Genomic DNA, 115,343 nt, shown 5'->3' with positions numbered 1-115,343 from the left:
TAAGCTATTTGGAAAATCTGTTTCACAGTTAGCTTTACAGAAACGATTTACAAAGATTAAGAAGCGAAAAAGATATGAGTGGTTAAAAGACATTAATGCACAAGTTCCTAAACAGGCTTCAAAAGATTTTGATACGGCGAGAAAAAGTTCGTTCAAAAAGTACAAAAATGGTTCTCACACTTCTTATAAATCCAAAAAAGATGTAATCCAAGGATTTTATGCTAATTATGAAAGACTGATTATAGGAAAGAAAGTAGTTCATATTCAGTCTATTGGAGAAGTGAAAACAAACCAACAACTACCAAGAAATAAAAAACCATCCAATCCAAGAGTTACCTTTGATGGTCGTCACTGGTGGATTAGTGTAGGATTCCAAGAAGACTTTGAATTACAAGAACTAACGAATGAGTCGATTGGTGTGGATGTTGGTTTAAAAGAGCTTTTTGTAGCTTCTAATGGTAGGAAAGAACGAAATATAAACAAAGATGCCAAGGTTAAAAAACTTTTGAAAAGGAAAAAGTCAGCACAAAGAGATATGTCTAGGAGATTTAAAAAAGGTGTAAATATTCAATCTGCCGGATATGAAAAAGCTAAAACTGAGCACCTGCGGTTATCTAGGAAAATTACAAATATCCGAAATAACCATATCCATCAAGCAACAGCTAAATTGGTGAAAACCAAACCAATGAGAATTGTTGTGGAAGACTTATCTATCTCAAACCTGTTAAAAAACAAAAAACTATCGAAAGCATTTTCATTTCAAAAATTAAACTTCTTCTTTCAATGTTTATCATACAAGTGTGAGAAGTATGGCATTGCGTATGTAAAAGCTGATAAATGGTTCGCTTCAAGCAAGATTTGCTCATGTTGCGGCGTAAAATACGACCATTCAGTTCAACCAGAAGGACAGTGGAGTTTAAAAATACGTGAGTGGCGTTGTGCTTCATGCAATAGCCATCACGATAGGGATGTAAATGCTTCGATAAATTTATCAAGATGGGTAAAATAAATGCTTGATAATAGGAGGTAACGATACTGCCTCGTGTGGAGTGTTATACCCCTCGTCCCTTCGGGGTTGCGAGAACACTTTGAAGCACTAACTTGTGTAAATTTGATTGAATTGTATAGATTTAGTTAAGTTTATCGTATCGGAAAGTGTTTTTGACGAGTTATTAAATGCAAAGGAAGGAGTCTTTTTGATTGGCCTTTTAAATAGACTAGATAATACATTTAAGAGCGAACATTTGTAAGTATCTGGTATAATTCTATTAAAAGGTGAAAGGAGATTTTCACATGTGGTTAATTTCGGCAATTTGGCCTGTTATACTAGTCGGGGGAATTGTAGTATTTGTAATAAAAAGATTGGAACATAAATATAAGAACGGAAAATTAGGTAAGAAAAAATCAAAAGAAGCTCAAAACTTATTAGATAGTCTCATACCTATAGGAATGCTTGTCGGCTGTATAATCGGTTTGATTTTCGGCATGTTTTTCCCGGACTTCTCCCTGCTTTCAGTTAGTTTAGGATCTGGAATAGGCTATTTATTTGGTTATTTCGCCTATGAAACTTATAGCAAGACAGGAGATAATTTTTCGTAATCCAAAAAGAATAATCAGGACAGTACATAGTAGTCATATACAATATGTACTGTCCTTTATTTTTGCATCAATGCTATCACCTTACCTTTCACATCCTATACACCTTTTTATTGATTTTCCTCCCCTTACCTCAAATAACAATTTTATTATTTATCATAAAGTTAACACTCTCGTTAAACATATATAAAGATTGTTGTATTTCTTACTTTTCCCTTTGAAAACAATATATACTACATTTGAAATAAGCAAGTGTGTCTGCTTATTATCTACATTCCCGTGCAATACCCCCTCACGAAATGCTAGGAGCAATCCTAGCATTTTTTACAATAACGTTAACCGAAAAAGTTTTGCCCATTTTCACTTTAGCCATGAAACAAAAAAACCCCCTCAAAGCATAAGCTTCAAGGGGGGAGCCTGTTTTTTTACTTATATACGTACAGCTGTACCACTTACAGCAACCATTAACATTCCATCACGAACAACCTCGTAATCTACATCAATACCAACGATAGCGTTCGCACCTTTTTGTTTTGCAAGTTCTTTCATTTCGTCCATCGCAATATCACGAGCGTCTTTTAGCTTACTTTCATAAGCACCAGCACGGCCACCGACAACATCACGAACTGAAGCGAATAAATCGCGGACAATGTTTGCACCCATAATAGCTTCACCATTTACAATATCGATATACTCAATAATTTCTTTACCTTGAATTCCAGACGTTGTTGTTACAATCATGACTGACACTCTCCTAATAAGTTGTAGTTTTAATTAGCTTTCTTATGTCTTTATTATGACATGGAACAAACAACTAATCTATTGAATTACCTTACAGGAATGTGACAGTTTTGTAAGAATGAACCGCGCACTATGTTTCATTTTAATAAAGCACTTTAACATTAGGATACATAAACGATTCTTTATTTTCTTTCCAGTCCTTTTCTACTTCTTTGAAAGTTGGTCGTCCTAATTCTTCATTGTTTTCATGTTTACGAAACCATTTCTTCACATACTGATCCCCATTTTTATTTTGAACTGTACAAAGGAAACTATTACTACTATCCTTTAATATTTTTACAATCACGAATAGACACCTCTTTCCTTTTCAATAACAGAATAGAACTTGACCTTTTACTATAAGCCCTTCCTCTCTTATAGTCATACGACTCCTCGGTCGCGCCAAAATTGTAAGATCAAAAAACGATATTCACTTTGTTTACATTTTTCATCATTTTATTTAAAGAAATCAGAGTTATAAGCATTATGCTTATCAAATATCTTATATATTTCTAACTTATCATCTAATTTTGCATCTACTAAAATTAATATATTCCCATCGTAAATATACTCTTCATATTTCTTAGCATGGTCTTCAGGGATTCCTAAGCCGATAAATGCTCCTATTAAACTTCCAGCTCCTCCGCCAATACCGGCTCCTCCAATAGCTGCTGCGATAGGTCCTGCTGCTACGATTGGACCCATTCCAGATATGGCAAGTACACCAAGACCTGTTAATAAACCACCGAGTCCACCTGCTACTCCTCCTGCTACAAGCCCTGTTGCTGAAAAGATATCCGCTTTATGCGCAGTTTCACTATTCACTTTTTCACCTGATTTTTCTTCCAGATGTTCAATTTCCTTTTGATCCTTCGCAATAGCTGAAATGTTATCTGCTGAGTATCCTTTATCATTTAATTCATTAATAACGAGTACCGCATCATCAATTGTTCTAAAAACACCTACTATTTTTCTGTCTACATTCATAACTATTAACCTCCTAAAGTTTTATGTAATGTATCTTTATTTTTCTTCATTTCTGTATACACTAATCTTCTTATTAACATAACCATTTACGAAAAAAGCGAATAGTAAAAGCACTACAAGTGAACTACTTAACAAGTAAATTAAATCAAATGTAATATCAATCATCATTTCATTCATGTATACCAGGCTCCTTTTTATTTAAAGTAAAAGTATATTTTTATAGACTAGAAATCTTATCATTCCTCTTCAGCCAATCTCTTTGTAGTATATGTATACCCTTCCCAGCCCTTTCTAAACGTAAAAAACTATAATTATATTTTTTCTTATTTATATGTTTAACATTTTTTAAAACGGGTATGTTTATATTGTTATGCTTACTATATGGAAAGGAATATTTCGATGAATGCAATCCACTCCACTCTACTACTATTTCTTATAATGAAACACCTACAATAACGCAGATTCATCATTTTTATGCTTTAATGACAACATTTCAAACGAATGTATTTATAAGTAAACACGGGACACTTACTTCTATTACAATTAAGGACAAGTATTCCTTATAATATATAATGCTAGTATTATTTTTAGTGAAAGGTATGAAAGCTGATTTCTATCTGTATTTTTGGATATTTTCTTTTTCATTTATTCGCTCTTAAAGAATAATATAGATTCTCATGTTTTGCCGTTGAACTCCTTCTAAGAATAAATCTATTTTGAAAAGGACCTGCTCCATTCATTCATAAATACATAAAGTAAATGGAATCCGTTAAAACACATGAGTGATCCTTTGTTTTCCCCCTCCTATTTAAAGGAGGAACTGTTATGGGCTTTGGTGGTAGTTGTGGCGGCTGTGGCTTCGCCGGAGGATTTGCTTTATTAGTTGTATTGTTTATTTTATTAATCATCGTTGGAGCTTCTTGCTTCTGCTAAAAAACTATCGGAAAAGACACTTTTATATGAGTGTCTTTTCTTCATAAAAAAATCCCCCTGCAATGTACAGAAGTTCAAGTATAATTAATACTTTAAAGATGCGGTATTACATTTCATTTGCCCAAAAATGAAATTCGATGCTATAAAAAACTTAAAATTTTCATTTAGGTGCGGATAGCAATATCATGAGATCCTATTCCAACAAAACTAGTAAACGTCTCAATAATTACTATTGCAGCAAAGTAAAACAAACTGGACAACCTAGATTTCAAACTGTAAGATTAGATGTTGGTGAAATCGGGCAGCAAAGCATATATAGAAAATAGGTGTTAATTTTGAAAATCAATAAAAAATTTGAACCAATAATTTTTAATCTCTTTATGATTTTAGGTATATCTAGTATTATCTCTTTCGTCATGGTCTCAATGAATGTTGGGTATACAACTTTATTTCTCAAATCATGGACGAAAACATGGGGAATTGCTTTCGTACTTGCATTTTCAGCTTCTAAATTGCTACCCTTTGTAGTGAAAAGGATAATGAAAATATTCACATTTGTTGAGAAAGATGCTTAACAATACAGTGATGCACTACTCTGTTTCATTCCAATTAAAAAAGGTTATTATCACAAAAACTTAACCTAGTAAAATAATATTCGGATGAGAGTCCATACGTATTATGAAACGTACAATGTTTTGAATTGAAGGAAGGCACCTTAAAAGTTGTCTTTTCTTTATATGTTAAAAAAGCTCGCCTATTTCCGTAGGCGGGCTTTATCTTTATTACACAATATGAAAGTATACTCTCTTTTTCTCTGAAATTTTATGTAATTATACATATTCATAAAAATAGAAGAAGTAAAATATCCCAAAACAAAAAATGAGCTACATTCCCCTAAGATAAAGTTGTTATTACAACAGCTTTTCTCTTAATGACCAATCTTATCATCTCTCTTCATTTGAATTCCTCCTTTCTATAAATATATTGATGAACTTTATCTATATATTCATGGTAATCATCCATTGAAAATTTATCTTCTTTAAAGCAAAATTCTGATTCAGAAAAAAGAAAATTGTACGTTTAGATACAATTTGGCAACAAACTAACTGTTTTCTTGTACACTAATAGACAACTACTGCAAGAGTTATAGTTTTATGCTTTCATTTTCTTTTTTGCATTTATCTTTTAATCAGATGAATGCTTTTTTTAGTACATAATAAAAAATATAAAAAAATAACTAGAAAAACTGTCACAAAATCCGTTTTTCTGGTTTCTCTATAATACAGGTATCAAATTGAAAGTGAGGTTTAAACTAATATGTTAACTATGGAAAATGAAGAAAGTCATGCTTCTGATATGACCTTTGAAGATTTATTTAAGCAGTACTATGCTTATGCTGTGAAACAGATTATATGGATTGTTAAAGATCAATCTATCGCTGAAGAGTTAGCACAAGAAGTATTTTTACAATTATATCGTAGCAATTGGAAAGTAATTGAAAACATACCGGGATGGCTGATTAAATCTTCTACTTATATAGCTTATAACCATTTTCGATCTGAAAAGAGGCAGCAAGCGAAGATTGATAAAGAAATACAATACCATGAAGTACAAAATGTTTCATCATTAGACGATGATTGGATAAGAAAAGAAGAAATTACAAAGGTCCAAACGATATTAAATAAAATGAATGATCGAGAACGAACCCTTTTACTCATGAAATTCTCTGGTTTTCAATATAAAGAAATTGCAGAAGTACTTCAAATTGAAATATCTTCTATTGGAACATTATTAGTCCGAGCCAAAATGAAATTTCGCAAGATTTATAAACAAATGGAGGAGGCATAACAAATGAAATGTTATGATATCGGGTTTATTCAAACATATATTGATGGAGAACTTTCTCATGATATAAGAAAGGAATTCACAAAACACTTAGATACATGTGAAGCATGCCAAGATTTATTAGTAGAAATCAATAAATTAAATCAATGGGAAAACGTAATGCTAGATGAAGAATCTGCAAATTCACCACAAGAAATCAAAATTGATGTAGAACAAGCATGGAAAACATTTGAAAGTCGTTCCAAGTTAGACAATGTTTCTAATATAAATCACAAAAAACAACAAAAGAAGGGAATGTTTACAAACATGAGTAAAAAATCAAAACGTTTCATTTATACAGCAGTAGCTGGAGCAGCACTTTTCACAGCAGCAATGATTCCACAAGTACAAGTGGCGGCTACAAATGTTGCTTCATATTTTTCTGATGCAATTACAAATGATAAAGTTGTAAATGAAGGAATAAGAGATGAAAATGGTGTCGTACAAGACATGATGAAGAATGGGAAATATATTCCTATTGATGAAAAAATTACAGATCAAGGTATTACTGTACATCTCAAAGAATTATTTATCGCAGATTCACGTATATCAGTTCATTATAGAATGGAAAAAGCTGACGGAAGTTTAGTACCATTTGAATTTGATACATCAGGATTAGATCTCCAAAGTGATGGTAAAATTAATGGGCAACAAGAGGAAAACCCTGAGATTAAAGATGATGGAAGACTATCATTTATCCAGGATTCAGATGATCGTCTTCCTTTTGAACTTATAGCAGCAGGTAAAAAATTAGATGAAATAGGCATTCGTGATAATGATAGACCCGAAGGTGTTTCTACATTTGTTATAACGACTGAAGAAAAAGACGTTTTTAAACAGCCCCTTACTTTAGACGTAAATATAACTAGAATTGGAAAAGTAATTGGATCTTGGAAAGCTCAGATCCCAATTGATACTTCACATTTGCAAAAGAATACGAATTAACATGAAAAAAAGAATAGAACAATATGTATCTAATTCTCAGTTTATATGTTTTCTTGTTTTCGTTACATTTATTTCTTATATAATTTTTACTCTATCTTTTATTTATGATTTAAATGTATAACCTTAAATCAATCATTTAAGACCATTACAAGAAAAAGCCCCCCTAAAAAAGTAGGGAAATACATAACCGGTTTCTTAACATATAAGGAATCGGTTATTTTGTATTTAAAATGCGTTTGAGAGTATAATTTTCTTTTTTGTAAAAAAGAAAAGACACCCTAAGGTGCCTTCCTCCGACTTGAACCATCTTAATTTTAATAATATGTATTGGACTCCCATCCAATTATTATTTTACCATGTTAAGTTGTTTTGTTTATTGAGAAATACAATAATTTACTTGTGCTGGTTGTCTGTATGAGGTCTTTTTGTAGTCCATACAGCGATTAACAAAAGAACAATAGATAAAAATATTCTTAGTGCAAAAGAATGTACATGTGTCTATATTTTGAGTAGCAGGAAATTATGATTACATTTTTTGCCCCTAAAAGTGTATGTGTCTTTTCTATTATTCTATTTTCCGCATCATTATCGCCACATCAAGTAATGGCAGCAGGGGATCCAGAACCTCCAGTAACAATAATGAATCCAGATGAACCTCTCAAACCAAAAAGCTATATTCAAAGTAAAGATTCATTATATGAAGAAACAGGAGGCCTTTACACAGAAGAGGATCTCAAAAACACCATACCTAAAGATAAAACAAAAACGCCGGACAACTCCATCAAATTAAATCCATCATTTGAAAAACCACCTATGAAAGAAAAAGATAAAAAGCAACAATTTGCACCATCAACTTATCCAAGCAATGATCCTTTTCCTACTAAAGCAATAGTTCCTAAAACTTCAGAAAAGCTATATTTCCGCTGTCCCCTTAGGTGATGCATTTACTAACATGCTAAACGCTGATTAATTTTACGATTCCTTCAAGGTAACTACATGAAAAAAAGTGAAAGCTTCTTCGATTTCATCGAGGACGTTTTCACTTTTTAAACTAAGAATATTTTTTAATAGCCTTTGAATGCAGACCCTTTTCTTATTCACATAAAACTTAAACCCTTAAAGAACCACGAAAACCTCTGGCAGCATAGTAGGAATCTGCTCCATTATGGTACACAAAAACATGTCCGAAGCGATAATCACAGAAAAGTGCACCACCAAGTTCTCTAATATCTGAAGGTGTTTGTACCCAACTTGATGATTTTATATCAAAATTCCCAAGTTGTTGTAACTCTCGATATTGCTCTTCAGTTAATAATTCAATCCCCATAGCATTTGCTACATCAATAACCGTATTTTCTGGTTGATGTTTTTTTCTTGATTCTAGCGCTTCACGATCATAACAAAGACTTCTGCGGCCTTTAGGACTCTCCTTTGAACAATCACAGAAAGTATACTCATCCTTCTCTTCGTCATAATTAATAACATCTGGCTCACCACCAGTTACTTCCATTTCATTAAGTGACCACAATTTTTCAGGATTAGCAGCCAACTTCTCTTCAACTTTAGACCATTCAAGATCTTCATGGCGGTTCATATTTTTCTCAAAACGAGCTTTTAATACTTTTAATAATTCTTCTCGTTGTTCTACTGATAACTCATTTTTATTCTTTGTCATATTAGTCCTCCGTATTATGTTCCCTTATAATCACTTAAGTATATGTTTTATAATAACTCTTCTCAATAATTGTTTTACAGTTTACAACAAATTATATAATTTGTTGTATCTCTTTTTCAACAATTTGAAAAAAGCATCTGAAACAGATGCTTTTTCTCATTATCACTACATAAACGTAATCGTCACTAAAGAATATCCTTCTTTCGCATTATACGGCTCAGCTTTATAAGAAACACGATTCGCTCCTTGCGGATAACCAATTTCTCCAATTACTTTTTTCACATCTTGCAATGCGCCATCCATTGATTGCTTATAAAGGATTTCAATCTGTTTTGAATTTGCGCTATAACTTTTCTGCATTTTATTTTTTAATTCATTATAGTTATTTGCGATATATTCATTTCCTAAATAATTTAGCTTTGTATCTTTTAATATTTGCTGATATGCAGGAATTTTCGTACCACCTGCCGCAATTTTATTTGTTAATGTACTATAATAATTTGTTGTAGCTTGCGGATAATCACTTCTATTCCACTCATGATTTCTTGCGATTTGCTCATCAGATAAGTTGAAATAAGAATACGTTACACGGCCTTGTTCATCTGGCACCGGATCATCGAATGTTGTATCAAGGTGATACCATTTGTTTTCGATTTTCACTAAATTCCAAGCATGAGGCTGACCGTCTCCAGTTCCTACTACAAAATGATTCTCAATTCCAGCTTCTTTTAATAATTGATAAGTTAATAGTGCGTAACCTTGGCAAACCGCAGAACGATTTACGAGTGCTTCATATGCTGTGTAAGCTTTATAAGACGTATCATAAGAAATATGCTTTACGACATAATCATGAATCGCCTTCACTTTTTCATGATCATCCATTCCAACTTGCGTAATAGAAGAAACAATTGCCTTTGCTTGCTTCATTACATATTCCGTTTGTTCTTTCGTTTCACGATATGTAATCTTTAACGTAAACGTATAATTTCCAGGCGATCCAGAAATGCCATATGAAACATTCGATCTATTATAATTTGTATACTCATTTTTACTTGCAACTTCTTTATATGCATCGAAAAGTGTATTCATTACTTCTTCTGGATTACCATTTTTCGTTTTATATGGAAGTGTAATATTCGTTTCGTACATATTAATACGCTTTTGCACTTCATCTTTGAATGCTACTAATAATGCCGCATCTCCGGTATCTTGCACCGCAACTTCAGGCTTTTTATATTTCAAAGTATTATATAAAAACTGTGCATACTGTTCGCGTGTTACCGTTTTAGATGGCTCAAATTTCCCTTCGCCTGTACCAGAAGCAATTCCGGTTGACTGCACTGCGCTAATAGCGTTTTCACCCCAAAAACCATTTGGAACATCGTTAAATGTATGCTTTTGTTTCGCAGAAAGATGAAAAGCGTTTGTTAAAATTTGCGCCATTTCCGCACGACTCACAGGAGCTTTCGGTCTAAAATTCCCTTTCTCATCTCCTTTAAATACCCCTGCTTTTGTTAACATTAAAATTTCCTCAGGGAACATCGTAGAATTCTGATTAATATCGCCATAAGGATTATTAAACTTAGATCCGTCCTTTAATACATAAAGAGTATTATTGCTACTAAACGTTCCGCCTTGTTTATTCGGTAGCATAACTCGATACACTAAAGCTGCAACTTGCTCTCTCGTCGCAACATCACCGAAACCAAATATCCCATTTCCATAACCTGAAATAATATTTTTACTCGCTAAATCTTTAATTGCCGGATACGACCAATGCGATGTAGGCACATCAGAAAAAACACCCGCCTCAGCAGCTTTCACATCACTGCCGTTTGCATACAATAAAGCACCACCAATAAGTGATAATGATGTAATTGATTTTAATAGTTTTGTGTACATAATTCCTTCTCCCAATACGTTCTCTATTTATATATTTTGTCGAAAAATCTAAAAGAATATGACAAAATATATTATACAATTAAAACTTTTTGAAGGATATACTAAGTTTTGAAATATGCAAAAACTCATATTGTTATAGGAATTCATAGTGATATTATGTTGTTTTACTTGTAGATATATAACATAGAAATAGCCCAAGTTCCTCATTGAAACTTGGGCTACTTCTTATACTTTTCGTTCTAGTGCAAAAACCATAAGAACTTGGCCATACGACCACGATTACTTTAACAAAGATTTTACTAGAAACTTATATATTATTTCACTGATTCTACTTGTTTTTCTAATTCTATTCCAAGGAATGTAGCAAGCTCAAGCATACCAAATTGATTCGCTACAGACTCTGCATCAGAATTATAGTTTGTATTTGTATTAATATCATACGTATAAATTGTTCCATCTGCACTACGAATAAATTCAATACCAGCAACGGTAATTTCATTTTCTTTCAAAAACTCTTTGTATTGTTCAATAATTGGCTCTTGGAAGTCCGATATAATTTCAAATTTTGTTTGCACTTCTTTCTCCCTCTCTTCTCCTACTGGGCAGAAAGCATCTTGAATCGAACACGCATCTGCTGGACAAAGTTCAAATCCTTCTGATGTATCTACTTTAACTGCATATACAAACTGGCCGCCTACAAACTCACAACGTGTAATGTATGGTTCTGGCGCTTCAATATATTGCTGGATTAAAGTAATTCCATCAATGGGTTCTTCAAACGTCGGACCATCCAAATATTGTTCTAAAGCATCAATAGAATGAAATAGTTGAACACCAAGACCTTTACCTGCACGGTTATGTTTTGTAATGAACGGTACTTCCCCTAACTCCCTTGCTGCTTTTACTATATGATCACGGCCCACAGCACCAATTGTTTTCGGCACTTGTATCCCAAAATTTCTTAATGCTGCATATTGATTCAATTTACTTACTTCAAGGCGTAATGCACGAGACCCATTAAATACTGTGCGCCCGTATCCCTCTAGCCAAGCAAGGACTCCTTCCGTCAACTCAGGTGCATATCGATGACCTCTCGTATGTGAAGAAGCACTCATGCGGCTATAAAAAACACCTTGAGGAGGTTCTTTTTCTAACGAAAGTGTTCCTTCATCTAAATGCCATTCCTCATAAGGTAACTCTAGTTCTTCTAACCTTCTCACCAAATGATCCGTCCATTCTTTATTCTCATGTAATATGTAAATTTTACTCATTTGTAATCAATTCCTTTCTTTTTGCTTCAACTAATGGCATCACTTTTTCAGAAAATCGTTTCATCTCTTCAAGCTGTGGCGAAAATTGTAAAAGTAATAACGTAACACCCACTTTTTCAAAAGCGAGTATCCTTTCTGCAATTTGTTCTGGTGTTCCGATTAGATTAGGACGTAACCCGCGATTGGATACGGAATAATCATTCAATTTCACTTGCTGTTCCAAATGCGATTTACTAATAAAGTCTTGGTAACCCGCGTAACCTAAAGCATCGTCTTTCACATCCGTTATGCGTCTCCATTCTTCTAATGCCTCTTCTTCTGTATCACGACAAATGACGTAAGCCGCAAGCCCAAATGACTGCAATGGCTCCTCTGTGACTTTCTTTCTACGTTTCTTCATATCTTCTATTTTCACAGATACCTCTTCCACTGTTCCCCCATGCATGACATATGCATCCGCGTGATTTACAATGACCTCTTTTCCTCTTTCACTTTCACCACCTGCATAAATCTTAATGCCCTGTTTCTGCACAGGCTTTGGACTTAAATGTGTATGATGAAGCTCATAAAAATTCCCTTTATAAGAAAACACTTCTTCTTTCCAAAGTTCCTTCAAAATTGTTACAAATTCCTCTGTGCGATCATATCTTTCATCATGTGCGGTAAATACTCCGCCATACTGCCTCGCTTCTTCTTCCCACCATGCTGAAACTACATTCAATGTAAAACGGCCATTACTTAATTGATCGATATTCGCTGCCATTTTCGCTGTAACTGCTGGATTGTGGAAGCCCGGTCTGACAGCTGTCATAATCTCTAATTTATCCGTTACTGCTGCAAGTGCTGCCGCAGTTGTCCACGCTTCTAAACTTGGTGCTGAAACACCTTTTATATCATTTAAGTTTAATTCCGCAATAAGTGTTGTTGAAAAACCTAATTGTTCTGCCGCTTGCGCTGTTTGTTTTGCATACTCAAACGTAGGCGGCATAGATTCATTATCTACATTTCGAAGCCATCCCCCAAAAATCGGTAACCAAAAACCATACTCCACTACCTATTCCCCCTTTACCTTTTAGCCATAAAAAAGGCTACTCTTATCAAAATAAGAGTAGCCTTCTTGACTAAGTGAACCGCTCTTATCTTTCAGGTGTTTCTTCACCTGCAGGATTTGGCACCTTTCGTCTCATACGAGGTTGCCGAAGTTTCATAGGGCCCGTCCCTCCACTTCTCAACATAAGAATTGTTTGGTTTCCATTTATTATAATCATCAGAATAATAAAAATCAATCATTTAATACTCATTTTTCCTATAAGTATTAAATGATATATAAGAAATCATATTTTTATAGAGCTTCATAAGGGTATTGTTTTACTTACGAATATATAAAGGGGTATGTTGTATCATGTCGAAAATATCATGTATAACCAAGTTGCTTTACTTCTATCTTAAAAACACAGCAAAAGAGGTGTTAGTAACATGAAAAATAAACGATGCGAGAATTGTGGTTCTACTACATTTAAAGAAGGAAGAGTTGGATCTGCTTATCATGCATATGTTTGTGAAGATGAATCTAGTAGATTCTTTTCAGGCGGGAAGCGTTCCAAACTATTAACCACATTTTGTTTAGAGTGCGGTGAGGTGCAATCATTTAGAGTTGAAAAACCAGATAAATTCAGAGAATAAAATATACCCAAGACACTTCTTGACGGTAGTGTTTTACTCATAGCCTCATTCTTTTTTTAGACGATTTGTTTTTTCTTCATATACACAAAAGAAAGAAAAATGAACAAATAACACAACAGTTAGTTACAACTATTGTGTCATTTAAACACTCAAACATCACTCACTAAAATCCTAGTGTAATGCAGGATGCGGCCATTGATAGTATATGTTTAAAAAAGATGAAATCACCGATTTCATCTTTTTTTAATACGTTATTTCGATTCTTTCTATTCAATATGTCGAATTTGTACTATCGTTTTTCAATTGGTAGTTTAAATGTAAAAGTACTGCCTTCCCCTAATTTACTTTCAACGGTAATTTTTCCTCCGTATAGTTCGACAATCCATTTCACCATCGACAATCCTAAACCTGTGTTTCCAATGTTTGAAGATGTTCGTGCTGCATCAACTCGATAGAAGCGTTCCCATATTTTCGTAATATGTTGCTCGCTGATGTCTATACCATTATCGGAGACTTTACCTATTATGTTGGGTTCATCACGGAACAGTTGTATATTCACACTGCCATTCTCTTTGCCATAAGCAATCGCATTCGTCAATAAATTCATTAATAAACGCATCATCAATGTTTGGTCTGCTTTAATAAATAGGTCTTCCTCTATATTTGTTGTTATTTCAATTGAAGATTCTTGAACCATTATAGAGAATACCTTTTACAATCCACCGACGAAGCTCGTACGGTCTTTGCTGTATTTTGTCAGATTAGTAGATTGTATTTATATGTTACCTTTAAAAGAAATTTATAATAGAATTTTTTGTGATTTTTTCTATTGGATTGTTTATGTTTAATTTCACAAAGAAAGATTAATTGTTTTACTTCTACATTTACCATTTTTTTACATAAACAAAATAATATTATACTAGGAATTATACATTATTAATTGAATATATTTATCGAGGTTGGCAAAAATTTGAAATCAGGAGAAAAATTTAGTCATTTATAATTTATTAGATTGATTACCATTTTATTTTGCACCTAAAATCAATGATTGTACTTTGAATGGTCTCTCAGCTTGCCTGAGGGACCTTTTTTGTTTGATATTACACTTGAACCGTTATAAAGGGGCGATAAAAATGAGAGAAAATCAAGTAAAAGCCTTTCTCTAATAAACAAAAAAAGAAGAGAATCAAAAATAAGATTCTCTTCTTTTTTCCTCATAGAAACAACTATATATTTTCGAGAATTATAATAAAAACATTTCATTTACTACTCTATTACATCAACCCCAACTCTAATTGCTGTATCTACTTGTTGGTTGTATAATGTTATTTTTTGAAAAGGATGTTGCACTAAAATAGACGTTAAATCATACACTCCTTTCTCTTTTTTTATTGGAATTTGAGATTGAACAGTAAAAACTGTATTTGGTTCTAAATCATAAAACAACACATCTTTATCATCTATAAATTTCATCTGCTCCCAATCAAATAATTGTATTAATGCGTATTGTTTTCTTGTATTACTATTATTTCCGACCTTCGTATAGAAATCCAGATTTTTATCATTAGTGACTTCTTGAGTCAACCATCTCTTGTAAGTATTTTCTTTAGCAATAAAAACACCATCTAGAATATTCTCTGTATTCTTTTCTCCGTAACTATTAAATTCAACTTGATTATTTACCGTCTCATCCTCACCTACTACTGTACTAAATCTTACAAATAGAAGATTGGATGAATCCGTTTGTTTCCTAAACTCTTCATCTAATACTTTTTTATCAGGGAATTTAGCAATAACAAAAATAATATCATGTAGTCCTTTTGGTAATGGTGGAATTTCTATAGGAATTTCTACTGATTCTCCCGCACCTACTTGAAAAGTGAAGTCTTTCGCTAACTCTCTATCATCAACTTTAAAATCACTTTGTTTATAATCAACAAGTAACAACATTTTGTAAACCCTTTCAGTTTTGATCAAATTCCCTAAAGAAATAAATTTTTTAAGGCTCTGACTTTCTTCTATATTAAAGTTGAAATCTTTCTCAATTTCCCCATTTTGATTATATATCCCTAAATTAATCCCGCCAGTTTCAGCGAAAGGTAATTTATCTCGATTTAACGTACTAGCAATAGTTGACTTAAAATTAGTACTATCTAATGAAATTTTCGGCTGATTATTCGTTTGTGTCTCTTGCTTCTTCTCAGTTTCTTTTGTGCAGCCACTAAACAACAATAATAATATTGATAATAATAGTATATACACTAGTCTGTTTGGATTCATCGGCTCACTCCTAAATAAACTTTATAAATATGAAAAGCAAATTAGAAACATATTCTAATTTGCTCATGAGAACATATTGTTATATCAAGTTCCGTAAGTTTCGGTATTCCAAGTCTGGTAACCATCTAATCGAAATTCATGTGTTCCGTAAGCCTCACCATCATCCCAAAAATTATTACTAATAAATACTTTCGCACCTGCATGGGAAGAATTGTATTGAGTATCTGTTGCACTATCTTTATAAATCCCATTGACATAACCCTTTGTTTTTGCATAAATATAATTTATTGTTTTTTTCTTGGTCTTTTTATTATTTGTATAAGCATCAGAGACCGAACTTGCTCCACCCGTCTGAGTGAAATCTGAATATGCAACATAATGCGCGCCACTACTTTTAACTTTATTATTCGGATTTAATAATGCTGGCGAAAAAGTTTTTAATGCTTTTCTCTCCACATCATATACAATTTCAGGAACTTTTTTATCCGAAACCATTTCTTTTTCTTGAGCAAATGAATGGATAGGAAGTGAAAATAAAGCAATCATTGATAAAGCAGAAATTGTTTTTTTCATAATTTTGCTCCTCTCAGCAATAAATTTGTTTTTTTAACTTCCATAAGTTTCTGTTTTCCAAGTTTGATAGCCCTTATTTGCAAAGATGTGTTCACCATATACTTCATCATCCCCTATATACCATGCTCCTTTATTGACTTCAGCACCTGCATGTGAAGCATTATATTGATCATCTGCTTTACTACCTACACTTCCGCCATCTACATAATGTTTCGTTTTAGCATAAATACGGTCAATTGATTTTCTTTTAGATTTACTACTACTTGTATATGAATCCGATGTAGACCAAGTACCTCCCAAAGCATACTGACCTGATTTAGCAGAATAATGTGGTCCTGCAGCATAATTTGTAATCTTTGAATCTAATGGAAGTGGTGAAAATGTTTTAGATGGTAATTTTTCATTATCATGTACTACAGGGCTAACACCTTCATTAGCTGATGCCTGACTAGATGGAGCAAATGTAATAAGTCCTAAAGCAAATGTTGACGACAATAAAACTGGTATGATTTTTTTCTTCATTGTTAACCTCCATTAAGAATATTAGGTACCTGTATGAATCTTATAAAAAAACAATCATACAAACAATAGTTTTTTTGTAAATTATTGTAATTTTATTTAAAGATTATTATAAATTATTTTAACGATTATTATATTTTTAAAAAACAAATGTTGTTTCTTTGATTAAGTACTATTTCGATATAATTAAATTACATTATACGAATATTTCATTGCACTCCCCATATATCATCTTTCAAAACCTATCAAAAATTACCTTATACTATAATAGAGTCGTTACCTTATGAAGATAACCCCATCGGTTAAACTTTATGTTAAATTTTTTTGTTATTTAATGATCAAACCCTTGTAAGATCACTTTCAAAATCATTGAAACTAAATTCTATGTTGAATTAAAACAAAAAGGGGATATTTAACATTTTAAAAGGCACAAGATTGTTCTTGTCTACTTGTGATAAGGAATTTCTAGTTCTTTTTCATTTCAGCTAATTCAACTATCTACTATATTTATGGATTTAAAACCCCAAAAACTCCAAAGAAAAGTAGAAGGTCGTTTTGATACTAAAATTAGAGCTAATGGAAACTACTTAACGAATGGTTGGATTGTTGAATAAGTTGAGTAGTTTGAATTTTCATTATAAAATATAATATAAAAGGTCAAGGCTTTTAAAAGCTTTGGCCTTTTATACTATATCCCAAGAAGATTTTTCCACTTAACATCCATTAGAAAAGGGGCAGTTCTTTGATAGGTATAGTTTTATACGGCTTGTTTTATATAACAATTTTAGTGTTTTGCATTTATTATTTACCTATAATAGCAAAAGATTTAAAGAGCATTAGAGACTTCAATCAGAAAAACCAAGAGTTGCTAGTTCAATTATTGAAAGAAATTGAAAAACAGAATAAAGATTAACATTCACTAATATAAAAAAGGGTCTATTTTGGAAAATTAATCAAAATAGATCCTTTTTGTTTGGTTAGTTTGTCTCATTTATAAATAATATTGAAAATAACCTTACCCGTCCCAAAATGTACACCTTATGAAACAATCTCTCCATCTCTTCCAAACCACTTCATAAGGTGTACAATCATAATTTTGAAGCCCAAAATAATAAATACCAACTTTTGAAGTGCTTTCTGTCAATTAGTCAGTTTTCCAAAAATACAATTAAACAACGTGAATCCCATATTTATATGGAATTCACGTTGCTTCTTTTAAAATCCTTATCTCATTATTTATAAACATACATATCTTTACAGAGAAAACATCTAGCTAAATTATATATCAATCAACTACAGAAAAACCCCTCCACCACAAGGCAGAGGGACTTTCTAATTACTATTTTAAGCTACCCGCAATCTCCGTAAAGATAACCCCAAGCGCATGTGCACCTGCATCTGGATATCCTAAGCTTCTTTCACCAACTGTACCCGCGCGACCCATGCGAGCTACGATTTCTTTCGTATACTCTGCTCCTTTGACCGCTGCTTCTGCTCCTTTTTCAAAGGCAGTTTTCATATCTTCTTCGCTTGAAGCGCTAGCTAACCAAGAGTCAACACATGGAGCAAGTGCGTCAACAAGTGTTTTATCACCAACTACTGCTCCTCTACCGAACGATCTTTCACCGATAGATTGTATGCCTTGCAGTGCTGCTTGCAACATTTCAGCGAATTCTTTTACTGTTAACTCACGCTTCTCTCCTGCTGCTTTACTAGCTGCGCGGAATGCACCGCCCCAAATTGGACCAGATGCGCCGCCGCAATGTTCCATAATAATCATGGAACAACCGTCAAGGAATGATCCAATCGTCACGTTCTCTTGATCTACAATCGAATGCCACTCACGTTTTAATTGCTTAAATCCTTTTGCCACACTCATTCCGAAGTCTCCATCACCAGCATGCGTGTCTAACTCACAGAACGGTACTTCATTTTTAATAATAATATCGCTCATTTTATCAACGAGATAAATCATGTTGTTTAATGTAATGACATTATTTTTAATAACAGCGTGCTCTTCCGCTGTTTCTATTTCAAAGGAAACTTCCTTCTCTTCTGTCTCTTCAAGTACATTCACGTACTCTACACTTTCAACCGGTCCATCTACTTTAAACGCAGGTGTATTACACTCTTTAGATAGTAATGTTTTTAGCTCATCGTCTAATTTCATTACTGTTAAAGACATACCTGCCATATCGATACTCGTCATATAGTTACCGACAAATACTCTATTAATTTTAATGTTTCTAGCAGCTAATTCTCTCGTAACTGCGTTATTAAATAGGTAAAGTTCTTGTAGTGGAGTTCCGCCAAATCCATTGACTAGAAGTGCAATTTCCTCGCCGTCTTTTACTCCTAAATCTTTCATTAAATCATTTGTCATACGGTTTGCTAATTCATCTGCTGACATCGTTTTCTCACGCTTAATTCCTGGTTCACCGTGAATACCTACGCCGTATTCCATTTCATCTTCCGCAAGTGTGAAAGTAGGTGATCCGCTCGCTGGAACTGTACAAGAAGTTAGTGCTAAACCGATTGTGCGCACGTTAGCCGCTGCTTTTTCTGCGATAGCTTTTACTGCACCTAACTCCATACCCGCTTCCGCTGCTGCACCGGCAATTTTATGGACTAAAATAACGCCCGCAACGCCGCGGCGTCCTACTGTATACAGGCTATCTTCTACCGCAATATCATCGTCCACTTTTACGTAGTCGACTTCAATTCCATCTTCCGTCGCTAAATGCGCACCGTTTTTGAAATTCATAATATCGCCGCTATAATTTTTAATAATTAATAACGTACCTTTTTTACTAGCTGTCTCTTTAATTGCTTGGTATACCTGAATTTGCGAAGGTGACGCAAACACATCTCCGCACACTGCCGCATCTAACATTCCTTTTCCGACTAATCCTGCATGTGCTGGCTCATGACCACTACCGCCGCCGCTAATTAACGTTACTTTGTTTTCGTTCATTTCTTTCTTCTTAATGACTTTATATTTTTTCAAAAGCTCAAGCTCTGGGTGCGCCATAACCATTCCGTTACACATTTCCATTACTAATGTTTCTGGTTTGTTTATAATCTTTTTCATTGTAGTTCTCCCTCAATTCCTTTAATATATTGTGATATATTTGAAATCTTCTTCTTACTACTCATGTTAAAATGAAAGCGTTTTATAGTAAACGGACAAAATGGACAATCTGTCTAAAGACACCGCTCTCATTTATAGATAGGATTTTCATATTACTAACATTCTAGGGATGATTCAGATGACCTCTTCTATAATTTCTAAAAAGATAATCGCAAATTCATTGAAATATTTAATGGAAACAGAGTCGTTTCATAAAATATCAGTGAGCGATATTATGTTACACTGTCAAATGCGTAGGCAAACTTTTTATTATCACTTTAAAGATAAATTTGAACTATTAAGCTGGATTTATAGAGAAGAAACGAAAGAAAACATTATCGACTTTCTTGACTATGAAACGTGGGAAAACATTTTCGATTTATTATTTGATTACTTTTATGAAAATCAAAAATTTTACCGAAATGCTTTTAAAGTCATTGAACAAAACTCGTTTAATCACTATTTATTTGAGCATACGAAAAACTTATATATGAAAATTATTGATGAATTATCTGTAAGCTGTGGATTCAGCCTTTCTGATGAGACAAAAAATACGATTGCCTCCTTTTATAGTCACGGCTTCGTTGGCACGATTAAAGATTGGATTGAAAGCAAATGCGAAGTAGATCCTTCCATTATGTCTTCTCTCATGAAAAATATGATAAACAATCAATTACTACTATTACTAGAACAATCAGCAAAGTAATTAAAGGGTGGCAAAAGCAATGAAAAAGATTATGAATGATGTACAAAATATTGTTCAAGATATGCTGCATGGCTTTTATTTTGAACATAACGACAAAGTAAATTACGACGAAACAAATAACATCATTTATGTAAAAGATATCAAAAAACTGAAGCAAGACGTCGCTATTATAAGCGGCGGTGGTAGCGGACATGAACCTGCTGATATTGGCTATGTAGGAAAAGGAATGCTTACAGCGGCAGTAAACGGCAGCATCTTCACTCCGCCTACAGTGGAACAAATTATTGCAGCAGCTCGCCTCATGCCAAAAGATAAAAGTATTTTATTCATCATTAAAAACTTTAAAGATGACGTAGCAAACTTTTTAGCGGCAGAACAAATCGCAAAAGAAGAAGGAAGAAAAATTGACCACATCATCGTAAATGACGACGTTTCAATTGAAGATGATGCTTCGTTTAATAAAAGAAGACGCGGCGTCGCTGGCACTGTTTTCGTTCAAAAAATACTTGGTGCGGCCGCTCTTGAAGGTCACTCTTTAGAAGAACTAACAGTACTTGGCCAATCTGTCATCAAAAACTTACACACATTAGGAGTCGCCCTTTCACCTGCGAATGATCCAGTGAAAGGAAAAGCTTCATTCACATTAAACGACGATGAAGTCTTCTACGGCGTCGGCATTCACGGAGAAAAAGGTTACCGTAAAGAAGCGCTATCCTCTTCTGAAATATTAGCGATCGAACTAATGAACAAACTAAAAAGCATTTATCGCTGGAGAAAAGGCGACAACTTCGCCATCCTCATTAACGGACTAGGCGCAACTCCACTAATGGAACAATACATTTTTGCAAATGACATTCGCCGTTTATGTGAGCTAGAAGGATTACAGATTACATTCGTAAAAGTTGGTACGCTGCTAACTTCTTTAGATATGAAAGGTGTTTCGCTCAGTTTGCTTAAGGTAGAGGATTCGGATTGGGTGAAGTGGTTGAAGGAAAATACGGAAACTGCTAGTTGGTAATACAAATAAAAATAGGATGGCTTCAATTGGCCCTCCTATTTTTGTACGAAATTCAGCTATTAAAAAAATTCTGCCCTCAATATGACAGCAAATTTACATCAAAAATGTAAATCCTCATTTCCCTCGTATTTTCCTTTATTAAGTCTTTTTCTTATGAACAATTCTGCAACAATTAAATTGGGTACCCACGCTAACCAAGCAATAATAGCGTAACTAAGTTCAAACCGCTCTATTCCAAATAGAACGATAAACAACGGTAGCCAAATTCTTAATGTAACTGCTCCAAAGGTTAAAGAATAATTTCTAATCATCCAATTCCGATGGTCTTTAATTTTTTTATTCTTAACTCTATTTAATGCTTGATATGCTGATGTTAGCCAAAATACAGATAACAAACCGAAACCTAGCTTCGCTACCAATCCTCCCGTAGCATAAAAAGATAGGTATAGTCCAGAAACGCCTCCTAATAATATACCAACCATATAGATTCTCCCAATTATTCGATGACGGTTGATATTCCTTTCTCTAAATCTAGTGGATAATGTAAAAGGACCAATCACTAATGCTACTATACTAGTTGTAATATGTATAAATAGCATCATATACCAGAACGCACTTAATTTAGATCCAAACATAAGCTTCACTTTTACAAGCCCTGTTTGAAATCCATCCATAATAAAATATTGGATAACAATATAACTAGCTACTAAAAAAGCAAAACAAGTAACTACAAACCAAATTTTCCTGTTCAAATTTTACTGCCTCCCCATTACATTAAGGAATTAGATTATACATTACTGTTCATTCTAGGGAAAATTTGAAAAGCCTTCTTTAATGATCTATTCGACACATTGTTTTTATACTCGAAATCATAGCTTACAGGTATCCAGGATAATAAATGAACATCGCACCTACAAATGAACACACTAGACAAAAAACAGCTTCGTATTTTATGACTAAAGAAGAGTTCGTATCAAGCTTTTTGCCCTCTCTTTTACATATCATTTTAAATAATGCTGTATATAATATTTTATATAATACATACCCAACTATCGCCCCAAGGGTATTCGTAAATAAATCATCAATATCCGTAATTCTATTATTTAATAGTTGATTTAACTCAATTGCCAATGAAAAAAGGAATCCCGCGCATACGGTGTTTTTCATTTTTCTAAACTGCGGCCAAATAGTCGGTAATAAAAAACCTAACGGCATAAACAGTACAATGTTCAAAAGATACGTAGTACTACCTACCGTATCAAATAGAGTCAAGTTGATTTGACTTACACGAATCCACGTTTCATATCTACTTATATCCCATACAGTCGCGATCTGCGTCACCCTATACACTAGCGAAAGGTAGAATAGAAAAACATACACCCACCAAAAATGCCGAATAGATATAGTTCTTTTCGCTTTAAAATAAAATCCAATTTGGAACACAATACAAAACATAATAGTAAAAAAATAAGTATACAAATAACTCATCAAAACTCCTGTATCCATGTAGAATCCCCTAACTTTACAATTTCATCTATGACTTTGTTGTTTATAGGATAGGAAAAACTTTTAAAATAAAAAGTAGGGTAAACATAAAATTTTTCTTAAATCTTCAGTTGGGTTTTATTATTACTCTTCTTAGGAATCCGCCATTGATAGCTAGGCAACAACATGCTTAAACTTAACAATATTATCATTTTTGCACGTAATCCTCGTAATACTTTAACCGATGAAGCATATATAAAATCATGTGAATCGTTTGTTCAGTTAAAACATGAAATTAAGAAATATATGACGTACTATAATCACTCTTGCTATCAATAGAATGTACAGAAAATGACTCCTGTTTGCATACAGAAATCATCTTTTTTAGGGTACAGATCGAGAGCACCTTCTTCCCTTAAAATCACTAAAACCCATTTACAAATCTATAAAAGTAGATATAATATCCTTATGGAACCTTTATTAATTTATAAAGCATTGTCAAATGAAACAAGATGTCAAATTTTATCATGGTTAAAAAATCCAGAAAACCATTTCGATGAAAAACCTTATCTAGAACAAGACCTTAACTTTCAAGTTGGCGTATGTGTAGGAGATATCCAGCTTAAAACTGGCTTAGCCCAATCGGTTATTTCTAGTTATTTATTAACTATGAAAAAAGCAGGCTTACTAGAGTCTGACCGAATTGGAAAATGGACCTACTATCGTCGAAATGAAAAAACAATACGAGAGTTTTCTGAATACGTCCAAAACGAATTATAAAATGAAAGCTAATAATCAATCAGCATACTAATTGATTATTAGCTTTCACACATTCTGCTTTTTTACAGGTATCCAATAATTTTTGTATAAATTGCACTGCCTATAAAAGCAAGAAACATCGAAAGGAGAATTTTTTTTAACACATCATATCTAGTTATTTAGATATCTGTTATTGTATTTCGGATTACATACTCCAGATAATATTGGCATCCAATCACGCTTATAATAATGCTTCTTTGTTAATGAATTTACTTTCAAAATACTGATACGAATGGAGAGTTTTATAAATGAAAAAAGTAAATCCTTTACTTATTCTGACACTCGCAATAGGTGTGTTCGGAATTATTACTACCGAGATGGGTATTGTCGGCGTATTACCACAAATCACTGAAAAGTTCGGAATTTCAACTACACAAGCTGGATTTTTAGTAAGTATATTTGCACTAGTTGTTGCTATTTCTGGTCCATTTTTAATTCTGCTCGTCTCTAGTATTAATCGTAAAATAATTTTATTAACAGCAATTTTCATATTTGTTATTTCAAATATAATCTACGCTTATACAACACAATTTGAAATCATGCTTATTTTTCGTATTTTACCGGCAGCGCTTCATCCACTCTTCTTTTCAATCGCTCTTGTAACAGCTGCTAAACTTGTCCCTCCAGAAAAGAGCGGTCAAGCAGTTACAAAAGTTTTCATGGGAATTACTGTTGGCTTTGCTTTAGGTGTACCACTAACCTCTTACCTTGCAGACCAATTTTCACTCGAAATGGCTTTCTTATTCGGAGCATTCGTTAACACTCTTGCATTCATTGGAATACTACTGCTACTTCCTTCCATGCCTGTTAAAGAAAAAATGTCTTTCGGCAAACAAATTCGTATACTCGGCAAACCAGGATTATGGTTAAATATTTTAACCGTCACATTCCTTTTTGCAGCCATGTTTTCCGTATACAGCTACTTCGCTGAGTACCTTGCAAAAGTAACTTCCATGAATGGATCTCTCATCAGTATCATGCTATTCATATTTGGTATAGTTATGATTTTAGGTAATCATTTATTTGGTGGTCTTCTGCAAAAAAGCATAATAAACACTGTAATATCATTCCCTATTCTATATTCTATTGTTTACATATTGGTTTATTATTTAGGTTCCTACCTTGTTCCAATGATTTTTATAGTATTCATTTGGGGAATCGTACATGCTGGTGGATTAATTGTTGGTCAAACATGGTTAATAAGTGAAGCTAAAGAAGCACCTGAATTTGGTAACAGTCTATTCGTTTCGTTCTCAAATCTCGGAATTACTTTAGGAACCACTATTGGGGGCTGGTTCATTTCAAACTTAGGTATTCACCAGCTTATTTGGAGCGGCTTTATATTCACACTACTCTCATTTCTATTAATTATAATAAAACTAAAATTTTTCAATTCTAATAGCCAGGCTTCATTATCAAGCTAGTACATTTTCAGTTCCAAATTCGATAAAAAACGTTATAAATTCTTCTTATAAGATTTTATTAATTAAAAAGTATAATGCTCAAAGCCTTTAGCCATAATTACGACTAAAGGCTTTTTTGTATATAAAGTGAAACTTTAATCAGTGGGGGTTTTCTTCATCCCCCACTGATTATCAGCCCTCACCAATCGGACTTTTATGAGCAGTTGATCCCCCACCTAACTTCTTTGCTTTTGCTGAATTTTGAGGTGGGGGTCTTACTGCCCATTAAAGCGGGATAAAAATAATTCTAAAAGGAGCTAATTTTATGGAACATAATCAAAATGGAGTACTTGCTTTAATTGTTTTGTTTTTAGGATTAGTGTTTTTTGTTAGTGGAATGGTTTATCATTTATGGGGTTCTTTTTAATCGTATGATTGTAATCACTCATAAATACCCTCACGTATATCGTTCCTTTATTAATTTCAACGTTTAGACAGATACATAATTCCAAAACTAAAACGTTTATTGCAATTATCGATATGGAACATTTCCCAAAACAACTTAACATGGTAAAATAATATTCGGACGGGAGTCCAATATTATTAAAATTAAGATGGTTCAAGTCGGAGGAAGGCACCTTAGGGTGTCTTTTCTTTATTTTCAAAAGGACCTGCTCAATTATTGTGTAAAAAACATAAAGTAAGTTGAATCCATTAAAATACATGAGTGACCCCTTGTTTTCCCCTCTTATTAAAGGAGGAACTATTATGGGATTTGGTGGTAGTTGTAGTAGTGGTTGTGGCGGCGGCTTTGCTTTACTAGTTGTATTGTTTATTTTATTGATCATTGTTGGAGCTTCTTGCTTCTGCTAAAAAACTATCGGAAAAGACACTCTTATATGGGTGTCTTTTCTTTGTAATAAAAAGCTTTCTATAAAGGAGGGTTTTTAGGTTTTTAGGTTTTTAGGTTTTTAGGTTTTTACATTCAAATCATCCAAATTAGTTATTTACACAGCACCTTATTCCTTCTCATCCCTCATACTGTAATACCCCAAATTAATAATAACCAAGAAATATCCACCCATAATTCCCGCAGCAAATGTCCACATGAATTCACGGTGTTCAATTTCATACATAATAATCGCGCCGAGTATTGCGGCTGCAAACCGATTTATCATTCCGAGCATCGGTGCTTTTTCTTTTTTTACAATGCTATCCCCAAACTTTTCAATACGCCTTCCTAAAATCCAGGCGCAGTACATACTCACCAAAAGGCCAATGCTTATCCCTACAAACTGGGCTGGAAAAGGTGTCACAAGCCACCCTAATAACATTACGCCTAGTAAACAATACATTTGTATGTTGAATGATCTTAATGCCATACGAATCATGTTCTGTTCCTTACCTTTCTCTTTAGTCCCATCTTTCGGACTTCAAGCTTTCCGATATATCTTTTTTAAAATGGGGGAATTTGATTTTGCTTACCATTAAATAAGCGAGTACGCATGTGCCAAACGCCACGGAAACTGGATTATTCAGGAGGCATAAAATAAGGAGACACATTGCCGCAAATGGAATGGGCATGCCGATAAATGTTGGGAGTTTGCTTTGTTGCGTGTTAAATCTCGCAAGCCGCAGCATTCCGCAAATACTATAAGCAAGTGCACATATCATCCCGATAGACTGCAAATCTTTTAACGCGACACTATAGGCAAGAATAGACGGCGCCACACCAAAGGTAACTAAATCCGCAAATGAATCTAACTCTCCGCCAATTTCCGAAACAGCATCCAGTTTCCGAGCAACTATACCATCAAACAAATCAAATACCATACCTGTAATAATGAACATGACTGCACCATACATATCTTGAACGAAAACAGAATAAATGGCCAATATCCCACAAATAAAATTAGCTATCGTCATCATATTTGGTATGTAACTCATCACACGCTTCTCCTCCTTTCTACTCATTACCTCATCTAAGTTCTTACTCATTACTATCAAGATCCTTCTGTTTTTCTTCCAATATCACTTTATTTATTTTCGTTAATGTATCCGTCATTTGTTCTAAAGCACCGATATCGATTTTAGAAAAATACTTCTCAATTAATACATCATCTAACTCAGACAACCGCTCTATATACTTACTACCGTTTGGACCAAGCGTAAGGAAATACTCACGTTTATTGTTAGGATTAACTTGTTTCGAAATCATCTTCTGTTTTTCTAATTTCGATAAAACTTGGCTAACAGCACTTTTTGATATATTAAAAGTAGTCGCAATGTGATTTGCTGTCGTGTTTTCATTTAAATTAATATGAAATAACATACTCTCTTGCTGTCCTGTAAGACCGTACTCATCTTTCAACTCCTGAAATAGTAAAATGTAGAATTCATTATAGGCTCGGTTCATTTCATTAATTACTTCTTTATACGTTCTCGTCATAGCGTTCTTCCTCCATGCTGTTATTTTGTTTTATTTAATAGTTAAGTTCACTTAACTTAACTATATTATACCGTTATCTTTGTGTAAAGGGAAATCAATTTCCATACTTTATTCACAACGAAAAAAGAAGACATCCATTAAGATGTCTCCCTTTCATACTTAAGACTCCAAGCTCCCACCATTCGTCTCAATTACTTCTTTATACCAATCGAAGCTTTTCTTCTTCGATCTGTTTAATGAGCCTTTTCCTTCATTATCTTTATCAACGTATATATATCCGTAACGTTTTTTCATTTCTCCAGTAGAAGCACTTACAAGGTCAATTGGGCCCCAGCTTGTATACCCGATAATATCTACTCCATCTTGGATGGCTTCGGACATTTCAATCATATGCTTTTGCAAGTAATCAATACGGTATTCATCATTCACTTCGTCTTCACCATTTAATTGATCGATTGCACCGAGACCATTTTCAACGACGAATAACGGTTTTTGGTAACGATCGTAAAGTTGGTTCGCTGTAATACGGAAGCCTTTCGGATCAATCGTCCATCCCCACTCTGATTTTTCAAGATACGGATTTTCAACAGAACCGAATACATTTCCGCTCGTTATACTTTTTAATACTTCTGGATCTGTACTTGTTGCTCGGCTTGCATAGTAGCTAAATCCAATATAATCAACTGTATGTTCTTTTAAAATTACCTCGTCTTCTTTTTCCATTTCAATTGTTACATTGTTATCTGTAAAGAATCGTTTTGCGTATCCAGGATATGCTCCTCTTGCTTGTACATCAATGAAGAAGAATGATTCACGGTCTTGTTCCATCGCGCGTTGGATGTCATCTGGATTACATGTATATGGATACGTTGCACCAGCAGCAAGCATACAACCGATTTTTGCATCTGGAATGATTTCATGACACGCTTTTACAGCTAACGCACTTGCGACAAGCTGGTGATGCGCCGCTTGATACTGAATTTGTTTTTTATTATCGCCTTCTTTAAAGGCTAGACCTGCTCCCATGAAAGGTAAATGTAAAAGCATATTAATTTCGTTAAATGTCATCCAATATTTCACTTTATCTTTATATCTATTAAAAATCGTTTTTGCATACGTCTCGAAGAAGTTTACAAGCTTTCTACTTCTCCAGCTTCCATACTTTTCTACTAAATGAACAGGCACATCAAAGTGAGCCATCGTAACGACTGGTTCAATACCGTGCTTTAATAGTTCATCAAATACGTTATCATAAAACTGTAATCCTGCCTCATTTGGATTTTCATCATCACCATTTGGGAAAATACGTGTCCAAGCAATAGATACGCGTAACGCTTTAAATCCCATTTCTGCAAATAGAGCGATATCTTCTTTATAACGATGATAAAAATCAATTGCTTCGTGTGATGGGTAAAACTCCCCTTCTACCGGTGTAAAGGAATGAATATTTCCTTTCATAATGTCCCAGCGGTTTTCACCAGTTGGTAATAAATCAACCGTCGTTAATCCTTTTCCGTCTTCTACATATGCGCCTTCAACTTGATTGGCTGCAGTCGCTCCACCCCATAAAAATCCTTTAGGAAAAATCACTTTAGACATATAGAAAAACTCCTTTATATAAGAATGAACGAGGAAAGGTATTATAAGTTTTAAAGAATACCTTTCTTCGTTTGAACCTGTATGAAATGTACTACTATTTAACTCCTAACTTTAGTAAGGAATCTCCTGCTTGTATCTTTTCTACTTCTGTTTTTTTCAAGCTATATTTATCATAATTTGTAACAACAACTGGTGTTGTCACAATATAACCCGCCTTTTGAATTTCAGCTATATGAAACTCAATAAGTAATTGCCCTTTTTCTACTCTCGCTCCTTGTTCAATATGAGAAGAGAAAAATTCGCCATTTAATTTCACAGTATCCATCCCAATGTGGATTAAAATTTCAGCTCCTGAATCCGATGTAATTCCTACTGCATGATTCGTCGGGAAAAGCGCAGAAATCGTACCTGAAACTGGTGAAAACAACTTTCCTTCTGAAGGCTCAATCGCAACTCCTTCTCCTAACGCACCTGATGCAAATGCAGCATCGTCAATATTTTGAAGTGGCATAACTACACCATGGAAAGGACTAAATATTACCTCATCATCGCTTGATGCAGCAATTTTATTACTTGTTTCCTCTGTTTCTGTAGATATTTGCTTTTTCGTAAAACCAAATAAGTAAGTCAAAATAAAACCTACTACTAAAGAAACAACCATTGAAACAATTGCGCCCCAAAATCCAGCTGTAATTCCATCTTTCGGACTAATAAATGTCGGAAGCGTAAATATACCAAGTCCGCCTGTCATATAAGCTTGTGTACCAAATACGCCAAGTATTGCGCCGCCAATTCCTCCAGCGATACAGCTCATAATAAACGGCTTTTTAAGAGGAAGTGTAATACCATAAATCGCCGGCTCTGTAACGCCGAAAATACCTGAAATAAAAGCTGGAATGCTAAGTGTTTTTAATTTCTTGTCTTTCGTTTTCATCCAAACACCAAGCACCGCTCCAATTTGAGCAAATGAGGCAGCAAATATAAGTGCTAATATCGGATCAACACCGTTTACTGCTAAATTGTTATAGCCAATCGGAACAACACCCCAATGAAGACCGAATATAACAAGCACTTGCCAGAAAGCACCGAGTAAAGCACCCGCTACTAATGGGCTTGCATGATAAACCCAAAGCGTCGCCTGTCCTAAAAACTGCCCTGCCCACGTCGCAATTGGGCCAATAACGAGAAATGTAACTGGTACAACGATTAGTAACGTTAAGAACGGTAGTACAAATGTTTTCACAACATCCGGAATCACTTTCTTTAAAGACTGTTCAACTCTCGCTCCAAAATAAGCAGCAAGAATAATTGGAATAACTGATGATGCATAATTCATTAAAATAACTGGTATTCCTAAAAACGTAATATGAATTGGTGATTCAAACATCGTCCCCGCAAATAGCGTATATAATGGCTCACTTGCTTTTAAACCGGATAAAGCCGGATACACTAACGCTCCCCCTATTGCCATACCGATGAATGGTGATCCTCCAAATTTCTTACTTGCTGTATATCCTAAGAAGATCGGGAAGAAGTAAAATAGCGAATCGCCTACCGCATTTAATATTTGATACGTTCCTGACTGTGTACTTAACCAGCCTAACGCCACAAATAGTGCATTAAACCCTTTAATCATCCCTGTTGCAGCTAACACCCCTAAAATAGGAGTAAAAATGCTAGAAAGAATATCTATAAGACTACTCTTTTTCTTCTCACTCGCACTTTCTTCCTCTGTTTCTTGAAATCCCCCGGCAACAATAACCGCTTTATACACGTCGGATACATGGTTACCAATTACAACTTGATATTGTCCGCCGCTTTTCATAACAGTCACAATATCTTCCATGCCCTTCAGTACTTCCGTATTTGCTTTCCCCTCATCTTTTAACTGAAATCGTAAGCGAGTTATACAATGTACAACGCTATTTATGTTTTCTCTTCCCCCAACATGTTTCAGTATGTCTTTTGCCAATTGCTCATACTTCATAGTAATTTCCCCTCCCTACAATCATCCCATTTTTATAAAAGAAAAAACCTAAACTAACCATAACGGTGCGATACATACGAATCACTCCATTACAAGTCAATTTAGGTTTTGCCTGCCAAACAGTAACAATCCCGTTTATTCAATTACATAATTCATTGCGTTTTGTTACACGATGAATGTGCAACGTTACATACACTTTTTCATCTTTTGAAAGATGACTATTATGTGCTTTTTGCAAGTATGCTTCAATCTTTTCTGTACAACAATATGCCTCTTCGTACTTACTTTTTACTTGCTCGTATAAAAAATCATCATCGGCCGAGTTCAATTCCTTCTGCATTAAACGCTGAGCGAAATATCGTAAATGTGTTACAAACCGGCTATAATTAAATGAACTTTCATCTAAGTTCATCTTATAGTGGTACTTTACAACATTTAAAATATCTTGGACGATTTTCGTCATCGCTACCGTTTGTTGCATCGCCGGCTCTCCTTGCTGCGCATTCACGAAATGTAGTGCAATTGACCCTGCTTCATCTTCAGAAAGTCTAAACCCAGTCTCTTCTTCAATGATGTTCAAAGCTTGTAGACCAATTTCAAACTCTTTCTGATAGAATCTCTTAATCTCCCAAAGCAAAGTATTTTTGAGATCCATTCCTTCTTTATGCCGAGTTAAGGCGAAACTTAAGTGATCCGTTAATGTAAGATAAATATAATCACTTAAAGTCCCCGGCAAAACAGTCTTAGCAAACTGAATAATTCTCTCTGTAATCTCTAAATTTTCTACAGGAATTTCAGTAAGTAACCTAGCAAGTTTCTCTGACAATTCTCTTGTTTCTAGCACAAAGGTTTTTTCTATCTTAGATTCATCAATCGCATCGCCAACTTTTTTCTGAAATCCCAAACCTCTGCCCATAAGTACAACTTCTGTCTCATTATCCTTCATCGTACAAATAACATTGTTATTTAAGATTTTATGGATTCTCATATTGTTCCGCCTTCTTCTTCTTAAAGTCACAAAAGGTAATAAAAAAACCTAAACTGATTCCAAAAGCTACACTACACCCGTAGCCTCTAGATCAATTTAGGTTTTGCCTGCCGAACAGTAACAATCCTTTTACTTATTAACTTACCTTTATTATACACAAAGAGTAAGCGGTTGCAATGATAAATTATTGAATATTTTTTTACAAAGAAAATACTAACAATCGATCAGCTGTTGCTTACATTCATTACAAGACTAGTTATATACATCATTATATTTTACAATTACTGTAGGTAACGTATACCTTTCACTACATATATCATTCTGAATAACCAAACATAATCATCTATAAAATTCCATATAGACCCATTACTGGTTAAAATGTTATAATTTAATTACCCTACATAGTTACTCATATCCGGAATGAGGAACTAGCGTCTTATTAAGTAATGCGCATAACTCAAATAAAAAAGACACTTGAAAGTGTCTTTTTTATTTATTTTCATAATAATTATCTCTTTTATAAACAAAATCTATTAAACAACGAAGGAGACTATTAAATGGAGAATACTGTATCGAGAGAACTACGTAACATACGTATATGCCTTATCATCTTGATCATTGTCATTGCGTTTTGGGATCGTGAGAAAACTGTAGAAATTACTGATCATGATAGTGATTCTAGCTTAAACATTAGCAATATGACCCAAGTTAGTGATAATACATTTGCCTATAAAGATGAATCGAATAAAATTAAAATATTCAAATTCAACCCGGATACAAATGAAATAAAGCTAATAAAAGAATTTTATACTAACGAATATGAATGAAATACATGGGACAAAAGGCACCTCAAGGTGTCTTTTTTATTTTCAAAAGGACCTGCTCACGTTTATACGTCAAAACATAAAGTAAATGGAATCCGTTAAAAAACACGAGTGACCCTTTGTTTTCCCCTCTTATTAAAGGAGGAACTATTATGGGATTTGGTGGTAGTTGCGGCGGAGGCTGCGGTTTTGCTGGAGGATTTGCATTATTAGTTGTGTTATTCATTTTATTAATCATCGTTGGAGCTTCTTGCTTCTGCTAAGACTAAACAAACTATCGGAAAAGACACTCTTATATGGGTGTCTTTTCTTTGTAAACTAAAAAAATATGAGAAATGAACCCTCCCATTGAAATTATATAATCCGTATATATGCAATATTACATAAAATCCCTCACTATAAAGTGCTATACTAAAACAGGAGTCGACAATCGTTATTTTCTTCTTATTTTTAAAGCAATATGGATATATCTTCTTAACTTCATTTGGATTGTACAAGCAAAAGAAGACATCGTAATCGATGTCTTCTTTTCTTATACTTTTATGAATTTTTTTGCGAAGATGCTCTCCAAGCACGAAAAGATGTTGGGCGTCCAGAATGAGCTCTTTGCTTTGCAGCAGCTGATTTTTCTTCAATATTCATTGGTTTTTCTTCAATAGTCGCTGGTTTTTCTTCCACAATCACTGATTTTTCTTCAAGAATAGTCACAGCTGTTTGCATTTTTTCCAGCTGTTCTTTTAAAGCTTGCTGTTCAATCTTTAAATCCGTAAGTAATCGTAAAATCATTTCAGAATTGGCCATAAAGATCCTCCTTCCCCCAATACACAGAATAAAATACAATATGTCATCAGCATAATACCCGTGACAAAAATAAGGTCGTCAATTCTCATAAAATCTAAACATCTTTTATTTTTCAAAAGGACCTGCTCAAGTTTATCCGTAAAGACATAAAGTACATTAAATCCATTAATTAATGGTCTTTATGGAAGGAGGAGTTAATATGGGCTATGGCGGTAGTTGTGGTGGAGGCTGCGGTTTCGGCGGCGGATTCGCTTTACTTGTTGTACTATTTATTTTATTAATCATCGTAGGAGCTAGCTGTTGGGGCGGCGGATTCGGCTGCTAATAAGAGGCACTCTTGAGAGTGTCTTTTTTTTGTGTTTTTTGATGTACAACCCCTTCGCATTGGTAGTTTATCAACGTTAATAGTTAGAAAATAGTATCCTCGAAACTCGCACATTTTAAAATTGACATAGCACTTCATGCACCATATACTGTTAACAACAGTATACTGTCATTAACAGTATTGATTCTAATTCATTCAAGGAGGTATATCCATGAAACATACAGGAAGACATACAGGTGCATTTCTTTTGTTATTTTTGGCAGAAGGTGATAACTATGGCGGGCAATTATTGCAAAAGTGCGAGGAAGAACTTCCAGTTAATCCAATCGATAGCGCCATTTTATATCGTACGCTAAAGAAATTAGAAAACGAAGGTGCAATTGAATCTTACGTAAGTACAGATCATCAAGACAAACCGAGAAAGATGTACAAAATTACCCCTGCTGGAAAGGAACAATTGGCAGGTTTCCAAATAGATATTGAAGAAAAAATGAAGAACTTATCCTTTTTCCTGGGCAAATATAAGGACTTAAAGGATTCCGACCATGATTAATGGCGTAATTCTTTACACTTTAGCCATTATTCTTACGGGGGTTTCTTTTATGAAGGACCGCAATAAAACGAAAAGAGCTCTAATGAAGTCGTGGAAAATGTTTCGCAATCTTCTACCTGCGATGCTCTCCATCATGCTCTTCGTTGGCTTATCGCTTTCTATATTAACGCCGTCTTTCATCTCTTCCATCATTGGGGAGCAATCCAGATTTATCGGCATTGTTTATTCAGCAATACTCGGATCCGTTGCACTTATTCCAAGCTTCGTCGTATTTCCTCTTGGCAATACGTTAGTCCAACACGGCGCAGGCCTTCCTCAAGTTGCGGCACTTATGTCTACACTCATGTCAGTAGGGCTTACAACTTTACCGATGGAACAAAAGATATTCGGACGAAGCTTTGCTTACGCACGTAATGCATCCGCTTTGCTCATGTCTCTCCTATTCTCCTATATCATTTGGATGGTGATGGTATGAAAGAACTAAAAAGATACCGTTTCTTTTTCATCTTACTACTGGGGCTCATTGTATTAACTTTTATAAATCAATCTTTAGGATGGAGCGCATTACAATTAACAGGAAATAGTATTTTAGATATGTTGTTTCTCCTTCCCCCTGTACTACTATTTGTAGGATTACTTGATCAATGGGTGAAGAAAGAAACGCTCATGAAATATATGGGCGAAAATTCCGGCGTATACGGAATCTTATTCTCTCTATTATTAGGCGGCATTGCAGCTGGTCCTCTCTACGTTGCCTTTCCAATTGCAGCACTCCTATTACAAAAAGGCGCCAGCATTCGGTACATCGTATTTTTCTTAGGTGTTTGGACAACTGCGAAATTGCCGATTCTCGTGTATGAATTCTCTTCATTTGGCACTACCTTTACACTTATTCATGTTGGTTTTGGTTTAGTATTCTTTTATATAATGGGGCTTATTTTTGAGAGGTTTTATGATCAGGGGCAGTTGCTAAAGTATGATGTTACGGAAGAAATGTAGGATTAACAAACATTGGATAACAGACGCAGAAGATCGAACTGTCATTGTAGAAAAAGATAAACCAACATTAACAACATGTTACCCTTTCCACTACATCGGTGACCCCCAGATCGATATTACTACTACTTAAAAGGAGCTGTCTCACGAGTCATCTTTTGACCATGTGACACCTCCTTTTTATTTTAGAAACATTACCATAACCTTAACTCGATACAGTATAATAAATGTACAATAAAAAATTCCATATTTTGTATTACACTATTTTTTGGAGGTGATTATCTTGAGTAAAAACGTGAATTTACTTCTTCAAATAGTAATTGGAATTATAATCATGATCACGCCCATTATCATCATAGGGTTGACGTATGATGGATCGACAGCTATGGGCAACTTATTAGTTGCAGAATTTATAATGAGAATACTATCCCTCATTATCGGCCTTTTAGTCATTAGTAAAGCTTTACATCGTTATTCTCAATAGTTATTCATACTAAAAAACAGACAATACATACACCACATTTTCCTCGGCTGTTTGAACTATTATTACGAAAGAAATATAAAAAGACATCTTAAATCGTAAAGATGTCTTTTTTATATAAAGTGAAACTTTAATCAGTGGGGGTTTTCTCCATCCCCCATTGATTATTAGCCCTCACCAATCGGACTTTTATGGGCAGCCCGACCCCCACCTAACTTCTTTGCTTTCGCTGCATTTTGAGGTGGGAGTCTTACTGCCCATTAAAGCGGGATAAACCTTAATTTTCGTTCTGTAAAACCCCCTTTACTTCTACTCCCTTTTTCTCTTCTTTTAAAAACAACGATACGATAAAGGCAACAATGATAAAGACTAACCCCAATGTAAATGCACCTTGGAATCCTGAAGTTAAACCGTTTAACTTCTCTACTGGATCCATTGGATTTGCGGAGCTTTCCATATAGCTAGTTGTTCCTGAAGACATTTTCGAAATAAAGATAGCTGTACCAATTGCGCCAGCTACTTGTTGCAACGTACTAAACAGTGCTGTTCCGTGCGGATATAAATCTGGTGTTAATTGATTTAAACCGTATGTTTGTGCTGTCATGACAAACATGAGTCCAACCATTAATACGCTATGCATGACAATAATTTGTACCATTGATGTGTCAGGCGTAATGCCTTTAAATAAGAACATTGCAATCCCTACTAATACAATACCAGGAACAATAATAACTTTTGGACTAAATTTATCAAATAGTTTACCTGCGATTGGTCCCATTATGGCGCTAATAACACTTCCCGGAAGCATGATAATTCCTGATTTAAAAGCTGTCACGAGTAAAACTGTTTGCAGGAACATCGGTAATAAAGTCATCGTTGAAAATAACGACATCATCACAATGACAATTAATCCAACTGATAATGTAAACATCGGAACTTTAAATGCTCGTAATTCTAAAATTGGATTCTCAATTTTCAATTGTCGAACGACAAAAATACATAATGAGATAAGCCCAACAAGTAAAGTCCCATACACTTTCGCATCAGACCATCCTAAATCACCCGATGCACTAAAGCTATACACAAGCCCGCCAAATCCTAATGTCGATAAAACGATAGATAGATAATCTACTTTTGGCCTTGTTAACTCTGAAACATTTTGAATGTACTTCATTCCAATCAAAATTGAAATGATCACGAAAGGAATAACAATGTAGAATAACCAGCGCCAATTGAGTGAATCAACAATTACTCCAGATAATGTAGGACCAATTGCTGGAGCGGACATCATTACAAGTGCGATTAACCCCATTGTGGCACCACGTTTTTCAGGCGGACAAATGATTAAAATCGTATTCATTAATAACGGTGTAATTAATCCCGTCGCTACAGCTTGGACGATACGGCCGACTAATAAAATGGAAAATGTCGGTGCGAATCCCGCAATTAATGTACCGACTAAAAATGTTACCATAGCGATCAAAAACATTTGTCTCGTTGTGAGCCATTGCTGAAGTAACGCTGTAATCGGGACTAAAACACCAACTACTAACATGTAAGCTGTAGAAAGCCATTGAATCGTTGAAGCTGTTACGCCAAATTCTTTCATTAATACCGTTAGCGCATTACCAAGTAACGTTTCGTTTAATAATGCAACCATTGCCCCCAAAAGTAATGCAATTAAAATCGGGGTATGTTTCATATTAGAAGTATCAACTTTGCCACTTGCAGGGCTCTTAGTTGTTATATTCATGTATTGATTCTCCTCCTATTTTTTTACTCCAAAAGCTTTATATAAACCGGAACACATGTAATATAATATACATATGTAGATTAAAAAGGGAGAATCAATTTTCATCCATTGTATATTTAATCTACAAAAAAGGAGAATTGTAGATGAACGATAATGAAAAACAACTTGATTTACGTATTAGACGTACACATAAATTACTATGGAATTCCTTATTTGAATTAATGACGCAACCAAAACAAAAATATAGTTCCATCACCATTAATCAAATATGCGATCGCGCGATGGTACACCGAACAACTTTTTATAAACATTTTGAAGATAAAGATGCTCTATTAGCATTTGGATTTAAACGTTATGGCGAAATGATTGCTGAAATACCGCTCTTAGATCGAATAAGTAAACCATTTCAAGTGATGGAACAATTCCTACATCATGAAGAAATCTGTAAAATATTTGAGGCACAAATGTCCGATGAACAATTCAATAGCCGCATGTATTATTTAAGCCACGAAACAAGAAAACAAGAAACAGAAGCGCTAAATCGCCTTTGTAAAAATCATACGATGCCAAATGATTTAATAACGGAATTTTATTCAGGAGTAATCACCTCATTAAGTGCGTGGTGGTTTCAAAACGAAAGAAAAATTCCTGCAGCAGAAATGGATAGACACTTCCATCAACTCATTAATCGGGATATTTTTCAGTTTGAAGAGGAATAGGACTACACCTTTTCAATTATGTAATCAAATTGACCACAAAATAGGAATATGATATATTTTCCGTAGAATACTATATAAGTATGACATCAAATAAAATGGCATATAATGCGCTAACATCTCTTCCCTAACTGCTACCGCTTAGGGTGGTGGTTATTATAAGCTATTTCTTTTTGCGGAACCCACCCTCACAATACGCAGTTAACTTTATTTCATCAAATGATTGTAAAGATATTATGTTAACAAAACAAATGAAATTTTACATATAAAAAAAGCCCTATGAAAATGGGCTTTTTGCACATACTATTTATTCTCTTTCAACTTCTCTAACTCCCGCTGTACTTCTTCTTGCAAATTTTGATCTAACACTTCTTGTTGATTAGGAGACTTCAAATTATAAAAATAGTTACTAGCAGCTGTTTCTGCTTCTAGTTTTTGCACATAAGATTCAATGCGCGCAAAGCCTTTCGCTGTACTTTCTGTATGGAAAGAATCAATTGCCGTGTTGCTTTCTTTTATCGCTCGCGCCGCATTTAATCGCGAAACAAGAACTAGTTCTTTATATTGCAACTCTCCATATTTCTTTTGCAATTTGTCAATTTGTTCATAAAGCGTCGCTGTTTGCTCTTTTGTTATTTCGTACTGCTTTCGATATAGTTCCGCTTTTTTCTCACTCACAATTTTTTCTTGCAGGGCTAACTGTGCCATTTGATCTTCTTCGCGTGATACTGCAAGCTCAGCTTGGCGAGTTCTCTTCGCAATAAGGGCATCCGTTTCTGAAATTAATGCTTCATATTTCTTTTCTAAATAATATTGATGAGCGAGTGCTTTTTGAGCTTTCGTAATTTGCTGTTCTGTTTCGCGAAGATAGTGCTTCAACATGCTAACAGGATTTTCTACCTTATCTAACGTTTGATGCACATCCGCTACCACAATATTTTTAATACGTTTTAAAATACCCATTATTACTTCTCCTCCTTACGAATATTGCGTTCCCATTGATCTAAAATATCTACTTGTTGTACTTGAAAATCGCTGTATAAATCTATATCATTTGTCGTTCTTTTTTCTTTAAACTTTTTATATGCCCAAACAATCGCTGCAACAAATGCAAGCATCGGAAGGACCGGTAATAAACCAATAACTAGGAGCAATATGCCTGTCCACTTTTTAACCATATTCCCTTCAGACTTACGAAGCATGAACCATCCGAAAAGAACAAATCCAAACGCTATCAGGAATGGTATAAAGAATACACCTTCAAATTCTTTTTCATGATGTTTGTCATGATGCTGATCTCGTTCAAAGTTATTAAACTTTTCTTTTTGGGTAACGAAAGCTTCTCCTTCTTTATCGTGAGAAACAGTATACGCCGCTTGCTTATACTTCTCATGATCCCACCTTTCGAACTTCATACTATGTAATCCAAACAATAGTAATACCAGAAGTAACGGAAGGATCAAAGTCCATTTTAACCAACGCAATTTTTTACGTTTATTCTTTTTCATCTGCTCACCACCATCTATCATTCGTTTTGAGATAAGTAAAAAATGTATTACCTCCCCTTATACCTTTGATACATATGAGTGTAAAACTTAGACGTGAGAAGAGGATGAAAGAAACATGATGAATGTATGAGAAATGTCTAAAAATTTTCTCATAATTATTCCAAAACGAAAGAACCCAACTTCTCCATATAAAATAGATAAATCGGGTTATTTTTCCATTATTTCTATTCACTTTAGAAACTCACATACCAATCTTCTTCAGATTCGAACTTTCAATAATTGAATGGAGAAAAAACCGTCGATAAATTTTTATTTCAAATATTCAGAATTAATATTAAAATAAAAATGGGGATAGGGGTATGGGATTATAAATTTTATACATAACGAGGGAATAGAAATGAAACTACAATTAAAAGCGGATTTAATGCTACTACTAGTTACATTCTTTTGGGGTGCATCCATCCTACTTACAAAGCTTGGACTTGATGGCATAGAAGAATATAATTTAATCGCATTACGATTTATTATTGCCTTTCTTTTATCAGGTTTAATATTTTACAAACATTTATTTAAGATCGATTTTAAAACTGTAAAATATGCATTTATATTAGCCTCTGTTTTATTTATTGTTTACATTTTCGCGACGTTTGGTACAAAGTATACAAGTGTTTCTAATGCTGGTTTCTTACTATGTCTCACAGTCATTTTCATTCCGATATTATCAGCTATATTTTTAAAACACATTCCTGAAAAGAAAGTTATAGTAGGAATCATTTTAACGATAATAGGAATCGGCTTATTAACATTAACGAGCGAATTCAAAATCGGTAACGGCGATATATTTTGCATACTGTCTGCCCTATTTTATGCGATCCACGTCATCATTACTGGAAGCGTAACGAAACATGTAAATTCCATTGCACTTGGAGTAGTGCAACTCGGTTTTGTCGGTCTATTTAGTCTTATTTTTTCATTCATTATAGAAACGCCAAAACTGCCTAGCACAACCAACTCATGGCTCATCATCTTAGCTTTAAGCATATTTTGCACAGCAGTCGCATTCATCGTGCAAGTTATCGCCCAGCAATACACGACGCCCACACATACAGGCCTTATCTTCTCATTAGAACCTGTCTTTTCCGCAGGCTTTGCTTTCGTTTTCACGGGTGAAACACTTACTGGGAAAGGATATTTAGGGGCTACGCTTATATTAGTAAGTGTGTTGATTGCTGAGTTGGATTTTAAGAGTTTGTTGCGGCCTAATTATAAGAAGAATATAGAGTAAACATTTCACTATAATCAATAAACATACCCTAGTAAAATATGAGTTTATATTATTCTCATGCTCTTCACTTAGATTTTCTTTTTAGATGCTATCTTCAAACAAGGTAGCATCTAAAAAATGTTAAAAGGAATTTCTCCTTATCTCCTTATCTCCTTATCTCCTTATCTCCTTATCTCCTTATCTCCTTAGTATCTTCTTATACTTGATGTCATCTGCAAACCTTTTCCACGTTCTTTGATTACTTACTGAATATAGTCATACAGATTTTTCGCTAACAATAAACAAGTTACTGTAATGAAAAGAGCACGAACATACCCGCTTCCTTTTTTTATAGCAAACTTGGAGCCAACAATCCCTCCAGCAATTTGAGCAATCCCCATAATAAAACCATACGCATAATTTACTTGCCCTACATACATAAACATCAACAATGCCCCAACATTACTTCCTAAATTAAGAAGCTTCGCATTACCTGCTGCTTTTAAAAAATCATACCCAATAAATAAAAGAGAAAACATTAAAAACGAACCTGTTCCAGGACCTAGAAATCCATCATAAAAACCAATAGTAAAAACAAAAAAAGTAAAAATAATGACGTGTCGACCAGACAATTTCTTATGAGTGGAAATACTACCCCAATCCTTTTTGAATATCGTATAAATAGCAACCGCACCAAGCATGATCAGCATCAATGGCTTCAGTAGTTCTGGGTTCATTAAATGAACGGTCCATGCCCCTATTATGGAACCTATGAAAGTGAGTGGAACTAATTTAAACGCCGATTTCAAATCAAGATTACCAGAACGATAAAACACAATATTACTAGTTGCACTCCCCATTGTCGATGCTAGCTTATTTGTGGCTACCGCACTTGCTGGATTCAGTCCTGTAAATAATAAAGCTGGTAAAGCAATGAGTCCACCACCACCTACAACTGAATCAATAAATGCAGCTAAAAATCCAAAAGCAATCAAAATAATTAATACGGATGGGTCTAAATAAAAATCCATATTATTAACCTCCTCTTTAGTCACTATTAGAATAGTAACTAATAATTTGCTAAATGTAAACAGTTATTGTAACGTTGAAATATAAAGTGAAACTTTAATCAGTGGGGGGTTTTGTTCATCCCCTACTGATTATTAGTTGAACCAATCGGGCTTTTACGTGCAGTTGATCCCCCACCTAACTTCTTTGCTTCCACTGAATTTTGAGGTGGGGGTCTTACTGCACGTTAAAGCGGGATAAAAGCAAACATCGGAGGACGAAAAAAGTGGACTACATAGTGCAACAGCTTAAAAAAATGGGTTTTAATGAATATGAAGCTAAATCTTATGTATCGCTTGTTAAACAGGGGCCTGTCACAGCCTACCAAGTGAGTAAGGATTCAGGTGTCCCAAGAGCGCGAATTTACGAGATTTTGGGTAACCTTGTAGAAAAAGGAATTGTCATGAAGGAAGAAATAAATGACACCACTCGCTATTCACCTCTACCGGTTGAAGTCTTTTTACAGAAGGCTCAATCAGAATGGCAGTCTACTTATGAAGGAATCAGTGATTCATTAAAAAAACTAGAAACTTCCGAGGAAAAAACGGATAATCGAGTGATTACGTTAAAAGACAATAAAACAATCATTAGCTATTGTCAGGCATTAATAAAAAAAGCAGAACAACGTATTGTCATTTCAATGTGGGATGAGATGTATGAAGCGTTAAAAGAAGATCTATCTGAAGTAGCTGATAAAGTTACAATACAAGGCATTACCCTGCATGTTGAAAATCCCATTAAAAATCTAGAAGCCCATCGTATAACACCCTATACAGAAACTCGCTCTACAGAACATTGGTTTATTTTATCGATAGACTCTAAAGAGATGATTTATGGACCATCACTTGAAGAGCGTAATATTGCTTTTTATACAGATGATCCGGTTCATATATACCTATTAGAGGATTATGTATGGCATGATGTGTTAGTAAATCGACTTGTCCGACGTAGCCAAGATGATTTGCAGCAATGGATTACGACAGAGCGAAAATCCTTCTTTATGGGAAAATAAGAAACATATTTAAAGAATCAAAGAATAAAGCATAAGTTAATGAAATGAAACACTTATGCTTTATTTTATTCGCAAAGCGATATTCCATTCCTTTCACTATTTCCCCTCCACAAACCGCCCAAACTCCTTCAAAAACCGCAACTTAAAACTCCCTACAGGTCCATTCCGATGCTTCGCCACATGAACCTCCGTCATCTCTTTCTGCATCGTTTCCTTATCATAATAATCTTCGCGATACATAAGCATAATGACATCCGCATCTTGCTCAATTTGTCCTGTCTCTCTTAAATCAGATAAAAGTGGTCGCTTATCTTGACGTGACTCTACGGAACGAGACAATTGCGACAATGCTACTACACAAACATTTAATTCACGTGCTAATTGCTTAAGCTTACGCGAAATTTCACTAATCTCTTGAAATCGATTGCCCTTATGCTTCGGATCGCCCGTAATAAGCTGCAAGTAATCTACAATAACTAAAATCTTTTTATCACCGTGCTTCCTCTTTAACTTACGAGTTTGCATCCAAATATCTTGCACCGAAATGCCTGCGTTATCGTAAATTTCAAATGGTAATTCCCCGATCTCCGCAAACGCAGTCTTCCCCATAGAAGGACGCGCACCAAGAACGACAAAATCACCTTCCTGCAATCCGCACGTCATTTTATTCAGCGATATATAACCAGTCTCAATACCAGTAATCTCTTTCGCATCTTGATGAAGCTCTTCATATAAATCAACTAGCGCATCCTTCAAATCAAACTCACATACACAGTCCTTTTCCTCTAACTCACAAAGTGCCGTAATCGTCTCACCAATAATTTTCTCACTCTTCTCCACAATAAGACGCTCTCCCATCTTGTGCCCGAGAACACCAGCCTGATACATTTTCCAGGCACCTCGAACAAGCCCCTCATAATAAGAGAAGTTGGCAGTTGTAGGCACACCATCCATTAACCCTATAAAGTACTCCATTCCCCCGATCCCCTCTAAAAACTTCGGATCTACCCTAGAAATGAATGTCACAAGATCAATCGGTTGCCCCTCTTCTTCCATTTTTCGCATTAACTGAAATATAGACTTGTGCACCGAAAGAGAAAAATACTGCTCCGTCAAATGGCACTCCTTAATAAGCTCTCCATCAAGTAGTAGAGAACCTAACACCGTCTTTTCCGCCTCCACATTTTGAATACTCATGGCCGCCACCCGCGCTCCGCTAAAAAGCGCTGCAACTCTTCCTCAGACGGCGCATTCTTCTCCCACTCCTCACACCTCGCCAAAAACTCCTCCGTCTCCCCCGTACTAACAGACGACTCCTTCTTCCTAAACTTAGCCGTATCCGCCTCAACCTCACACACTTTCGTAAACCCTTTCCCGTGCCAGCCTCTCAAAATGCCCTTCACATAAGCAACCGTCCGCTTATTATTCTCAAACGCAATTTGAAGAGCCTTCAGCACAAGCTCCTCTGACAAATCTTCCATCCATGCACTCAGTTCCTCCACAGTATGCGGAGACAAACTACCGAAATGTTGCTCATAAAAAGAAAACACACGACTTCCCGTTTCTTCCTCTATAACCTCTTCTTCCTCTATAACCTCTTCTTCCTCTGCCTCCTCGCAAACTGGATCAACATCATCCACAGCTAAATCACTCGGCATACCGAAATGCGCTAAAAGCATCGGAACATTCAGCTCCTCCTCCACGCACTTCTGAAGAAACATATGTACAAACTCCTTATTCTTCACACCCTTAAGCTCACGAAGCACACACTTCTCCACATTCGTATTCGTCACCGGATTATAGCGAAGCCAATTCAAAACGAATAACTCCCGCGTCTCCGCATCATAAAGAATCTTCCCATAATCAATGAAGCGCTGCACAAGCTTATCAACAGTCTCCCGATTATAACCAGTCTCCATCTCCGCTAACCGCTTCGGAAAAGGAAAAATCCCACACTGCGTCGTCTTCGAACAAGTCAACAAGTACACATAAAAATACCGCTCCTCCGGCGTCAAATCCAAAACAAAATCATCCTGCCAAAAATTCACCTGCACAGTACGATACACCGCCATCCTAATTCCTCCCGTCCTAATTCAAAAATGAAAATTTCCTCTTTGTACTATATATAGGAAGGAGGGCTGGGGTTTTGGCGTGTTATTTCAAAAAATTTTCCGACTCCTACTACGGTGTTTGTTGGTGTTTTTGTTTTGTTATGTTTTTTCTTAGTGATTTATTACTTGGTAGGGGCTTGTAAGGGGCTTATGAGGGGCTAGTTATCGGTTACTTCAATTAGGAAGACTCGATCTGAGAAGCCCCCTCTTTCTTCTGCTTTCTTTTTACGGATGTTGTTGATTTCTTCTAGTGTTGTACCTTCGTGTTCGGCTAGGGCGTTTATTATTTCTAGTAGGTCGGATAGTTCTTCGAGTTTATGTTCTTTTGTTGTTGCTTCTAGGTATTCGGTTAGTTCTTCTTGGGTTTTGTTGCAGAGTTCCTCTATGTATTCATCTTCGTTTAGGATTCTTGTTGTGGGTGTTTTTCCGTTGGATTTTATTATATTTGGGATTTTGTTTCGGATTAGTTTGTTGTAGGTTGGCATGGGGGTTTCCTCCGTTTGTTTTTTCATTTACTAAAGCGGTTTATATGATTAATTCATAAAAACATTTTATTATTTTCTTTAAGTTTTTCTAGACACTCAATATATCCTTCCTTTTCCATATATTTTTTTACTTTGTTTGTTTCTTCAATCTCTCTTGCTAAGTCATTCTGAGACCACATATCAATGTAATCTTCCGGATACCATGTAAGCCCAAGTGGCATCTCACCAATTAGTTTTTCAGGAAAAACTTCCCCCGATGCAATCTTTTCCTTTTCTATTAAATCATAACCTTTAACATTTATCCCCATATCATTACATAGATATATAATAGCTTTTGCTTGATATCTACTACGCCAATACGACCAACGCCATATGGTTGATATTGGTATATATTTATAGACATACCTTGAATTAATCTTACCTATGGGATACCTTAATAAAAATACAATATTATGATCCCCGTCTTCTTCTAATCTTAAATCGCCATACTTAAAAACATACATTGTTATTTGTTCTCTAGTAGACACTAAATTATATGTATCTCTAATAAATGAATGTACTTCTTTATAATAAGACTTATACCAATAAATTTGATTATCAATACCATCCAACCATTCTCTACGTACACCAAATTTCTCACATGTCCAATTAATGATGTCATCATTTAAGATCTTAAGAATACTATCATAATCAACAAAATCTTTAAGTGATAAACCAAATTTTTTATCAATAAAAAATGGTATTTGATTTTGCATAATTGAATGATTTTCATACACCTCAATAAACCTTTTTACCACTTTATAAACCGCACCATTTTTTTTATCCTTTATAAGCTTAGACCTTTGAACATCTTCTACAATTATCTGATTAATTGTAGTGGGAGAATTCACATTATAGGTGTTACAATTCCCATAATTCCCTATTTTTATTTTCAAATTCTTTTTCATTTTATTAAACATCTTATCCCCCCTATATTTAATTATTATTTACATTAAAAGTATTATGGTTTCCTTTATTCTTTATTTTAGATTTTTTTTCAACTGTTTTCCCAGTAAAAAAACCCATAATGAATCCAGAAATTATTCCAGCTACTACACCTGCAAAAACCGCACCTATAAAAGTTGAAACATCCATTAAATTTTTTATTATATTCATATTGCTCCACCTCTATCAATGTTAATTTATCAACCCAGAATGCTTTTGAGCTAATTTTTAATTATCAAATATATTATTGAATAGCAAATTATTCAAAGGCGAACAAGGGCCTTTCCCTTGTTCGCCTTTTGATGTTTCATTATCATTAGGAATCATAAAGTATTATAAGTTTTTATAATACTTTAAATACGGAGAGATAAATTAAATTATATTTTTTATTACATATTTTGAAACGTAACTTATATCTTTTAATTTCGAAAAGTTAGATGCTAGTCTTTGCTTTAGCTCAAAAGCATCCTCAAAATCATCACCAATAATTTTAATAATTTTATTAATATCTCTCTCATAAATACCTAAATCTAATAGCATTTTTTTATGTTTAACTTGTGAAAAATATAGATATTCAATAGTATTTAATATCTTACTATCTAAAATATCTATTAATTCTTTTCTTACATTTTCTCTTTCTAAAAAATACTTTATGATTAACACTCGACTATAAAAATTATGTTCAATATAACTCGTCTTAAACATTATTGCTTTGGCTATGAGATAATCTATATCTATTTTGAAATATTTTTTTGCATCATCTACTACTTTTTTTATACGAGGCCTTTTTTTACTGAGCAGGGTGTTAATTAAATTCGATTCTAATTTTACTTTTTCTTTTTGCTCACATATTTTATATAAAATTTCTACTAAACGTAATCTACCGACTCGCCCATCTTCGATATGAGCTTGCAGTTGAGCTAATAATTTTGTTTTATTCATAGCATATGCATTATATAAATCAATTACTGTATCAAATCTAGCCTTTGACCCTATATTTGCTAGATAATCCTCCTTAGTTATATTTAATTTTTTTAAAAACTCTACAACATCTTGATATTTTTCTACTTCACCTTTCTGTATATCAATATCTTTACTTGCATCAGTAACTTCGAATCGAATACTTTTAACAGCATCTGCTTTTCTATACTCTGGATCACTTGGAGATTTAATGTAATATGCATCTCCAATATAATGTTGATGCAATCTACCTGTTCTTCCTACCAAGTTAAAAAAATCAAATGCCGAAAAATGATCACCAGGACTATTAGAAATTCTAGAAGGCTTTGTTATAATTATATTTTTAGCAGTAGTATTTACCCCTTCTAACAAAGTAGAGGTACAAAGCAATTTATTAAATAAATTACTTTGTTCATAATAATCTAATTGAAACATTCTAGTTCCCATTGGAATTTGTCCATTATGGATTAAATATCCTCTTTCTAAAGCCGTTATTAGACACCATTCTTCATGTATTTCTTCTTTAGCCCACTCAATAAAAAATAAAACTTCATGATCAAGGAATTTTAATTTTTTTGGCTCCAATGCAATTACTGTAGAAATATATTTATACATACTACTTACTGTAGGAAAATATATTAATGTTTTTTCTTCTTCATTTAATGATTTTAATATTCTTTTACACTCACTAACTCTGTCTTGTTCCTGTAATATAGGAAACGTCCTTACATCATTAACTACTGGAGAATAGTTTGAACCATAAAAAACCGGTGATTTTTCTAATTTATCTATGTCATTAACCTCTTTAATAAATGGCGCTAAAAGAACATATTTGCTCGCCTTTTTAGATAAATAGTAATAAGCCATATTTAAAACTAATACCCTATCATTTTGCATATCTGTTTCTAACTTATATACTTCATCAATAACTAAAAAATCTATCTTCTCTATAATATGATAATTAGTCTCTTGTACCACCCTATCATGTGTAAGAATGAATATATTGAAACTATTAAAATTATAGATTTTTTCTTCATTTAAACTCGTATGAATTTTATAATGACTAAATTTATTTTTATACTTTTTTATTATTTTCTTGAAATACTCATCAACTAATGCCAAAGTAGGTACAATCAGCACCACATTTTTCGGCTTATACTTAACTATATATTCAAAGATACAAAAAGTTTTACCAAAACTTGTAGGTGCACTGATTATAGTTGCAGCATTCTCATTTATTTTAGAGACAATTTGTAATTGTTCAGGGTGCATAGAAATATTTTCATCAATCTCTGACATAGCAAATGAATTATAAACTATAGATCTAAAAGAAAAATTTTGGGAATAAACTGTTAGATCAAGTGAAAATAAATCATCTGCTAACTCTTTTGCTCGCAGCGCAGAATTATTAGCTCCATTCAATTCTCTAATGTATTTTTCTCTTAACGCTTGAGGATTATTTTGTTGCTTCATTTCTATAGTAGTCCCCCCTATCCCTTATTTTCTTAGTGAAAGTTGCAACTAGTTTATTCTTGTCCACAATAGGTAAAGAAATAGAATAATATTTTGTGTCTAAGTTAAACAACTTTACCTTATTTACTTTTTCTAATTTAAGTAGAATTTCTTCAACCTTTAATTCTGTACCATGAGCAATAAATATAGGCACACCAATTTGCTTAATATTAGCTTTCTTTATAAAATCCATAATGTCTATACTAATTTCGGTTACATCCCCATAAATATCATTAAATCTGTACAGCATATTCTTGTAAAACCTATTGCTTAGAACAATATCAAACTCATCAGACACTTGTTTTTCATATTCTTTTAATGACTTTTTAATAAGATTTAACCCATTATCCAGTTTTAAACTCATTTTAGATTCTCCAAATAAAAGTAAATGCTCTTTTTCTGAATAGAACAATGTATCTATTCCATAAACATTCATATTTGGATCAGTCTGTAAATGAACTTTAGGAAGAATACAATCAAATTCAAAAAAATCTGCCAATAAACAACAAAATAAATATTCTCCAATTTTCCCCATTTTATCTAAACGAACTAATTTCTTTCCATCCTCATCCTCTAGTACTTGTTCTTCTTTTAATATTAAAAGAAGCATTTCTTCTAATTCAGAAATTTCTTTCACCTGATTAAAATCATCAATATATGTTTTTAAATGTTTATATAGGGTTACAAAATTTTTAGGAGATGGGCTAAATTTTATGCTAGAGGTATGCTCACAATATTTAAGTAACTTGTCCTCCGAAAAAAAATATTCAAATAAATTTTCATAAAAAGTAGGATTATCCTCGATTTCAATATGACAAAAAGAGTAATTATCTTTTATAAAATGCACGTTAAAACAATCAAATTCTTTTGTTCTCACTTTCTCTTTTTCTCCGATAGTAATAGCCTACACCTCCCAAGAAATGTCCTTTTTTTCAAATATAACTCCATGGATAACAATATATCCCATTATACCATTTTCACCCGCTATCATTTCAATTCAAACTAAATTTTTAGACTTTAATCACTATTTCGGATCAAAAGATAAATCATACCTATAGCTTCTATTACTTGGAGAAATTCAAACCAATTCTACTATGAATCCCTTTCGGCTATACCGTCCCTCTATGTATTAAAATTATTCAAATGTGACCTATTTTGTGCGATATACTTCTTCTTTCCTTAAAATAGGATAAACTGCCTCGATACAAGTATTATCACACGGGCAGAGGGCTTTATTTTATAATTCACGCGTAGGGCTCGAAGTTCCTGACTTATAATATTGTGTCCCTAAGTCAGTATTTAAAATAAGACCTTTTGCTGATCCCTATGTATAGCAAGCATTTTCTAACACTTTCACCCCAAGATTCATTGTCATATTTCGTAAAGATGAATATCCTACAATTCTACCCATGACAGATGCAAGTTAATACCAATCATCTTTTCACATGTCAATATAGGTAATATCCACTTCCCGTTTTTCATTTATTGTTGTTGTAAAGAAGTCCTGTTCTAATAGATTTCCCCGTTCCTCTATAGAAGATCTTGATGAATGCAGTTTATATTTTTCAGGATAATGGAACGAATATTTTCTTTCTTCATGAACCGTTGTACAATCCCTATGCTGACTTGTAAATCTTACTCCAACAGTGTTTGATGAATCTTTGGCATACCGTAACGCTCTTTGGCATTTTGATAGATTTGCTTGATTTTTTGAGTTAATTATTTATTTTTACGAATATTGCTATAGCCTTTTTTAAAAAATTATTTACTTCTTTTAAATAATTTTTTTCATTTGTTTTAGATTTTCTAGTGTCATTTCCTCCTCGGCCCCTCTTATAAAGACTTAACTAAGTTGTATCCATATAATTCTACAACTCCATTTCCTTTTAAAGTAAGTAGAAGAATATATTAATAAAAAAGAACTAACTATGACCACTTATTGGTTAAGTTAGTTCTTTTAATCAGTTAGATTATCTAAAAGACTTTAAAAAATTTTTTTCGATTCACCATTCATGACTTCACTGCTTTTAATAATTTTGTACTCCATTTTACTTGCAGTAGCAATCTCTCTAGCCGCTCGCTCTTTGGCCAAAACTACAGGATCCTCAATTTTATTATCCCCTTTAACTTCGACTATTACATAATCTCCATTATTTTTTTCTACTAAAAAGTCAGGATAATAATTTCGTACATTATTTGAATCTGGATCAATATATTGAATATAAAAATCTGTCTGTCCATGGGTTAACATACCAGTAAAATAGACCTTTTTAACATCCTGCATTTGAACAACATCTTCAAAAAACTTTTTCTCCGGTTTTGAATCGAAACAATACGTATCTAGATGGAAACTTTTCTCTCTGATGACTTTACATTCATTTTGTGATCGCTCTACAACAAGATCCGGTTTTGCAGTAACTGTATAGTAACCCAATTTGGACTCCTTGACCAAATTAATTTGATATTCTTCTTTACGCTCATAAGGCTTTAATTCATAAAAATAATTAAAAAGTTCAGGAATGATATAATCATAAACTATTTCATTATAATCATTTACGAACTCTACTAGATTTTTGATATCAGATGATGAATTCGATAATACTTCTTCCACTTCAACACATGATTTATTTAGGTATTTGGCAATCTCAGCCACTAACATATATGCACTGAATTGTCTTTTGTCTCTTTCCTTTTTTAAATCTTCACTGACTTTCCGAATACCATTTAATCCTTCTTGACTAATTCGTTTTAATTGATATTTCGTCAAATCAATTTTATCTAGTTCAAAATTAACCTTCCCTGCAATATCTTTATCTTTTAATAGGTACAATTTTTGAGTTCTATTTAATGTAACTCTAACAGGCGGCGGAACTAATTTAACCTTATATTCTTCCTTATTACTTTCCATCTCATTTAAATTTTTGATATTTAAACGAAAGTTTTTATTTAACTCCTCATCTAAAATCTCTAAGTTTGCTGCTGATAAATAAACTTGCCCCGTTTCCTGCACTGCTCCAATTGCGCGTAAACACCTCATTGTTGCTTGTAATACAAATACCTTTGATTTTGGTTTTCTATACAATGCTACTCCGAACAGAGAACGACAATTCCAACCTTCACGCCCTTTATTCACCAATAAGATAAACTGCTTATTAGACTCTGGCGAATCTAGCTTATTAAACTCTCGAATATCATCATTCGTAGTGATCTTATCATTACCAACATTCACTAATATTTTATCAATCGGAATATCTAGCTCGTTTAAAATTCGTTCTAATTCTGGACGTAACTCGTTTTGTAGTTCCTCTACTCCACTAGCAAAAATCGCTAATTTAGGCAGCATTCCTTCATATCGCCGATTATTATATTTTTCCCAAAAATCTTTTACTGTGATTTGTAAAAACTCTTTTGATTTTGAATTTGTATAGCCTTCAATATGAACTTTTTTCAAATATGCTTTATTTATAGCTTCTTGTAATCCATAAGCATAAACTACCTCAGGAAAAACCTCTTTACCCGAATACGGCGTACCAGTAAAATTATAACAACCAATCAAAGAGGTTCCGGATCTCTCAAGGGATGATGCTAACTCATTAATCGTTAATCTTAGACTTGTTTTAGAAACCTTTAACCCCATATCTTTCGCTAAAGCATCACCAAAAGCATGATGTGCCTCATCAATAAATACACCTAGATTTCCCAATCGAGTCAATTTAGAAAACCTTTGATTATTCAGTAATTCTCCTTCTTCTATAGGTTCACCAAAACCATATAGATCACCTATTTGATCATAGGCTGATCCTGTTGATGAAGCACTACCATTAAACAACGTTTCAGCCCCTGATCTCTCTTTGTGCTGACGTTTTAGAATAATCTTTTGTGTATTTGAAATAATAATATTGTATTTTGATCGGTCAATCGTATTTAATGTTGTACCAGTATCCTCTAGAAAATGAATTTTCAAATTACTATCCAACCAAGCTAAATATTCGGGTGGAATAATTTTCGATTTATCAAAAGTTTGAATTTCACGTAAAGATTCTAAGACAGTTTTATCTGGTGCAAATACAATTGCGTTATGACAAAAACGTTTATCCTTAGGAAACTTATTAGCTAATAAAAATTCATAGAAAATACAAGTCGCCATTAAAATTGTTTTACCTGTCCCCATTGTTAGCGCAAAAATATAGTTAGGGTAGGCTAATTCATATTTTTTCATCCGAGCAAATACACTTTTATATTCATCAATTTCTATAGTAAATAAAGAATACTGTTCACCCTGAGTTAGGCCCAGATCCCCACGGTTTTCAAAGCCACCTTTTTTTTCGTACCAATCAGTAAAAATATCATGAATTTTCTTGTTTTCTTGATATTCCTTTAGAAAGACATACATTTCCAAAGCTTCGAACTGTGGTTGACGTAAGAAAGATTTTGGATTTTGATAATCGTTAAAATCTAAAAACTTCTTAGACAATAACTTATATTTTGAACGTATACGTGATTTATTTTGAACATAAAAATCCCATAAATAAGTATAGAAAGCGAAATCTAACGCAAAAGATTTTTTTTTACTCATTCTCAATGCTCACCTCTAACGATTCAGATAGTATATCGGTTATTTTCACTCGAATTGTACCCGCATCTTCCGGAATATTGTATACCCCTTTGACAAAACCTTCTTTAGAAGGTATATCAATTTCACTTGGTTCTAAAATTGCTCCATCATAATTCCAATCAATCATTACTGACTCAACAAGCTCTTTCCATTCTTCAATATTTTCTTTCATAATACTTAATTTTTGAAGAAGATTCATCGGATAGAAATTTTGAATAATTAATTGATTATTATCAATTTTAATTCGGGCCTCTGCATCTCGTTTAAATTCTAAATTGACTCTATCACGTAAAATATCTACCACTTCAACATTAATTTTATATGGAATTTCCTTTTTTAAGGTTGCTGCTAAATCTGGTTCATGACCCATACATACTAATAAAATATCCTCAACAACTTGGTTAGGATGGCTCTTTTGTCTTTCCTCTAAAACCTTATAGTCTAAATTTGTAATAAGATTATTTAAATCTGCTTTTGTCGCAATTCTGTTAATAGGCATTATTTTAACCATCTGACCATCTTTTTCACCGTCATAGATGCTGTTTTGAATTTGTTGTACCTCTAACACTTCTAATAATATATCTTTAGCTTGAGAAGGATTTTTAAACATTTCATAGTTATTAACATTGAATATCTCCAGACCTGTATTATATTCTGGAAGTAAATTCAGCAATCGTTTTGTCGTTGTTTGAACCGAAGTCAAATTAATATCTGCTCCAATAAATCTCCTACCAGTCTTTAATGCAACAGCTTGGGTAGTTCCCGATCCCATAAAACAATCAAAAACTATATCTCCTGGATTTGTTGCAGCTTCAATGATTCTTTGAATTAACGCTTCCGGTTTTTGAGTAGGATAACCAGTAGGCTCAATCTTATCAGCAGGCTGTAGCATAGATAATCTCCACACATCATCTACGGTCTTATGTGTAGATTCTATATAGATGACCTTTCCATCTTCATCTTTTGCATTTACTAACGACTGAGTTTCACTATCCCACACTCTTTTAATTTGTCGAACCGGCTTCTCCCTCTTTTCTCTTATCTTATTAAAAGTAAATGTATCCGATTTTGTATAAACTAAAATATTATCATGATTTGAAGCAAACCTATTAATATTCCCTTGCATTTTATTATAATAATGCCAAATCACTTCATTTTTAAAAGCTCCCGGCCCAAATATTTCATCTAAAATACATCTTAAATAACCACTTTTATGCCAATCACAATGGACATATAAAGTTCCTGTATCTGATAATAATTCTTTAATCAAAATTATCCTTTCATACATAAACTGAAGAAATTCATCATTACTCCAAATATCTCCATACTGTTTTTCCTCAAATGCGCTTAAATCTGTATTGACTTGTTTCTTTTTTAATTTTATTTTCTTTTTATAATCTGCCTTAGAATCAAACGGAGGATCTATATAAACCAAATCTATCCTCCCCCGAAATTCTTTAAGCAAATGACTCATTACTTGAAGGTTATCTCCCCAAAATATTTTATTCATCCATTCTTGATTTGAGTTACCATAAGATTCTTTAAGTTGTGCTGGATAGTATTGAGTCGATGTATACGGTCGCTTTCCTTTCCAATTAAGCATTGGATAGCCCTTAATTGGCTCAAATTTATAGTCTTCTACACTTTGTAATTCATGCTCATTATTCATTCATTTCACCTCATAAATTTCGATCACAGTAAAAACGCATATCACAGTTTCCACAGTGTTTTTTCGGTCTTTGTTTAATTGTATAATCATGACTTTCTATGCGATCAACAATTCGATCAAACGATTTAATCGTTTGATTAATTACTGATGTATCTTTATCAAACGTAACATAGGGATTACTCTCTTTTTCTCCTGTATAGTAAAGGTGCATCTTACTTACTTTATAGTTAGTTCGTTCTTCTACTAAATGTGCATATACTTCAAGTTGTCGCTTATAACGATAAAGTGTATCTCTCTCTTTTACTAAATCTGGTTTCTTTTCGGATTTAAAATCGACGATTTCCACTGTATCCCCGTCACCTTTTACTAAATCAATTGTTCCCTTGAGAATATATTTATCCTTTACTAAAGATACATCAACTTCCGCCTCTTGAATATGAGACCAATCACCATTCTGTTTTTCCACATAACTTTTCACTTGTTTCAATGCAGCCTCTTGTGTTTGCGGAGCTAAGTATACACGCTCACGTTTAGACAGGTGCTGATAATTAGTATTAAACCAATCTTCTATATTTGCTTCATTGATTAAATATGCTTCGCTTTTCAACGCAGACTTATGAATATCTTCTATTGTTTGATGAACTAATGTACCAAAGATTGTGGCCCCTTGACGTACAGGTGCAAAACCTAGTTCTTTATAAAATTTATATTGTAAAGAACATGTTTCAAATAAGTTAATATGAGATGTGAAAGAATACTCTCGCTTAATATTAACATCCTTTACCTGGGCTAGTTCGATATTATAAATAGTTGGTTCATCTCGCCAGCTTTTTAGATGACGATAGGACTCAGTAAAGTATTTGGAAGGTATATTTCTCGTCCCCGGCCCATTCGCCACATTCTCCTGACAACTTAAAACAAGCAGATTTTGTGCTCTTGAATAGGCTGTATAATACAATCGATAAAAATCATAAATTTTAGTACGATCTATAGGTTCAAATGGTGATTTACTATAAAAATCATTTTGGAGTAACTCATCAATTTCAGTATACTGTTTTCTTGGTGTAGATTCCAATGATCCCACTATAACAATTGGAAATTCCAGCCCTTTAGATTGGTGGATTGTTAAAAACGATACACATCCACTCGGTGCATATTCTGAATCATCCTCGTATTCATCAATGCCTCCTTGTAATAGAAATCGTACGTATTGGTTGAAAAATCTTACTACTGAATCCCCAATGTTTTTTGTTGTAAATACAGAAAGGTGATGAAGGTACTCAAATTTAGTAAGCATCTTCGAAAACTGTGATAAATTACGCACTTCTCTACTATCCTTAACTGTAAATACATTATCACTCAACAAATCGCTAAATAATTCAAACTGAATAAGCTGATAGAATAATCCAGAAAACGCATAATCTAAGTTTTTATTTAACGTCATATGCAATCTGGCTTTCCCTTTACACCAATTTAACAAATCATGATTTTCCGATTTTCTTAGTTCTTCCGCAAATTCTAATAAACATTTATCATAAAAATCCCATTCAGGAATAAAAGCACCATCATTCCATTTTCTAAGTTGTGCATACATTGGAAATAAGAATAATATCGCTCCTAAAGCTAAACGAATTTCTCGTCGCTCAAAGAATAGATTCGAACGAGGCGAATAAACCGCTATACCTCTTTCTTCTAAATATCGCGAAAGTTTCAGTACTCTTGGATTTTTTACTGAGCGAAAAAGAAGTGCAACCTGATTCCAATCAGAAATTTTCCCATCAGCTTTCATAGTTTGAAGAAACGAATATACTTCACTCTCCCAATCACCTAAGCCGTCCTCACCTGATACTTTAACAACAGTTCTTTGATTTACTCTATTCGAATCATCTGCAATAACTTTCTTGTCAAAACGATATGTAATACCCTGTTCTGACCAATTATTTTGTTCCATCCATTGATTATAGAACTGAATAATCTCTGGATTTGAACGATAGTTAGTAGAAAGTTCCACTTGCTGACAAATACCTTCCGGAAAGTTTTGTGGAAATTCTAAAATATTTCGAATGGTAGCTCCTCTAAAGCGATATAGACCTTGATCATCATCCCCGACAACACAAATATTTTGTTTTCTTCCTGCTAATAAAAACACAAGCTTTTCTTGAATTGTATTCGTATCCTGGAACTCATCAATCATTAAATAGTGTAATTTCTCATTTAAATTATCCCTTACCTCTTCATAATTCTGAAGAAGTTTGTAAGTTTCAAGTTGGATTGTTGAGAAATCTAATGCATTTTCTTCAACCAATAATTGTTCATAAATTTGGTAACACCGTCCTAAAATACTTAATCTAGTATCCTCACTAGCAACTAATTCTTCAATATCAACGATTTCCTCACTTAATTTATTAATCCATTTTAATAATTCTTGTGATTGCTTCCAACGTGAGGTATTAAAACTTAACACAGATTCAATCCCGTCCAGTGCTAAAAACCGGTTTAACTTTTGATAAAGCATATATTGTTGGTCAAATTGATCCATTAGTATATAGTTTTTCTTTAATCGCGTGTATTCTCTATTATCTTCTAATATACGAAGGCATAATGAATGGATTGTGCCAACATACATTTCGTTAAGATTAAACTTAATATCAGCTTCATGAAGTCTATTTGAAATTCGAGTAACCAACTCATTAGCCGCTTTCTCAGTGAAAGTAGCTACTAAAATATTTTCTGGTTCAACTTGCTTGTGTTCAATAAGATATAAAATACGTTCTACCAAAGTAAATGTCTTACCTGAACCTGGTCCAGCTATGATTAATAATGGTCCTTCAGTCGTTTCTACAGCTTTTTTTTGTTGTTCACTTAATTTTTTTGACACAACGATTTCCCCCCTGTTTATATAATTAAAACGTCGTAACTTAAAAATTAATCTTTATTAATTAGTTTTTCACAAGAATTTCGATCCCTACATCCATTAACATATGCTTTCGATGCTTTAATTTTGTTCATTATCTGGCCAACAAAACCAACATCTCCTTAAACAACACCGAACCTCTACCAACAACCAACTCCAAAGCAACCTCTTTAACTAACCCATCTCTCCCCACCATAACAACCCCATTCTCATAATCAACCCAAATCTGAACATCCTGCACATAATAACTCCTAATAGAAGACGCCTCATCTAAATTACGATGATCCAGTTCCACCTTAACTTGCTTCGTAAAACGGCGCAGCGTTTTCCAAAGAGTTCGTTCTTCTTTTGATTTCATGAAGAGTTCTGGGAGCTCTTGTACTTCTTTTAATAACGACATAGTTGTTATTGTGTATGTTTGAATGCCATATCCTACTGGACGGATGAGGTGGTCTAGTTTTTTCCATGGCTCTAGTTCGAAATGTACATGGTCATCGTTTTGTTGCATTTGAATATGCTTGATTTTGGCGACGTATTGAATTCCACCTTTTTCTCTATGCCATTTTTTCGGTGCATATAATGCTATGTACTTCGCTTCTTGCCATCCTGGTTTTAACTGTGTGACTGGTAACTGGTATAACCTTTCTTTTCTATATGCTTCATAGTCGGCTTCAGTTTTCACGCTGCCCACTAATACTTTTTCTTCTAGTGAGGAGTGCCATTCTTCTTTTGTGCCTCTTGGGAGAATGCCTTCTCTTATAATTTCTTCTGGGCTTTTTTCAATAAGATGGTCTAGAAATTGTTCGACTAGTCTTGTTGCGTTTGGTAAGAATGGAAAGCCACCGATATTTACTTTTTCGATACTTTTATAAAATGGATGGTTCTCGTACGCTTCCTCTTGGTTCCACGGGAATAGTACGTACGCTCCGTAAGCTGTTCGCTCAAAAGGCCCCTCTTGTTCTACTACTAGTGCGTCTCTGTAACGATGCATTGTATTAATGTCTTCTTCCATTGGGCCAGGGGCGCCATACTTCCTTTTATAATGAGAGCTTTCAGCAAAATCAATTCGGTATTTTGCATCAAAAATGTATTGATATTGATAGTTCTTTCCCTTTTTCTCAATAGCGAGCATCGTATCCGGTTTTTGTGTAACTGTTGGTAGTCTACCGTTTCTTTTCTGGAAATAAAGTTCTATTACTTCATCAGTGACTGGATGCTTGAATGTTCTTTTTGCAGTTTTACTTTCATCAAGCGTTACGTATAAACCGTCTTGTTTAACTTGAATAACATCTTGATGAAGCGGTATATATTTCTTTGATAGAATTTGTCCGAGCTTTAAATATGTCCAGTATTCGTATAACCTAGCTACATCTTTTACCGACATTTTGAAAATTTGCCCTCGTAATGTTAAACCTCGCGATAGCATTAAGAAGATTTGATACGCCTCTCTATAGCCTGCCGCCATTTGGATAACAAGCGAAAAGACTGAACGATCCAATTTTCCGATTCCTCTCCAAAATGGATCGTTCAATTCATTTTTCATTCGATACTTCATATTTTTTACACGCTCCAGCAAATCTTCATCAGTTTCACCACGTGTATATCTAGACTTTTTCTCTAGTACCTTAATTAAATCATCTATTTTATGTACGACTCTTTGAATCATCCATTTAACAAAACGATTTTCCAGCGTATCATAAGACACTTCCTTATAAGCTGTAATGCCTTTAGTCGGTATACTGTTTTCTCCTTGCAGCAAGTGTGGTCGCTTTCGTAAATAATTCATTCCGACAGAATCCAATTTACGAATTTTTTCTCCTCGTACTAGTTGATGTCTAGTCATAAGCGTATGATGCGGTTGTCTTTTAATATGAGAGATTGACTTCATAAACCGCTCAAAGGAATCATTTAAAATACGATAGAACTCACTCTTCGATGGATTTGTAGCGTAAATTGCAGATGCTCCTAAGTAAGTTCTCTTTAGTAGATGAAACGCTAAATTATAAATTTCATCATTTACCTCATCTAATAAAGCTTTGTAATCATCCTTATAATCAAGTTTTACTGGGAAAACTTCAAATGTAACGGTTAATAAAGTTTCTTTATCATCTTTAATTTCAAACGTTGTATTTCCTACTTCATTTGGAAACGAAAGATTCCCCATTAACACATGAAGTGACCCCATTTGAATAGAACTAACTTGTTTTCGAAAACCCGGATGTTCATGATAAAAAGAGAGCTGCCTATTATTTTTCGGAACAACAACAAGCTGATAACTTCTATTTTCAAAAAAGATTGGTGGATGTTCATTCCATTCATCCAGCCCCTGCAATCTTGCATCAAATACAGAAACGGATTCCGTCTTCCCATCTACATGAAAATACATCATTTCATCTGCGTTCATAGCGTGATATTCTTTTAAACTCTCATATTTTTCATGATAGGGATTTCCCTTAATCGTCAATGATAGCTCCTCTGTTTCAATCTTAACTAATTCTATCTCATCATTAGATCCAGAAAGAGGTGAAGCCATCATACTCGAACCTCCTTAACATATGAGACAGCTTGTTAGCTGAACGAGGATACTTAGCATAGGAAGCATCATTATTGCCATTATCATATTCTTCATTTGCACATAATACATACAACTGCTTTAATACCTCTTCTGTTCGTCCATCGCTCCCTGCAAGACGCGGTAAAATCTTTTGATATATTTGATAATCAAGTGCTTCATCGAATGACAATAACTTTCCTTGTTCGTTATATGCCATATAGAAACAGATTTCATCTCGTATACGATACCCCACTTGAGCTCCAACTGTTTCAAGTGTTTTATTTACTTCTATTAAAATGTTCGATATATTTCTCACAAGATCTTCGTTTTCTTTAAAGCATTCTTTTAAATGAAGATACTTGGTCGCTAAAGAGCTATCAGAAACAATTTCAGCTTCCTTCTCTTCTACATCCATTAAGAAATTAAAATAATCTAAGTTAACGGAATTAAACTCAATTGTATTCGCACGATCCAATACTTTCTTACTTAACGGATGTGTTGTTTCATCCATATTTACCGTTCCGATAATATATACATTTGATGGAATCGTAATATGCTTATTAGTAATCGATTCTGGAAGAACAGGTGACGTAACAATTTTTCCATCTTTCCATTTACGACTTTCAATTACGCTTAAAAAATCACTAAAGTAGTATTCCACTCGAGCTAAGTTCATCTCATCCAGTACTACAAAATAAGGTCTATTTGGATTTGCATCTGCTTTTTCAAGAACTTTAATTAACGGTCTGTCTTGAAACTCCCCTTGAAGGTTCACATACCCAAGCAAATCAGAACTGTCACTCCAATCAGGTCGAACCGGAATAAGCGTAAATTGTCCATTCTCTTCCGTTGCTCCTAAACTCTCCGCAAACCACTGAACAATTTTCGTTTTTCCTGTGCCCGAAATACCTGATAAAATTACAAATGGCTTCGTTTTTAATGAAAGGAAGAAATTAATAAGATCCTTTTTCTCATAAAAGAAACCTTTACTTTGAATATAAGAAGACACATGATCAATAATTGATTGCTGATCTAAATACACTTCTTTCCTCTCATAAATCATTTCATATTTTGTTCCTTCCTCTTTATAAGCCATGAATCCCTCATAATAGCAAAGCATTTCTTCTAGATCCTCTACTAACTCTTTTTCACTTGGCATTTTATTAGCATCATACGCAATATAAGCCGCTGTTGAATTCGCATATCCTTTCGCTTTTGAGCTTGTTCCTAGGAAAATCTCATCATCTTTTTTCACCTTTTGGGACATATGTATTTGTTCACGAATCTCTTCTTTAATTTTTTGCATCTCTTCTTTAGTCGTTTCTGTCACACCTTGCGCCAGCGTTAAATATAATCGCTCCATATCTTCACTAAACAAATAAACGATATAATAACCTCTCTGCGTAGATGTCGTAATATCTTTATTCATAATCGCAAGCCATGGAACAGCAGCCCAATTCCCTTGTCCCACTGACCCTGTAACAACATACTGACTATGATCAATAAATGGTAATCTCGTTATTTCCGTTGTCATTTCATTCCTAACAAACGATCCCATTTTATGCCCCGCAAATCTTTCTGTTCTTGCCTGTAAATACTCATTCAGAACCGTTAAAAACTTTTCACGCAAATTACTGTCCATACTACCGCCCTTTTCTCCATCGTCTTTCGCATATTGTTCAACAGGAATCCATTCACCATTAATTAGCCCTACTTGTTCAAGCCAATCTAGTAAGTTACCCGTACGCCTCTTCGCTACCGATTCAACCATTAGATTATCCCCTAATGAATTTCGGACAATCGTCATTGCTAAATCGACTAAAGCTTCTTTCTTTTCATCCTTTGAATACTTCTCTAACAATTCAAGAACAAATAGAACATGTCGGAAATATTCCTGCTTTAAAATTAACTGGGCCATGTAGCTATTTTTATCTTCTGATTGAACATATTCATTTAATAGCAGCTGATTCATTTCATGAGATTCATTCAAAAAGCCCAACAATCTTAAATCCTGACGCGCATTAGATTTCATTCTATATAAATTTTCATCTGTTTGTTGACGTAACATACTTGTATTATATGTACCATTCATTATCTCTTCTAAGAAGAGTATGACTTTATCATATTTTTCACTTGGTAGATTATCAGTTTGGAACTCTTTAAATGTAATAGTCCCTGATTCCGTTACATTCACAAATGGAAGCTGTGAAAAGAAAGCTTCCAAGAAATTATTCATTTCACTTGCTTGCCCAAAATCCTCCCTCTTTACTGTGCGTATATCAATAAACTTTTGCCAAGCGTTCTTAAGGAGCTCAGAACTCACTTTAAAATAAGATGATGCTTCCTTTTCGTATTGCTCACGTGAAAATTTGATTTCAACGTCTAAGTCTCCATTATCTTTATTTCTAACCAAATAAGTTTTATCACTATTTATATCTGCAACCTGCTTTGTTAATTTAGCCAATTCAATTATGAGTTGCTCTAACATTTTCATCCCCACCGTTACAATAAATTACAATTACTACTATTTTACCAAACTATGTATAAAAGAAAAATCATACAATTCAATGTATGATTTTATACTCTATTATTTAAAATATTTCTGATAATCCTCTTCATTTTTAAATTCAATCGGCCCAACATCCATTCGGAACTTCCCGTTCTCGTACAACAGTGGTGAAGCCTCTGAATGGTCTTTTGAGTAACTTTCTACATGTGAAATTTTCATCTCATTTAAATTGGTGAAATCAATATGAGCAATGCACACCCAATAAGCATGGTCATTTATTTCTAATAATGGTGCTGTTACAACGCTTCCCATATGATTATCGACAACAGCTTTAGCCTTCATAGAATAGAAACTACCTATTCCATTTCCGACAGCACTATATGCAGCAAATAAAACATATTTTAAAGCTTCTGGTCGGTAAATACGAATTGTTTCTTTTCCTGGTTCTTGTGAATCACCGTCCAACACAATATACGGCGACACTTTAGACGAACCTAGATTTTTATAATAAATCTTTCCTATCTCTCCATTAGTCGTTACGTAAAAACAATATAAGTCTAAATCTTTATTTGTTTCCCACTCTAAAGTAGCTGTTACCATTTTAGATTTTCAAGGATACCCTCAAGATATTTCGTTCCTTAATACTTGTCCAAAGGAAGGTTTATCATAACTTCCGGCATGAATGTATAAATGCTCAGATGATCTTGTCATGCCTACATATAATAGCTTACGTAGTTTAATATCATTTTGTTCGAGCTGCATTCTCTCAAACTTGTCTACATCAACTAAAAATACAATTGGTGCCTCAAGACCTTTTGATGAATGATATGTCGTTATAATTAAATGTCCTTCAGTAATATTTTTTGTAACTTTTACTTTTTGACGTATTTCATGATTTAGTTTTTCCTGAATACTCTCACAATCTTTTCGCTCTCTGCATAAAATCAATATATCTTCTGGCTTATAGCCCTCGCGCTTAATAAGCTCGTAAACTTTATTACTAATATCTTCATATGATCCTTCAATAAAACTAACTCCATCTTTCATTTCGTTCTCAAAAGATAGTTCACTCATTGGACAATAAAATTTATTTACTTCCTCTTCCAATTTCTTTTCTTGTTTCAAGAAATTAAGGGCTAAATCTATATGTTGACTACCGGCACGATAAGATTTCTTTAATAAAGAACTTCTCCCGCGCATATCAATACCTAAGCTCTTCCAACTATGATCTGAGTTGTTATAGATGCTCTGTAGTCTATCTCCTGCTAAAAATAAATTTATCCCAGTAACAGTTTCCTTTTGATTATTAACATACGTATGTTCTTTACAAGACTTCACACATAATCGAATCCAATCATCTAGAAAGTCTTGGTATTCATCCACTAAAACAGCATCATATGATGATTGAGCTCTCTGTATAGCTACTTCCGGCAATTCTTCATTCCACCACTTCACTGTATTTTTTTGGGGTACACATATACTTGCTGTATCTAGCGCAAATTTATGAAAAGTGCTAACATCTATATTCTCCAAGCGCACATTCATAAAGGCAAGATCAGCTGCTAAAGAATTCAATTTGTTTTCAATTTTTGTTTTTAACGACCTATTATACGTTAATATTTTTATTTTCCATTCTGGATGTTCACGTACTAGATGAATTGCACGAGCTAGCAATAAAATCGTTTTCCCACTACCCGGAACTCCAGTTACCATATAGTGACCGTACGGTACACGCTTCGCGAAACGCTCTTGCTCTGCATCTAGTGCTGTAATTAATTCTTTTGTACTGATTTGATTATCGCTACAACTAACCTTAATTTCCGGAAATAATAGTGTTCGTATTGCAATAATTTCATCTTCTTCTACGAAACTAAATTCATTTTTAAATAATTGATTTATATTTACTGTACTTAACATGTCAGATGAAATACACTGCGCTGGTGGCTGATTAAATACTTGATCTAATCCACTCTCTTCAATCTTATTAGAATGAAGATACGGAAATATAACATTAGTATGTAATTTAAACTTTAATTCGTTCCGTTCATTTTTTAAAACATCTTGCAAACTAAATAATCTCTGTGCTGCAGTATGGTATAAGTTAGCTTTACAAAACGGATTATCTACCTGTTTCCCATCTGCTAAATCTATTTTTCTTCTATCCGCTCTACTAATGTAAGAAAGTTCCCAATCCTTCACTTCAAAGATTGTTACACCTCTTTGTGAATCAATTAAAATAAAATCAGGTTCTAAATGTCTAATTCTTGGCTGAATATATAAATACGCTTCTCTTTGCACATCTTTATATAAAGACCGAACCTTTTCCAGTACTTTTCTCTCACCTGGAGTCAAGCTCGGCAAATCATTCGGTATAATATGTAAACCCACAAGAATCCCCTCTTTTTTCATATTATGCGCGTTTTGTATTTATATAAATCAAATATAAATATATACAAATAAATAAGTTATAATAATAAAAAATGATCAAAAGTTCTCTTTTACTATTAAAAACATTATTCCACACTATTCTCATTTTAAATTATATACTAAAACATAAGTTTTCTGGATTATTTTTCTATATCCAAAACAAAAAGACACTTTTCATAGTGCCTTTTCCATAAATCTATAATCTAACCTTTTATATCTCTAATTTCTCTTTTCTCGTTTGCCCTGACTAATTAACTTAATAAGTTTCTCTCTATTAATTAATACAACTCGATTCACTTTAGCAAGTTTGTATGCTGCAGCTGTAAATTCACTATTTGTAACAACCCATGTTTCATTAGCTTTATAAAATTCTTTTGCACCAACAATCTCCTGAACGGATTTAATTCCAACGTTATTCTTATAGCGTTTTGCCTGTACAATAATTCTTTTATCATTTTTTCTCAAAATTAAATCTGCACCAAAATCGTTAGATGCTTTAGTAACCTCTGTTTTATAACCCAAAGCCGGAAATAGACTTCCTAAATATTTTTCAAACTGGTGTCCGCTCATTTTATCAATATCATAAATTCCTGATTGCCGAAGTTCTCGTAGTTTTTTTACATTCACATAAATATATAATAATATAATTGCTGCCGATACCATTATTATCGGTACTAAAAATTCCGGTTTCCACAGCACTCCGAAAAACGTCATAACTAGTAAAAGTCCCAATATCGATTCATCTTGCTTCTTCTTTCGCTTAGCCATCTTAACTCCTTTTCACTCATAAACCATAATAATTACTTTAGTAACCTATATAAAATATCCCACCTAAAATAAATAATGCTACAACGCCTTTAATTATAGGTAATATATCATCTGGTATATAAGATCTAATAATTACAAGCACAGTACATACAACAAATATAACACCAAGAAGTATCCATCCACCCCAAAGTACTTCTTTTAATGATTCTGGTAACTCTATATTATTAACATCCATTTTAATTCCCTTTCTATCTTAATTTATAAAATTATAATAACGCATTATTTTTATAAAAGGAAATATTTATATAAATGTATATACTAAGACTGATATCAATATTTCATGCGTACAGGTGGCTAAAATTACTTATCAACTCTAGCTCCACCAATCATCCCCCCATACCACCCACTACTCTCCTCCAAAAACCCCCTCGTCTCCCCACTCCCCTTATAAAAACTCTCCCAACCCCGCTCCCTCAAAATTCCCTTCCAACTATCACTCTCCACCATCTTCTTAATAATGCTATCCCAATAAGCAACCTCTTCCTCCGTCATATCTTTCGGTCCCATAATGCCTTTCCAGTGCTGGAAGATGACGTTGATTCCTTGTTCTTTCCATGTTGGGATTTCTGGTAGGCGGTCTAGTCGTTTTGGTGCGGATACGGCTAGTATTTTTATTTTGCCGGCTTTGTATTGTTTTTCGGCTTCGGATAGGGTCATGGTTGCGGTGCCTATTTGTTTGTTCGTTAGGGCGTTTATGATTTTTTCTTTGTTTTCGTAGACGAAGAATTGTAGTTCGGCTGGGTTTATGCCGAATGCTTTGCTTACTTGCACGAAGGATAGATGATCGTCGTTTCCTAGGCCAGGGGCAACGCCGATTTTGAAGTTTTTCTTGTTTTGTTTTAGTTGTTCCATTAGTTGTTTTGCGTTTTCTATGTTTGATTCTTTTGATACGACAACGACTTCCCAGTCCGACGCTAGTGTTGCGAGCGGGGTGAAGTCTTTATATGTTAGTTTACTGTGGCCTAGTAGGTTGTTCGTTATGAGTAAGCTTGAGTTAATCGCTAGTATGTGACCGCCTTTTTGTTTCGTATATTTCCATCCGACGTCACCGCTGCCACCTACTTTGTTTGTGACAGTGATTGGTTTTGTGAAGATTTTTTCTTCTGTTAGCGTTTTTTGTATTGCTCGCGCTGTTAAGTCCCATCCCGCTCCTTGAACGTTTGGCGCAACGATTTCTACTTCTTCTATGTTTACTGTATTCGTTTGAGATTTTTCCGAAGAACAACCAGCTATTACTCCTGTCATGATCCATATACATAGTAATAATTGTTTTTTCATAGTCCTCGTCCTATGCGATATTTTCGTTCTGGTCGTCCGATTATGCCGTATGTGTACTCTACTGTGCATTCGTTTGTCGCTACTAAGTATTCTAAATATCTTCTTGCGGTTGTTCTGGAGGCCCCCATTTGTTCTCCCATTTCTTCTATTGTAATGCCCTCTTCGAATCCTTTTATAATGCCTTTCACTTTTTGCAGTGTTAACGGATCGACACCTGTCGGTAAGTTTTTCATGTCTTGTGTTTGCGAAGTGCCGAAGAAGTTATCGATGAGTGTTTGATTCACTTCATTGTTACTATGTAATAATTGTTTCTTTCTTTTATAGTCTTCAATTGTGCAAACGAATTTTTCTAACGTGACCGGTTTTATAAGGTAGTTGCTTACGCCGTTTCGAATTGCTTTTTCTAGCATATGGTTTTCATTTGCCGCAGTAACCATAATGACGTCAACGTCTGGAAAGCCAGCATGAATTTTCGGTAATAAGTCTGTTCCAATTCCGTCTGGTAAATAATTATCTAATAGAAGTAAATCAATTTCTTCCCTTTGTAGTAGTTCCATCGTTTCTTTCGCGTTCAATGCTTTTCCAATCACTTTTACGTCCTTTATTTTTGATAAAAACTCTTCCTGAATTTGTGCGACGCGGAAATCATCTTCTGCAATTGCAATCTTCAACATATGCCCATCCCCCTGTTTGTCATGTACTTTCTCTCAATGTTTTCGGAAGGTAAATTGTAAAAATAGCTCCCCCATTTTTCTCGTTTTGAATCTCAATTGTTCCCTCTAGTAGATCTACCATTTCTTTCACGTTTGCTAGTCCGTAACCACGATTGTTTCCTTTCGTCGAAAATCCTTTTTGAAAAATGGTCGTAATTTTTTCTTCTGGTATCCCTATCCCGCTATCTATCACTTCAAACACAATGTCATGTCCAATATCCGTAACAAAGAAGGAAACATTCTTTTCCTCTTGCCCACTCACCGCATCGAACGCATTGTCGATTATATTTCCAAGAATCGTAATAAGGTGCGAAACTTTTATATGATCTGGTAACGGATGAAGTGCACTATCTCCTTCAATATGAAAATCAATTTTCTTCTCCGATGCTGTTCCAATTTTCCCTAATAAAATAGCTTGTACTTTCGCATCATGAATTTGATGGAATAAAATATGATTTTGACTTTGATGAATATTAGATTCTTGCTGGATAAATTCAATTGCTTCTTTGTAATGCCCTAACTGAAGTAATCCCGATAAGACGAAAAGCTTATTTGTAAATTCATGTGTTTGAGCGCGTAAGTCTTCTGAGTACTTTCTTACTTCAGATATTGTGTTCACAAGGTTTTGCAGTTCTGTTTTATCTCTAAAACTACATACAACGCCTACCGTACTGTTATTTTCAAGTATCGGTGTCATGTTTAAAATAAACACCTTATCTTGAAACGCGATTTCTTGATCGGTTTCTAGCACTCTTTCCATATTAAATTCTGGTAAAATCTTCGAAATGTGCTGCTGCATATAATCACCATTTACATGTAACATCTCTTCTGCCGACGTATTCATCATCGTAATAAAACCGTTTTGATCAACGGCGATAATTCCTTCTTTTATAGATAGTAGTATCGCACTTCGTTCCCGGTATAACGCCGCGATTTCATTAGGCTCTAAACCGAGTGTATCTTTCCGAATGCTACGTGCTAAAAGAATGCCACCAACAATTCCAGCTAGTAATACAGCTAAGGAAAAGAGTATAATTTCTTTCGTTCTGCTCAGTATGTTAGATTCAATACCTTTTATTAAAAACTCTACTGTCACAACGCCTACGACTTGATCATATTCTCCGTTATGAACAATAATAGGTGCCTTTGCCATTAAAGCCGGACCACTTTCCCCATTTCCTTCGAGCGTATAATATCCTCCAAAAGTAAGTGCTTCATAGTTATATGGATTGTTACTCTTTGTGCCAATTAACTCCGAATTAGAATGGGAATACATCACCCCAAAGCGATCTTCTATAATGACATAATCTGCACCAGCTTGCTCACGAACTTGTTCCGCAATGGATTGGATCGTACTTTTATGCTCATTATTTTGAAAAGCATCTTTTATAGCTGGCATAAAAGAAAGAGATTTAGCTGTTTGCAGTGCTAATTGTTCCACTTGTCGCTTCGTATCAACGGACTGAATGTAAACAAATATTCCCGCTAATAGGAGAACGACAAATAAAATTAACGTAATAATTAAGCTTACTATTTTCGTTTGTAATGACACTTTGCGTGATTTTTTCATGCTTCATATCCTTTGATAAAATATTCAAAACTATCAATCTCCTTTTTCTATTATTATGACAAAACTAATAATGAAGCAACTATTAAAAATCTCCATGTACATAAAGTACAAAAAGAATAAAATTGTCATAATATTGAGATTTTATTCTATAGACAGTACAATCCAACTATAATGAACACGCTTTCATATTTATCATTTTATTTATAAGCACGAGGAGGAATTAGTATGGCTCAAGCAAAATCTAATCGAGTCGCCGGCAATATTTTCAAAGGTTCTGTCGGCAATTTAATTGAATGGTACGACTGGTACGTTTACTCTGCTTTCGCTGTTTACTTCTCAGCAGAGTTCTTTCCTAAAGGAGATCCAACGAGTCAGTTACTGAACACTGCAGCTATTTTCGCAGTTGGATTTTTAATGCGCCCTATCGGAAGTTTATTAATGGGTCGCTATGCGGATCGGCACGGACGCCGAGCAGCATTAACGCTTTCGATTACGGTTATGGCCGGCGGTTCTTTAATTATCGCCTGTACACCTAGTTACGAAAGCATCGGTATTATGGCACCAATTATTTTAGTTCTTGCCCGTTTACTACAAGGATTATCACTCGGCGGAGAGTATGGAACTTCCGCAACGTATTTATCTGAAATGGCTAGTAGTGGTCGCCGAGGCTTTTATTCAAGCTTCCAATATGTAACGCTCGTTGCTGGGCAAATGGTTGCGTTAGGCGTTCAAATTGTTCTTCAACAATTACTAAGCGAACCAGATATGAAATCTTGGGGATGGCGTATTCCGTTCATTATTGGAGCGATGGGCGCAGTAGCTGTATTATGGCTTCGCCGCACAATGGATGAATCGGAGCAATTCTCAAACATAAAATCACAAAAACGCGAAAATGCAGGAACCGTTCGCACGCTTATGAAACATCCGAAAGCAGTATTAACAGTAGTCGGCCTAACATTAGGAGGCACTGTTGCATTCTATACTTACACAACATATTTACAAAAGTTCATGGTAAACACAGTCGGTCTGCCGAAAGAAGTTGTAAGCTGGATTAACTTTGCCGCACTACTTATTTTCGTCGTACTTCAGCCAATTGCAGGGCTACTATCCGATAAAATTGGACGCCGCCCACTATTAATGGCATTCGGTATTCTCGGAACATTACTAACAGCACCAATCTTCTTCTTCATGGAAAAAACGACAGAACCAATGGTAGCATTCTTACTTATGATGGTCGGTCTCATTATCGTTACCGGTTACACTTCCATTAACGCGATTGTAAAAGCAGAACTCTTCCCAACTGAAATTCGTGCACTTGGCGTAGGTTTACCATATGCACTAACCGTTGCGATATTTGGCGGAACAGCCGAGTTCATCGCACTATGGCTAAAGAGTATCGGAATGGAATCACTATTCTACTTCTACGTAGCTGGATGTATCGCGATCAGCTTTATTACGTATTGGCGCATGGATGAGTCATCGAAGACTTCGCAGATTGAGGCGGAGCTTGGTGGTGGGGATAAACTAGCTAATAATAAGTCTAGTTAAAATTATGTATTCTATGTTCTTCGTTTACCTGAACTCGATTTGCTTTATCTAAGAAAGCATAATTCATTAATATATAATTTAAAAGCCTTCGGATATTGGTTCTATAAACAAAGATATGGCGATGTTGCAAGAAATCCTTAATCATAATACACCACAAATTACACTTAAATACATTGGTATCAATAAAGAAGAAAAGGATAATATCCTTGATACATTTCTCCTTTAATTTCTTTTTAAAAATATATATCAACCTATTAAAAAGCAAATAAAAGAAGACTAAAAAGCAAATATTAGTCTTCTTTTTTAATTAAAATATTAAAAGCAAAAAAACTTTAATACAAATTCAAACCCATAAATAAAATTTAATTATTTTTCTTACATTATTCTTTTAACATACTTAAAAACTCACTAAAATTATCTGCAACTTCACTAGTTACCGGATTCAACTCTTCTGATTCTTCATGATACCATACCACAACAGATGGTATTTCTTTTTCTCTAAAATCTAAACAAAGAAAATCACCTGCGAATAAAACAGCAAACGGAATAACATTTATCCCTGTTAAATCTTCATCATCCGTTAAACGAGTATCGATATCAGATAATACAACCTCTATATCATACCAACCATTTTCATCATCATCTTCTGGGTCCTCCAACAAACATAAGAAACGTTCAATTAAAAGTTCGTTTTTTTCATGTGAAAAAACATTAGTAATTGGAATAGAGCCATTATATTTTTTCAAAAAATCTATAAAATCATTTGGTAATTTTATCTCACAATATTCCTCAAATGATTCAATTAATTCATCATTTGGTGATTGAAGTTCACTACCATTTTTAATCTTCATTTTAATTCCTCCATTTCTTTACCTACCTTTAGATCTATAAGACCAATGTCCTTCACTCCGCCCACCTTTATGAAATATGCTATTATGTATTCCAAATGGTACTAATTCCATTTTACCTGGCATCTAACCATTTAAATTGTTGTTTGTCACTTGCAAACCAAATTTCCTCTGGTAACTCATCCGATTTAATAATTAAACCAGCTTTCTTAAAATCAGGATATTGTGTACCTAATTTCATAGGAACATCAGGTATTAAACCTTTAAAGGAATAGATATAAAATACAAATCTATAGCATAAATAGTAATCAAAATACCTTTACCTTCATCAGCAAACTTTGATTGATGAAACTGTTCTGAAACTTTTCTTTTTCCCCATTTTTTAGGAAACCATTGAAATCCTGAAAACATATAATTAATCTACCTTTTCACTAAAATTTTGATAGTTTATTTCTTAACTCTAACTCTTCTACTGTTTCAAAACCTTTAAAAAATAAACTAGCAATTTGATTATGATTAAAAAATACATTGTATTCTTTAGACAATCTTCCTTGAGGATATGGATAAGACACGTAATCCCACATTTTATTTTCATTCACTTGTCCCTGTTTTCTACCATAAACCATAAGAGGTTGATTAATTCCTTCAACAAGAACCACAGCTATTACATTTCCATTCTTATCAATAACTACTCTCAAATTGTTAATACGCCTTCAATTAGCTGTAGCACCAATAGATTCTTTGAAGGTTTGTTCGTAACAAATAGTATGATTATAAATTAAAAAAATAAATATTATAGTCACCCAAAATAAAAAGCGTGAGCTATTGGGCACACGCTTAAGAAGAATTTTAATTTAAATGTTTTTATAAAAGTTAATTTTTTAGTTATTATTTTTATACATTTTTTGTTCTTGTCCCCAAACCTCAATTAAATTTCTAAGTTCATAAGAAGCAAATTAATGATTAAAAGATTGTAACCCCTACTATAAGAAATACTATTATTACTAAAGGAAGAATGATAATCATAAAGGACACTATTATTGTTAATAATGCTTTCCATGCTGAAAATTGGTGTGCTTCTCCTAAACATTTTAAGGAAATAATGATTGTCCAAATTCCAATAACTATATCGATTATGGAAAAAATAAGAAACAAAATCGTTAAAGTTATGCTACTCTCCATTTTCGGTGTCTCGCTCGTAAAGTTTTCTATCCCAAACAAGAAAAATGAAGGCACCCAAACTAATATAAGAGAATAAACGTAAGGGATATAAGAGTAGGCAACTGCGTAACGTGTTTTTTCAAAGGTACCTTGTCCACCAAGTTTTTTTGCCACCCAATTAAATAACGCTGGTAGCAAAAAATAATAAATTAAGAAAGCAACGAAGGTACCGAATATAACCATTGAGATTATTGAAACTGGACTACTTATTGAATCCGCCATATTTTTAGAAGATGCTCGATCTAAAGTCTGTACGAATGAGCCTAATAAAATGAGTAAAAACACATTCTTAGGTTTGGTTATAAAAATTTCTTTCATTGTATCACGTGGTTTTGTCCAAATGGAGAACCAAGGATTAAGTGCACGTTTAAATTGATTTTCTGGAGTTTCCATATAAAAAACATTCCCCTTTCTTAAAACATATCAAATACAAATTCCTAATTATCCCAGTTATGTACATAGAAATATTAAAGCATAAATAGTCGATTATTTAAATATAAATATTCAATTATTTAATTTCATCTGAAACTTAGGGGGAGTGCTTCTTAGCAATTACCTTTATATTTTCTTGCATTTTTAACTATGGGCTGAGTAGTTACTTTCATTTTTGAGTACCCCACATTCTTTAATACATTGGATAAACAGTTATAATCTTATCATTAATAAGAACAAACCTAATTTCCATTCCTTCAAATGTTTTACTAGAATATAATCTTCCACCCATACATCTTTTATTGCTATAAGTCTCGTGAATGGCTTCCATAAGAAGAATGCGATTATATACTTGAAATGCAACAAATCCTCTTTAAAAGCCTATACGTATTTTCCCTCCATCTTCTATATGCTTCCGTAAATAATAATACTTATGGAGTTCTATAATCATATAAAACAAAACAAACGAAAACACTGTGCATGCAGACATAAATACAATTGCCCCCATCTGTTGTGTTGCAATGCTAAGAATTATATTAGCAATTAACTGCCCCGATCCCGCTGCAATAGCTGCTACTTTTACACCACCAGTTCCTTTCGATGATTTTGATTTTTTTCTTGGTTCCTGAAGTTTTTCAATATGATTTTTATAAAAATAATACAAAGCAAAGCCATACAAACCAAATGAAAGAATAAAATAGATGGGAGTTTGTAATTGTAACACTTCATAAGCATATTTTTGAGTTATAACCAATAATCCGACTGAACATATGGCGCCATATACTCCTCGAAATAGGGTGTATTGTAATTGTCGTTTCCGAGGATTGATAGCAATCCATATCGCCCACAAATTTAAAAAAACAACTGGAAGAGTTACTATATATACATAGAGTAATCGAAAAGGATTCGCAAAAGCGGGCAACAGAATAAATATGTCCGCTCCCACAAGAACAAGGGCAATTATTTGGAATCTTATTTCATTTACAGGATAAAGAGCCATATAATGTGCAAAAGCTTTCTTATTAAAATCTGTATTTTTTTTCATGTTAATTAAATCACCCTGCTATTGTTCCAATCGGTAAAAGTTTCATAGCTATTTATTCTCCTTTTTTTTAAATTTATCCATAATATTATGAGCAACTATATTCCATCGCTTTGGCTTGTTTTCAACATTTCCCTTTGTCATCAATTGAATAACTAAAGTCGGACCATCTCTTTTAAGACGCACATCTAATAACTCTGATTCTTCCAACTTTGGTATTTTCCCAAAAATACTAATTAACGCTTGGGGATTTAAAAATTTAAATTGATCAATCATTTTTATACTCCCTATTTATTATTTCTCTTCTCAAAATAATAATGATCTTCCATACCATCTACCTGTCCTGTTCGTGTATTGTATTCATATCTTACATTATGATGCAGTGGATGATCTCCAACTCCACCTTCTCCAAACTTATGACCCTCTGAATGATCTTGATTGACCTTTTACTTCATATGTAAATTCTCGAGTCATAATAGGCTGTTTATTATCATTTAATATCCTTTTACCATTACTATCTGTTAATGGTACCATTTTTTGACTAATCGGGTGTTGAAATCTAGGTATATTTAATTTCTTTTAAACTAGCCCCCTAGATTCATGAGAATTTCCCCCCTCAATCTTCTTAACTTTGAGATAATATTAAAAAGACTTATGCGTAATTCACATAAGTCTTACTTTTGTTACTCATAATTAATTATTATTTGTCTTTGTAATCACATAAGCTAGAAAACACTTCTCAAAAGGACAAACCAATAATGCACCACTCTAAAAAAGAGAATTGATATCTATTAAATATAATAATCAGGATTTCCTTCCATTTTTATTAAACATTCTTCTAAAGAATCCGCTATTTTCTCATCCTCAGAGTAAATAGGACATTGACCTAATTCATTTTCCTCTTTAAATTTAATGGTTAAAAAGTTAAGTTCTGTTACTTCAAAAAACACTAATGATTCATCATCATCTACATCATCTAGGTTGGGATTATATTCATAAATATCTTGTCTTAAACGGAAATCTGCAACTGAAATCGGGTCCATAAATCTGTTAAAAAACGTTTTTTTATCAGAATTTAAAAACCCACAACCTATTTCTTGATAAAAGCGTTTCAGTTCTTTTGGAAGTTCCATTTTTAATAAGCTTTCTGCCTCATCTATCTCATCTTGATATATAGGATAAAAAATAGGTTTTTGTTTAGAACGGACACTTCTGTCTGCCACAACATATTCTTTCAAAAAGTTAAACACAATTTTTAATACCTCCTATTAAAGAAGGGTTATTTTTAACGCTTCCTCAAGCATTGTATTAAAATCATTATATGTGTTCATTACCGTACCTGATGGTTTATCAAGTTCTAGATAAGTACCGTCTGATAAGTTTTTACAGAACCATGCTATATTTGAATCTCCAAGAAAAAGATACTCTTTTTGAAATTCATTTTCATACCAAATCTCATTCGTGTCTATAAAACCGCAAATATGTTCATCTTTTTTTGTTTCTAGTAAAGAAGAATCAACTCCGTAAAGTACCAGTCCATCAAAGTCTAAACCATTTACAGTTTTAAGAAACTCTTCGTATTCCCTCGGTAAATCAACATTAAATTTCTCTTTTACATGTTCTCTTAATCTTTGAACTTCAGTATCCGTTGCGGGTGTATTCAGCTTATAATTAACACTTTTCAATATATCTCCAATTTCCAAAATCATATTTTTCCACATATAAAAACCTCTTTCTAAATTTATTCCCCTTTAGGGTAGATATTATATTTCGGTATAGGCCAGCTTATGTCTACACTATCTCCAGGTTGTAATCCTTTAGTTAATGTACGTTGTGTATTAGTTATAGCTTTATGATATGGGTGATTTTGTATTAAAGTTAAATTTTCAAATGCATTTGTCCCTCCATCATCTAATGGAAGATTATGATGTACTTGCCACCCTATCGGAGGCTTTCCTCTTTTCATCAATTCTATATCCCCATCTGATATACCAGCATTCTTAAGTTCAGCAAGCTTAGCAGGGTCATTAACTAAGGATTTAAGAAAATCTTTTCTGACACTCGTATCAAATTCCTTCCGAAGTTGTTCAGCTTCTTCTCGAGTTCTCTTAGAGTAAGTAATTTCATCAACTTTAACATCTTTAAGAATCACATCTTCTCCATTAACACTCATACTAATGGTGCCTTACATTTCACATAGTACATATTAATTACTATAAAAACTTCTTCTTAACTTTGGTTTAATATTAAAAAGACTTATGCGTAATTCACATAAGTCTTACTTTTGTTACTCATAATTAATTATTCGTCCTCGTCTTCAAACTCATATAAGCTATCAAGTAATTCTGCAAAAGATGAACAAACAGGATAGATGGATTCTTCCATTTCTTCTTCCTCATGGTCCCAAAATACGACTGTTGGTGACTGAGGATTATTTCGGTAATCAAAGCATAGAAGGTTACCAAACGGGTCTCTAGCAAAAGGATATACTTTATCTACCAATCTATCTTTTATACTATTATATGTTTGCAGCATAGAAATTTTTCTCTCAGAGTCTAAGGTTAAAAGATTATTAAGTGAATCTTCATCCTGATTAGGAATATTGAATGTATCTGGAGTAGGATAGCCACCATCATATTTCTTTACACACTCAATAAAATCATTAGGAAATTTAATACCAAAGTACTGTTCTAATTGTTCAATTTGTTCATCTGTAACTTTTTTCTCACTTACATTAATCCATGTAATGTTGTTCATAATTATAAACCTCCCTATTTATCACTATCTTTTCCCCAAATTTTATATCCACCTGTATGACCAGTATCGTGATGTATCTGATAATCTACAAGTTGCATTCGACCAAGTTCCTGATGATGATGCCATGTATAATTTTCTGGTGTTTTCCCTATTCTAAATAGTTCAATCTCTTCTTTCGTGAATTTTGAAGCTAATTTAGGGTCTTCCATTATTTGTTTGTATAGGTCCTTATTGCATCTTCTAAAATGTGTTGTTCTAGTTTTTTTGAAGTCTGTCTCTTTTAAGGTTACCTCGCCCTTAGATTTAAAAATAGGAAATCCATCAGCATCATAAGGTATACCTGTAACTGGATGTTTATCTCCTGCTAATTCACCCATTCTTAACCTGATTGTTTTTGGACCATTCGGGCCTTCATAGGTATAATTAGCTGCTTTTTGTAAATATTGCTGTGTTCCACCTGCAAATGCAAAATCACTTTCAAATTTCCCTGTGTAATTATTAAATACGTTTAGTGTGTTTCTATATGTAGCAGAATTAGTTAATCCGGACATACCTTTTGCTAGATTTGCAGTAGTTGCTACCTTCGATACTTTACTTAACCCTTTATCACCAATAAGTCCTAATCCAACTTGTGTTAAAGCATAACTTCCCCATTTAGCACGACTTTCTGCGTCTCCATTTATTACATCATTAATAAATGAATCTGACAATACATTATACATCGTACTGAGGGTATCAATAGGGTGCAAAGCAGCGTTCCCCATGTTTTCCCACGTTTCCCAATCTCCTAAAGCTTTTATTCCGTCTATTGTATCGCTAACTGCTTGCCCCGTACCGTCTACAATGCCATCCCAAATTTTTTCACCAGTAAATTTTTCAGGTAGCTTACCACACATTTCACCTTCTTCAATTGAATTGGCGGCTTGTCGTGCCCTCTCTTCTGTAATTGCTTGAATTGAAGTTGTCCATTCCATATTCAACCCTTGTGTACTAAATGTACCACTTGCAGGACTAAAACCTTTTCCACTTTGTACCTCTGCTAAACCTTGTGCGATACTAGCAGCTAGTTGAAGTGCTGTATCATAATTACTACTAGAAGCATAATTAAATTCGTATAAATGTTCTAGTTTCTCTTGCAGTTTTCGTTTCATGACAGTAAAAAGATTCGCCATAGCATCCATACCCGGCATTGGCATAGCTTGATTGATAGCTTCCATACTTGTTTTCATTCGGTCAATTTCTCGAATTTGTTCTAATATTTCTTGTTCGATAACATCTGTCGAAGCGACTTGTGATTGAAATTGACTTGGAAAAGCATCATTTTGACGGATTAATTCTTCACATAAGTAAATGATTCCTTGTGCTAAAGGACGAAAGGTTTGTACAAAAAATGATTTTGCACTGCTATAAGTTTGTCCTTGTAGAACAGTATCAATTGCAAAGGCATCAATTGACTGAATAGCTTGTTCCATACCTTGAATGGTAGCGGTACATACAGCATTCATGCTTTGAGTTTGGCTTCGTACTTCTCCCAAATACATATTTAAACTCATGCATTGACCTCCCTTGCTAATTGTTGTTGTTGATAGGAAAGGGCGTTTTCTAAATCATTAAGGTCTCGTCTTTCTTTAAGCAACGTTTCTTTTTTGTTTTCTACTTCAAATGTGACTTTTCGTTCAATATGTTGTGCATCTTGATACGTATTCATATTAAAAACCTCTACTTATATGTAGAGGTTTTTGTATGACGAAAAAACACGTAGTTCCATTGTTATTTTACAAACCCCAAATTCTTCCTCACCTTAAAGTGGAACAAATTTATTACTTAGAGTGTCTAATAAGTGTATTTCTAATATGAGCTGTCCAGATTGGATACAACATATCCCGTTTGACATCTATTTTTATGTATTACAAAAAAAATGAAAGGACTTATTATTCCCAAAAGTAAAAAATATGCACCGTAATACTTTCACAGGTGAACCATTACAAGTGAAAATAAAAAAGAAATAACCCAAACCGTGACTTATCAATCCTATAAAGTGAAACTTTAATCAGTGGGGGTCTTACTGCCCGGCAAATAGCGGGATAAACGTTTGAGATGTCATTTAACCTGTGAAATTTTAGCTGCAGTAGTATTGTTACCCAATGCCATCTTTAATTGCATTGGTATTTAGAATACCTAGACAAAATCCATATATTCTTGAAAGAGGTTGAAAATTTATGTTCGTTTTAAACAAGTTCTTTAACATTTTACATTACAAAAAGATTGTGCCTGTAGTATTACTTTCATGTGTATCACTTATAGGCTGTTCCAATAGTAACACTCAATCTGAACCACCTAAACAAACGAATCAAGCTAATCAAATTAAACAAGAAAATACAGGTAATCAATCTTTCGCTAAACTTGAAAAAGAATATGATGCTAAGCTTGGTATTTATGCACTGGACACAGGTCCGAATCAAACTGTTGCTTATCATTCAGATGATCGTTTTGCGTTTGCATCTACATCTAAATCATTAGCTGTGGGCGCTCTTTTACACAAGAACTCATTAGAAGCTCTTGATCAAAGGATTACGTATACTCATGAAGATCTTTCTAATTATAATCCAATTACTGAAAAGCATGTTGATACAGGAATGACGTTAAAAGAACTTGCAGATGCTTCTGTTCGATATAGTGACAGCACAGCACATAATTTGATTCTTAAACAGTTAGGGGGGCCCTCTGAATTTGAAAAAATCTTGAGAGAAATGGGAGATACTGTTACTACTTCAGAACGATTTGAACCTGAATTAAATGAAGTGCATCCAGGAGAAACACATGATACCAGTACACCAGAAGCGATAGCTAAGACACTTCAATCATTTACATTAGGAACTGCACTTCCAATAGAAAAACGTGAACTATTAGTAGATTGGATGAAGAGAAATACAACTGGAGATAAATTGATTCGTGCGGGCGTACCAAAAGGATGGGAAGTAGCTGATAAAACAGGCGCGGGATCTTACGGAACAAGAAATGATATCGCAATTATTTGGCCACCAAATAAAAAGCCGATTGTTCTTGCTATACTTTCTAATCATGATAAAGAAGATGCTAAATACGATGATAAACTTATTGCAGACGCAACCAAAGTCGTGTTAAATACCTTAAAAGCTATGGAATAAAGGATAATAGGTTGAAAGTTTTCTATTTTGGCGGGTGTTTTCTCTAGTAGGGGTTGTACCGTATTTTCATCAACTAAAAATTTAATAGTGTCTCAAAAACGAAATTTGGTGCTCCCCCTAAAACATCTGGACTATAATAGCCAATTAAAAAATGCAAACAAAACGACCCTTAATCAGTCGTTTTGTTTGCATTTCCTTTTTCTAAAACCACAGAAAAGATAAGTACTATAGTTAACAGCATAATAAACCTTACTTCACTTCCGTCACTTACAAAAAATGAATATAAAGTATAAATTAAAATTAATATTCCGTAAATAATTTTGTGCAATGTACTCCCTCCTTTTTGCCGTATATATTTTAGTATAAAAGTTTGATTCAAGCCCTATATCCAAATGAAAATAAAAATACTTTTCTCTTGTTAATTTATCTATTTTCTTTTTATAACTCAAACTTCTTCGAATCGTACTTTTCTAGAGTTTGCTGCAATTCATCTTGTTCATATGGAATATGCTTATCTGTCTGTATATCTTCAACATTTGCTCCACCTGCTAATAATCTCCTGTACATAAAAGAGTGCCCTGTTAATACTGGTTTAATCATTTTGTATCGCCCTCCTTTTGTTTGATTATTTGTATCATAAAACAAGTATCTGAAGTTGATATGTAGTCTATCTAGAGTGTATGTAAATTTAGAAAATCTCTAATAAAATGTTTGTATTGTAACGTTACCACCAAAACTATTGCCCTAAACACCATGATTTGAAGAGATAGACCCCCATGTTCTAGTCTCAATTCCTCCTACAGTTCTATATTCAGTAAAACTGGTTAATCCCTATAATATAAAAAGAGCACCACTTTTTGGATGCTCCTCGTTATAACTATATATTATTTAATTTCCTTCTTTTTCTGGTACCATTTTTCCTTCTTGAGAATCTGTACCTTCTGTTCTTTCAACTGTTTTTGCATATTCTGGTTTCTCAGGGGATCCCATTTCCAATCCTGGTTGAGAATCTGTACCTTCTTTTGTTGGTACCATTTTTCCTTCTTGAGAACCTGTACCCTCTGTTCTTTCAACAGTTTTTGCGTTTCCTTTAGGAGTTGCTGGCACTGCATCTTTAGGTAAGTCAAAGTTTTGTGAGAAAGACGTTGTTCCATCTGCACTCTGTGTAATTACTTGATTTGAACTACCTTCATTTGACTTTAAATTGTCCATTTTCGCATCATCTGCACCTCCCGCTACCAATCCTGTACTTAAAAGCGCTCCTGCTAATAATGTTTTAATCATTTTTCATTACCTCCTGTTTATTTGTAATATTCATCAAAAAAGTATCTAGAGTTAATGTTTTAGTCATTATCTTTATCTACTTGCTTTTTGATTACATTTAGCATAAGACAAGAATCTATAGTTGATATGGACTGTATCTGGAGATTATGTAAAGAAAAATGGATGATCCATTGTATATCCTAATGGATGCTTAGACAAGATTGAAACTTTATATGAGTTTGAACAATTGAGTTCCCCTTTGTTTTTGGGTGTGAGGTTTTTAGCTGGAGTGGAGCGAGGGACTAACCTTTTCTAATATGAAAGCAAACTTTTTATTATTAGTTTACATTCATTCCCCCTTAAATAATGACTTCTCAACAATTCCCTTGATATCCTCAATTTATATAACAGCAGATTTACAATATTAAATATCTATCAATATGATTTATTCTATTGATAGATATTTAATTAATTTTACACTTCAACTAAGGCTTACAAATATCTCGTATGACTTATCTCAAAATCCTTATCGATGTTAAAGTTATTCATTTTTAAGACTAGAAACAAATTAATATTGTGAATTCACATTTTAGGGGTACTACCCCATACCCATCAACTTAAGAATTCAGAATTACCCCGAAACGAAAAAATGAGTTTTTTTGTTTCAAGTTAGTACAAAATTTCGTTCTGGGGGTACTATAAAATTTTAGTTTGATAGCGATGTGACGCTACCCCTATAAAGGTATAGTTTTCGTACTTTCATATACAATCATGTCACTTAAGTAATGTGAGCGTCGCTGCTATTACATTGTCGACAAATGAACGTTGGGGGCGAGATTTCATCATAACCGTTAGACCGATTAACGCTACAATCAGTGCCTGTGCCAAAGACTTTGCATCTGTGTTGACTTCCAGCTCACCTGATTGGATTCCTCGTTCGATCGTCTCCTGAAAAATGACAGCGAGGTACATTTGATGTTCTCTGGTCAAAATTTCAAATCTCTCATCATGAGGTGCTAATTCAACCATTGTATTGATACAAAAACAACCTTTACTAAGATCACCCGCGTATTCTTCATTGACGACATCCGCAAAGAAAATAGAAAATGACTCTTTTACAGAGGAGTGACTTTGAAGCCTATTTCGTACATCAGATGCCCGAGACATTGTATATCTACGAAGTGCGGCTTCAAACAATTCTTTCTTATCTCCAAAAGCCGAATAAATACTAGGGCGTTGAATGCCCATTCTAGAAGTAAGATCACTTAATGAGGTAGCCTCATATCCCTTCTCCCAAAATAGCTGCATTGCTGCATCTAAAACTTGATCCTCATCAAATTCACGAGTTCTTGCCATTAAGAATTCTCCTTCTCAAACTTCGATTTTATTAATTGTTTTAGGATAGGTGTGTAGGTAATTACAATTGTTTTTCATTACCAAACAGTATGTAATTATTATATAATTAGCCATTATTTATGTCAAATCAAGCTCCATTCATTTAATGTAACATAAACTTTAGTGCAAAAATCGTTGACATCACGAATGAGACTAAGTTATATTTACCAGTAATTATATTGTACCGAACGGTATGTTATGATTAAAAATCTAATGTGATTGGAGGTTAAGGTATGTTTAAAACAGAGACAGATATAGAAGATGATCCACTCTACACTAAGATAAGTCATAAATCTTCCATAACAAAACCTAATTTGAATCAACAGCCATCCATGTCTCACGCTTTGGCATTATTGTTTGCGACTGCCTGTGGAATGTCTGTTGCCAATATTTACTTTGCACAGCCGTTGCTTGATCAACTATCTAATGAGTTTAGTATTAACCATTCCATTATTGGTGTTGTTATTACCGTTACACAAATTTTTTATGGAGTGGGCTTACTGCTACTCGTACCGCTTGGAGATTTGCTAAACCAGCGACGTCTAATTGTCGGTCAGATGCTATTATCTACAACAGCTCTGGTTATAGTTGGTACTGCTTCCTCCAGCATGGTACTTTTCGCAGGTATGGCTTTGGTGGGTCTGCTTGCAGTTGTGACACAGACTCTCGTGGCGTTTGCAGCGACCATCGCTCCCCCTACAGAAAGAGGACGTGTCGTTGGAATTGTAACAAGTGGGATAGTTATTGGCATACTTCTCGCACGCACTTTTGCTGGTATATTAACAGATGTTGCGGGATGGCGTTCTGTATATCTATTTTCTGCTGCGCTCATGCTTTTGATGGTTTTTATGTTTATAAAGATGTTGCCCAATGTTAAGCGCGAGGTAAAATCGCTATCCTACCCTGAGTTGATTAGATCGGTGCTTACTTTATTTATTCAAGAACGAACGTTACGTGTTCGCTCCATTCTAGCCATGCTGATTTTTGCTGATTTCAGCATTTTGTGGACTTCACTAGTACTGCCACTTAGTACACCGCCAATTGCTCTATCTCATAGTGCAATTGGCGCATTCGGTCTTGTAGGTGTGGCTGGAGCCTTAGCTGCGGCACGGGCAGGGAAATGGGCCGATCAAGGTTACGGACAACGAACGACAGGTATTGCTTTAGCTCTATTATTGATTTCCTGGTTGTTCATCAGTTATATAGAGCAGTCATTAATCGCATTAGTGATAGGGATAGTTCTACTTGATTTGGCCGTACAGGCAATACATGTCACGAATCAAACCATGATCCTTCCATTGCATACAGAAGCACGGAGTCGACTTACTGCTGGATATATGGTGTTTTATTCTATCGGCAGTGCTGGTGGTTCAATTGCTTCGACTCAAATATACGCACACTTTGGCTGGGGAGGGGTTTCCTTACTCGGAGCCTCTGTCAGTGCTTTCGCTCTTCTTTTTTGGGCTATGACCAGACGAGTTAAGATTTCATGAAATAAACGTGTGTTAGCCAATATGAGAAACACGTTACTACTATAAAGGAAATGATTAATTTTTTTGACTTAAAATCTAATTGAACTAGGAGAGATGACAAATGGAAATAGGGATTACGTCTTTTGTAGAAACGAAACCAGATGTACATAGTGGTGAAGTGATAAGTCACGCACAGCGATTGCGTGAAGTTGTTGAAGAAATCGTTCTTGCTGATCAAGTAGGACTTGATGTGTTTGGTGTTGGTGAGCACCATAGGAAGGATTATGCAGCATCCTCTCCAGCGATGGTTCTATCAGCGGCGGCACCACAAACGAAAAAGATACGGCTAGCGAGTGCAGTAACTGTACTTTCTTCAGCTGATCCTGTGCGCGTTTTTCAGGATTTTTCTACACTGGATGGCATTTCAAATGGACGCGCAGAGATTATGGCGGGTCGTGGTTCCTTTATCGAATCTTTTCCATTGTTTGGCTATAACATGAAGGACTATGAAGAGCTGTTTGAAGAACATTTGGACCTACTTCTCAAAATACGTCAGTCCGAAAAAGTGACTTGGGAAGGCGGACATCGACCAGCAATCAATAATTTAGGTGTGTATCCAAGACCTGTTCAAAATCCTTTACCGATATGGGTTGGTAGCGGTGGAAATCAGGAGTCTGCTATCCGTGCCGGTTTTCTGGGATTACCACTTATGCTGGCGATTATTGGTGGTAGCCCAATGCACTTTGCACGAATTGTACAGCTATATAAGAAAGCGGCGGCTCACGCTGGCCATGATGTATCAAAACTTCAGGTGGGATCTCATTCGATTGGATTTGTTGGAGAAAATACGGAATTGGCAGCAGATACATTTTTCCCGTCCACTCAGGCAGGCATGAATAAACTTGGTAAAGAGCGGGGGTGGCCTTATTATGATCGTTCCAGCTTTGATGCTGCACGAAGTTTTGAAGGGGCATTGTATGTTGGTGATCCAGATACAGTCGCCGAAAAAATCATCCATCTTCGTAAGCATGTAGGGATTACACGCTTTATGATGTATGTACCATTAAGTACCATGCCACATGATCAAGTCATGCGTGCCATAGAATTGCTTGGAACAGAAGTTGCCCCTCGTGTAAGAGAGGAAATTGCCAAATGGGAGGCTGAAGGAGAACAGGAGACACATCTATTCCGTTAATTATTCCACAAGGATTGCATCAAGTCTCATTATTTAACTGGAGGAATTTATATGAAAATTGACAGTCGAGTATTACCAGAATTAAAACAGGCTTTCTCACAATTTCCAGGCTTTCAATTAGAGGGGGATTTAGAGGCGAGTCGAAGTCTCTTGTCGAATCCACATTTGGAAAAATCAGAGCTTGTACACATGACCAAGCGAATGATTCCTGGCGCTGCTGGCGAGATGTTAGTTAAAATTTACGAACCCGTTGAGAACAATCTTGATAAACTTCCAGCTATGCTGTGGATTCACGGTGGCGGATACGTAATGGGACACCCCGATATGGACGATGTTTTGTGTGAACGCTTTGTTCAGAATGCTAAATGCGTTGTTGTGTCTGTCGATTATCGACTTGCTCCCGAACATCCTTATCCAGCGGCTATCGAAGATTGTTATGCAGGCTTGGTTTGGATGACAAATGAGGCAGACTCGCTGGGCATTGATGTGAATCGAGTTGCGATCGCCGGTGCAAGTGGAGGCGGTGGACTAACCGCAGCGCTTGCGTTAATGGCTCGGGATAAAAGAGGTCCATCTATTATATTCCAGATGCCGCTGTATCCGATGCTTGACAACCGCAACATAACACCATCAAGCTATGAGATTACAGAAGACCACGCAACATGGAATAGAGCAAACAATTTGACGGCTTGGAGTATGTACTTGGGCAAGGAGAAAGATTCCAACGAGCTATCTCCCTATGCCGTACCTTCGAGAGCAGAAAACTTAGCCGGGCTACCGCCAACTTATACATGTGTAGGTCAACTCGATTTATTTCGAGATGAAACCATTGAATATGTAACACGACTTGCACAAGCAGGCGTAGACGTTGAATTTCACCTCTACCCCGGCTGCTTCCATTGCTTTGAAGTATTTGTGCCTGAAGCCGTAGTAAGTCAGCGTGCCAGTCAGAATTATTTTGATGCGATGGCACGGGCACTTCATCCATAATTTATCTTGGCTCAGTCATCAGAGTGTTCAACTGAAGGCATGAGTGATAGCTCTAGGTTTATTCGATGAGCAAAGATTACAGGACGAAGTACAAATAGTGCCACCATATACTTTGAATTTTGCACCTTACTCATTGATTTAAAAACAGTAAATACTTCAAAGTTTGAATAGCTAACCAAGGTTTCAAAATAATGCAGTACGAGAGGTCACCTTGAAAAAGGTGGCCTCTCAAAATGAGTTTAAGCCTAGCAACAAAAGAAATCCCTCTAAAATGATTGTTATATATGATCGAAAATGTAGAATGAAATTGAAGATAAAAAACACTTTTAGGAGGTTATCATGACATTTGATGAATTGAAAAAAAACAAACCAACAACCTCATGGGTTGAGTATGATGAAGATGGGGAATTTTTCACTGAAGAAAATATAAGTGCAACAAATAAGGTTCTTGACACTTACATTAACAATTTACAGCAATTAGGTGAGAATCCAACCGAAGTCGAAGTAATGCAAGTCGTTAAAGAGGTCGTTATTAAAATAAATGAATTAAATATCGAACATGACCATTTTATCGAAACGTTGGAAAGAGAAGATCTCTATGAATTTATCGATACAGCCGCAAGAATAGCTGGCTTAGAATCCGAAGAAGATATAACAGAAGAATGGCGAGAATGGTAAAAAAGTTGCACCTCTATTTGTTAGAGGTGCAACTTTTTTCATACGCCAATTGAATTCATGATTTGATACCACCAAAAGGCAGTCTCTCTCAAAACTCAATCCTCTCCCCAACTCCGTGCTCCACCGCTCTCTCATACAAATACTTCGCAACGATAATATCCACTACCGCCAAACCAACTGATTTGAAAATAGTAATCTCTTCGTCGTTTTCACGGCCGGCTTTTTCGCCACTTATAATTTGACCAAGTTCGGCATGGATGTTGCTTGCTTCAAATAGACCTTCTTTTATTGGAACTTGAAGGTCACCTGTTTCTTCTAGTGCTGCTTCTTTTGATTCGACTACTACTTTGTTAGCGCCCGCGATGGCGTGGGATGGTAGTTCTTGCATGCTTGGCCTGAATGAGCCGACGGCGTTTATATGGACGCCTTTTTGTAGTTTTTCTGAGAAGACTGGTGTGGATGCGTTCGTAGTTGTGACGATGATGTCTGCTTCGCTTATTGCTTCATTTGCATTTGTGTGAACGTAAGCAGGTGTATTGAATCTCTCTTGTATGTATTGCGCAAATGCATACGCTTTTTCTTCTGTTCGATTGTATAAAATGACCTTTTCAATATCTCTTACCGCAAATACAGCTTCGGCAATTCCCTTCGCCTGTTCGCCTGTCCCGATGATGCATAAAGTTTTTGCGTTATGACGCGCTAAATGTTTTGTTGCTACTCCTGATAGGGCGCCTGTTCGAATCATAGTTAAATAGGATCCTTCTAAAAGTGCGAGCGGTTCTCCCGTTTGAAAGTCTGATAGCATCACAATCCCATTTATCGTTTTCTTTCCTATCTTTTTGTTCTCGGGGACTACTGTTACTACTTTTAAGCCAAGTGCCTCAAGTCCTTCCGCTACTGAAGGCATAATTAATGCCGTATTTTTCTCATTAGCAAATGGCAAGGAACCTCGTATTGGCGTGATTGTTCTTTCTGCGGAAAATTCTTTTAAAGCAAGCGCCGCGTATGCAATAACTTCGTTCATATTTACTAAATTTCTTTGTTCGTTCGCGCTTATGACTAGCATATCTTTCCACCTCCTCCTTCTATCCTAACAAAAATCCTCGATTCAAATCATCTCTCGGATCTACAACGAACTGATGAAATCCTGTAATAAATGCATTTCCCGTTACTTTCGGAACGACAGCTTCATATGTATCTACCGCTGTTACCGACAATACTTCTCCTTCGAATTTCCCATCAGTAATGCATTCATGGATGAATATTTCTCCCTTTTGCAAGGCATCTTTTTCAAAAAGAGTTGCGATTCTTGCGGAAGTTCCTGTACCGCAAGGAGAACGGTCCACTTGCCCATCAGCAAAGATCGTTACATTTCGTAAAGTTGCATCTTTCTCTTTCGGTTCATCTGAGAAAATAACGCCGTATATTCCTTTTAAACCTTCTTCAAGTGGGTGCTTCACTTCCATTCGGCTCTCAATGTAATGCTTAATTTTACCGCCCCACGTCTGAATAGCAGGTAAATCGTTGAAATCAACTTTCAAACCAAATTCTTTACTATCTACTACAGCGTAAAAAGCTCCGCCAAACGCGATATCTACTTGAAATTCATAGTTATCTATTTTAATAGGAACGTCTTTTTTGTATACAAATGAAGGGACGTTTTCAAATGATACTGACTCTACTTCGCTCCCGTTATATTTTGCGTACGCGACCACTTCGCCAGCAGGGCTATCAATAATGAACTTTTGTTTCTCACCTGTCACTTCAAACATACCTGTTTCAATTCCAACTGTAATAACAGCAATAATGCCGTGCCCACACATCGTACTCCAGCCTTCATTGTGCATAAATAACACGCCAAAATCAGCGTGATCACTTGCCGGCGGAGTAATGATACAACCGTACATGCCGTGATGCCCTCTCGGTTCATACATAAGAATTTCGCGAAGATGATCTAAATGTTCCATACAGTATGCACGTCTTTCTAGCTGCGTTTCTCCTTTTATTTCTGGCACGCCGCCTGTAATAATTCGAAGCGGCTCTCCAGCTACGTGCGCATCAATTGTCGTATACACTTTACTAACCTTCATTTCTATCTCTCCCCTATATGTTGATACTATTTTCATTGCAAATATCATGCCAACGCGTAGGGGGATAAATTTGTATACATTATTAAAAAAACATACACTACTGTCTATTTTTTTATACACGGTCCAAGAGCTATTTTATGGAACACCTTGATACAGCCAGGCTTATTATTTTCAATGGAAAGTTACTTCCCCCCTCAACATATACTGTTCAAAAGCAAAAGGAAGTGATCCCATGTATTACGGAACAAAAGGCTGGTACGTAGCTGAACTAAAAAAATTAGGCGTGCGTTACCATGAAGGAAGAAAACTAGAAAGTTACCGCGGACATGTCTTACGTAATTTACTAACTGCAGAACAAGAGAAGACAAAAAAAGAGTAATCTGTTATCGAGTGCTTCTCGGCATTTATCAACGATTCAACAATTCCCGCCAAATGACTCCTCCATTCCACCAACCAATCACACATTCATACAAAGAAAAAAAAGGTCACCCAAACGGGTGACCTTCCTTTCTTATTCACAAACAAGAATTTGTCTAGTAAATGATCCTTTTCTTGTAATACAGCGATCTGTAATTTCCAATCCTGCTTCATGAATCATGTCGTCCATCGTTTCCATCGTGACAACGACTACCTTTTTAGCGATGCGGCGCGCGCTTGAAAGAATTGAGAATTGGTCTTCTGGTGTTGCATGCGTAAATAAGTCGTACGGCATATCGATAATGGCAACGTCGTAGTTCTCCGTAATTTCCTCAATTGGACCTATTGTTACTGTCCCTTCAAATCCGAAATGTGCGATGTTTTTTCTCGTTCCAAGAACTACAAGTGGATTAATATCTCTACCAACGATGTTAATCCCCATAGAAAGTGCTTCTACTACTACTGTTCCAATACCGCAGCACGGGTCAATCGCTCGTACTCCCTCTGGATTTGGTACAGCAATATTAGCAACGGATCTCGCAACACGTGTGCTAAGAGATGTCGAGTAGCTATGCGGTTTTTTTATGTGATGATACCAAACTGGTTCACTTTCTACATAGTGCCCGAAGTACCAGCGTCCTCCAAGAGGAACAATCCCGAATACACGCTCTGGATTACGAACATCCGCTTCTCCTTCAATATGCATGCCGAGGTCTCGTTCAATGAGACGTCTTTCCCCATATTCAATTTTATTTTCTTTGCCAAGATCATTGATTTTAACGAAGATAACTTTAAACGACGCCCCCGCCAAATCAATTTGTTCCACTTGTTTTAGAATACTTTCTAAGTCGTCTCCTTCATACATAACCTCAACGCGCTCTTTAATAAATGCACTTCTACTCGGTTCAATTTTGACATCACTTTTCAAAATATTAACGTGAGACTCCATTCCAAAGAACGAGCGCATTTCCAAGTAACATAAAGCACGCTCCTCCTCGCGAAATGCATACGTATATATACATGCAGGTGTTTTACTATGATTATTCAATCTATGATCATCCTCTATATCGTTATAATTACAATTGCTATAATACTTTTTCATAAAATTAAATGATATCACATGCCGGAAATAAAGAGAAACCCTAATAAATAAAAAGAGACTGCCTATTGGCAATCTCTTTTTATTTATTAACGGAAAGAAGATACGCTATTACCCTTTGCTTCGTAATAATCTAAAATACCTTGATAAATCGCTTCTGCTGCATCTTGTCTCTGCTTTGGTGTAGCAATTTTATCTGCATCACTTTTATTATCTACAAATGCTAATTCTGTTAATACAGCTGGCATTGTATTTTCTCTAGTTACATATAAGTCCTGATGTTTCACACCACGATCTTTTGTTCCAAGTGCTGCTACAAGGCGGGCTTGAATTTTTTTTGCTAATAAAATACTGTCTTGTACATGTGGATTCGTTGCTCTTGGCGCTGCTGACTTATAATATAATGTTTCTGTACCATATCCATCTTTTTCTTTAGAACCATTAGCATGAATACTTACAAAAATATCTCCATTATTTTTCTGAGCAAACTCTACACGTTTCTTTAATGAATTAGGACCACTTGTTCCTGGGCGTGTATCATCTGTACGAGTGAACATAACAGTAAATGGTGCCTTTTTCTCAAATATTTTCTGTAATCGTAATGATACGTCCAATACTGTTTCGCTTTCTTTCTCATAATAACCAGGATTACCCGAGTCAATTCCACCGTGACCTGGATCAATAATAATCGCTTTACCTTCTAGGAAGTTCTCTTGTTTTACTGGGTTTAATTGGTTTTTATCAACCCACTGGAAACCACTATTTGTACGGATACGAATCCAGCTATCTTTTTCTTCAATAACCGTTACTGTTTGTGCTCCATATTTCCCTACCACTTTAGAAGAATGTGAAGCTTCTGCATATGCAGTAAACCCTTCAGTAATAGCTTCTGTTTTTTCTTTTAAAGGTGTCCATTTCTCACCTTTGTTCGTTACAATTTTAATCCATCCATCTCGCTCTTCTTTTACTACAACTTTTTGTGGATCATGTTGCATGTCAGTGATTCCTGAAGATAAAGAAGGTTGATGATATGTAATGAACTTACGATCTATATACATTTCCTTCGTTGTTTCTTCTGGTTTGCTCGTATTATCATTATTTTTCTTTAGCTTGTCCGCTTTATACGTCATTTGCGCTGCTTGCTCACGTGGTATAGAAAGATCCGGGCTCCAAATTGTCTTCCCAGTACCAGCAGAAATCTCTAACGCTACCAAAATATTTGCTGCTTCTTTACCGAAATGACCTTCTAAATCAGTAAATGGATTCGTGATTGGGGCTGGTACTAAACCTTTTAATTTATAAGCCTTAACAAGCATAGAAGCCATTTCAGCACGCGTTACTTTTCCATCAGGATCAAATACGCCTGCTCCTCGGCCTGCAATAATATTTTCTTTTTCAATTGCTGCAATATACTGAGTTGCCCAATGATTTTTTGAATCATTAAAAGATGGTTTCCCAGCTGGATCCACTTTTAATCCAATTGCTTTCGCTATAATTGTCGCTGCTTCCGCACGTGTTAAAAGACCCTTTGGCGCAAACGTATCACTTGTCATACCGCTAATTACATCTCGCTCTACTAAATAGTAAATTGCGTCTTTTGCAAATGAGTCGTCTCGAACATCTGAAAACTTCTTCGTTTCTGCTAAACTACTAACTGGATAAGCTAGTAAACTTGCTGCTAACATACCTGCAGCGATTGCTTTGTACTTCATGAAAAACAAATCTCCTCTCGAAACCTCACATTATAAAGTTCTCTTAATCAAACTAATATTAAAAATATTAATTGGTAAATAACTCCTATAATAGTTTATAACATTCTATCACTGTAGTAAATACGTTTCCTACTCATATTATTAAAGATGAATATATAAGGAACAATAAATATATATATAAATTTCAAAAAGCGAATCATTACCCACCAAACAATTCGCCCCAAAATGAAAAGCTGATTAAAAATAATATTTTTAATCAGCCCTCTCTATTTTCTATGAAATTATTCTTCAATTAAATCGGACATTACATATGCATATACTAATGCTTCTGTATGTGCAATCGAACTTTCATGTGTACGCTCAAACGCATGAGAAGAATCAATACCCGCTCCAATTAATGCATGTTTCACATCAAATCCAGCGTGAATCGCAGCTGAGGCATCCGATCCATAGTACGGATAAATATCTACTTTATATTCGATATTATTCGTTTTCGCAAGCTCTACTAAATGTTTACGCAGTGCATAATGATACGGACCACTAGAGTCTTTTGCACAAATAGATACTGTATATTCGTCAGATGCTTGTCCATCACCTAACGCTCCCATATCAACCGCTAAATACTCAACCGTTTCTTCTGGAATGTTAGAGTTACCACCGTATCCAATCTCTTCATTGTTAGAAATTAAGAAATGAGTTGTATATGGTAATGTTACGTTTTCGTCTTGTAATCTTTTAATTAATTTTAATAGAATCGCAACACTTACTTTGTCATCTAAATGACGTGATTTTATGTATCCACTGTCTGTAATTTGAACGCGCGGATCGAATGAAACGAAGTCTCCTACTTCAATTCCTAATTCGCGCACTTCATCAGCTGAAAATACACGCTCATCAATACGAACCTCAATATTTTTCTCATCTCGTTTCGCTTCACCTGCATCTTTATATACATGCACAGATGTTTGATGCATTAAAATCGTTCCTGTATACGTCTTACCGCTTGATGTTTCAATTTCGCAATATTCCCCTTCTACAGAGTTCCAGCGAAATCCACCAATCATGGAAAGACTCAGACGACCGTCAGATTTAATTTCTTTCACCATCGCCCCTAACGTATCAACGTGTGCCGTTAATAAACGGTGCTGTGCATCATTTTTCCCTTTTACCGTTAAAATGAGAGCGCCTTTATTGTTACGCTTCGTTTCTACGTTCCATTCACTTACATAGTTTTCAATAAAACGAATGATTTTCTCTGTATTTCCAGACGGACTCGGAATAGAGACAAGCTCCTTAATCAGTTCCATCGTTTCTTTCGTATGATGTGCCATTGTCGTTTCCTCCTCATTTTCTCTACTATTCAGTATACCGAATTTACTATAAATCCTCTACTAATATAGTTTAATTTTCTAAATTATATTAAAATTCACTTTAACAAAAAAAACATAGCGTTATTCATGAACACTATGCTTTCTATCAAACTATTCTTCTGACACATCTAATAAATAAATGCCTCTTTCAAACCCACCGCGCTCTATTTCTTTTTGCTTTCGTAGACGTTCTACGTCTTCAATCGTTGCACCTTCTGCACGCGCTAATGAGATAATTACTTCCAGTGCATCCGCAAGAGAATCAAGCGCATGTTCACGCTCTTTCATGGAAGCAAATTCACGAATTTCTTCCGTTCCAATTTTCGCTAAAGCTTGTATGTATGCGTGTCCTGTTAAATTTTGTGCTGTATATGTTTTTCCAGACATCAAAATCTTCTCTGGAACACGGTCTCTTACTAACTTGTTATATGCTGACATTATTCATCCTCCTATGTTTAATAACATCCGAGCTCTGCTTTATAGAAAAACCATTTTTTCTTCACGCACGCACTAAGCATATCAATTCCTGATCCATGTGCCCTTACGTGTGGAAAGAAATAGTGCTCTGATTCTTCTTCCTTACCATATAAAGTTTGGTACGCAGCTGGAATTGCTTCTTTTTTCACATCTTTTTCTTTCGTCACTTCGCCAGAAAATGCAACGCTTGGATGTCCTTCAAAAAACAAAGCAGTTCGTACCGCCATAGATGGTGTACTATGCAAAGCATAATACGCTATGACAATTATGCCGATAATGCCTATAATTTTTTTCATTCATTACTCCTTAAAAAAAGTGCTAACACAATTATACTAAAATGTGTTAGCACTTTCTCCCCTTTACCTTAAATTAACCAGCAGTAAAACTACCACTATACTTTATTCCCCTTTAAATGCTGGCAAACGTTTTTCTAAAAATGCAGCAATACCTTCTTTATGATCCGCTGTTTGTCTCATCGCATATTGGCCGCGTTTTTCAAGTTGCAACGTTTGTTCTAAATTAGAGCGATTTACTTCACATAAAATTTGCTTCGTTTGAATCATCGCTTTAATCGGCTTTTGTGACCATTCACTAATTTTTTGCTTCACAGCCGTTTGGAAATCCTCGCCGATTACTTCATCAATTAAGCCGATATCAAGCGCTTCTGTTGCTGATAACTTCTTTCCTTCCCAAATAATTTGCTTCGTCATATTTTCACCGACGCGCTTTTGAAGGAAGAAATGGCCGCCGCCATCTGGAATTAAAGCGATTCCAATAAAGTTCATCGCAATAACGGATGAAATATCCGCCATCACATAGTCCGCTGTTAACGCAATACTTAATCCAAGACCAGCAGTTGGTCCATGAATAGCACTAATAACAAGCTTCGGCATCGTATATAAAGTCACGACAACTTCAGAAATAGTATTCATAATACCATCAAACTTGCTTTCATCATTACTTGAAAGCATCGATTTAATATCTCCACCCGCAGAAAAACCACGGCCGTTCCCGCATAACACTACAATATGCGCCGAACTCTCCGCTACTTCTTTCAGTTTTTGTAATAACTCTTTTAACGTTGGCTCATCTAATGCATTTAACACCTCTGGGCGATTGACCATAATCGTTGCAACGTGCCCTTCATATTTCACAATGACAGATTCTGTTTTACTTGTTACTTCCATTATATATACCCCTCTTTTCTACATAAAGATTATACTTATATAATTATAGAAAGCAGGTGAAAAACCCTTCTTTTTTCTTAATTTTCTGTCTAATAATTGCGTAATTTGTATATAGCCTCGTATAAAACATACAATTCCGTTGAAAAATATAGCAATTAAAGTCGGTTTATCCATACTTTTCATCTATTTACCATTACAATGAAATGGTGTATTCTTAAGTTTGATATAAAAAATTAAATATAGAAATTCATTCTCCTTCCTATTAATATAGAGGTGCTGAAATAAAGGAATGAAGAAATGGAGGAACATATGGTTACTAAGTTAAAACAGACGGATAACTACTTCCCGCATTTCCTACTGCTATTCATTGTGTTTCAACCAATTTTAGATTTATTAACGTCTTTTTCAATCTATGTATTACACATGAGCGCAACAGTCGGAATCGTAGTCCGCTTCGCCTTTATGCTTCTTGCATTAGGTTATCTACTTCTTCATCATAAACAACAAGGTGCAAAAAAGTATATTCTCTACTTATGTCTCTTTGGCATCGTACTCGCAATCGGCCTTGTGAATAATTTAATGGTCAAATCTCCAGTTTCATTTGGAGAAGAAGTGAAATTTATTTTGAAAAGTGTATATCCAATTGTACTACTGTTTGGATATATTATCGCACTAAAAGAATTAAAAAATAACGAATATGCGTTTCATAAAATCATTACGTATTTCTTATATGCAACGTTAATTTTAAGTATTTCAATCATTGCGGCTATGGCAACTGGTACAGATTTCCCAAGCTATCCGAACTCAAAGATTGGTTCAAGAGGATGGTTCTTTGCTGGAAATGATTTAAGTTCCATTTTCGCAATTATGTTCCCAATTGTTGTCTTATACTCGGTTCATAAAACAACTTCTTTCTCAAAAGTGTATTACTGGATTCCAACTGTACTTGCGATGTATGCAAGCATTATGATTGGAACGAAAGTAGGCTATGGTGCCATCGTTATTACACTTGGTATCGCCCTTTTCTTCTTATTCATTGAATACATGGTACATCGTAAAAAAGAAGGAAAAGGATTCACATATCTTGTAAACACAGTTGTTGCTGCTGTCGTATTAGGAGGGTTACTCGTACTTACACCGCAAACTCCTATCGCAAAAAACATGAGCATCCACTTACAAATATATGAATACAAAAAATCAGTACAAGACGAAAAAGACCGAAAAGAAGGAAAAGTAGTTACAGATGAAGAACATAAGCAAGGCGAACTAACAGACTCTGAAATGAAAAGTTTAATTTACAGTGATCGCGACAAATTTTTAAAAGTATACAAACAATACTATAAAGAAGCACCACTATCTCAAAAACTATTTGGAATGGGATACGCCGGTAACTATACAACGAAAATGAAATTGGTCGAAATGGACTTCCACGACCTATTCTTCGCATTTGGTATTGTCGGCTTCCTTATGTACTTACTGCCACTTCTTTATTTCGGTATAAAAATATTCATTCGCATCATCACAAACTTCAAGAAACTATTTAGCGTAAAACATATGCTATTAGCTAGTACACTCGTCCTATCACTCGGAATCGGCTTTATGTCCGGGCACGTATTAACAGCGCCTGCCGTAAGTATATTCTTTACTGTCATACTTGCTTACATGGTTGTTGATTTGGAAATTGAATAACAAAAAGAAGGTGCTCCAAAGAGTCAGTTACACTGGCTTTTGGAGCACCTTTTTATCCTTATAAATAGAAAAAATAAAAAGCGTTCAAAAGTAGCTATTCAGCTACCTTTGAAACGCTTTTTTTATCATTATATATTACTTAATGATGTTTTTAACAGTAATGCTTTCGAAAGCAGCTAGTGGGTTACCTTTTTCATCAGTAACTTTAACGCCGTCTTTATTAGGTTTTACTGTAAGTGTTTTAGCAAGTTCTTTGCTGTCTAATGCACGATCAAACGTGTATTTAACTGTAGAACCTTCTACTTTAGGTTCCCCTACAGTAATTTTTGTTTCTAGCTCAGCAACATTTTTTCCATCAAGAAGAACGATGAAGTCTGCAGCGTCAACATTCGTAACAGCTTCGCTGAAAGTAATCTCTAAATCTTTACCATTTTTAAGCTCAGCTTTTTCTACTGTTGGAGCTACGTTTTCAGTAAGTTCAACGTATAGATTAGCATTTTCACCAGCTTTTGCTTCTACAGATTTCGTGCTATCTTTAACACCGTTTACAGATACAGCATATTTACCAGTAGCTTCTACTGAATTAGCTTTTAATGTAAGTTTTACTGTAGCTTCTTTAGCTTCATTTTTAGTTAATACAGCTTTTTCTACTTTTGCACCTTCGATTGCATAGTTTGCTGCATTTGTAGCTGAAGCGCCGTCAACTTGACCAGCAAATGTAATGATTACTTCATTTTTTGTAGTCTCAGGAGCTACGCTGTAAGTAAGTTCTTTAACTTCATCTTTAACTGTACCTACATCAAAAGTAAGTGATTTTGCTTTTGTTGCATTAGCAGAAGCATCTGTAGTAAATCCTGCACCTAAATCAACTGTCCATTTTCCAGTTGCTAATTTTGATAAATCAATTTTAACAACTTTTTTGTTTTTGCTATCTACTGCAGCTGTAACATCAAAGTTAGGCGTTGTAGTTACATAATCCTTAATTACAGTACCTGCTTCTGGAAGTTTTGTAGTATCTAATTTTACATCTTCATTGTAAGTTAATACAAGAACTTGTTTTTTATCTTCAGTTACAACTTCATGCTTAACTAGTTCTGGAGCTACTTTATCTTCTTTAAGAGTAACAATTACTTGTTTTTCATAATTTTTTTCTAATTTAGCACCGTTGCTATCAGCAGTACCAGCATTAACTACGAAATCATTAATACCATCAACTAAGTTAGCTGTTACGTAAGCAACTTTGCTGTTGTCTTTATCCATTTCAACTTTCTCTACTTTTTTACCGTTTACAGTGATACCCTTATCTGTCTCACCTTTTGCCTCTAATGCTGTTGCTGTAAAGTCTTTAGAGAATGTTACTTTTAATTGGTTGTTAGAAACAGCTTCTACACCTGTTACTTTTGGTGCAGTTTTATCGATCGCTTGTTTTTTCATTTTTACTTTTGCTGGGTTTGGAGAAATTAAGTTACCAGCAAAGTCAGTAGCACCAACGATTGTTACTACAACTTCAGTGTTTTCTTTAACGTCAGCTAGATTAATAAGTACAAAATCTTGACCTTCTTTAAATTTGTTATCTTCGTCAGTAAATACAGCAGCACCTTGCGTACCAGTTACATTACCAACTGTTTTAATTGGCTCAGAGAATAAAACTTTAGCAGTGTTTGCATTTACATATTCTACACCTTTAACTTCTGGGCGAGCTGTATCTGTATAAGTAAGAGTTTGTGAATGTCTAGCAGTTTTCACTTTAGCATCTGCTTTCGTTGCAACAGGTTCTACAACTAACACAGCATCTTTAGCACCGTTTAATTCAGCGAAAGTTACCACAACTGTTTTGTTGTCGCTAGAAACTTTAACGTCTGTAGCGGCTTTATTGTTTAAAATGAACAATTCTGGTTTAACTTCATCTTTGTTAAGTTCAGTACCGAATTTAACTTCTACTTGTTTAGCATTGATTGGAGTTGCAGAAACAACTTTTGCTTCTGGTTGTTTGTTGTAGTTCATTGCATTGTAAATGAACTGAGCAGCTTCCTCACGAGATACAACTTTGTTTGGTTGGAATGTGCCATCACCGTAACCAGAGATAAGACCTAGGCTTGCAAGAGTCTCGATTGAAGATTTTGCAGTTGCCCAAGATAAACCATCGATGTCATTGAAAGTTTTCTTGTTGTTTTCATCAGCTTTGAAGCCGTATGCGTTAACAAGAATTTGTGCCATTTGTGCACGAGTTAACTGATCTTTTGGTCCGAATTTATTGTCGCCAATACCAGCCATGATTTTGTTAGTTTCAGCAGCTGAAACGTATTTAGCATACCATTCATTTACATCTACATCTGTAAATGAAGTTTTTGTTGAATTAGGTGTAATGTCTTTCGCTTTTACCATGAAAGTAGCTACTTGAGCACGAGTTACATCTTGACCTAAACCAAATATACCGTTCTCCATACCTGAGATGATTCCTTTTGCAGCCATTTCATTGATTGCTTTTGAATACCACTGACCACTTGGAACGTCCTTAAATACGTTTTCTTGTGCAGATGCAGCAACTGGAGCTACTACTCCCGCTACCATTGCAGCTGTCATTGTACCAGCCATTAATTTGTTAAAAGACTTATTTTTTGCCATTGATTTATTTCCTCCTTGAGAAATATAATACTAGCTTTAGAAATATGTATTTGAAAAACTAGTGATTTACTAAATTCATATATTAATCTACAAACACTTTTTGAAGAATAGTAGTTTATTAGCCATAATAAATACTATCTTTTTCCAAAAAGTTAAACCATGTATATAATACGTCATAATTCTTTTTTTTAAAAGAATTTCTTATCGCATAATTCGACAAATTCAAATTCTTTGTCGAATTATATATTTATCAACTTTTCTAATATGTAAACGTATATACATCGCTTATATTTAATATACAAATAGAATTATAGCACACAATATAAATGAAATGATAATTTACACTTTTTAAAATTATCGACACTCTTCGACAATAATGCGCTTTATTTTTGTTATTTTGTCGAATTATTTGTTATTTTTTTGAATAAAGTGGGATTGTTTTCATTTTAATGTAATAAAATAACATTCATTTATTTTATTCGACAAACAAAAAGACTGATCATCTAGGTGATCAGTCTTTTTGTTTTTTTCTTTATTAGTGTTTTACGTACTCTACATTTTCTTTTGCAACATACGCTTCATTTACAGCAGGATCATCAGAAATGATTTTAACCCATGCTTGTCCATTTATCGTTTCTTCGCCTGTAATCGTAACAACTTTATTTGCCGCTAAGTTATACAGTCGTTCATTCGACGTACGAGGATCTTTTTTCGCTTCCACCTTATTCGTTACACGAGCAAGCTTATATTTGTTGTACTCTTTTTTACCTAAGTAAGAATCAAAACGGAACATATGCCCTGCTACTTTTTTACCCCAGTTTGCATCAGATGCATATTTCATATTTAAACCGCCAGCTTTATCACCTGTATATGTTGCCGTATAGCGCCAATGTCCTGGATTTAAATATCCTTCACTCATGTATACTTTTGCAGCATCTTCAATACAATCCTCTTTGGAATTGAATGTTTTACCGTTACCAAATGGATTATTATCCGTTGCATTTAAGCCAAATAAGTTATTTTTATCTCTTGCAAGATCGCTTGTTCCATATAAACTTTCATGAACTGCTAATGAATATAAGAATAATGCATTTACATTATACTTACTTTCTACTTCTTTAAATTTCTTTCCTAAACCGATTAGTGGCGAATCTGGTCTAACTGACTTTACATAACTATCTAATTGTTCTGCCGTGTACTCTGTTTTAGAACGTAATGATACGTAATTAAAATATTGATAGAACGTTTCATTTCCGAATGTTTTTCCATCTACACTATACATTGATTGTCCTTGCTTCATGAACGAAGGGGCTGCACCAAATCTATATTCTGTATATCCAGGTGAGCTTGTATTATACGTGAAATATCTGTGATATAAATATCCATCTGGTTTTACGTAATAAGATGACTTCTTCATTTCATTTTCAGGAATTAAAGTGACTTCATTTTTCTTCACATAACCTGTTAAATCAGAGAGTTGTACTTTCACACGATCTTCTCCAACTTCTAACACTTTAAATTCCGTTCCATACTGAATATATGTATATACTGTTTTTAAATTATCACCATAAACATTAATTGTATCTCCAGAAATTTGCTTCGCCGCTGCAAAGCCATCTTTAATCCATACATATTCATTTTCATACTTCACTGCATTGATGCCTTTATTTTGTGCAGCTGTAACAGCTTCTTTATATGTAGTGTAACGCTCTACTACTTTCCCTGCATCATTTAACAACACATAATTCTTTGTTTCTACAGGCGTTTCTCCACCACCAATTTTATCAAGCATTAAGTTCAGCATCGCCGAAGCCATACCTCTTGTCGCTGATAAATGCGGTCTAAACGTATTATCTTCTGGATAACCTTTAATAATCCCTGTAGCTACCATAACTTGTACATGTTCTTTATAGTTAATACGATTCGTATCAGCAAATGTAAGCGGACTTACAGTTACGTTAACCTTTTTATAATCTAGCGCCTGTTTTACCATTACGGCCATTTCTTCACGTGTAATCACATCATTTGGTGCAAAAGCCTCAGGACTACGCCCTTTAATAATTCCCGCTCCGAATGCTCTACTTACACCGTCATATAAGCCGTATGTTTTTGGCACATCATTAAAATTCGAATCTGCTTGTGGAAGTTGCAGGGCTTTCGCTACTAATGTAGCAAACTCTGCTCTCGTTATCTCTTTGTCAGGTAAATATACATCATTTCCATATCCTGACATGATCCCTTTATTAATAAGAGTACGCATATGCTGCTCAAATAGATGACCTGTAATATCATCACTCGCTGCATAACTTGAAATAGGAGTTAAAAGCAATGACCCCGTTAATGCAACTGCTGTAATACCTTTTGAAAATTTCTTCACGGTTATGTAATCCTCCTCATAATCTACGAATTTATCATTCCAACACCGATTATATACTAATTATATAAACATGATAAACAAAAATTAACATACATCCTTTTTAAAATAAGTATTTTATTATATTAAAATATTATATATCCTACTAATCTTCCTATGTACTCCATTCCTTTTACAACCGTGAAATCCTTTATGATATAATGACGTAGTTATTTCTGTTTATATAGAAATAACTACAAAGATATTACATACTACGGAGGATCATTATGCCTAGATTATATGCATTTGCATTTAAATCACTGCAAATATTAACATTGTTATTTTTTGTAATGACTCTTATATACTCATTGCAATTTTTAATAACTGAACCGAAGTACAATCATCCCTATTTCCTTATAGTGGCACTTATTGTCGTTCTAATCGGTATCATATTCATGTCTATCATCGTGAATCGTTTTTTCACTCAAACACAATTTATCATCTTTATTTGTCTACTAGCGTTCACACTTCGTCTTGCATGGGTGTTAACAATTCAAACAAATGTCATACAAGATTTCGAACAAATGTATAACGGAGCCGTTGATGCAGCAAATAACAATTTCTCATTTGCGAACAAAGCATATTTTACTACTTGGGTATATCAATTAGGCTTTACAATGTACCAAGCTGGTGTCATCAAATTGTTTGGCGAAGGTGTACTAGCGATTAAATTATTAAACATACTGTACTGCACTGGCATTACGTACTTTATATATCGCATAGCTACGCATCTATTTAACGAATTTAGCGGCAGAGTTGCCGCACTTATTTTTGCAATGTACATTCCTAATATTATGATGACTTCGGTTCTAACAAATCAGCATCTCGCAACATTTCTATTCTACGGTGGTTTTTATCTTCTCGTAAAAAAAGGAATCTCGCATTCATATGCGTGGATATTTGTTAGTATTCTTATTGCATTTGGCGATATTATGAGACCGATTGGTATTGTTATTTTACTAGCTCTCATTCTTTTCTTGCTGATCACTCATATAATTGGTGATCAACCACTGAATAAAAAAATGGTTGTATCAAAGCTAATTGGCATGATTGGCATGTATTATATCGTGCATTTCATCTTTAGCTATACATTAATTGCTACAGGGGTTACACAATATCCATTATCTAGTCGAGACCCTTATTGGAAATTTGTAGTCGGATTCAATCCTGAAACAACAGGTGGATTTTCTTTTCCTGACCATAAACTTGTTTTTCAATATCCGATTGGCGAGGAACGTTTCGAAATTGAAAAACAGCTCATTAAAGAAAGAACTGCCGATAAAGGACAACTATTATTGTTATTCAAAGATAAATTTAAAGTTATGTGGGGAGATTATGACGCAGCCATTTATTGGGGATTAGAAGGACATCCAAGACCCGAATTATCAAAATTACTGTGGACGTTAGAAAAATTATGTTACGTAAGCATTTGCATATTCGCTTGCATAGCTTCCATCAAAACGATAAAAGAACAACGAAATAAAACGTTATTGTTCTTCTCATTATTAATTTTAGGTTACGCGGGCGTGCACTTCTTCATTGAAATTCAATCGCGCTATCGCTACTTTATCATCCCAACATTTATGATTATACAAGGGTACGGTGTCTATCTTATTACACAATATATAAAAGAAAGATTCAGGGCGTAAAGAAATACACTAACAAAAAAACACTCTACTTTTTCTGTAGAGTGTTTTTTTCTATATGATAAATAATTTTCTGCGCCGCTTGTTCTCCTTGCAGTTGTAGCTCATCTACCCTTCTTTGCAGGGATTGCTGTATCTCTTCATGTTGCGTCACTTGCTTTTTCGCAATTTTATATAAATCGTCTGCACTCCAGTCTCCATCCACACTTCCTATAACAGGCTGATTCACTTGTCTTAAAAATGAATCGATTTTTGGATCGTATGAAATTCCAACCATCGGTGTTTTCGCGACAGCCGAAAAAATAAGAGCGTGAAGACGCATACCAATTAAAAGGGTACACTCTGATAAAATAGATATTTTCTCATCAATATCCATTTTATATGGAAGCATATACGTCTCTTCTCCCATTAAATCCACTACATCACGCGAAGCATTTTGATCAAACGGACCATGCATCGGGACGAATAAAATTTGGTACCCTTCTTGCTTTAATTTTTTCAAAGCAATCGCTAACTTTTTTATATAATCTTCTTTTGCATTCCAGTGACGCACACTCACTGCAATTATTTTCCCATGCAGAGAATGTTTTTGTAGCCAATCTGATTGTTTTTTTCGTTTCCATGTTAAAACTGGATCTGGAACAAGTTCAATATCCCTTTTCATGCCAAGTTCTTTTAAGTATAAAAATGAATCCTCATCGCGAACTGATATATATGCAGCTTTCGACAAATGCCATTTAACTAATAGTCGATTATGCCTTTTTGTAATCGGACCTATTCCTTGTGAATAAATGTAATATGGTTTTTTTAACATACGAGCAAACCACATAATACCCGTATAATATAAAATACTTTTTACACTCGTTTTATCTTGGAGGAGACTCCCTCCGCCACTAATAAGCCCGTCACTTTTTTTTATTGCATCATAAACCGATTTGATGCTCCAACGATCCACCGCTTCTACTCCGTACATTTTCCTTGTATAGTCAGGGTCATTTGACAGCACAACGAGTTCAATATTCGGATTCTCTTTATGTAACGATTCAATAATCGATTGTAGAATAGCCTCGTCTCCAACGTTATAAAAACCATAATATCCTGATAAAACTAACCGCACTCTTAATCTCCTCCAACATTTGGTAACCAATCATTTCATCCATCATTGGCACCAACTCCTTACCTAAAAAAGCATCTTCACAATAAGCCCGTCCGAATTCCAATCCTTACAATTCATATCTCTATATTTATCTTTTCAAAAATGGTATTTGTTTTGTTGATATCCAGTTTAATTTCAAAGCACATACCGCATACAAAATTATTGCAATAGCAAGTGCTATACCACTATATAATAACGCAATAATTCTTGAAGATGTAACATCTATCATAGTAGATAGTTCATATAATCCTAATCCTAAAATACAAGATACACCTATTACAATAAAAAATCTCCCTATATGAATAGAATAGGAAAGATATTTTCGAATGTACAGATGATTTACGATACAGATTAACACATATATAATCAATGTACTATAAGCCGCTCCATCTATGCCAAACTTTTTTGTTAATACTATGTTTAAGAAACATTTCACAAAACTTGCGCCAATAACAATCCAAGCAGCTTGGGCAGAGCGATTAATTCCTTGTAAAACTCCTATTGATAATACCATAACCGATGTAAAATACGAACTACCAATCATAACAGCTAACATACTGCTTCCTTTCGCATCTGTAAACAATCCCACATTTAACGGAACCGTTAATGCAATTAACCATATCGTTAACGGGGCTGTTAGCACATGCATAATTGAATTCGTATTTTGAACTGTCGTTTTTGCTAAATTCATATCTTTTTTTGCTAGCGCAGACGTTAATAATGGTATTAATGGAAATACAATTGCGCTTGCGAAAACAACGATTAATTGTGTAAACGCAGAACCGCGGCTATATATACCAAATTGCGCTTGAATTTCGGCTGACGATCCTTGCAGCACGTGCGGCACTGTTAGCGAATCCACCAAATTTAAAAGTGGCATGGATAAAGCTCCAATAGCAATTGGAATAGATACTTGCAATATTTTCTTTCCATCTTTTTTCAAATCTTGCAGTGAATACGAGTTGCTCTTATATCGGTATGAACTTTTATTGTACGTCATACGTAAATATATAAGCGAACTTATTACCCCAAGAAAAGATCCTACCATTGCCCCACTAGTAATAACAGCACTACTTTCATTCCAATGTACTAATATATAAGCGATGATTAACATAAAAAATACTCGTACAAATTGCTCAATGACTTGTGAAATCCCCGTCGGTTTCATATCACCGAATCCTTGAAAATAACCACGATAAACCGCCATATATGGTGCAACGAGTAACGCGGATGACGTAACCAGTAAGGGCACCCTCGTTTCTTGTCCACCAAGCATACTTGCCATTTCAGTAGAAAATAATATAATCACCAAACATCCAAATGCACCAAAAGCCATTCCTATAATCGATGCAGATTTAAATAATTTTGCAATTTCTGTTTCTTTATTTTTTTCTTTTAACTCTGCAATCAGTTTTGAAATTGCTAGCGGAACACCAGCTACTGACAATGTGAGAGCAATCATATATACAGGAAACACGAGGCGGAAAATACCAAGCACTTCATCTCCTGCAATATTTTGTAACGGAATTTGAAAAAAACTACCAAGCAATTTCGACAAAAAAGTTGTAATTGTTAAAATTGCTGCACCTTTTACAAACTTCTTATTCATGTACCTTCTCTTTTCTTTTTTACATATATTCTTAAATGTATTGTTACGAATTATAGAGACCATATTTTATCTCATTAAATTATCATACCAAATTTCTTATATATTGAATACTTTCTTTTTTACAACAAAACGAAAGTATACTTACTCACAAAACGATTTCACTCAAACTTCCTACCACTTTCCATTTCTACTTTTTTCTAGTATAACTATACTATAATGTATCTATTGTCAGTAAGAGGAGTGTTACAAGAATGCTGAATTCGGTCAAGAAGTTGTTGGGAGATTCACAAAAAAGAAAGATTAAAAATTATGAACAACTTGTGAATGATATTAATCAATTAGAATCTGTAATGGAAACATTATCAGATGATGAATTACGCCAAAAAACTGCTACTTTTCAACATATGTTGCAAAATGGAAAAACAGTTGACGATATAAAAATAGAGGCATTTGCTGTCGTTCGAGAGGCTGCAAAACGAGTTCTTGGTCTTCGTCATTACGATGTACAGTTAATCGGCGGCCTTGTATTACTAGAAGGAAACATCGCTGAAATGCCTACAGGGGAAGGAAAAACTCTCGTTTCCTCTTTACCTACGTACGTACGTGCTCTTGAGAAAAAAGGCGTTCACGTTATTACAGTAAATGATTATTTAGCGAAACGTGATAAAGAATTAATTGGACAAGTCCATGAATTTCTCGGCTTAACAGTTGGATTAAATACGGGAAAAATGGCATCTATTGATAAAAAACAAGCTTATGAAGCTGATATTACATACGGAATTGGGACTGAGTTTGGTTTCGACTATCTTCGCGATAATATGGCATCATCTAAGGCAGAACAAGTGCAGCGCCCATATCACTTTGCTATTATTGATGAGATTGATAGCGTTTTAATTGACGAAGCGAAAACACCTCTTATCATTGCCGGAAAGAAATCAAGTAGTTCTGATTTTCACCATTTATGCGCAAAGGTAATGAAAACCTTCCAAGATACAGAGCATTATATTTTTGATGCAGAAACAAAAACATGTAGTTTCACAGAAGATGGCATTACAAAGATTGAAGACTTATTTGATATTGATAATTTGTATGATTTAGAACATCAAACTTTATATCATTATATGATTCAAGCATTACGTGCAAATGTTGCTTTCCAACTTGATGTAGACTATATTGTCGAGGATGAGAAAATCATGCTCGTTGATATTTTCACGGGACGTATTATGGATGGTCGTTCTTTAAGCGATGGATTACACCAAGCGCTTGAAGCGAAAGAAGGCTTACAGATTACAGATGAGAATCAAACACAAGCATCTATTACAATTCAAAACTTCTTCCGTATGTATCCGTCATTATCTGGTATGACTGGTACAGCAAAAACAGAAGAAAAAGAATTTAACCGCGTTTACAATATGGAAGTTATTTCAATCCCAACGAATCGCCCTATCATTCGCGAGGATAAACAAGACGTTATCTACGTTACTGCTGATGAAAAATATAAAGCGGTCCGTGAAGAAGTACTACATATACATAAAAAACAGCGCCCTATTTTAATTGGTACGATGTCCATCCTTCAATCTGAAACAGTTGCACGTTATTTAGATGAAGCAAAATTATCTTATCAACTATTAAATGCAAAAAGCGCCGAGCAAGAAGCTGATTTAATTGCCCTAGCCGGGAAAAAAGGGCAAATTACTATTGCTACAAATATGGCCGGACGCGGGACTGATATTCTATTAGAAAAAGGTATTCATGAACTTGGTGGTTTACATGTAATAGGAACAGAAAGACATGAATCTCGCCGCGTTGATAATCAATTAAAAGGTAGAGCGGGTCGACAAGGTGATCCTGGAAGTTCCCAATTCTTCCTTTCATTAGAAGATGAGATGATTCAACGTTTCGCAGGTGAAAAGGTAGATAAATTAAAAAAATCACTTAAAGTTGATCAAAATGGTCTCATTCTAACTCAAAAAATTCACGATTTCGTAAACCGTACACAATTAATTTGTGAAGGCGGTCATTATGGAATACGAGAATTCAACTTGAAATTAGATGATGTGACTAACGATCAACGAAATGTCATCTATAAACTTCGTAATAACCTTTTAAACGCAGAAACAAATATGATAGAGACTATCATCCCAATGATTGAACATGCGGTAAATGCAGTGGCACAAAGATATTTAATAGAAGGTATGCTTCCAGAAGAATGGGATTATGCGAGTTTAACAGAAGAGATAGAAGCCTTATTATCAGACGAGGAAATCCCTTCATTATCAGCAAATAATGTCCACTCTATCGAGGATTTACATATCTTATTAAAGGATAGTATTTCAAATTATGTAGAGCGTATTAAAAATTTAGAAAATAATACGGGTGCACAACATGCATTACGTCAATTAGGTCTACACTTCCTTGATTCAAATTGGACAAATCACTTAAGTGCAATGCAACATTTAAAAGAAGGTATTGGACTAAGACAATATCAACAAGAAGATCCAATACGCCTTTATCAAAAAGAAGCTCTTGAAATTTTCTTACAAACGTATAGTCATTTCGAGAAAGAAATGGTTTTATATCTTGCACGATACTTAAAAGTTCCACAAAATGTATAATGAGGTGAATTGCATGTTATCATTTTTAAAAAGAGGAAAGAAAAAAGGAAAAGATACTGTCGTTTCTAGTTCTCAATTATTAGGTGGAGAAGAAACTCCACTGAAAAGTACAAACGTAAAACCTACGCTTTACTTCCACCCTTCATGGGGTGAGGTTGCGCAAGAACAAAAATATATTTATCAATTTTTACATAAGTCATTACCTAGCTTACAAGAAAATCAAATTTCATTGGCTGGTATCGAGGCTGAACGACGTGATCACACGTATTATATTACAACATTCATTCGAAATAGTGTCACGCAACCTATTTCGTTCGAAACAATTACTTTGTTGCTATTAAATAAAGACGATGAGATTTGCGCACGTAAAACATTTGATCTATCAAACTTAGAAAATATTCCTTCAAATGTGAATATGCCATGGACATTTACCTTTGAAGAATCTACAATGACAGATGCTAAATTGTCTGCTGAAGATTGGCAATTAGCATTTGAATTTGATAAAGAACATACTTTAGATTTAGATCCTGCTTGGGCAGCACAACTAGCAGATTCTGCGAAAGATAAATTAAAAGAAATTGTTGCAGGCCTAACACCGCCTAAAGAAAATGAACTTAATTTCTTAGGATTACAAGCTCGTATAGCAGAAAATAACGGTTTACATACAACAATCTTATTACGTAATGGTCACAACCGAAATATTACAATAGAACAGCTTCCTCTTCACATCTCAGATGCGACTGGAAACGTCATTGCAACAGGTAGCTTCAATCTGAAGAACTTTGAAATAAAAGCAAATTCAACAAAACCGTGGACATTTACTTTCCCTACAACTGTAGTAGCCCAACAAGATATTGATTTATCAACATGGACTGCATTTGTTCCAAAATAAATCAAAATAAAAACAAGTCGTATTTTCTTCCTATACGACTTGTTTTTTATGTAAAATGTTATGTATTTCAACTACAAACGTTCAATATGATACGCTGCTTCCAACTTACAAAAATCATCTATATTTTTTACTTCGTGATCTTTTAAAATTTTTAATTGCTCTTCAGTCGGCTCTTCATTAATAAGCTCGTTAATTTTTTCATTCACCTTCACTGCTAACGCTTGATGGAAATCTGGATGTTCTTTCAACTTGTCATCAACTTTATTAATCCAAGTTGATTTTGTATATAAATATTGTTTCCACTGTTCAACAAATTGTTGTATGTCAAACTTTTCTTCGTTCCATTCAATTTCCTGCATATACTTCTCAAAAGAAGCAACGATTGAACGTGTAATCCCGACTTTTACTCCATGTGGTAACTGTTTGTACATCAAATATTCCCTCCAGCTTAAAGCGATTTCTTTTCAGCGTAAAGAAATCTTAAAATTCTTACACTTATCACGATAGCATACTGCTAATCTAAAAGGTTACTATACTGCTAAGTGTAGCAATTGTCAACAGACGTATAACATCCAGATATTCAAATTAAATGCATGCATATGCGAATAATCAGGAACCCTCACATTTTATCACGTGAGGGTTCTTATCTCTAACTTGTTTTTACCTTTAAGAATTGTAATTGTTCCCTCTGCTCATCACTTGCCATCGTCACGATTATTTGTTCAATACTCGGATGCAATTGTTCAAGTGTCACACTCGCACCTACTTTATCCGACTGCTCAACAAAGTTTAACAATGCCATAGCTCCTGATACATCTATATAGCGCACATCTTTCATACATAAAACAACTGGAGACTTTACGTCTTGTAAAGCATAAAAAATGCGGTCCACTGTTAGGAAAGAAAGTGGGCCTTTAATTTTATACGTCGCTTCCTTTTCTTCTACAATAGAAGCTTTACGTTCTTTACATTTCACCATGTATATAATGAACGAAAGAATAATACCGAACGCAACAGCAATCATTAAATCAAACTTCACTGTGACAACCATCGTTACGAGCATAACAATGACATCACCTTTTGGTGCTACATGCATTTTCTTCATGCTTTCCCAATCAAACATGCCGATACCAGTTAAAATTAAAATACCTGATAATACAGCAAGTGGAATGTACTGTACGACCGATCCAAGTCCCATAATGAAAATAAATAATATAACACTATGCATACATGCTGAAAGCGCCGTTTTACCACCGCTTCTTATATTAACGATAGACCTTACAGTCGCTCCTGCCCCTGCTAATCCGCCAAACAATCCGCTCACCATATTACCGATACCTTGTCCGACCAGTTCTTTATTACTTTTATGACGTGTCCCCGTCACATTATCCATTACGACCGATGTTAACAACGAGTCAATCGATCCTAATAAAGCAATACTAAGCGCTGGTAAAATAAGTTCTGCGATGCCTGTTCCACTTAAAGATGGAATATGAAGCGTCGGCATCGCTTCTGGAATCGTCCCAATCTTTTCAATCACCTTATTTAATGATAGGTTGCCGATAATTGGTAACTTCACTGTAAGCCCTTCTAACGCAGAAGAAAATAAAGGAAGCAAAGCAGTCACACCGACTAATGCAACTAAACTAGATGGAATAGCCTTAATCCATTTTCCAGAAACAATCATTACAATAATCGTTAATACTACGAGTAGAAAACTATTTTGCACATGCTTTATTTCACCTAAAATAATAATTAATGCGATTCCGTTCATAAATCCTGAAACGACAGGATACGGAATATATCGCACGTAAGAGCCAAGCTTACATACACCGAATAAAATTTGAAATAGCCCCGCCATCATAAAGGCTATAAAACTCGCCTCTAACCCGTGCGTCGCAATAACCCCTGTTGCAATAACCGTAATCGGTCCAGTTGGCCCCGTAACCTGACCCGGTGTACCACCAAATAACGCCGCAAATAAACCTGCAAAAATCGCACCATACAATCCGACTAGTGCTCCCTCAGACGTTCCCGTTGCAGCAATACCAAATGCAATGGCAAGTGGCAACGCAACAATCGCAACAGTAAAACCAGCTAAACATTCCTTTGCTATTTTTTGAAACATATAAATAACCACCTTCATATTAAGTCCACGTTCCATTGTACACCTAAAAGAATATATTCGTTAGTCCACTTTTTACAGTATCGTGACGTAAACGCATTCAATTGCAAGTGCCTACCGCATCTTTGGAAACTATTATAACTATGCTATAATAGATAAATTAAATCTTTTATTATATATTTGGAGGCACTATGCTAACTTTTGAAGAAAAATTATCGATTATTGAATCTTTCCCTGAATTAGAAAGAAAAAACGTATCATTAAAACGCGTGAACTTTCACTTTGAAGAAAGTCGTTTAGATAAAAAGAACGTTGTTTATCACTTACATCCAAATGGAAACGGCTTTGTATATGCAAACTTCATTAAAGGTTATAAAACAGATGATAAAGGCATGATTAACATCCGTGAGTTTTCAGAAGAAGAACTGCGTTCATTAATTGAAAAAGTAATTGAACGTCTATCACAGGAGCCAGAAGAAATTGTTACACCAATGGAACCTGCTGCAGAAGAAGAATGGAAGAACGAAGATGGCCACATCCTAACTCTTATTCAAGAGGATGATATGTGGAACGTGTACGCTGGTGTAAACTTAGACGGTACATTCAACTCTTATCCAGAAGCTGCGGAATACCTTGATGAAGAAGGTTTTTCACGTAAATAATACAAAAAGCGGAGACTTATCGTCTCCGCTTTTTTCTATACATCTGTTCCCAAACTAAAAACATAAGAAATGAATGCTCTCACATTCATTAATTTTTTTGGCGTCTAAACATCATCGCTCCCAAAATTAATGCGAACATACCTGCAAGGATAGAAATAGATTCAGTTGCTGTTCCACCTGTTTGAGGAAGTAATTTTGATTGCTTATTACTTTCTTTACTAGATGGTACTTCATGTTTACTTTGTACATCTTGTTTGTTTTCTACTTCTACTTTACCTTGAGCCTCTGGTTTGTTTGAAACTTTTAGTTGCTCTTTTACTTCTGGCTTGTTCAGCTCTTCTGTTACTTTCAGTTCTTCCGGCTTTTCTTCTTTTAACGCTTCTGTTGTTTCCTCTTTATTTTGTTCTTCTTCTGGTGCTACATGAATTTCCGGTTTCTCCGTAACTTCTGGCTTTTCTAGCTCTTTCGGCTCTTCTGTTACTTTCGGTTCTTCCGGCTTTTCTTCTTTT

108 protein-coding genes, 9 pseudogenes and 1 riboswitch (1 of these 118 cut by a window edge) are annotated in these 115,343 nt (G+C 34.6%); of the genes and pseudogenes, 38 read left to right on the top strand and 79 right to left on the bottom strand.

Annotation, left to right across the window (positions count from 1 at the left end):
* On the top strand, nucleotides 1-1,009 hold the 3' portion of the coding sequence (locus KVT31_RS10320; RefSeq protein ID WP_217613526.1) for an RNA-guided endonuclease InsQ/TnpB family protein. Its footprint begins 122 nt before the window's first position; 1,009 of the gene's 1,131 nt are visible here — the last part of the coding sequence; its start codon lies off the left edge, out of view; it ends in the stop codon at nucleotides 1,007-1,009.
* A gap of 284 nt (nucleotides 1,010-1,293) precedes the next feature.
* Nucleotides 1,294-1,599 carry a hypothetical protein gene (locus tag KVT31_RS10315; protein ID WP_088095393.1) on the top strand — a complete coding sequence of 102 codons (306 nt, stop codon included), beginning with the start codon at nucleotides 1,294-1,296 and terminating at the stop codon, nucleotides 1,597-1,599.
* 426 nt (nucleotides 1,600-2,025) lie between these two features.
* Here KVT31_RS10315 and KVT31_RS10310 read toward each other — a convergent pair whose 3' ends face one another.
* The 4 genes from KVT31_RS10310 to KVT31_RS10295 all read right to left on the bottom strand — a co-directional run bounded on the left by KVT31_RS10310 (nucleotide 2,026) and on the right by KVT31_RS10295 (nucleotide 3,540).
* Nucleotides 2,026-2,337, bottom strand: a complete 312-nt coding sequence (locus KVT31_RS10310) for a heavy metal-binding domain-containing protein (RefSeq protein ID WP_000637505.1) — start codon at nucleotides 2,335-2,337, stop codon at nucleotides 2,026-2,028.
* Between the two features lie 142 nt (nucleotides 2,338-2,479).
* On the bottom strand, nucleotides 2,480-2,683 hold the full coding sequence (locus KVT31_RS10305) for a DUF4028 family protein (protein ID WP_088095392.1): 204 nt from the start codon (nucleotides 2,681-2,683) through the stop codon (nucleotides 2,480-2,482).
* Between the two features lie 149 nt (nucleotides 2,684-2,832).
* Nucleotides 2,833-3,363 carry a general stress protein gene (locus KVT31_RS10300; RefSeq protein WP_088095391.1) on the bottom strand — a complete coding sequence of 177 codons (531 nt, stop codon included), beginning with the start codon at nucleotides 3,361-3,363 and terminating at the stop codon, nucleotides 2,833-2,835.
* 36 nt (nucleotides 3,364-3,399) lie between these two features.
* Nucleotides 3,400-3,540 carry a hypothetical protein gene (locus KVT31_RS10295; RefSeq protein ID WP_001004567.1) on the bottom strand — a complete coding sequence of 47 codons (141 nt, stop codon included), beginning with the start codon at nucleotides 3,538-3,540 and terminating at the stop codon, nucleotides 3,400-3,402.
* A 179-nt stretch (nucleotides 3,541-3,719) separates the two neighbouring features.
* On the opposite strand from KVT31_RS10295, the pseudogene KVT31_RS10290 reads away from it, so the two are divergent.
* The 6 genes and pseudogenes from KVT31_RS10290 to KVT31_RS10265 form a co-directional block, all read left to right on the top strand.
* Nucleotides 3,720-3,902: pseudogene (locus KVT31_RS10290) on the top strand (hypothetical protein); the annotation flags it as partial.
* 286 nt (nucleotides 3,903-4,188) lie between these two features.
* On the top strand, nucleotides 4,189-4,296 hold the full coding sequence (locus tag KVT31_RS10285; RefSeq protein ID WP_000505671.1) for a YjcZ family sporulation protein: 108 nt from the start codon (nucleotides 4,189-4,191) through the stop codon (nucleotides 4,294-4,296).
* Nucleotides 4,297-4,631: 335 nt separating this feature from the next.
* Entirely contained in the window at nucleotides 4,632-4,871 is a 240-nt protein-coding gene (locus KVT31_RS10280) for a DUF2798 domain-containing protein (protein ID WP_088095390.1), read from the top strand.
* A 742-nt stretch (nucleotides 4,872-5,613) separates the two neighbouring features.
* Nucleotides 5,614-6,144, top strand: coding sequence for an RNA polymerase sigma factor SigX (locus KVT31_RS10275; RefSeq protein ID WP_088095389.1), 531 nt, complete (start codon nucleotides 5,614-5,616; stop codon nucleotides 6,142-6,144).
* A gap of 3 nt (nucleotides 6,145-6,147) precedes the next feature.
* Nucleotides 6,148-7,125, top strand: coding sequence for a DUF4179 domain-containing protein (locus tag KVT31_RS10270; RefSeq protein WP_088095388.1), 978 nt, complete (start codon nucleotides 6,148-6,150; stop codon nucleotides 7,123-7,125).
* Nucleotides 7,126-7,647: 522 nt separating this feature from the next.
* On the top strand, nucleotides 7,648-8,064 hold the full coding sequence (locus KVT31_RS10265) for a hypothetical protein (protein WP_249276694.1): 417 nt from the start codon (nucleotides 7,648-7,650) through the stop codon (nucleotides 8,062-8,064).
* A 169-nt stretch (nucleotides 8,065-8,233) separates the two neighbouring features.
* Here the strand turns inward: KVT31_RS10265 and KVT31_RS10260 are convergent, their stop codons facing one another.
* The 4 genes from KVT31_RS10260 to KVT31_RS10245 form a co-directional block, all read right to left on the bottom strand.
* On the bottom strand, nucleotides 8,234-8,800 hold the full coding sequence (locus KVT31_RS10260) for a DUF4256 domain-containing protein (RefSeq protein ID WP_088095387.1): 567 nt from the start codon (nucleotides 8,798-8,800) through the stop codon (nucleotides 8,234-8,236).
* Nucleotides 8,801-8,965: 165 nt separating this feature from the next.
* Entirely contained in the window at nucleotides 8,966-10,702 is a 1,737-nt protein-coding gene (locus tag KVT31_RS10255) for an S-layer homology domain-containing protein (protein ID WP_217613525.1), read from the bottom strand.
* A 314-nt stretch (nucleotides 10,703-11,016) separates the two neighbouring features.
* Nucleotides 11,017-11,973 carry an ATP-grasp domain-containing protein gene (locus KVT31_RS10250; RefSeq protein WP_088095385.1) on the bottom strand — a complete coding sequence of 319 codons (957 nt, stop codon included), beginning with the start codon at nucleotides 11,971-11,973 and terminating at the stop codon, nucleotides 11,017-11,019.
* The gene (locus KVT31_RS10245; protein WP_088095384.1) at nucleotides 11,966-13,024 is read right to left on the bottom strand and encodes an LLM class flavin-dependent oxidoreductase; all 1,059 of its coding nucleotides are present in this window, start codon (nucleotides 13,022-13,024) and stop codon (nucleotides 11,966-11,968) included. The genes KVT31_RS10250 and KVT31_RS10245 overlap by 8 nt, the downstream gene beginning before the upstream one ends.
* An 82-nt stretch (nucleotides 13,025-13,106) precedes the next feature.
* A riboswitch (SAM riboswitch) is annotated at nucleotides 13,107-13,213 on the bottom strand.
* A gap of 236 nt (nucleotides 13,214-13,449) precedes the next feature.
* On the opposite strand from KVT31_RS10245, the gene KVT31_RS10240 reads away from it, so the two are divergent.
* On the top strand, nucleotides 13,450-13,656 hold the full coding sequence (locus KVT31_RS10240) for a hypothetical protein (RefSeq protein ID WP_088095383.1): 207 nt from the start codon (nucleotides 13,450-13,452) through the stop codon (nucleotides 13,654-13,656).
* A gap of 289 nt (nucleotides 13,657-13,945) precedes the next feature.
* Here KVT31_RS10240 and KVT31_RS10235 read toward each other — a convergent pair.
* From KVT31_RS10235 to dhaK, 5 genes and pseudogenes are all read right to left on the bottom strand, one after another.
* Nucleotides 13,946-14,359 (bottom strand): annotated as a pseudogene (locus KVT31_RS10235) (sensor histidine kinase); the annotation flags it as partial.
* A 563-nt stretch (nucleotides 14,360-14,922) separates the two neighbouring features.
* Nucleotides 14,923-15,936, bottom strand: a complete 1,014-nt coding sequence (locus KVT31_RS10230; protein WP_088095382.1) for a hypothetical protein — start codon at nucleotides 15,934-15,936, stop codon at nucleotides 14,923-14,925.
* Nucleotides 15,937-16,020: 84 nt separating this feature from the next.
* A complete protein-coding gene (locus tag KVT31_RS10225; RefSeq protein WP_088095381.1) occupies nucleotides 16,021-16,509 on the bottom strand; it encodes a hypothetical protein in 489 nt (162 codons plus the stop codon).
* 33 nt (nucleotides 16,510-16,542) lie between these two features.
* A complete protein-coding gene (locus tag KVT31_RS10220; protein WP_088095380.1) occupies nucleotides 16,543-17,031 on the bottom strand; it encodes a hypothetical protein in 489 nt (162 codons plus the stop codon).
* 1,336 nt (nucleotides 17,032-18,367) lie between these two features.
* Nucleotides 18,368-20,119 carry a dihydroxyacetone kinase subunit DhaK gene (gene dhaK / locus KVT31_RS10215; protein ID WP_088095379.1) on the bottom strand — a complete coding sequence of 584 codons (1,752 nt, stop codon included), beginning with the start codon at nucleotides 20,117-20,119 and terminating at the stop codon, nucleotides 18,368-18,370.
* A 178-nt stretch (nucleotides 20,120-20,297) separates the two neighbouring features.
* On the opposite strand from dhaK, the gene dhaS reads away from it, so the two are divergent.
* Nucleotides 20,298-20,864: a dihydroxyacetone kinase transcriptional activator DhaS gene (gene dhaS / locus KVT31_RS10210; RefSeq protein WP_000204220.1), complete on the top strand. Its 567-nt coding sequence runs from the start codon at nucleotides 20,298-20,300 to the stop codon at nucleotides 20,862-20,864.
* A gap of 19 nt (nucleotides 20,865-20,883) precedes the next feature.
* A complete protein-coding gene (gene dhaQ / locus KVT31_RS10205) occupies nucleotides 20,884-21,882 on the top strand; it encodes a DhaKLM operon coactivator DhaQ (RefSeq protein ID WP_088095378.1) in 999 nt (332 codons plus the stop codon).
* A 98-nt stretch (nucleotides 21,883-21,980) separates the two neighbouring features.
* Here the strand turns inward: dhaQ and KVT31_RS10200 are convergent, their stop codons facing one another.
* Both KVT31_RS10200 and KVT31_RS10195 read right to left on the bottom strand, forming a co-directional pair.
* Nucleotides 21,981-22,634: a DUF2306 domain-containing protein gene (locus KVT31_RS10200; protein WP_088095377.1), complete on the bottom strand. Its 654-nt coding sequence runs from the start codon at nucleotides 22,632-22,634 to the stop codon at nucleotides 21,981-21,983.
* Nucleotides 22,635-22,758: 124 nt separating this feature from the next.
* The gene (locus tag KVT31_RS10195) at nucleotides 22,759-23,388 is read right to left on the bottom strand and encodes a VanZ family protein (RefSeq protein WP_088095376.1); all 630 of its coding nucleotides are present in this window, start codon (nucleotides 23,386-23,388) and stop codon (nucleotides 22,759-22,761) included.
* Nucleotides 23,389-23,604: 216 nt separating this feature from the next.
* Here KVT31_RS10195 and KVT31_RS10190 point away from each other — a divergent pair.
* The 4 genes and pseudogenes from KVT31_RS10190 to KVT31_RS10175 form a co-directional block, all read left to right on the top strand.
* Nucleotides 23,605-23,706, top strand: a pseudogene (locus KVT31_RS10190) (TetR family transcriptional regulator); the annotation flags it as partial.
* A 129-nt stretch (nucleotides 23,707-23,835) separates the two neighbouring features.
* A complete protein-coding gene (locus KVT31_RS10185; RefSeq protein WP_000433539.1) occupies nucleotides 23,836-24,147 on the top strand; it encodes an ArsR/SmtB family transcription factor in 312 nt (103 codons plus the stop codon).
* 287 nt (nucleotides 24,148-24,434) lie between these two features.
* Nucleotides 24,435-25,610 carry an MFS transporter gene (locus KVT31_RS10180; RefSeq protein WP_078184588.1) on the top strand — a complete coding sequence of 392 codons (1,176 nt, stop codon included), beginning with the start codon at nucleotides 24,435-24,437 and terminating at the stop codon, nucleotides 25,608-25,610.
* Between the two features lie 747 nt (nucleotides 25,611-26,357).
* Nucleotides 26,358-26,462: a YjcZ family sporulation protein gene (locus KVT31_RS10175; protein WP_000505689.1), complete on the top strand. Its 105-nt coding sequence runs from the start codon at nucleotides 26,358-26,360 to the stop codon at nucleotides 26,460-26,462.
* 146 nt (nucleotides 26,463-26,608) lie between these two features.
* Here the strand turns inward: KVT31_RS10175 and KVT31_RS10170 are convergent, their stop codons facing one another.
* The 6 genes from KVT31_RS10170 to licT all read right to left on the bottom strand — a co-directional run bounded on the left by KVT31_RS10170 (nucleotide 26,609) and on the right by licT (nucleotide 32,612).
* Nucleotides 26,609-26,980, bottom strand: a complete 372-nt coding sequence (locus KVT31_RS10170) for an ATP synthase subunit I (RefSeq protein ID WP_016089066.1) — start codon at nucleotides 26,978-26,980, stop codon at nucleotides 26,609-26,611.
* A gap of 22 nt (nucleotides 26,981-27,002) precedes the next feature.
* A complete protein-coding gene (gene pssA / locus KVT31_RS10165) occupies nucleotides 27,003-27,587 on the bottom strand; it encodes a CDP-diacylglycerol--serine O-phosphatidyltransferase (protein WP_016089067.1) in 585 nt (194 codons plus the stop codon).
* Complete coding sequence (locus KVT31_RS10160; RefSeq protein ID WP_088083394.1) at nucleotides 27,580-28,038, bottom strand: MarR family winged helix-turn-helix transcriptional regulator; 459 nt, start codon at nucleotides 28,036-28,038, stop codon at nucleotides 27,580-27,582. The genes pssA and KVT31_RS10160 overlap by 8 nt, the downstream gene beginning before the upstream one ends.
* A gap of 159 nt (nucleotides 28,039-28,197) precedes the next feature.
* Entirely contained in the window at nucleotides 28,198-29,637 is a 1,440-nt protein-coding gene (locus KVT31_RS10155) for a 6-phospho-beta-glucosidase (protein WP_088095375.1), read from the bottom strand.
* Nucleotides 29,638-29,731: 94 nt separating this feature from the next.
* Nucleotides 29,732-31,624, bottom strand: coding sequence for a beta-glucoside-specific PTS transporter subunit IIABC (locus tag KVT31_RS10150; protein WP_088095374.1), 1,893 nt, complete (start codon nucleotides 31,622-31,624; stop codon nucleotides 29,732-29,734).
* Between the two features lie 139 nt (nucleotides 31,625-31,763).
* A complete protein-coding gene (gene licT / locus KVT31_RS10145) occupies nucleotides 31,764-32,612 on the bottom strand; it encodes a BglG family transcription antiterminator LicT (RefSeq protein ID WP_088095373.1) in 849 nt (282 codons plus the stop codon).
* A 557-nt stretch (nucleotides 32,613-33,169) separates the two neighbouring features.
* Here licT and KVT31_RS10140 point away from each other — a divergent pair.
* Complete coding sequence (locus KVT31_RS10140; RefSeq protein ID WP_088095372.1) at nucleotides 33,170-33,439, top strand: YmzC family protein; 270 nt, start codon at nucleotides 33,170-33,172, stop codon at nucleotides 33,437-33,439.
* 149 nt (nucleotides 33,440-33,588) lie between these two features.
* The gene (locus tag KVT31_RS10135; RefSeq protein WP_000505681.1) at nucleotides 33,589-33,699 is read left to right on the top strand and encodes a YjcZ family sporulation protein; all 111 of its coding nucleotides are present in this window, start codon (nucleotides 33,589-33,591) and stop codon (nucleotides 33,697-33,699) included.
* Nucleotides 33,700-33,976: 277 nt separating this feature from the next.
* Here the strand turns inward: KVT31_RS10135 and KVT31_RS10130 are convergent, their stop codons facing one another.
* Nucleotides 33,977-34,237, bottom strand: coding sequence for a hypothetical protein (locus KVT31_RS10130; protein ID WP_061679467.1), 261 nt, complete (start codon nucleotides 34,235-34,237; stop codon nucleotides 33,977-33,979).
* Between the two features lie 199 nt (nucleotides 34,238-34,436).
* On the opposite strand from KVT31_RS10130, the gene KVT31_RS10125 reads away from it, so the two are divergent.
* The 5 genes from KVT31_RS10125 (at nucleotide 34,437) to KVT31_RS10105 (ending at nucleotide 36,595) form a co-directional block, all read left to right on the top strand.
* Nucleotides 34,437-34,562 carry a YjcZ family sporulation protein gene (locus KVT31_RS10125; RefSeq protein ID WP_000540377.1) on the top strand — a complete coding sequence of 42 codons (126 nt, stop codon included), beginning with the start codon at nucleotides 34,437-34,439 and terminating at the stop codon, nucleotides 34,560-34,562.
* Between the two features lie 211 nt (nucleotides 34,563-34,773).
* Complete coding sequence (locus tag KVT31_RS10120) at nucleotides 34,774-35,115, top strand: PadR family transcriptional regulator (RefSeq protein ID WP_088095370.1); 342 nt, start codon at nucleotides 34,774-34,776, stop codon at nucleotides 35,113-35,115.
* On the top strand, nucleotides 35,108-35,590 hold the full coding sequence (locus KVT31_RS10115; RefSeq protein ID WP_088095369.1) for a hypothetical protein: 483 nt from the start codon (nucleotides 35,108-35,110) through the stop codon (nucleotides 35,588-35,590). The genes KVT31_RS10120 and KVT31_RS10115 overlap by 8 nt, the downstream gene beginning before the upstream one ends.
* Nucleotides 35,587-36,114 (top strand): permease, encoded by a 528-nt coding sequence (locus tag KVT31_RS10110; RefSeq protein ID WP_140392368.1) that lies wholly within the window; start codon nucleotides 35,587-35,589, stop codon nucleotides 36,112-36,114. Before KVT31_RS10115 ends, KVT31_RS10110 begins: the two co-directional genes overlap by 4 nt.
* 280 nt (nucleotides 36,115-36,394) lie before the next feature.
* The gene (locus KVT31_RS10105; protein WP_088095367.1) at nucleotides 36,395-36,595 is read left to right on the top strand and encodes a hypothetical protein; all 201 of its coding nucleotides are present in this window, start codon (nucleotides 36,395-36,397) and stop codon (nucleotides 36,593-36,595) included.
* 274 nt (nucleotides 36,596-36,869) lie between these two features.
* Here the strand turns inward: KVT31_RS10105 and KVT31_RS10100 are convergent, their stop codons facing one another.
* Nucleotides 36,870-38,345, bottom strand: coding sequence for an MDR family MFS transporter (locus tag KVT31_RS10100; protein ID WP_088095366.1), 1,476 nt, complete (start codon nucleotides 38,343-38,345; stop codon nucleotides 36,870-36,872).
* A gap of 143 nt (nucleotides 38,346-38,488) precedes the next feature.
* On the opposite strand from KVT31_RS10100, the gene KVT31_RS10095 reads away from it, so the two are divergent.
* On the top strand, nucleotides 38,489-39,064 hold the full coding sequence (locus tag KVT31_RS10095; protein ID WP_088095365.1) for a TetR/AcrR family transcriptional regulator: 576 nt from the start codon (nucleotides 38,489-38,491) through the stop codon (nucleotides 39,062-39,064).
* Nucleotides 39,065-39,364: 300 nt separating this feature from the next.
* Here the strand turns inward: KVT31_RS10095 and KVT31_RS10090 are convergent, their stop codons facing one another.
* Together KVT31_RS10090 and KVT31_RS10085 are read right to left on the bottom strand one after the other, a co-directional pair.
* The gene (locus KVT31_RS10090) at nucleotides 39,365-40,024 is read right to left on the bottom strand and encodes a PspA/IM30 family protein (RefSeq protein WP_088095364.1); all 660 of its coding nucleotides are present in this window, start codon (nucleotides 40,022-40,024) and stop codon (nucleotides 39,365-39,367) included.
* A 2-nt stretch (nucleotides 40,025-40,026) separates the two neighbouring features.
* A complete protein-coding gene (locus tag KVT31_RS10085) occupies nucleotides 40,027-40,569 on the bottom strand; it encodes a hypothetical protein (protein ID WP_088095394.1) in 543 nt (180 codons plus the stop codon).
* Between the two features lie 397 nt (nucleotides 40,570-40,966).
* Between KVT31_RS10085 and KVT31_RS10080 the strand changes: the two genes are divergently transcribed.
* Nucleotides 40,967-41,854 carry a DMT family transporter gene (locus KVT31_RS10080; protein ID WP_053512723.1) on the top strand — a complete coding sequence of 296 codons (888 nt, stop codon included), beginning with the start codon at nucleotides 40,967-40,969 and terminating at the stop codon, nucleotides 41,852-41,854.
* A gap of 242 nt (nucleotides 41,855-42,096) precedes the next feature.
* Here the strand turns inward: KVT31_RS10080 and KVT31_RS10075 are convergent, their stop codons facing one another.
* Complete coding sequence (locus KVT31_RS10075) at nucleotides 42,097-42,864, bottom strand: TSUP family transporter (protein WP_088095363.1); 768 nt, start codon at nucleotides 42,862-42,864, stop codon at nucleotides 42,097-42,099.
* Nucleotides 42,865-43,127: 263 nt separating this feature from the next.
* Here KVT31_RS10075 and KVT31_RS10070 point away from each other — a divergent pair, with 263 nt between their 5' ends.
* Nucleotides 43,128-43,913, top strand: a complete 786-nt coding sequence (locus tag KVT31_RS10070; RefSeq protein ID WP_076535837.1) for a TrmB family transcriptional regulator — start codon at nucleotides 43,128-43,130, stop codon at nucleotides 43,911-43,913.
* Between the two features lie 96 nt (nucleotides 43,914-44,009).
* Here KVT31_RS10070 and KVT31_RS10065 read toward each other — a convergent pair whose 3' ends face one another.
* The 20 genes and pseudogenes from KVT31_RS10065 to KVT31_RS09975 form a co-directional block, all read right to left on the bottom strand.
* Nucleotides 44,010-45,110, bottom strand: a complete 1,101-nt coding sequence (locus KVT31_RS10065) for a DnaB-like helicase C-terminal domain-containing protein (RefSeq protein WP_140392367.1) — start codon at nucleotides 45,108-45,110, stop codon at nucleotides 44,010-44,012.
* Nucleotides 45,107-45,985, bottom strand: coding sequence for a DnaD domain-containing protein (locus KVT31_RS10060; protein WP_088095361.1), 879 nt, complete (start codon nucleotides 45,983-45,985; stop codon nucleotides 45,107-45,109). Before KVT31_RS10060 ends, KVT31_RS10065 begins: the two co-directional genes overlap by 4 nt.
* A 197-nt stretch (nucleotides 45,986-46,182) precedes the next feature.
* Nucleotides 46,183-46,509 (bottom strand): nucleoside triphosphate pyrophosphohydrolase, encoded by a 327-nt coding sequence (locus KVT31_RS10055; protein WP_088095360.1) that lies wholly within the window; start codon nucleotides 46,507-46,509, stop codon nucleotides 46,183-46,185.
* 53 nt (nucleotides 46,510-46,562) lie between these two features.
* Nucleotides 46,563-47,468, bottom strand: coding sequence for a hypothetical protein (locus tag KVT31_RS10050; protein ID WP_048536075.1), 906 nt, complete (start codon nucleotides 47,466-47,468; stop codon nucleotides 46,563-46,565).
* Nucleotides 47,469-47,484: 16 nt separating this feature from the next.
* Complete coding sequence (locus KVT31_RS10045) at nucleotides 47,485-47,664, bottom strand: hypothetical protein (RefSeq protein ID WP_048536077.1); 180 nt, start codon at nucleotides 47,662-47,664, stop codon at nucleotides 47,485-47,487.
* A gap of 201 nt (nucleotides 47,665-47,865) precedes the next feature.
* On the bottom strand, nucleotides 47,866-49,926 hold the full coding sequence (locus KVT31_RS10040; RefSeq protein ID WP_088095359.1) for a DEAD/DEAH box helicase: 2,061 nt from the start codon (nucleotides 49,924-49,926) through the stop codon (nucleotides 47,866-47,868).
* Nucleotides 49,910-50,842, bottom strand: coding sequence for a Hachiman antiphage defense system protein HamA (locus KVT31_RS10035; RefSeq protein WP_073531077.1), 933 nt, complete (start codon nucleotides 50,840-50,842; stop codon nucleotides 49,910-49,912). The genes KVT31_RS10040 and KVT31_RS10035 overlap by 17 nt, the downstream gene beginning before the upstream one ends.
* A 276-nt stretch (nucleotides 50,843-51,118) precedes the next feature.
* Nucleotides 51,119-51,684, bottom strand: a pseudogene (locus KVT31_RS30230) (IS3 family transposase); the annotation flags it as partial.
* 265 nt (nucleotides 51,685-51,949) lie between these two features.
* Nucleotides 51,950-54,541, bottom strand: coding sequence for a TnsA endonuclease N-terminal domain-containing protein (locus KVT31_RS10030; RefSeq protein ID WP_088095358.1), 2,592 nt, complete (start codon nucleotides 54,539-54,541; stop codon nucleotides 51,950-51,952).
* The gene (locus KVT31_RS10025; RefSeq protein WP_073531079.1) at nucleotides 54,534-56,249 is read right to left on the bottom strand and encodes a DNA methyltransferase; all 1,716 of its coding nucleotides are present in this window, start codon (nucleotides 56,247-56,249) and stop codon (nucleotides 54,534-54,536) included. Before KVT31_RS10025 ends, KVT31_RS10030 begins: the two co-directional genes overlap by 8 nt.
* A gap of 10 nt (nucleotides 56,250-56,259) precedes the next feature.
* Nucleotides 56,260-59,127: an ATP-dependent helicase gene (locus KVT31_RS30690; RefSeq protein WP_249276693.1), complete on the bottom strand. Its 2,868-nt coding sequence runs from the start codon at nucleotides 59,125-59,127 to the stop codon at nucleotides 56,260-56,262.
* A 130-nt stretch (nucleotides 59,128-59,257) separates the two neighbouring features.
* A complete protein-coding gene (locus KVT31_RS10015) occupies nucleotides 59,258-61,696 on the bottom strand; it encodes a restriction endonuclease-like protein (protein WP_140392370.1) in 2,439 nt (812 codons plus the stop codon).
* Nucleotides 61,671-64,205, bottom strand: coding sequence for an MrcB family domain-containing protein (locus KVT31_RS10010; protein ID WP_088095355.1), 2,535 nt, complete (start codon nucleotides 64,203-64,205; stop codon nucleotides 61,671-61,673). Before KVT31_RS10010 ends, KVT31_RS10015 begins: the two co-directional genes overlap by 26 nt.
* Before the next feature lie 99 nt (nucleotides 64,206-64,304).
* Nucleotides 64,305-64,835 (bottom strand): annotated as a pseudogene (locus KVT31_RS10005) (TerD family protein); the annotation flags it as partial.
* Nucleotides 64,836-64,847: 12 nt separating this feature from the next.
* Nucleotides 64,848-66,614 (bottom strand): UvrD-helicase domain-containing protein, encoded by a 1,767-nt coding sequence (locus KVT31_RS10000; protein ID WP_088095353.1) that lies wholly within the window; start codon nucleotides 66,612-66,614, stop codon nucleotides 64,848-64,850.
* Nucleotides 66,615-66,872: 258 nt separating this feature from the next.
* Nucleotides 66,873-67,421, bottom strand: coding sequence for a restriction endonuclease (locus tag KVT31_RS09995; RefSeq protein WP_088095352.1), 549 nt, complete (start codon nucleotides 67,419-67,421; stop codon nucleotides 66,873-66,875).
* 37 nt (nucleotides 67,422-67,458) lie between these two features.
* Entirely contained in the window at nucleotides 67,459-67,656 is a 198-nt protein-coding gene (locus KVT31_RS09990) for a hypothetical protein (protein ID WP_088095351.1), read from the bottom strand.
* Nucleotides 67,657-67,781: 125 nt separating this feature from the next.
* A complete protein-coding gene (locus KVT31_RS09985; protein ID WP_088095350.1) occupies nucleotides 67,782-68,759 on the bottom strand; it encodes a tripartite tricarboxylate transporter substrate binding protein in 978 nt (325 codons plus the stop codon).
* The gene (locus KVT31_RS09980) at nucleotides 68,756-69,433 is read right to left on the bottom strand and encodes a response regulator (protein WP_088095349.1); all 678 of its coding nucleotides are present in this window, start codon (nucleotides 69,431-69,433) and stop codon (nucleotides 68,756-68,758) included. Before KVT31_RS09980 ends, KVT31_RS09985 begins: the two co-directional genes overlap by 4 nt.
* A 19-nt stretch (nucleotides 69,434-69,452) precedes the next feature.
* Complete coding sequence (locus KVT31_RS09975) at nucleotides 69,453-71,042, bottom strand: ATP-binding protein (protein ID WP_088095348.1); 1,590 nt, start codon at nucleotides 71,040-71,042, stop codon at nucleotides 69,453-69,455.
* Nucleotides 71,043-71,267: 225 nt separating this feature from the next.
* Here KVT31_RS09975 and KVT31_RS09970 point away from each other — a divergent pair, with 225 nt between their 5' ends.
* Together KVT31_RS09970 and KVT31_RS09965 are read left to right on the top strand one after the other, a co-directional pair.
* The gene (locus KVT31_RS09970; protein ID WP_088095347.1) at nucleotides 71,268-72,590 is read left to right on the top strand and encodes an MFS transporter; all 1,323 of its coding nucleotides are present in this window, start codon (nucleotides 71,268-71,270) and stop codon (nucleotides 72,588-72,590) included.
* An 87-nt stretch (nucleotides 72,591-72,677) separates the two neighbouring features.
* A pseudogene (locus tag KVT31_RS09965) lies at nucleotides 72,678-72,816 on the top strand (tyrosine-type recombinase/integrase); the annotation flags it as partial.
* Nucleotides 72,817-72,970: 154 nt separating this feature from the next.
* On the opposite strand, the gene KVT31_RS09960 reads toward KVT31_RS09965, so the two are convergent.
* The 14 genes and pseudogenes from KVT31_RS09960 to KVT31_RS09895 form a co-directional block, all read right to left on the bottom strand.
* The gene (locus KVT31_RS09960) at nucleotides 72,971-73,441 is read right to left on the bottom strand and encodes an SMI1/KNR4 family protein (protein ID WP_000694781.1); all 471 of its coding nucleotides are present in this window, start codon (nucleotides 73,439-73,441) and stop codon (nucleotides 72,971-72,973) included.
* 18 nt (nucleotides 73,442-73,459) lie between these two features.
* Nucleotides 73,460-73,552 carry an HNH endonuclease gene (locus KVT31_RS30215; RefSeq protein ID WP_088351714.1) on the bottom strand — a complete coding sequence of 31 codons (93 nt, stop codon included), beginning with the start codon at nucleotides 73,550-73,552 and terminating at the stop codon, nucleotides 73,460-73,462.
* Nucleotides 73,553-73,693: 141 nt separating this feature from the next.
* Nucleotides 73,694-73,849, bottom strand: a complete 156-nt coding sequence (locus tag KVT31_RS09950; RefSeq protein WP_170930120.1) for a hypothetical protein — start codon at nucleotides 73,847-73,849, stop codon at nucleotides 73,694-73,696.
* Between the two features lie 20 nt (nucleotides 73,850-73,869).
* A complete protein-coding gene (locus tag KVT31_RS09945) occupies nucleotides 73,870-74,136 on the bottom strand; it encodes a DUF4176 domain-containing protein (RefSeq protein ID WP_088095346.1) in 267 nt (88 codons plus the stop codon).
* 265 nt (nucleotides 74,137-74,401) lie between these two features.
* Nucleotides 74,402-75,052, bottom strand: coding sequence for a Yip1 family protein (locus tag KVT31_RS09940; protein ID WP_088095345.1), 651 nt, complete (start codon nucleotides 75,050-75,052; stop codon nucleotides 74,402-74,404).
* A gap of 412 nt (nucleotides 75,053-75,464) precedes the next feature.
* The gene (locus tag KVT31_RS09935; RefSeq protein ID WP_088095344.1) at nucleotides 75,465-76,136 is read right to left on the bottom strand and encodes a hypothetical protein; all 672 of its coding nucleotides are present in this window, start codon (nucleotides 76,134-76,136) and stop codon (nucleotides 75,465-75,467) included.
* A gap of 99 nt (nucleotides 76,137-76,235) precedes the next feature.
* A pseudogene (locus tag KVT31_RS09930) lies at nucleotides 76,236-76,409 on the bottom strand (Imm50 family immunity protein); the annotation flags it as partial.
* A gap of 11 nt (nucleotides 76,410-76,420) precedes the next feature.
* Nucleotides 76,421-76,516, bottom strand: a complete 96-nt coding sequence (locus KVT31_RS30210) for an HNH/endonuclease VII fold putative polymorphic toxin (RefSeq protein ID WP_226545716.1) — start codon at nucleotides 76,514-76,516, stop codon at nucleotides 76,421-76,423.
* A 408-nt stretch (nucleotides 76,517-76,924) separates the two neighbouring features.
* Nucleotides 76,925-77,383 carry an SMI1/KNR4 family protein gene (locus KVT31_RS09920; protein WP_088095342.1) on the bottom strand — a complete coding sequence of 153 codons (459 nt, stop codon included), beginning with the start codon at nucleotides 77,381-77,383 and terminating at the stop codon, nucleotides 76,925-76,927.
* 18 nt (nucleotides 77,384-77,401) lie between these two features.
* The gene (locus KVT31_RS09915) at nucleotides 77,402-77,854 is read right to left on the bottom strand and encodes a YrhA family protein (protein WP_088095341.1); all 453 of its coding nucleotides are present in this window, start codon (nucleotides 77,852-77,854) and stop codon (nucleotides 77,402-77,404) included.
* A 20-nt stretch (nucleotides 77,855-77,874) separates the two neighbouring features.
* Nucleotides 77,875-78,306, bottom strand: coding sequence for an HNH endonuclease signature motif containing protein (locus tag KVT31_RS09910; protein ID WP_088095340.1), 432 nt, complete (start codon nucleotides 78,304-78,306; stop codon nucleotides 77,875-77,877).
* Nucleotides 78,307-78,434: 128 nt separating this feature from the next.
* On the bottom strand, nucleotides 78,435-78,890 hold the full coding sequence (locus tag KVT31_RS09905; protein ID WP_001060034.1) for an SMI1/KNR4 family protein: 456 nt from the start codon (nucleotides 78,888-78,890) through the stop codon (nucleotides 78,435-78,437).
* Nucleotides 78,891-78,904: 14 nt separating this feature from the next.
* Nucleotides 78,905-80,443, bottom strand: coding sequence for an HNH endonuclease (locus KVT31_RS09900; RefSeq protein ID WP_088095339.1), 1,539 nt, complete (start codon nucleotides 80,441-80,443; stop codon nucleotides 78,905-78,907).
* A pseudogene (locus KVT31_RS09895) lies at nucleotides 80,440-80,604 on the bottom strand (DUF3958 family protein); the annotation flags it as partial. The pseudogene KVT31_RS09895 and the gene KVT31_RS09900, both read right to left, overlap by 4 nt.
* A gap of 505 nt (nucleotides 80,605-81,109) precedes the next feature.
* Between KVT31_RS09895 and blaIII the strand changes: the two are divergent.
* Nucleotides 81,110-82,057 carry a class A beta-lactamase BlaIII gene (blaIII, locus tag KVT31_RS09890; RefSeq protein WP_088095338.1) on the top strand — a complete coding sequence of 316 codons (948 nt, stop codon included), beginning with the start codon at nucleotides 81,110-81,112 and terminating at the stop codon, nucleotides 82,055-82,057.
* Nucleotides 82,058-82,226: 169 nt separating this feature from the next.
* Here the strand turns inward: blaIII and KVT31_RS09885 are convergent, their stop codons facing one another.
* From KVT31_RS09885 to KVT31_RS09870, 4 genes are all read right to left on the bottom strand, one after another.
* Nucleotides 82,227-82,385, bottom strand: a complete 159-nt coding sequence (locus KVT31_RS09885; RefSeq protein ID WP_000548946.1) for a hypothetical protein — start codon at nucleotides 82,383-82,385, stop codon at nucleotides 82,227-82,229.
* Between the two features lie 110 nt (nucleotides 82,386-82,495).
* Nucleotides 82,496-82,657, bottom strand: a complete 162-nt coding sequence (locus KVT31_RS09880; RefSeq protein WP_170930119.1) for a hypothetical protein — start codon at nucleotides 82,655-82,657, stop codon at nucleotides 82,496-82,498.
* Between the two features lie 288 nt (nucleotides 82,658-82,945).
* Complete coding sequence (locus KVT31_RS09875) at nucleotides 82,946-83,341, bottom strand: alpha-ketoglutarate permease (RefSeq protein ID WP_088095337.1); 396 nt, start codon at nucleotides 83,339-83,341, stop codon at nucleotides 82,946-82,948.
* A 753-nt stretch (nucleotides 83,342-84,094) separates the two neighbouring features.
* Nucleotides 84,095-84,676, bottom strand: coding sequence for a TetR/AcrR family transcriptional regulator (locus KVT31_RS09870; RefSeq protein ID WP_088095336.1), 582 nt, complete (start codon nucleotides 84,674-84,676; stop codon nucleotides 84,095-84,097).
* A 272-nt stretch (nucleotides 84,677-84,948) separates the two neighbouring features.
* Between KVT31_RS09870 and KVT31_RS09865 the strand changes: the two genes are divergently transcribed.
* The 4 genes from KVT31_RS09865 (at nucleotide 84,949) to KVT31_RS09850 (ending at nucleotide 89,050) form a co-directional block, all read left to right on the top strand.
* A complete protein-coding gene (locus KVT31_RS09865) occupies nucleotides 84,949-86,208 on the top strand; it encodes an MFS transporter (RefSeq protein ID WP_088095335.1) in 1,260 nt (419 codons plus the stop codon).
* 100 nt (nucleotides 86,209-86,308) lie between these two features.
* A complete protein-coding gene (locus KVT31_RS09860) occupies nucleotides 86,309-87,382 on the top strand; it encodes an LLM class flavin-dependent oxidoreductase (protein WP_016089100.1) in 1,074 nt (357 codons plus the stop codon).
* Nucleotides 87,383-87,433: 51 nt separating this feature from the next.
* On the top strand, nucleotides 87,434-88,372 hold the full coding sequence (locus KVT31_RS09855) for an alpha/beta hydrolase (protein WP_088095334.1): 939 nt from the start codon (nucleotides 87,434-87,436) through the stop codon (nucleotides 88,370-88,372).
* Between the two features lie 339 nt (nucleotides 88,373-88,711).
* Entirely contained in the window at nucleotides 88,712-89,050 is a 339-nt protein-coding gene (locus KVT31_RS09850) for a hypothetical protein (protein ID WP_088095333.1), read from the top strand.
* Nucleotides 89,051-89,138: 88 nt separating this feature from the next.
* Here the strand turns inward: KVT31_RS09850 and KVT31_RS09845 are convergent, their stop codons facing one another.
* Nucleotides 89,139-90,116 carry an ornithine cyclodeaminase family protein gene (locus KVT31_RS09845; RefSeq protein WP_088095332.1) on the bottom strand — a complete coding sequence of 326 codons (978 nt, stop codon included), beginning with the start codon at nucleotides 90,114-90,116 and terminating at the stop codon, nucleotides 89,139-89,141.
* A gap of 19 nt (nucleotides 90,117-90,135) precedes the next feature.
* Complete coding sequence (locus KVT31_RS09840) at nucleotides 90,136-91,188, bottom strand: proline racemase family protein (RefSeq protein ID WP_140392366.1); 1,053 nt, start codon at nucleotides 91,186-91,188, stop codon at nucleotides 90,136-90,138.
* 89 nt (nucleotides 91,189-91,277) lie between these two features.
* Here KVT31_RS09840 and KVT31_RS09835 point away from each other — a divergent pair.
* A pseudogene (locus tag KVT31_RS09835) lies at nucleotides 91,278-91,519 on the top strand (YflJ family protein).
* A 132-nt stretch (nucleotides 91,520-91,651) separates the two neighbouring features.
* Here the strand turns inward: KVT31_RS09835 and KVT31_RS09830 are convergent.
* From KVT31_RS09830 to KVT31_RS09805, 6 genes are all read right to left on the bottom strand, one after another.
* Nucleotides 91,652-92,605: a TRM11 family SAM-dependent methyltransferase gene (locus KVT31_RS09830; protein ID WP_088095330.1), complete on the bottom strand. Its 954-nt coding sequence runs from the start codon at nucleotides 92,603-92,605 to the stop codon at nucleotides 91,652-91,654.
* Nucleotides 92,606-92,745: 140 nt separating this feature from the next.
* Nucleotides 92,746-94,368 (bottom strand): N-acetylmuramoyl-L-alanine amidase, encoded by a 1,623-nt coding sequence (locus KVT31_RS09825; protein ID WP_217613524.1) that lies wholly within the window; start codon nucleotides 94,366-94,368, stop codon nucleotides 92,746-92,748.
* Between the two features lie 281 nt (nucleotides 94,369-94,649).
* The gene (locus KVT31_RS09820) at nucleotides 94,650-95,699 is read right to left on the bottom strand and encodes a M42 family metallopeptidase (protein WP_088095328.1); all 1,050 of its coding nucleotides are present in this window, start codon (nucleotides 95,697-95,699) and stop codon (nucleotides 94,650-94,652) included.
* 150 nt (nucleotides 95,700-95,849) lie between these two features.
* On the bottom strand, nucleotides 95,850-96,176 hold the full coding sequence (locus KVT31_RS09815; protein WP_088095327.1) for a nucleoside triphosphate pyrophosphohydrolase: 327 nt from the start codon (nucleotides 96,174-96,176) through the stop codon (nucleotides 95,850-95,852).
* A gap of 17 nt (nucleotides 96,177-96,193) precedes the next feature.
* Entirely contained in the window at nucleotides 96,194-96,511 is a 318-nt protein-coding gene (locus KVT31_RS09810; RefSeq protein ID WP_088095326.1) for a hypothetical protein, read from the bottom strand.
* 102 nt (nucleotides 96,512-96,613) lie between these two features.
* The gene (locus tag KVT31_RS09805; protein WP_088095325.1) at nucleotides 96,614-97,402 is read right to left on the bottom strand and encodes an enoyl-CoA hydratase; all 789 of its coding nucleotides are present in this window, start codon (nucleotides 97,400-97,402) and stop codon (nucleotides 96,614-96,616) included.
* Nucleotides 97,403-97,711: 309 nt separating this feature from the next.
* Between KVT31_RS09805 and KVT31_RS09800 the strand changes: the two genes are divergently transcribed.
* Nucleotides 97,712-99,091: an O-antigen ligase family protein gene (locus KVT31_RS09800; RefSeq protein WP_088095324.1), complete on the top strand. Its 1,380-nt coding sequence runs from the start codon at nucleotides 97,712-97,714 to the stop codon at nucleotides 99,089-99,091.
* 135 nt (nucleotides 99,092-99,226) lie between these two features.
* Here the strand turns inward: KVT31_RS09800 and KVT31_RS09795 are convergent, their stop codons facing one another.
* Together KVT31_RS09795 and KVT31_RS09790 are read right to left on the bottom strand one after the other, a co-directional pair.
* The gene (locus KVT31_RS09795) at nucleotides 99,227-101,716 is read right to left on the bottom strand and encodes an S-layer homology domain-containing protein (RefSeq protein WP_088095323.1); all 2,490 of its coding nucleotides are present in this window, start codon (nucleotides 101,714-101,716) and stop codon (nucleotides 99,227-99,229) included.
* Nucleotides 101,717-102,251: 535 nt separating this feature from the next.
* Complete coding sequence (locus tag KVT31_RS09790) at nucleotides 102,252-104,093, bottom strand: S-layer homology domain-containing protein (RefSeq protein WP_088095322.1); 1,842 nt, start codon at nucleotides 104,091-104,093, stop codon at nucleotides 102,252-102,254.
* 263 nt (nucleotides 104,094-104,356) lie between these two features.
* Between KVT31_RS09790 and KVT31_RS09785 the strand changes: the two genes are divergently transcribed.
* Nucleotides 104,357-105,778, top strand: coding sequence for a glycosyltransferase family 39 protein (locus KVT31_RS09785; RefSeq protein ID WP_140392365.1), 1,422 nt, complete (start codon nucleotides 104,357-104,359; stop codon nucleotides 105,776-105,778).
* Nucleotides 105,779-105,803: 25 nt separating this feature from the next.
* On the opposite strand, the gene csaB is transcribed toward KVT31_RS09785, so the two are convergent.
* Entirely contained in the window at nucleotides 105,804-106,892 is a 1,089-nt protein-coding gene (gene csaB, locus KVT31_RS09780; RefSeq protein ID WP_088095321.1) for a polysaccharide pyruvyl transferase CsaB, read from the bottom strand.
* A gap of 127 nt (nucleotides 106,893-107,019) precedes the next feature.
* Nucleotides 107,020-108,540, bottom strand: coding sequence for a putative polysaccharide biosynthesis protein (locus tag KVT31_RS09775; protein WP_088095320.1), 1,521 nt, complete (start codon nucleotides 108,538-108,540; stop codon nucleotides 107,020-107,022).
* Between the two features lie 251 nt (nucleotides 108,541-108,791).
* Between KVT31_RS09775 and secA2 the strand changes: the two genes are divergently transcribed.
* Nucleotides 108,792-111,155, top strand: a complete 2,364-nt coding sequence (gene secA2, locus KVT31_RS09770; protein WP_088095319.1) for an accessory Sec system translocase SecA2 — start codon at nucleotides 108,792-108,794, stop codon at nucleotides 111,153-111,155.
* A 13-nt stretch (nucleotides 111,156-111,168) separates the two neighbouring features.
* Complete coding sequence (locus KVT31_RS09765; protein ID WP_088095318.1) at nucleotides 111,169-112,047, top strand: accessory Sec system S-layer assembly protein; 879 nt, start codon at nucleotides 111,169-111,171, stop codon at nucleotides 112,045-112,047.
* 71 nt (nucleotides 112,048-112,118) lie between these two features.
* On the opposite strand, the gene KVT31_RS09760 is transcribed toward KVT31_RS09765, so the two are convergent.
* Entirely contained in the window at nucleotides 112,119-112,478 is a 360-nt protein-coding gene (locus KVT31_RS09760; RefSeq protein WP_140392364.1) for a hypothetical protein, read from the bottom strand.
* A 218-nt stretch (nucleotides 112,479-112,696) separates the two neighbouring features.
* Nucleotides 112,697-114,175: a SulP family inorganic anion transporter gene (locus KVT31_RS09755; protein ID WP_088095316.1), complete on the bottom strand. Its 1,479-nt coding sequence runs from the start codon at nucleotides 114,173-114,175 to the stop codon at nucleotides 112,697-112,699.
* Between the two features lie 188 nt (nucleotides 114,176-114,363).
* Here KVT31_RS09755 and KVT31_RS09750 point away from each other — a divergent pair, with 188 nt between their 5' ends.
* Complete coding sequence (locus KVT31_RS09750) at nucleotides 114,364-114,834, top strand: hypothetical protein (protein ID WP_000955002.1); 471 nt, start codon at nucleotides 114,364-114,366, stop codon at nucleotides 114,832-114,834.
* A gap of 88 nt (nucleotides 114,835-114,922) precedes the next feature.
* On the opposite strand, the gene KVT31_RS09745 is transcribed toward KVT31_RS09750, so the two are convergent.
* On the bottom strand, nucleotides 114,923-115,343 hold a 421-nt coding region (locus KVT31_RS09745), incomplete at its 5' end, for an LPXTG cell wall anchor domain-containing protein (RefSeq protein ID WP_254637171.1).

Origin of the sequence: Bacillus sp. GbtcB14, assembly GCF_019091205.1 — a bacterium.
In the GTDB taxonomy this organism is placed as follows: domain Bacteria; phylum Bacillota; class Bacilli; order Bacillales; family Bacillaceae_G; genus Bacillus_A; species Bacillus_A cereus_AG.
Note: the sequence above shows the minus strand (reverse complement) of the source record. Positions and strands in the feature narration are given on the sequence as shown.

Coding starts and splice junctions, on each gene's coding strand:
- KVT31_RS10315 (WP_088095393.1), top strand. CDS start 1,294: ATGTGGTTAATTTCGGCAATTTGGCCTGTTATACTAGTCGGGGGAATT.
- KVT31_RS10310 (WP_000637505.1), bottom strand. CDS start 2,337: ATGATTGTAACAACAACGTCTGGAATTCAAGGTAAAGAAATTATTGAG.
- KVT31_RS10300 (WP_088095391.1), bottom strand. CDS start 3,363: ATGAATGTAGACAGAAAAATAGTAGGTGTTTTTAGAACAATTGATGAT.
- KVT31_RS10295 (WP_001004567.1), bottom strand. CDS start 3,540: ATGAATGAAATGATGATTGATATTACATTTGATTTAATTTACTTGTTA.
- KVT31_RS10285 (WP_000505671.1), top strand. CDS start 4,189: ATGGGCTTTGGTGGTAGTTGTGGCGGCTGTGGCTTCGCCGGAGGATTT.
- KVT31_RS10275 (WP_088095389.1), top strand. CDS start 5,614: ATGTTAACTATGGAAAATGAAGAAAGTCATGCTTCTGATATGACCTTT.
- KVT31_RS10270 (WP_088095388.1), top strand. CDS start 6,148: ATGAAATGTTATGATATCGGGTTTATTCAAACATATATTGATGGAGAA.
- KVT31_RS10265 (WP_249276694.1), top strand. CDS start 7,648: ATGATTACATTTTTTGCCCCTAAAAGTGTATGTGTCTTTTCTATTATT.
- KVT31_RS10260 (WP_088095387.1), bottom strand. CDS start 8,800: ATGACAAAGAATAAAAATGAGTTATCAGTAGAACAACGAGAAGAATTA.
- KVT31_RS10255 (WP_217613525.1), bottom strand. CDS start 10,702: ATGTACACAAAACTATTAAAATCAATTACATCATTATCACTTATTGGT.
- KVT31_RS10250 (WP_088095385.1), bottom strand. CDS start 11,973: ATGAGTAAAATTTACATATTACATGAGAATAAAGAATGGACGGATCAT.
- KVT31_RS10240 (WP_088095383.1), top strand. CDS start 13,450: ATGAAAAATAAACGATGCGAGAATTGTGGTTCTACTACATTTAAAGAA.
- KVT31_RS10230 (WP_088095382.1), bottom strand. CDS start 15,936: ATGAATCCAAACAGACTAGTGTATATACTATTATTATCAATATTATTA.
- KVT31_RS10225 (WP_088095381.1), bottom strand. CDS start 16,509: ATGAAAAAAACAATTTCTGCTTTATCAATGATTGCTTTATTTTCACTT.
- KVT31_RS10220 (WP_088095380.1), bottom strand. CDS start 17,031: ATGAAGAAAAAAATCATACCAGTTTTATTGTCGTCAACATTTGCTTTA.
- dhaK (WP_088095379.1), bottom strand. CDS start 20,119: ATGAAAAAGATTATAAACAAACCAGAAACATTAGTAATGGAAATGTGT.
- dhaS (WP_000204220.1), top strand. CDS start 20,298: ATGACCTCTTCTATAATTTCTAAAAAGATAATCGCAAATTCATTGAAA.
- dhaQ (WP_088095378.1), top strand. CDS start 20,884: ATGAAAAAGATTATGAATGATGTACAAAATATTGTTCAAGATATGCTG.
- KVT31_RS10195 (WP_088095376.1), bottom strand. CDS start 23,388: ATGGATACAGGAGTTTTGATGAGTTATTTGTATACTTATTTTTTTACT.
- KVT31_RS10185 (WP_000433539.1), top strand. CDS start 23,836: ATGGAACCTTTATTAATTTATAAAGCATTGTCAAATGAAACAAGATGT.
- KVT31_RS10180 (WP_078184588.1), top strand. CDS start 24,435: ATGAAAAAAGTAAATCCTTTACTTATTCTGACACTCGCAATAGGTGTG.
- KVT31_RS10175 (WP_000505689.1), top strand. CDS start 26,358: ATGGGATTTGGTGGTAGTTGTAGTAGTGGTTGTGGCGGCGGCTTTGCT.
- KVT31_RS10170 (WP_016089066.1), bottom strand. CDS start 26,980: ATGATTCGTATGGCATTAAGATCATTCAACATACAAATGTATTGTTTA.
- pssA (WP_016089067.1), bottom strand. CDS start 27,587: ATGAGTAAGAACTTAGATGAGGTAATGAGTAGAAAGGAGGAGAAGCGT.
- KVT31_RS10160 (WP_088083394.1), bottom strand. CDS start 28,038: ATGACGAGAACGTATAAAGAAGTAATTAATGAAATGAACCGAGCCTAT.
- KVT31_RS10155 (WP_088095375.1), bottom strand. CDS start 29,637: ATGTCTAAAGTGATTTTTCCTAAAGGATTTTTATGGGGTGGAGCGACT.
- KVT31_RS10150 (WP_088095374.1), bottom strand. CDS start 31,624: ATGAAGTATGAGCAATTGGCAAAAGACATACTGAAACATGTTGGGGGA.
- licT (WP_088095373.1), bottom strand. CDS start 32,612: ATGAGAATCCATAAAATCTTAAATAACAATGTTATTTGTACGATGAAG.
- KVT31_RS10140 (WP_088095372.1), top strand. CDS start 33,170: ATGGAGAATACTGTATCGAGAGAACTACGTAACATACGTATATGCCTT.
- KVT31_RS10135 (WP_000505681.1), top strand. CDS start 33,589: ATGGGATTTGGTGGTAGTTGCGGCGGAGGCTGCGGTTTTGCTGGAGGA.
- KVT31_RS10130 (WP_061679467.1), bottom strand. CDS start 34,237: ATGGCCAATTCTGAAATGATTTTACGATTACTTACGGATTTAAAGATT.
- KVT31_RS10125 (WP_000540377.1), top strand. CDS start 34,437: ATGGGCTATGGCGGTAGTTGTGGTGGAGGCTGCGGTTTCGGCGGCGGA.
- KVT31_RS10120 (WP_088095370.1), top strand. CDS start 34,774: ATGAAACATACAGGAAGACATACAGGTGCATTTCTTTTGTTATTTTTG.
- KVT31_RS10115 (WP_088095369.1), top strand. CDS start 35,108: ATGATTAATGGCGTAATTCTTTACACTTTAGCCATTATTCTTACGGGG.
- KVT31_RS10110 (WP_140392368.1), top strand. CDS start 35,587: ATGAAAGAACTAAAAAGATACCGTTTCTTTTTCATCTTACTACTGGGG.
- KVT31_RS10100 (WP_088095366.1), bottom strand. CDS start 38,345: ATGAATATAACAACTAAGAGCCCTGCAAGTGGCAAAGTTGATACTTCT.
- KVT31_RS10095 (WP_088095365.1), top strand. CDS start 38,489: ATGAACGATAATGAAAAACAACTTGATTTACGTATTAGACGTACACAT.
- KVT31_RS10090 (WP_088095364.1), bottom strand. CDS start 40,024: ATGGGTATTTTAAAACGTATTAAAAATATTGTGGTAGCGGATGTGCAT.
- KVT31_RS10085 (WP_088095394.1), bottom strand. CDS start 40,569: ATGAAAAAGAATAAACGTAAAAAATTGCGTTGGTTAAAATGGACTTTG.
- KVT31_RS10080 (WP_053512723.1), top strand. CDS start 40,967: ATGAAACTACAATTAAAAGCGGATTTAATGCTACTACTAGTTACATTC.
- KVT31_RS10075 (WP_088095363.1), bottom strand. CDS start 42,864: ATGGATTTTTATTTAGACCCATCCGTATTAATTATTTTGATTGCTTTT.
- KVT31_RS10065 (WP_140392367.1), bottom strand. CDS start 45,110: ATGAGTATTCAAAATGTGGAGGCGGAAAAGACGGTGTTAGGTTCTCTA.
- KVT31_RS10060 (WP_088095361.1), bottom strand. CDS start 45,985: ATGGCGGTGTATCGTACTGTGCAGGTGAATTTTTGGCAGGATGATTTT.
- KVT31_RS10055 (WP_088095360.1), bottom strand. CDS start 46,509: ATGCCAACCTACAACAAACTAATCCGAAACAAAATCCCAAATATAATA.
- KVT31_RS10050 (WP_048536075.1), bottom strand. CDS start 47,468: ATGTTTAATAAAATGAAAAAGAATTTGAAAATAAAAATAGGGAATTAT.
- KVT31_RS10045 (WP_048536077.1), bottom strand. CDS start 47,664: ATGAATATAATAAAAAATTTAATGGATGTTTCAACTTTTATAGGTGCG.
- KVT31_RS10040 (WP_088095359.1), bottom strand. CDS start 49,926: ATGAAGCAACAAAATAATCCTCAAGCGTTAAGAGAAAAATACATTAGA.
- KVT31_RS10030 (WP_088095358.1), bottom strand. CDS start 54,541: ATGAGTAAAAAAAAATCTTTTGCGTTAGATTTCGCTTTCTATACTTAT.
- KVT31_RS10025 (WP_073531079.1), bottom strand. CDS start 56,249: ATGAATAATGAGCATGAATTACAAAGTGTAGAAGACTATAAATTTGAG.
- KVT31_RS10015 (WP_140392370.1), bottom strand. CDS start 61,696: ATGGCTTCACCTCTTTCTGGATCTAATGATGAGATAGAATTAGTTAAG.
- KVT31_RS10010 (WP_088095355.1), bottom strand. CDS start 64,205: ATGTTAGAGCAACTCATAATTGAATTGGCTAAATTAACAAAGCAGGTT.
- KVT31_RS09995 (WP_088095352.1), bottom strand. CDS start 67,421: ATGGCTAAGCGAAAGAAGAAGCAAGATGAATCGATATTGGGACTTTTA.
- KVT31_RS09990 (WP_088095351.1), bottom strand. CDS start 67,656: ATGGATGTTAATAATATAGAGTTACCAGAATCATTAAAAGAAGTACTT.
- KVT31_RS09985 (WP_088095350.1), bottom strand. CDS start 68,759: ATGAAAAAACAATTATTACTATGTATATGGATCATGACAGGAGTAATA.
- KVT31_RS09980 (WP_088095349.1), bottom strand. CDS start 69,433: ATGTTGAAGATTGCAATTGCAGAAGATGATTTCCGCGTCGCACAAATT.
- KVT31_RS09975 (WP_088095348.1), bottom strand. CDS start 71,042: ATGAAAAAATCACGCAAAGTGTCATTACAAACGAAAATAGTAAGCTTA.
- KVT31_RS09970 (WP_088095347.1), top strand. CDS start 71,268: ATGGCTCAAGCAAAATCTAATCGAGTCGCCGGCAATATTTTCAAAGGT.
- KVT31_RS09960 (WP_000694781.1), bottom strand. CDS start 73,441: ATGAAGATTAAAAATGGTAGTGAACTTCAATCACCAAATGATGAATTA.
- KVT31_RS30215 (WP_088351714.1), bottom strand. CDS start 73,552: ATGGAATTAGTACCATTTGGAATACATAATAGCATATTTCATAAAGGT.
- KVT31_RS09950 (WP_170930120.1), bottom strand. CDS start 73,849: ATGTTTTCAGGATTTCAATGGTTTCCTAAAAAATGGGGAAAAAGAAAA.
- KVT31_RS09940 (WP_088095345.1), bottom strand. CDS start 75,052: ATGGAAACTCCAGAAAATCAATTTAAACGTGCACTTAATCCTTGGTTC.
- KVT31_RS09935 (WP_088095344.1), bottom strand. CDS start 76,136: ATGAAAAAAAATACAGATTTTAATAAGAAAGCTTTTGCACATTATATG.
- KVT31_RS09915 (WP_088095341.1), bottom strand. CDS start 77,854: ATGTGGAAAAATATGATTTTGGAAATTGGAGATATATTGAAAAGTGTT.
- KVT31_RS09910 (WP_088095340.1), bottom strand. CDS start 78,306: ATGAGTGTTAATGGAGAAGATGTGATTCTTAAAGATGTTAAAGTTGAT.
- KVT31_RS09905 (WP_001060034.1), bottom strand. CDS start 78,890: ATGAACAACATTACATGGATTAATGTAAGTGAGAAAAAAGTTACAGAT.
- KVT31_RS09900 (WP_088095339.1), bottom strand. CDS start 80,443: ATGAGTTTAAATATGTATTTGGGAGAAGTACGAAGCCAAACTCAAAGC.
- blaIII (WP_088095338.1), top strand. CDS start 81,110: ATGTTCGTTTTAAACAAGTTCTTTAACATTTTACATTACAAAAAGATT.
- KVT31_RS09880 (WP_170930119.1), bottom strand. CDS start 82,657: ATGATTAAACCAGTATTAACAGGGCACTCTTTTATGTACAGGAGATTA.
- KVT31_RS09875 (WP_088095337.1), bottom strand. CDS start 83,341: ATGATTAAAACATTATTAGCAGGAGCGCTTTTAAGTACAGGATTGGTA.
- KVT31_RS09870 (WP_088095336.1), bottom strand. CDS start 84,676: ATGGCAAGAACTCGTGAATTTGATGAGGATCAAGTTTTAGATGCAGCA.
- KVT31_RS09865 (WP_088095335.1), top strand. CDS start 84,949: ATGTTTAAAACAGAGACAGATATAGAAGATGATCCACTCTACACTAAG.
- KVT31_RS09860 (WP_016089100.1), top strand. CDS start 86,309: ATGGAAATAGGGATTACGTCTTTTGTAGAAACGAAACCAGATGTACAT.
- KVT31_RS09855 (WP_088095334.1), top strand. CDS start 87,434: ATGAAAATTGACAGTCGAGTATTACCAGAATTAAAACAGGCTTTCTCA.
- KVT31_RS09850 (WP_088095333.1), top strand. CDS start 88,712: ATGACATTTGATGAATTGAAAAAAAACAAACCAACAACCTCATGGGTT.
- KVT31_RS09845 (WP_088095332.1), bottom strand. CDS start 90,116: ATGCTAGTCATAAGCGCGAACGAACAAAGAAATTTAGTAAATATGAAC.
- KVT31_RS09840 (WP_140392366.1), bottom strand. CDS start 91,188: ATGATATTTGCAATGAAAATAGTATCAACATATAGGGGAGAGATAGAA.
- KVT31_RS09825 (WP_217613524.1), bottom strand. CDS start 94,368: ATGAAGTACAAAGCAATCGCTGCAGGTATGTTAGCAGCAAGTTTACTA.
- KVT31_RS09820 (WP_088095328.1), bottom strand. CDS start 95,699: ATGGCACATCATACGAAAGAAACGATGGAACTGATTAAGGAGCTTGTC.
- KVT31_RS09815 (WP_088095327.1), bottom strand. CDS start 96,176: ATGTCAGCATATAACAAGTTAGTAAGAGACCGTGTTCCAGAGAAGATT.
- KVT31_RS09810 (WP_088095326.1), bottom strand. CDS start 96,511: ATGAAAAAAATTATAGGCATTATCGGCATAATTGTCATAGCGTATTAT.
- KVT31_RS09805 (WP_088095325.1), bottom strand. CDS start 97,402: ATGGAAGTAACAAGTAAAACAGAATCTGTCATTGTGAAATATGAAGGG.
- KVT31_RS09800 (WP_088095324.1), top strand. CDS start 97,712: ATGGTTACTAAGTTAAAACAGACGGATAACTACTTCCCGCATTTCCTA.
- KVT31_RS09795 (WP_088095323.1), bottom strand. CDS start 101,716: ATGGCAAAAAATAAGTCTTTTAACAAATTAATGGCTGGTACAATGACA.
- KVT31_RS09785 (WP_140392365.1), top strand. CDS start 104,357: ATGCCTAGATTATATGCATTTGCATTTAAATCACTGCAAATATTAACA.
- KVT31_RS09775 (WP_088095320.1), bottom strand. CDS start 108,540: ATGAATAAGAAGTTTGTAAAAGGTGCAGCAATTTTAACAATTACAACT.
- secA2 (WP_088095319.1), top strand. CDS start 108,792: ATGCTGAATTCGGTCAAGAAGTTGTTGGGAGATTCACAAAAAAGAAAG.
- KVT31_RS09765 (WP_088095318.1), top strand. CDS start 111,169: ATGTTATCATTTTTAAAAAGAGGAAAGAAAAAAGGAAAAGATACTGTC.
- KVT31_RS09760 (WP_140392364.1), bottom strand. CDS start 112,478: ATGTACAAACAGTTACCACATGGAGTAAAAGTCGGGATTACACGTTCA.
- KVT31_RS09755 (WP_088095316.1), bottom strand. CDS start 114,175: ATGTTTCAAAAAATAGCAAAGGAATGTTTAGCTGGTTTTACTGTTGCG.
- KVT31_RS09750 (WP_000955002.1), top strand. CDS start 114,364: ATGCTAACTTTTGAAGAAAAATTATCGATTATTGAATCTTTCCCTGAA.